This window comes from Burkholderia sp. 9779_493 (genome assembly GCF_015712215.1).
GTDB lineage: Bacteria > Pseudomonadota > Gammaproteobacteria > Burkholderiales > Burkholderiaceae > Burkholderia > Burkholderia cenocepacia.
The window spans coordinates 112,756-201,273 of record NZ_JACCQA010000015.1; the positions used below are offsets into that span (position 1 = coordinate 112,756).

The window sequence follows — 88,518 nt, forward strand, 5'->3', positions numbered from 1 at the left end:
GAGCTTGATGCCTTCGGACACGCCGGTGCCGGCCGGTACGTTCTTGATCGCGGCAAGGCCTTCCTTCTCGGAGTAGCCGAGCGCCAGCAGTGCGTTGAGGATGTCGGTCGCGTGGTCGGACGGCGACGCGGCGCCGGCGAGCGCGCCGAGGTCGGCGCCGAGTTTGCCCTTCAGTTCGAGCAGCAGGCGCTCGGCGGTCTTCTTGCCGATGCCGGGCAGGCGCGTGAGGCGGGCGGCGTCCTGCATCGTCACGGCCTGCGCGAGTTCCTGCACGCTCATGCCGGACAGCACGGCGAGCGCCATGCGCGCGCCGATGCCGGTGATCTTCAGCAGTTCGCGGAAGGTCGTGCGCTCCTGTGGCGTCAGGAAGCCGTACAGCAGGTGCGCGTCCTCGCGGACGATCTGCTGCGTGAGCAGCACGACGCGTTCGCCCGTTTGCGGCAGGTTGTAGAAGGTGCTCATCGGCACGTCGATTTCATAGCCGACGCCGTTGCAGTCGACGAGCAGATGAGGCGGGTTCTTTTCGAGCAGGATGCCGGCGATGCGACCGATCATGGAGGACGGGATGCGAGGAAGAAAGCGCGAGTGTAGCGCACGCGCGGCGCAATGCCGATGGGCGCGGCCGTCAGGCCGAAGCGGCGCGGGTCGCGCGCATGGCGGGCGCGGGCAAACCGGGCAAGGCGGCCAATGCAGTCGAGCCGACGTGCCGGGCCGCGGTGTGCGGCGTCAGCCGACCAGTCTGCCGCGCCGCACCCGCAGCCCTTTCTGCGCGAGCGCCGGCGCGAGGCCGCCCAGCGTGCTGAGCGTGTTGCCGCCGTGCGCATGGCAGATCGCCATGCCGAGCGCGTCGGCCGCGTCGGAGCCGGGCTGGCCGGACAGGTTGAGCAGCCGTGTGACCATTTCCTGCATCTGCGTCTTGGTCGCGCGGCCATAGCCGACCACGGCCTGCTTGAGCTGCAGCGCCGTGTATTCGGCGACCGGCAGGCCACCCGCGACGAGGCCGCAGATCGCGGCGCCGCGCGCCTGGCCGAGCAGCAGCGTCGACTGCGGGTTCACGTTGACGAACACCTTTTCGATCGCGGCCTGGTCGGGCGCGTGTTCGCGCACGATCGTCGACACGCCCTGGAAGATCGTGCCGAGCCGGGTGGCCAGGTCGGCCGTCGGCGTGCGGATCACACCGCTCGTGACATAGGCGAGCCGGTGGCCGCTGACGTCGATGACGCCGAAGCCGGTGACGCGCAGGCCGGGGTCGATGCCGAGAATTCGCATGAGTGAGGAGAGTGGCGTGATGCAGCGATACTACAACGAATGGTGCGGCCAACCGGTCGCCCGGCCGTGCGCGAAGGCGTCGCGCAATAAAAAACCCGGCGGGGATGATGCCGCCGGGTTCCGGTGCAGCGGCCGCGCGGGCCGCGTGCGGCGATCAGTGACGGAAGTGGCGCACGCCCGTCAGGATCATCGCGATGTTGTGCTCGTCGGCTGCCGCGATCACTTCGTCGTCGCGCATCGAGCCGCCCGGCTGGATCACGCAGGTCGCGCCGGCCGCCACGACGACGTCGAGGCCGTCGCGGAACGGGAAGAACGCATCGGACGCGACGGCCGAGCCGGTCAGCGTCAGGCCGGCGTTCTGCGCCTTGATGCTCGCGATGCGGGCGGAATCGACGCGGCTCATCTGGCCGGCGCCGACGCCGAGCGTCATGCCATTGCCGCAGAACACGATCGCGTTCGACTTCACGTACTTCGCGACGCGCCATGCGAACAGCAGGTCGTCCATTTCCTTCGGCGTCGGGTGCCGCTTCGTGACGACGCGCAGCTCGTGCGGCTGCACGTTCTTCGAATCGAGCGACTGCACGAGCAGGCCGCCGCCGACGCGCTTCAGGTCGAATGCGTTATGGCCGTCGCCCAGCGCGATTTCGAGCAGGCGCACGTTCTGCTTCGCGGCGAACACCTGCTTCGCGGCGTCGGAGAACGACGGGGCGATCAGCACTTCGACGAACTGCTTCGCAACGGCTTGCGCGGCCGCTTCGTCGACTTCGCGGTTGAACGCGATGATGCCGCCGAATGCCGAGGTCGGGTCGGTCTGGAAGGCCTTCGCGTACGCGTCGGCCGAGTCGTTGCCGACCGCGACGCCGCACGGGTTCGCATGCTTGATGATCACGCAGGCCGGCGCGTCGAACGTCTTCACGCATTCCCACGCCGCGTCCGAATCCGCGATGTTGTTGTACGACAGTTCCTTGCCCTGCAGCTGGCGGTAGTTCGCGAGCGCGCCGGCCGGCGCCGCGAGGTCGCGGTAGAACGCCGCGCTCTGGTGCGGGTTCTCGCCGTAGCGCAGGTCCTGAACCTTGTCGAACGCCAGGTTCAGCGTGGCCGGGTACGCGCCGCGCGATGCGTGCTTCAGCTCGTCGGTCAGGCTCGTCAGGTAGTTCGTGATCGCGCCGTCGTATTGCGCGGTGTGCGCGAACACCTTCGTCGCGAGGCGGAAGTTGGTCGGGTAGCCGACCGTATTGCCGTTCGCCTTCATTTCATCGAGCACGACCGCGTAGTCGGCCGGATCGACGACGACCGTCACGTCGCGGTGGTTCTTCGCGGCCGAGCGCAGCATCGTCGGGCCGCCGATGTCGATGTTCTCGATCGCGTCGGCGAGCGTGCAGTCGTCCTTCGCGATCGTCGCGACGAACGGATACAGGTTCACGACGAGCAGGTCGATCGTCGGGATGCCGTGCTGTTCGAGCGCCTGCATGTGCTCGGGCAGGTCGCGGCGCGCGAGGATGCCGCCGTGCACCTTCGGGTGGAGCGTCTTCACGCGCCCATCGAGCATTTCCGGGAAGCCCGTGTAATCGGCCACTTCGGTCACGGGCAGGCCCGCGTCGGCGAGGAGTTTCGCGGTGCCGCCCGTCGACAGCAGCTTGACGCCGAGGTCGGACAGCGACTTCGCGAAGTCGACGATGCCGGTCTTGTCGGAAACGGAAATGAGCGCTTGCTTGATCATGATGGAACCACCAATAGCCAGGGAAACGGGGACGGGACGGCCGCCTACAGCAGGCCGTGCTGCTGCAGCTTCTTGCGCAGCGTATTGCGATTGATGCCGAGGTACTCCGCGGCGAGCGACTGGTTGCCGCCGGCCTGTACGAGCACGACCTCGAGCATCGGCTTTTCGACGCAGGACATCACCATTTCATAGACGTCGTGCGGATTGGAGCCGTCTAGATCCCGGAAATACACGTCCAGGCTCTCGCGGACACATTGTTCGATGTTGTGCTTGCTCATGCTGCTAACTGGTTATGGTCGTCCGACTCGCCCTGGCCGTTTTCCTCTTCGTCGTCGACGTAGACGAGGTGGTCCGACAGCGCCTTTTGCGCCTCGAAGAATGCATTGACGGCGGCGAGTTGCTCGCGGGTGGAATCGAGCGTGTTCATTCGGTGCCGGAACCCGTTGGCACCGGAAAGGCCGCGAGTGTACCAGCCGATGTGCTTGCGCGCAGTACGGACGCCGGTGAATTCGCCATAGAAAGCGTAGTGGTCTTCCAGGTGTTCGTTCATCACGTGCTGGATCTCGTCGATCCGCGGCGGGGGCAGCAGCTCGCCGGTTTGCAGGAAATGATCGATTTCGCGGAACAGCCACGGCCGGCCTTGCGCGGCGCGACCGATCATCAGCGCGTCGGCGCCGGTTGCATCGAGCACGGCCTTCGCCTTGGCGGGCGACGTGATGTCGCCGTTCGCGACGACCGGAATCCGCACGGCCGCCTTCACGGCCGCGATCGTGTCGTACTCGGCGTCGCCCCGGTACAGGTCGGCGCGCGTGCGGCCGTGCACGGTCAGCATCGAGATGCCGGCTGCCTCGGCCAGGCGCGCGACCGTGATCGCGTTCTTGTGCTCGCGGTCCCAGCCGGTGCGGATCTTCAACGTGACGGGCACCGCATCGGGCCCGGTACCGACCGCCGCGACGACCGCCTCGACGATCCGCTGCACGAGCGGCTCGTTCTGCAGCAGCGCGGAGCCGGCCGCGACGTTGCAGACCTTCTTCGCCGGGCAGCCCATGTTGATGTCGATGATCTGCGCGCCGTTGTCGACGTTGTAGCGGGCCGCTTCGGCCATCATCGCCGGATCGGCGCCGGCGATCTGCACCGCGATCGGCTCGACTTCGCCTTCGTGGTTCGCGCGCCGCATCGTCTTCGCGCTTTTCCACAGCTGCGCGTTCGACGCGACCATCTCGGACACGGCGTAACCGGCCCCCAGCCGTTTGCACAGCTGGCGGAACGGACGATCCGTCACCCCGGCCATCGGGGCGACGAACAGGTTGTTACGCAATACGTGAGGGCCGATAACGGGCATCGCAATGGCGCCGCCCGCGGCACGCGCGGGCAGGGGAAGGGAAGACGGAAAACGGGCATTTTACCGTATTCCCATGCCCCGCCGATTTGACCCGGTTTGCCTGGAGAGGCGGTGCGGCGCGCCGCGTGTCAGTTGCGCTGGCCGAACATCATCTGGCGTGCGATCGCCTTCTTGAGCGGCGGCACGAATTCGAGCGCGGTGAGCGCCGCGCCACGCAGCAGTGGCAGCGGGCCCGCGTCGACCGTAAACAGGCGCGCCAGCGTGTCGGTCGCGCCGATCGTGAAGCGCCGGTCGAGCGCGCGGCGCGCGTTGAAGGTCGCGAGCGCGGTCGCTTCGAAGCCTTGTGCGGACAGTGTGTCGACGAGCGTGTGTGCATCGCGCAGGCCGAGGTTGAGCCCCTGGCCTGCCACCGGATGCAGCGTTTGCGCGGCATTGCCGACGATCGCGATGCGGCCGTTGACGAGCGTCTGCGCGGCGTTCAGGCCGAGCGGGAACGACGCGCGCCCGGCGATCGCGACGAATTCGCCCATGCGTTCGCCGAACACGCTGCCGAGCTCGCGCAGGAACGCATCGTCGGGCAGCGCGGCCCGTCGCGCCGCTTCGTCGGGCGTACAGCACCAGACGAGCGAGTAGTCGGCCTGACGCGGCCCGCCCAGCGGCAGCAGCGCGAGCGGGCCTTCGTGCGTGAAGCGTTCCCACGCGACGTTCGGGCGCGGCGCCGATACCGCGACCGTGCCGACGAGCGCGGTCTGGCCGTAGTCGCGGCGATGCTTGCCCGTATCGGCCTGCTGCTGGTGGAACAGCCCGCCTTCGGCGTTGATGACGATGCGCGCACGCAGCGTGCGTTCGCCTTGCGGGCCGTCGAGCGTCAGCGTGACGCCGTCGGCATCCTGCTGCGGCGTGTGCGCGGTGGTCGACGTGAGCCATTCGACGCGCGTGCCGCGTACGGCGCCCGCGAGTGCCTGCACGATCGAGCCGTAGCGCACCACGTAGCCGAGCGCTGCGAGCGCGTGTTCGTCGCGGTCGATCAGCGTGCGGCCGAAATGGCCGCGCTGCGACACGTGGATATGTTCGATCGGCGTGGCGTCGGCGGGCCATGCGAGCGTATCGAGCAGCACGCGGCTGCCGTGCGACACGGCGATCGCGCGCGGGTCGTTCGCGCTCGCGGCCGGTTCGCGCGCATCGATCAGCGCGATCGACGCGTGCTGCGTCGCGCTGCGGCGGGCGAGCCAGCCGGCGAGCGCGAGCCCGACGGGGCCCGCGCCGACGATGGCGAGGTCGTAGTCCGGCGTGGCCGGGGAGGAAGCGGTCGTCATCTTGATTCGTGAAACGGAGGGTACGGTCGGCGGCCGGTCATGCGTCCGCGCGCATCAGCGCCTCGATCTCGTCGGCCGCGACCGGCACGCCGCGCGTGATCAGTTCGCAGCCGTGCTCGCGCACGATCGCGTCGTCCTCGATGCGGATGCCGATGTTCCAGTACTCGGGCGGCACGTCGTCGGCCGCGCGCACATACAGGCCGGGCTCGACGGTGAGCGTCATGCCGGGCTTCAGCGTGCGCCACGGCAGCGCGCCGTTGGCGTCGCGCGCGGCGAGCCGCTCGCGGTAGTCGCCGCAGTCGTGCACGTCCATGCCGAGCCAGTGGCCGGTGCGGTGCATGTAGAAGCGCGTGTACGCACGCTCGGCGATCACGTCGTCGACGTTCGAGAAGCGCGTTTTCGGGATGATGCCGGTGTCGAGCAGCCCCTGGGCGAGCACGCGTACGGCCGCGTCGTGCGGCGCCTCGAACGGCACGCCCGCGCGCGTCGCGTCGATCGCGGCCTGCTGCGCGGCGAGCACGATGTCGTACAGCGTGCGCTGCGCGGGCGAGAAGCGCCCGTTCGCCGGGAACGTGCGGGTGATGTCGGATGCATAGCCGTCGAGTTCGCAGGCGGCGTCGATCAGGATCAGGTCGCCGTCCCGCGCGGCCGCGTTGCCGGCCGGGTAGTGCAGCACGCACGCGTTCGCGCCGGCCGCGACGATCGAGCCGTACGCGGGCGCCTGCGCGCCGTGCTTGCGGAACAGGTACAGCAGCTCGGCCTCGAGCTCGTATTCGCGGATGCCGGGGCGGCACACCTGCATCGCGCGGCGATGCGCGAGCGCGGAGATGTGCGCGGCGCGCATCATGATCGCGAGTTCGTGTTCGTCCTTCACGAGCCGCATGTCGTCGAGCAGCGGCGTGAGATCGAGCAGCGCGTCCGGCGCGGCGACGCCCGCGCGTGCCTGCGCGCGCACCGCGTCGAGCCAGCCGGCGAGCTGGCGCTCGAAGTCGGCCGATGCGCCGAACCGGTAGTGGACGGTGCCCGCATCGGCGAGCAGGCGCGGCATCTCGGTGTCGATCACGTCGACCGCGAACGCCGCGTCGAAGCCGAACGCGTCGCGCGCGGCCTCGGGCCCGTAGTGGAAGCCTTCCCAGATCTCGCGGTCGACGTTCTTGGCGCGGCAGAACAGGATCGATTCCGGCGCGCCGTGCGGCGCGGCCGCGTTCAGCACGAGCACGGCATCCGGCTCGGTGAAGCCCGTCAGGTAATGGAAGTAGCTGTCGAACCGGTACGGGTAGGCCGTATCGCGGTTGCGCAGCATTTCCGGCGCGGTGGGGACGATGGCGACGCCGCCGCCCGCGGCACGCAGTGCGGCAAGCACGCGTTCACGGCGCTGGCGGTAGACGTCGACGGCGATGGCGGTATCGAGGGGCGCGTTCATTCGTGCGATTGTAGCGCCGCGTGACGCCGTGCGTGAGAGTGGGGCCGGAAGCCGCACCGACTGGGCCCGCGCGGCCGCTGTTGCAAACCATCCACAGGCCGGACGGGCGATTTTCTACCCGGCTGCACCGGCCGGTTATGATCGACGACAACGTATACTCTCGGCGGTTCCCTTAAAAAGGCAGATGATGAAATTAATCGGTTCGCTCAGCAGCCCGTACGTCCGAAAGGCGCGGATCGTGCTTGCTGAAAAGAAGATCGACTACAAGCTGGAGCTCGAGAACGTGTGGGCGCCGGAGACGGATATTCATGCTTCGAATCCGCTCGGCAAGGTCCCGTGCCTCGTGATGGAGGATGGTGCCGCGGTGTTCGATTCCCGCGTGATCTGCGAATACGTCGATACGCTGTCGCCGGTCGGCAAGCTGATTCCGCCGTCGGGCCGCGAGCGCGTGGAAGTGCGCTGCTGGGAAGCACTGGGCGACGGCGTGCTCGACGCGGCGGTCGCGATCCGTCTCGAACACACGCTGCGCGAAGAAGGGCAGCGCAGCCCGAGCTGGATCGCGCGCCAGCAACGCAAGATCGACGATGCGCTCGTCGCGATGTCGCAGGGGCTCGGCGGCAAGACGTGGTGCGTCGGTAATCATTACACGCTCGCCGACATCGCACTCGGCTGCGCGCTCGGCTACCTCGACTTCCGGATGCCCGAGCTTAACTGGCGCGATCGCCACCCGAACCTCGACAAGCACTTCGTGAAGCTGCAGCAGCGACCGTCGTTCGCCGATACGCTGCCGCAGAACTGAGCCGCGGCCCGGCCCGCGCGCATTCGGCAGACGAAAGAAAAGCGCCCCGCGGGGCGCTTTTCTTTTTGTCGCGTGGGCCGCCGCAGCGGAGCGGCCGCGTGCGTCACTCGATCGATGCGTACACGGCTTCGCCGAGCGTGAACGAATCGCTGCGCGCGATCGGCCACCACTTGTCGTACAGCGAGAAGCCGCAGGTCTGGCCGTCGAGCAGCGCACCGGGCTTCAGGTACTTCAGCAGTTGCGACATCAATCGCACCTCGTGCGGCGCGACCCGCTGCACGATGTGATGCGCGCGCAGCTCGGACGGATGGGCGAGTCCGGCCGCCTGCACGAGTTCCTGCAGCGCATGCAGCGTGTTGCGGTGGAAGTTGTACACGCGCTCGGCCTTGTCGGGCACGACGAGCGCGCGCTGGCGCACCGGATCCTGCGTCGCGACGCCGGTCGGGCAGCGGTCGGTGTGGCAGTGCTGCGCCTGGATGCAGCCGACCGCGAACATGAAGCCGCGCGCCGAGTTCACCCAGTCCGCGCCGATCGCAAGCGTGCGCGCGATGTCGAACGCGGTGATGATCTTGCCGCTCGCGCCGAGCTTCACGCGATCGCGCACGCCGATTCCGACGAGCGTGTTGTGCACGAGCAGCAGCCCTTCCTGCAGCGGCACGCCGACGTGGTCGGTGAATTCGAGCGGCGCCGCGCCGGTGCCGCCTTCCGCGCCGTCGACGACGATGAAGTCGGGCACGATGCCGGTTTCGAGCATCGCCTTGGCGATCCCGAAGAATTCCCACGGATGGCCGATGCACAGCTTGAAGCCGGTCGGCTTGCCGCCGGACAGCGTGCGCAGCCGCTCGACGAATTCGAGCAGTCCGCGCGGCGTCGAGAATTCCGAATGCGTCGCGGGCGAGATGCAGTCCTTGCCCATCGGCACGCCGCGCGTCTCGGCGATCTCGGGCGTGATCTTCGCGGCCGGCAGCACGCCGCCGTGACCGGGCTTAGCGCCCTGCGACAGCTTCACCTCGATCATCTTGACCTGCGGATCGGCGGCCTGCTTCGCGAACTTGTCCGGATTGAACGTGCCGTCGTCGTTGCGGCAGCCGAAGTAGCCGGACGCGATTTCCCAGATGATGTCGCCGCCGTGCTCGCGGTGGTACTTCGACAGCGAGCCTTCGCCGGTGTCGTGCGCGAAGCCGCCTTTCTTCGCGCCGAGGTTCAGCGAGCGGATCGCGTTCGCGGACAGCGAGCCGAAGCTCATCGCCGAGATGTTGAAGATCGAAATGTCGTACGGTTGCGCGCGACTCGCGCCGACGCGGATGCGGAAATCGTGGTTCGGCAGCTTCGTCGGCGCGAGCGAATGGCTGATCCATTCGTGCGCGACGGCCTTCACGTTCAGCTCGGTGCCGTACGGGCGGTTGTCGGCGACGTTCTTCGCGCGCTGGTAGACGAGGCTGCGCTGCGCACGCGAGAACGGTTTCTCGTCGGTGTCGTCCTCGACGAAGTACTGGCGGATTTCAGGTCGGATGAATTCGAACAGGAAGCGGAAGTGGCCCCAGAGCGGGTAGTTCCGCAGGATCGCGTGGCGGTCCTGGTTCAGGTCGTACAGGCCGAGCGCGACGAGGGCGACGGGGAGGATGATCCACAGCCACGAAAGCACGTGGATCGACGCGAGTGCGGCCGCGGCGATGAGCAGCAGGACAGCACACCACATCGCGAGGTAGCGTCTTGAAAGCATGGGGACTCCGTAAGAATCTTGAAATACCGCCATGCGTACGCTGCGCGGCGGCGCGCCGGCCGCGGCGGAATCGTGTTCCGCCGGGCGCGACGTGCCGCAAGTCTAAACCGAATGGATGTCAGCGTGCTTCGGCGAGTGCCGGCGCGTGGCCCGCCGACGTGGCCTGACCGGGCTGGCCGGTGGCCGCGGATTCGATGATGCCGCCGCCGAGGCAGATCTCGCCGTCGTACAGCACGGCCGACTGACCGGGCGTGACGGCCCATTGCGCGTCGTCGAACGCGAGCGAGAAGCGCGCTTCGCCTGCCGGGCCGGCGGCCTCGGCGCCTGTCGCGGCCCGCCCGAATACGCACGCCGCGTCGGCCTGCCGGTAGCGCGTCTTCGCGCCGCACGCGAAGCCGTCGGCCGGCGGCTCGCCGGCGACCCAGCTCACGTTGCCGGCGACGAGCTCGCGCGACAGCAGCCACGGATGATCGTGGCCCTGCACGACGTACAGCGTGTTCGACGCGATGTCCTTCGCGGCGACGAACCACGGCTCGCCGCTGCCGCTCTTGCTGCCGCCGAGGCCGATGCCCTTGCGCTGGCCGAACGTATAGAACGCGAGGCCGATGTGCTCGCCGACCACCTTGCCGTCGGGCGTCTTCATCGGGCCCGGCTTGGTCGGCAGGTAGCGATTCAGGAAATCGCGGAACGGCCGTTCGCCGATGAAGCAGATGCCGGTCGAATCCTTCTTCTTCGCATTCGGCAGCCCGATCTGCGCGGCGATCTCGCGCACCTTCGTCTTCGGGATCTCGCCGAGCGGGAACATCGTCTTCGACAGTTGCGCCTGGTTCAGCCGGTGCAGAAAGTACGACTGGTCTTTCGTATGATCGAAAGCCTTCAGCAGTTCGAAACGCCCGTCGCGTTCGCGCACGCGTGCGTAGTGACCGGTCGCGATCATTTCCGCGTCGAGCGACATCGCGTGGTCGAGGAACGCCTTGAACTTGATCTCGGCATTGCAGAGCACGTCGGGGTTCGGCGTGCGGCCGGCCGAGTATTCGCGCAGGAACTCGGCGAATACGCGGTCCTTGTATTCCGCGGCGAAGTTGACGGCTTCCACGTCGATGCCGATCAGGTCGGCCACCGACACGACGTCGATCCAGTCCTGGCGCGTCGAGCAGTACTCGCCGTCGTCGTCGTCTTCCCAGTTCTTCATGAACAGGCCGACCACGTCGTAGCCCTGTTCCTTCAGCAGCCACGCGGTCACCGACGAATCGACGCCGCCCGACATGCCCACCACTACACGGCGCTTGCTCATTTGCTGACCGCCTGACGTTCGAATGCCTCGGGGCGCGGGGCGACCGAATGCGTGTGCACGAAATCGAGCGGGATGCGCCGCCCGGCGAGATAGTCGTCGACGCAGCGCATCACCGCGGGCGAACGATGGCGCTCGCTGCACGCGCGCAACTCGTCCGCCGTCATCCACAGCGTGCGCACGATGCCGTCGTCGAGCACATGGCCCGCGATCGGCTCGCCGGCCGTGCCGCAGAACGTGAAGCGCAGGTAGGTCGCGCCGGCGCTGCCGGGGCGCTCGTAGTGCGCGAGATAGACGCCGACGAGCGCGTCGGGCGTGAACGGGTGCGCGGTTTCCTCGAGCGTTTCGCGGATCACGGCGTCGGCCAGCGTTTCGCCGGCTTCGAGATGACCGGCCGGCTGGTTGATGCGCAGGCCCGTCGAGGTTTCTTCCTCGATCACGAGAAAGCGGCCGGCGCGCTCGACGAGCGCGGCGACCGTCACATGCGGGGTCCAGAGTTCGGGTTTCATGGTTCGGCATTTTACCGGTTGCGCCCGAACGCTGCCGGCCGTCTGGTTAGACGAATCCGACCCCGGCAGATCGTCCGTGCCGGGGATGCGTGACGGCACGGGTCAAGCGCATGTCGCATTCGAGCACGGTCGTGCGGAAAGTGCTGGCGGGGCCATCGCTTTCGGTTAAAGTGCAGCGTGAAAGCCGTTGCTCGTGAGCCGGTAAGTCAGCCTGTCCGGCTCGTTGCGCAGTAAAAATCGCAAGAAAAGAAATACTGACAATGACTGGAGGAACTGACGATGCATATTGGAGTGCCTGCTGAAACGCGGGCCAACGAGGCGCGTGTGGCTGCGACGCCGGAAACCGTGAAGAAATACGCGGCGGCCGGCCATCGCGTCAGTATCGCGAAAGGGGCCGGCAGCGCAGCCAGCTATCCCGATGAAGCCTATGTGGCCGCCGGTGCCGAATTGACCGACCAGTCGGCCGCTTTTGCCGCCGACCTCGTGCTGAAGGTCCAGGCGCCCACCGACGCCGAACTGCCGTTGCTCAAGCGCGGCGCCGTGCTGGTCGGCATGCTCGAGCCGTTCAACGGCGAACAGGCGGCGAAACTCGCCGCGGCCGGCGTGACCGGTTTCGCGCTCGAGGCCGCGCCGCGCACCACGCGTGCGCAGAGTCTCGACGTGCTGTCGTCGCAGGCGAACATCGCCGGCTACAAGGCCGTGCTGGTGGCCGCATCGCTGTATCCGCGCTTCATGCCGATGCTGATGACGGCCGCGGGCACCGTGAAGGCGGCGCGCGTGCTGATTCTCGGCGCGGGCGTCGCGGGCCTGCAGGCGATCGCGACCGCGAAGCGGCTGGGCGCGGTGATCGAGGCGTCCGACGTGCGGCCGGCCGTGAAGGAGCAGATCGAGTCGCTCGGCGCGAAGTTCCTCGACGTCCCGTTCGAAACCGACGAAGAGCGCGAAGCCGCGCAGGGCGTCGGCGGCTATGCGCGCCCGATGCCGCCGTCGTGGCTCGGCCGCCAGGCCGCGCTCGTGCACGAGCGCGCGAAGCAGGCCGACATCGTGATCACCACCGCATTGATTCCCGGCCGTCCGGCGCCGACGCTGATCTCGGTCGACACCGCGCAGTCGATGAAGCCCGGCTCGGTGCTCGTCGATCTCGCGGCCGGCCGCGGCCCGGAAATCGACGGCCGCAAGGGCGGCAACTGCCCGCTGACCGTCGCCGACCAGGTGATCGTGCACCACGGCGTGACGATCGCCGGCTACACGAACCTCGCATCGATGGTCGCGTCGGACGCGTCGGCGCTGTACGCGCGCAACCTGCTGGACTTCATGAAGCTGATCGTCACGAAGGAAGGCACGCTGAACATCGACCTGACCGACGACATCGTCGCCGCGACGCTGCTGTGCCGCGACGGCGAGCTCGCGCGCAAATAACGGAGGAGACCATGGAAGTCATCAATCACACGGTGATCAACGTGATCATCTTCGTGCTGGCGGTGTACGTCGGCTACCACGTCGTCTGGAACGTCACCCCGGCGCTGCATACGCCGCTGATGGCCGTGACCAACGCGATCTCGGCGATCGTGATCGTCGGCGCGATGCTCGCGGCCGCGCTCACCGTCGGCGCGACCGGCAAGTTCTTCGGCACGCTCGCGGTCGCGCTCGCGGCCGTCAACGTGTTCGGCGGCTTTCTCGTGACGAGGCGCATGCTCGAGATGTTCCGCAAGAAGGAGCCCAAGCGTGTCGAGGGCGGCAAGGAGGGCGCGCGATGAGCATGAACGTCGTTACGCTGCTGTACCTCGTCGCGTCGGTGTGCTTCATCCAGGCGCTGAAGGGCCTGTCGAACCCGAAGAGCGCGCGGCGCGGCAACCTGTTCGGGATGGTCGGGATGGCCATCGCGATCCTCACGACGATCGCGCTGATCGTCAAGCAGGCCGCGTGGCTCGGCGCGAACCTGCCGCTCGGCCTCGCGCTCGTGCTCGGCGCGCTGATCGTCGGCGGGGGCGTCGGCGCATTCGTCGCCGCGCGCGTCGAGATGACCAAGATGCCGGAACTCGTCGCGGCGATGCACTCGCTGATCGGTCTCGCGGCCGTGTGCATCGCGTACGCGGTGGTGTCGGAGCCGGAAGCGTTCGGGCTCGTGCCGCAGGACGCGGTGTCGTCGAGTTTCATCCCGTACGGCAACCGCGTCGAGCTATTCATCGGCACGTTCGTCGGCGCGATCACGTTCTCCGGTTCGGTGATCGCGTTCGGCAAGCTGTCGGGCAAGTACAAGTTCCGGCTGTTCCAGGGCGCGCCGGTCGTGTATGCCGGCCAGCACCTGATCAACCTGATGCTCGCGATCGCGATGCTCGGCTTCGGCATCCTGTTCTTCATCACGCAGGCGTGGCTGCCGTTCATCATCATGACGGCGATCGCGTTCGTGCTCGGCGTGCTGATCATCATCCCGATCGGCGGCGCGGACATGCCGGTGGTCGTGTCGATGCTGAACTCGTACTCGGGCTGGGCGGCGGCCGGCATCGGCTTCTCGCTGAACAACGCGATGCTGATCATCGCCGGTTCGCTGGTCGGCTCGTCGGGCGCGATCCTGTCGTACATCATGTGCCACGCGATGAACCGCTCGTTCTTCAACGTGATCCTCGGCGGGTTCGGCGGCGAAGCGGCGGCCGGCGGCGCGGCGGGCGCGCAGGAGCAGCGGCCGGTGAAGTCGGGTTCGGCCGACGACGCGGCGTTCATGCTCGGCAACGCGGAATCGGTCGTCATCGTGCCGGGTTACGGGCTCGCCGTCGCCCGCGCGCAGCACGCGCTGAAGGAGCTGACCGACAAGCTGGTCGAGAAGGGCATCGACGTGAAGTACGCGATCCACCCGGTTGCCGGGCGGATGCCGGGGCACATGAACGTGCTGCTCGCGGAAGCGGAAGTGCCGTACGAGATCGTGCACGAGATGGAGGACATCAACGGCGAATTCGGCCAGGTGGACGTGGTGCTCGTGCTCGGCGCGAACGACGTCGTGAACCCGGCCGCGAAGAACGATCCGAAATCGCCGATCGCGGGGATGCCGATCATCGAGGCGTACAAGGCGCGCACGGTGATCGTCAACAAGCGCTCGATGGCGGCCGGCTACGCGGGTCTCGACAACGACCTGTTCTACATGGACAAGACGATGATGGTGTTCGGCGATGCGAAGAAGGTCATCGAGGACATGGTGAAGGCCGTCGAGTAACGCCCGCCCCGGCTACGCGGCGCCCGCTTCGATGCGCGGACGTCGCGCCTCCGGACAGGCCCGACCGGTGCAAGCCGGCTGGGCCTTTTTTCATGGTGCGACGCGTTGCGCGATGCAAGCGGCGATCGCGTCGCGTACGCGCACGATCGCCGGGTCGCGCTGCGTGCTCGTGCGCCAGCCGATTTCGACCGGATAGCGCGGCAGGTCGACCGGGCACGCGAGCGCGCGCAGCGAAGTCGCCTGCGCGATCGCACGCGCCGCATGCGCGGGAATCGTCGCGACCGCGTCGGAGCCGGCGAGCAGGTACGGCAGCGCGGCGAAATGCGTGGTCGACGCCGCGACGCGCCGCTTGTGGCCGAGCGCGGCCAGCGCCTCGTCGACGATGCCGATCACGCCGCCCGACGACACGAGCAGGTGGTCGCGCCGCAGGAACTCGGCGAGCGTCAGCGTGCGCGGTGTCCGTGCGCGGCCGGCCGGATCGATCAGGCACGCATAGCCGCCGGTGGCGACCGCGTGCCTGCTGAGGCCGTTCGCCGAGAATCCCCCCGACGCGATCGCGAGATCGACGCCGTGCCGCAGCAGCGCGTCGCCGGCGATGCCGCTGTGGGTCTGCCGGAAGATCAACCGGATGCCGGCGGCTTCGTGCGTGACCGCATCGATCAGCGCGCGGCCGAGCGCGATCTCGAAATCGTCGGACAGCCCGATCGAGATCGTGCGGCCAACGCGCTCGCCGCCGTCGGCCGCGATCGCGAGGCTTTCGCGGCAGCGGTCGAGCGCGTCGGACAGGATCGGCTTCAGTTCGTCCGCGCGCGGCGTCGGCGCGAGCCCGCGGCCGGTGCGCACGAACAGCGGATCGGCGTAGATCACGCGCAGCCGCCCGAGTGCCGCGCTGACCGCCGACTGCGTGAGATCGAGCCGCAGCGCCGCGCGGCTCGCGCCGCCTTCCTCGTACAGCGCCTCGAACACCTTCAGCAGGTTCAGGTCCAGGCTGGCGATATCATCTGCATTCATGTCAGTTATCGTTGTATCGATTTGATCGATGAAATGATATCGACAAAGATGGCGTCATCCCATTCACCGCATTCACCGGAGACGCCTTCATGTCCACCTCAGTCATCGCCGCGCTGCAGATCGGCGCATCGCCCGCCGGCACGCGCGCCACGCTCGACACGATCCTCGGCTACGAAACCGCGATCCGCGACAGCGGCGCGTCGCTGGTCGTGCTGCCCGAGGCCGTGCTCGGCGGCTATCCGAAAGGCGAAATCTTCGGCACGCGGCTCGGCTACCGGCTGCCCGAAGGGCGCGATGCGTATGCGCGCTACGCCGCGCAGGCGATCGACGTACCGGGGCCCGAAACCGACGAGCTGGCCGCGCTGTCGCAGCGCACCGGCGCGAGCCTCGTGGTCGGCGTGATCGAGCGCGGCGGCAGCACGCTGTACTGCACGGCGCTGTTCTTCGATCCGCGCGACGGGCTCGTCGCGAAGCACCGCAAGCTGATGCCGACCGGCACCGAGCGGCTGATCTGGGGGCAGGGCGACGGCTCGACGCTGCCCGTCGTCGAGACGGCCGCGGGCCGCGCGGGCGCCGCGATCTGCTGGGAGAACCACATGCCGCTGCTGCGCTGCGCGATGTACGCGAAAGGCGTGCAGATCTGGTGCGCGCCGACCGTCGACGAGCGCGACGTGTGGCAAAGCTCGATGCGGCACATCGCGCACGAAGGGCGTTGCTTCGTCGTGAGCGCGTGCCAGGTGCAGCCGTCGCCGCGCGCGCTCGGCATCGACGTGCCGGGCTGGGACCCCGAGCGGCCGCTGATCCGCGGCGGCAGCGTGATCGTCGGGCCGCTCGGCGACCCGTTGACGGAGCCGCTGATCGGCGAGGCCGGGCTCGTCACCGCCCGTATCGACACCGACGAGCTCGTGAAGGCGCGCTACGACTTCGACGTCGCCGGCCACTATGCGCGTGCGGACGTGTTTTCGCTGCACGTCGACGAGCGGCCGAAGCGGCCCGTGGTATTCGGCGGGTAGCGAAAGCGGAGGTGGGCGCCACACGGCGCGCGGAAAACGAAGGGCGGCGGCGGGTGCGCGCCGCCGCGTCGCGTCAGCGCATCGGCGCTTCCGCGATCCGCATGTAGTCGGCGATCCGCCGGCCTTCCATGTCCGGAAACTGCTCGTGCACGGTGATGTCGCCCATCCGCGCGATGTCGAAGGTGCGGAAATCGTCGCGCAGCTCGCACCACGCGCCGATCGTCCAGCGCCCGCCCCAGTAGACGAGCCCGAGCGGCCATACGCGGCGCTGCGAATGCGCGCCGAGCCGGTCGCGATAGTCGAAGCTGACGATGTGGCGCGTGTCGATCGCCTGGTGGATCGCGTCGACCTTCGCGCAAAACGTCTCGTCGATGTGGAACGACGGCGCGAACACGGGCAGGCGGTCGAGCGCCGTGCGCTTGTCGGCCGGCATCGCCGACGCGATCTTCGCGAGCGCCGAGCGTGCGCCGCTCGCGAAACGCGCCCCGCCCCAGGTCTCGAGCATGCGCGCGCCGGTGGCGAGCGCCGCCAGCTCCTCGGCCGTGAACGTGAGCGGCGGCAGGCTCGCGTTGCGGTTCAGCCGGTAGCCGATGCCGGCCTCGCCTTCGATCGGGACCCCTGACAGTTGCAGGTCGCGCACGTCGCGATAGACCGTGCGCGGCGACACCGACAGCCAGTCGGCCAGTTGCTGCGCGGTCGTGAGGCGACGCCCGCGCAACAGCTCGGCGATCTGGAACAGGCGGTCGGCACGGCGGGTCATGACAGCACCTCGATTCCTCTGGCTACGGGGACTTCGCGATGATAGCGCCGCGCCGGCCCGCTGAGCGCCGCGCTCAGTGGCATTTCGGCGCGTGCAGGCCGACGCGGTTGCCTTCCGTGTCGATCAGGTAGCCGACGTAGCCGTAGTTGTTCGGCAGCTCGACGACCGAGCCCTGCACGACGCCGCCCGCGCGCTTCGCGCGTTCGAGTGCCGCGACGACCGATTCGCCGGCGTTCAGGTAGACGAGCACGCCGTTCGCGCTCGGCTTCATCTGCTGCGGATCGAACACGATGCTGCCGCCTGTGCTCGACGCGTCGCGATCGAAGGTCGCCATCGGCACGCCGCCGATGATTTCGCGCTGCAACGTGGTTTGCAGCACGGTTTCGTAAAAGCGGATCGCGCGGTCGAAATCGAGGGACGGAATGTCGAACCAGGCGATCGCGCGTTCCAGGGTGGCAGTAGCGGTTGCTGACGTCATGACGAGCTCCTTGTTGCGTTGTTTGCGTTGTTATGCGGATTCGGTGTGGAAACCAGCCTGCATTGCGCCGGGATTGCAGTGTGATCGCGGGCTGCTGACACCGTATTGTCAGTAGAGTTGTCACCCTTGACATGCAACCATTTGGTTGCATAATGAGGTCATCGACCCGGGAGCGGCATGGACCTCGTTTTCAAGGCGCTGGCCGACGCCACGCGCCGTCAGTTGCTCGACCTGCTGCATGCGAAAAACGGCCAGACGCTGTCCGAGCTGTGCGACGGGCTCGCGATGAGCCGGCAGGCCGTCAGCAAGCACCTTGCGCTGCTCGAGGCCGCGAATCTGGTCGCGACGACGTGGCGCGGCCGGGAGAAGCTGCACTACCTGAATCCGGTGCCGATCCATGACATCGCGGAACGCTGGATCGGCAAGTTCGAGCGTCAGCGCCTGCAGGCGCTGGCGGATCTCAAGCGCGGGCTGGAAGCGCCCCGCGACACAGGAGATGACGATGGGTAATCCCGCCTTTGTGTACGTGACCTTCATCGCGGCCACGCCCGAGCGCGTGTTCGATGCGCTGACCAACGCCGAGCTGACGAAGGACTACTGGGTGCGGCATCGCAACGCGTCGCCCGACTGGCGGCCGGGGTCGCGCTGGGAACATCAGGACTACGACGATCCGTCGCGGGTCGACATCGTCGGCGAAGTGGTCGAGAACGATCCGCCGCGCCGGCTGGTCGTCACGTGGCGCACGCCGTCGGGAGAGGGCGAGGAATCGCGCGTGACCTATCTGGTCGAGCCGTACGAGGGCGTCGTGAAACTGACCGTCACGCACGACGGGCTGGTGCCCGGTTCGGAGATGGATCGCGGGATTCGCGGCGGCTGGCCGGTCGTGCTGTCGAGCCTGAAGACGCTGCTCGAGACCGGGCAGGCGCTGCCGTTCACGATGGCGCGCTGGTCGAAGTCGAAGCACTGACCGGTCGCGCAAAAGCACAGGGGCCGCGATGGCGGCCCCTGGACGTCGTTGCTCGTGACAGCGGACGGCTGGCTTACGCGTCGCCTTCCGCGGCCGCCGGGCGCGCCTTCACGCTGCCGGCGATCAGGTCGAAGCGGAACAACCGGCATTCGAGCGCGCCGTTGAACAACGGCGTCTTGGCCGATTCGCGCAGGCGCAACTGGCCCGGCAGCGAACGGTCGGACGTCAGCAGGAACGCCTGCCAGCCCGTGAAGCGCTGCTTCAGCGCATCGCCAAGCGCGTTGAAGAACTCGCTGTCCGGCGCGTCGGTGTGCGTGCGGCGGAATGCGTCGTCGTTGCCGCGGTTGCGGCCGGTTTCGCGCACCTCGCCGCGGGCGCTGCGGCCGCGCACTTCGATCCGCTCGCCGTACGGCGGGTTCGCGAGGAGGATGCCCGGCCCGTCGGACGGCGGCGTCATCCCGCGCGCGTCGACCTGCTTGAGCCACACCGACGGCACGCCCGCGCGTTCGAGGTTCGCGCGCGCCTTCTCGAGCATGTCGCCGGAAATGTCGCTGCCGTAGACGCCGAGCGCTTCGCCGCGCCTGGCGCGCGCCGCGCGCTTCGCGTCGAGCGCCGGGACCTTCAGCCCCTGCCACGCGGTGATGTCGTACTGCTTGAGCTTTTCGAAGCCGAACCGGCGCTCGACGCCGGGCGCCACGCCGAGCGCGATCTGCGCGGCTTCCGCGAGGAACGTGCCGCTGCCACACATCGGGTCGTACAGCGCGGTGCCGGGCGTCCAGCCCGTCAGGCGCAGGATGCCGGCCGCGAGGTTCTCGCGCAGCGGCGCCGCCCCCTTGTCGAGACGCCAGCCGCGCTTGAACAGCGGCTCGCCCGATGTGTCGAGGTACAGCGTGCATTCGTTGGCCGTCAGGAACGCGAACACGCGCACGTCCGGCGCACCGGTGTCGATGCTCGGGCGCGCGCCGGTTTTCTCGCGCATCCGGTCGCAGATCGCATCCTTCACGCGCAGCGTCGTGAATTCGAGGCTCTTCAGCGGCGACTTGATCGCGGTGATGTCGATGCGCAGCGTCTGCGTCGACGCGAACCAGCGCTCCCACGGCTGCTCGAGCGTGAGCGCGTAGACGTCCTGCTCGTTGCGGTACGGGCCGTGCGCGATCTTCAGCAGAATGCGGCTCGCGATCCGCGAATGGAGGTTCGCGGCCATGCCGGCGGCCCAGCCGCCGCTGAAATGGACGCCGCCCGGCACCTGCGCGCCCGCGGTGAACGGCGCGCCGTTCAGGTGGCGGCCGGCGATTTCGGCCAGCTCGGCGGCAAGCGCCGCTTCGAGGCCGCGCGGGCAGGGGGCGAAGAATTCGAACAGGGTGGGCGAGGACATAAGGCGGGTGAGGACGTGCAAAAGTCCACTATTGTACGCGGCGCGGACGACCGGGGCCGGCGTTTCGGCGCGGTGGCGCCGGCGCGACGGTCATAGGTGCGCGCCGGAAGGGCGGCGCGGCGGCGCCCGGCCGCCTCGCACCCCGCCGCAGGTCAGTGCGCGCCCGGCTGGCCGGCGCGCGCGGCGGGGTTGCCCGCCGGCCAGAACAGCGCGAGCGGATTCGACAGCACCGTGCGGACGATCGCCGCGACGAGCGCGCGCACCTTGGTCGGGCGCAGGCTGCGCGAGCGCACGGCCATCGTGAACGCGAGCGCGAAGCTCACGAGCACGTTGAGGATCGCCATGCTCAGCACGCCGGCGCCGGCCCACCACAGTTCGGGCGTACTGAGCGCACCCTTGCCCAGCACGCCGAGCGCGATCCCGATCGAGCCGGCCGACAGCGTCACGTGCCGCACCTCGAACGGGAACATGAACACGGTGACGATCGCCGGGATCAGGCCGAGCATCAGGCCGAGGCCGACGTTCGCGACCACGCCGGCGACGTTCGACCGGCAGAAGTGCGCGAGCTTCGCGGCGCCGGCCGCGCCGAGCGTCAGGCGCAGCCGGCGGTTGTACGCGAGCGCGTCGCCGACCCGGTGCAGCACGAACCAGTTGTCGGCCCAGCCGGCGAGCAGGCTCGACGCCCACAGCAGCACGCCGGTGAGCGCGGCGTAGAACGGCGTCGGGCCGAGCAGCGAGAACGAATGCAGCGTCGCGTGCGCCTTCTCCGGCGAGATCAGGTTCGCGTGCAGCACGTTGCTCGCGAACAGCTGCACGAGCAGGCACACCGGCAGCACGACCAGCACGTTGCCGGAAATCGCGGCCGCTTGCGTGCGGATCAGCGCGATCACCGACGCGACGAACGCCTTCACGCCTTCCTCGTGGCCGGTGTCGTCGAGTTCGCGCGCGAGCGTCGGCGCGGTCATCGCGGGCTGCTTGGTCGCGAGCGTGAAGTGCAGGAAGTGCATCAGCATGAAGCTGGCCGCGTAGTTGATGCCCGCGAGCAGCCCTTCGAGCATCGACTGCAGGTGCGCGCCCGTGATCGCGAACTTCACGCACACGGTCGCGACGGTGACGAGGCCGCCGCCCGCGGCCATCCGCAGCATCTTCAGGTACTCGGCGCGGCCGCGCGAGATGTAGTGCTCGCCGGTGTCCGCGTTGGTCTCGACGAGCTTGCGCGCGAACAGCGAGAAGTTGCTGCGCACGAGGTGCGCGACGCTCTGGCTGTTCTGGTTCGCGTCGACGAGCTCGGCGGTCAGGTGCGCCATCCCGTGCAGGTCGTCGCGCGCCATCCATGCGTTCAGCAGCGTTTCGGCGCGCAGGATGCGCATGCGCATCCGCTCGACCTGGAACACGATGTCGACCGACACGCCGTTGCGGTACAGGTGCGCGAACACGTCGTCGACGGCGATCCGGCATTCGTCGAGCAGCACGCGCAGGTAGTTCACCTCGTGCAGCAGCTTGCTCGGGTCGCCGCCGTCCTCGACGGCCGCATGCGCGGTCTCGACCGCGAGCATCGCGCGCGTGAGGCGGTAGAACGGCTGCGATTCGAGCGGCTTGCGCGCATCGTCGTCGGACAGCCGGCTGCGCACCGTCTGCGACAGGCCCGTCGAGCTGATCTGGCAGGTCAGGTTGTGCAGCGCGGCCAGCAGGTCGCGCGAGAACGAGCCGGGCTCGTGGCGCTCTTCTTCGGTGACGTCGAACGAGATCAGCTCGGCCAGGCGTGCGAGCAGGTCGTCGGGCAGCGCGTCGATCCATTTCGCGTCCTCGGGCGTCGGGAACATCAGCGTGAACAACGCCGACAGCTCGCGGCGGTTCGGCGCGGGCGGGATCAGCGACGAGTCGATCCGCTCGAACAGCGCGCCGAAGAAGCCCGAATGCACGGGCATGCCTGCATCGCACAGCAGCGAGATGCCGTCGCACTCGCGCAGGATGCCGCGCAGGATGCGTGCGGCGTGCGCTTTCCACGCGGGATTGCGGTCGAGCACGTGGAACAGGTAGCGCAACCGCGCATGGGCCGGATACGCGCGCGTGTCGGCGTCGCGTTCGGCCTGCGCGTCCTGCACCGTGCCGTTGCGGCGCAGCCAGTGCGCGAGCTCGATCAGCCATTCGCTGCGCTCGGCGTACGACGCGTCGGCATCGGCGTGCGCGAGCAGCGCATCGAGCTGGTGACCGGCATTGCGCGACGCGCGCCACTTCTTGATCAGGGTCGTCAGGGAACGAAACATAAACGGAATAGCGAAAGCCCGGGACGGGCGGGTTCGGGATGCCGGCCGGAGCAACGGCGCGGCGCCGGTGAGAACGGGTGAGACGGGGCCGGTGCCGGACGACGGGCGGCGACCCGCGATGCGGCTGCCCCGCTGCGATGCACGCGATTCGCGTGCGGGCGCCGGCAGGCATGGCGGTCGGGCCGAACGCGGCCCGGCGCCGCTGGCTGGTGCGCACGGCGAACGGCGCGAGCCTGAAAGTGCGTAGGATCGTCAATCGGGCCGGAAAACGCAAGCCGACCGCGTTGCATGGCGCGGGTTCCGGCGGCTTTGACAAAGAATGTCAACGACCGCGTGGCCAATGACGGCGATCGGCGAAGCCGGCTGCGGCGGCGTGCGGCCGACGATACTCGGCGGGCACGGCCGAGCGGGCGGCGCCATTCGACACCGCGCAGTCGCACGTCGTGTCGAACGTTCGCCCGCGCGCCGTCCGCGTCCGCTTATGCGCCGGACTTGCCCGTCGCGCCGGCATCGCCGCCGGACGTCGGGCTGGCCGGACACGGCACGACCGGCGCGGCGGCCGTCTTGCCGCCGGCCGTGGGCGTGGCCGTCGCCGCCGTGCCGCGGCGTGCGGCCATCGCGCGCACGCCGTCCGCGGCTTGCGAGGCGATCACGTCGAGCGCGCGCCGGTGGCCGGCGACGAGCGCGTCGTAGCCGTCGGCGACCGGTTCCGCGACGCTCGTGCGGCAGGTCATCACGGCCTGCGTGGCGAGCGAGCGTACGCTCCACACGGCGTCGACCGCGGCGCGCTTGCCCGGCCACGATTCGAAGCGCTGCACGTTCACGCTGATGCGGTACACGGGCACGCCGGGCGGGTAAGCGGAATTCGCGACGTCGATCGTGCCGAGCTGCGCGGCGAGATCGTCCGACAGCGCGCGGCGGATCTCGTCGGCGGGCGGCGACGCCCAGCGTTCCTGCTCGAGCACGTCGACCTGCGCGGCGTTCTTCTGCACGACCAGCTGGCTCTTCGCGACCTGCTCGGGCACGCCGACCGACGGCACCTCGATCAGGAACGCCGGATTGGCCGGCGCGGTGCGCAGCGGCGCCGCGGCGTCGGCCGGGCTGAGCGTGTAGAACCGTGCGGGCGGCGAGCTGCACGCGGCGAGCGCGAGTACGGCGAGCGCCGTCGCCGCGCCGCTCGCGAAACCGTTCACGCGTGTCGTCATTGTTTATCTCCTGGCTTGCCCTTGAGCAGCGATTCGGGGTGGCGCTCCAGATAGTCGGCGAGCGCGTTCAGCGATTGCAGCGTGCGCGTGAGTTCCTTCAGCGCGCCGCGCACGTCGGACTGCAGCGGCGAATCCTGCTGCAGCGTCGCCTCGGCGGTCGAGAAGGTCTGCTTCGCGGCCGACAGCGTGTCGCGCGCTTCCGGCGCGACCTGCGTGTCGAGCTGCTTGAACAGCTTGTCGGCGTTCGCGAGCGCGCTGTTCAGGTTCGCGCCGATCTGGTCGAACGGCACCTTGTCGAGCTTCTTCGCGATGTCGGCGACCTGCAGCTGCAACTCGTCGAGCGTATTCGGCACGGTCGGCAGCTCGAGCGGCAGGCGGCTCGTGTCGATCTTCACGGCCGGCGCCTTCGGGAAGAAGTCGAGCGCGACGTACAGCTGGCTCGTCAGCAGGTTGCCGGTGCGCAACTGGCCGCGCAGCCCGTGCTGGACGAGCCGCTCGACGATCTCGCGGCGCGCCGGTTCGCCCTTGCTCTCGATCGTCTCGCGGAAGCGGCGGCCGAGGCGTTCCGGATACACGTTGATCGTCACCGGCATCAGGAAGTTCTTCGTCTTCGGATCGAAATCGATGCCGATGTTCGTCACTTCGCCGAGCACGATGCCGCGGAAGTCGACCGGCGCGCCGACGGCGAGCCCGCGCAGCGACTGGCTGAAGTTCATCACGACCTGCAGCGGCTGGCCGTCCGGGTCGCGCATCGCGTCGCCCTCGTCGGAGCCGAGGCGGAACGTCGTGTTGTTCGGTGCGGTCGCGCCGCTGCCCTGGTTCGGCGGCGTCTGGAACGCGATGCCGCCGAGGATCACCGTCGCGAGCGACTGCGTGTTCAGCTTCAGGCCGCTCGAATCGAGCCGCAGGTCGACGCCGCTCGCCTGCCACCAGCGCGAGTTCAGGCCGACGTACTGGTCGTACGGCGCATTCACGAACACGTTGAACGTGACGCCCGTGCCGTCCTTGTCGAGCGAGAAGCCGACCACCTGGCCGACCTGGACGCGGCGGTAGTAGACCGGCGAGCCGATGTCGACCGAGCCGAGCGAATCGCCGCGCAGCACGTATTGCGTGCCTTTCTGGTCGCCGGTGACGGCGGGTGGCGTCTCCAGGCCGGTGAAGTCGGTCAGCGTGTCCTGGCCGTGACCGGCGTCGACGCCGATGTACGCGCCGGACAGCAGCGTGCCGAGCCCCGACACGCCGGTCGCGCCGACGCGCGGCCGCACGATCCAGAAGCGCGAACCCTGGACCGCGAAGTCCTCGGCTTCCTTCTTGAGCTGCACCTGGACCAGCACGCGCGACAGGTCCTTCGACAGCTTGATCGTCTTGACCATGCCGATCTCGACGTCCTTGTACTTGACCTGGGTCTTGCCCGGCTCGAGCCCTTCGGCGCTGTGGAAGCTGATCGTGATTTCCGGGCCGCGCTCGCGCACGGACTTGATCACGAGGCCGATGCCGATCAGCGCGGCGATCAGCGGCACGAGCCAGACGAGCGACGGCAGCCAGCCGCTTTTCGTCGAGATCGCCGGATCGGGCGGCCGGGGCGCGTCGTGCTGCGGGCCTTGTGGACTATTCATGGTGATTCCCTGAGGTTTCGACTGGATCCCAGATCAGGCGGGGATCGAACTGCATCGACGCGAGCATCGTCAGGATCACGACCGAGCCGAACGCGAGCGCGCCGGGGCCGGCCGTGATGACGGCGAGCGAACGGAAATGGACGAGCGCGACGGTCAGCGTCACGACGAAGATGTCGAGCATCGACCAGCGGCCGATGCGCTCGACGATCCGGTAGAGGCGCGTGCGCTGCAGCGGCCGCCACGCGGCGCGACGCTGCGCGCTGGTGACGAGGATCGTCAGCACGCCGAGCTTGAGCATCGGCACGAGAATGCTGGCGACGAACACGACCACGGCGAGCGGCCAGTCGCCGGACGTCCAGAAATAGATGACGCCGCTCATGATCGTGTCCTGCTGCGACCCGACGATCGACGACGTGCGCATGATCGGCAGCAGGTTCGCCGGAATGTAGAGGATCGCGGCCGCGAGCAGCAGCGCCCACGTGCGCATGATGCTGTTCGGCGTGCGCACGTGCAGCGCGCTGCCGCAGCGCGCGCAATGCGCGTGCGGCCGGTCGATCGTCTGCACGAGCCCGCACGCGTGGCAGCTGGCGTAACCCTCGCGGGCGGCGGTCGGCATGGGCCTCGTCATCGGCGGGGTGCGTCCGGCAGCGGCGCGGCGGCGTCGGGCCGCTCCGGCGCGCGGCCGGCGCGCAGGTCGTCGGCGATGTCCCACAGCGTGCGCGGGTCGAACATCAGCACGACGGCGGTCATCAGCGTGAGCGCGCCGAACGCGAACAGCGCCGCGTCGGGCACGACGCGCGCGAGGCTCACCATCTTCACGATCGTGACCAGGATGCCGAGCATGAACACCTCGATCATCCCCCACGGCCGCACGAGCTGGATCGTGCGCAGCACGAGGTTCAGGCCGGGCGGCACGATGCCGCGCCGGATCGGCAGCAGCACGTACAGCAGCGCGGCCATCTCGACGAGCGGGAACAGCACGGTCGAGCAGAACACCATCACGCCGACGATCGCCATGTCCTGACGCCACAGCGCGTCGATCGCGCCGATCAGCGTCGTCTGCACGCGCGTGCCGTTCAGGTCCATTTCCAGGATCGGGAACGTCTGCGCGATGATGAACGTGACGAGCGCGGCGACCGCGAGCGCGGTGATGCGCTCGATCTGCGTGGTGCTGTTGCGATAAAGCAGCGCGTCGCAGCGCGGACAGCGCGCGATCTCGCGGCCGCTCAGGCGCGGTTTATGCAACAGTGCGTCGCATTCGTGGCAGGCAATCAGGTCGTATCGTTGCATGGAAAAGGCGGTGTCGCGACGGCTGGGGGAACGCGTCGACGGGGCCGGAACCCGCGCCAATCTTACCAAAAGGGCTTTTTCGATGCGTCAAGGATCGTGAGTTTCGTGACCGGTCGGTAACATGGCGGGAAGCCGTCAGCCGGCTGGCGCGCCTGTTCTCGGAGTCCGCGCACGTCAAAAGGTTGCGGTAGCATGGCGCCCTTGACATGCGTCGGACGAATTTACCGGCGCAGCCGTTCGCTGAACTGAGGAATCCAAGATGGCATCGAAATCGCCGCCGGCCGCGCCGGCACGGTACGCACACACCGCGATCGCCTTGCACTGGCTGATCGCGCTGCTGATCGTCTGCGGCTTCGCGCTCGGCTGGGTGATGACGGACATCCCCGGCTTCACGCCGACCAAGCTGAAGTACTTCTCGTGGCACAAGTGGATCGGCGTGACGGTGTTCGCGCTGGCCGTCGTGCGCGTGCTGTGGCGGGCGACCCACGTGCCGCCGCCGCTGCCGGGCGACACGCCGGCGTGGCAGCGCGCGGCATCGCACGGCGTGCACATGCTGCTGTACGTGCTGATGATCGTGATCCCGGTGACGGGCTACCTGTACAGCTCGGCGTCGAACATCCCGGTCGTCTATCTCGGCATCGTGCCGCTGCCGCGCCTGATCGATCCCGATCCGGCGCTCAAGGAAACCTTCAAGACGCTGCACGTGTCTTTGAATTACATTCTGCTTGCGCTCGTCGCGATGCACGTGCTCGCGGCGCTCAAGCACCAGCTGTTGGACCGCGACGGCCTGCTGTCGCGCATGCTTCCCTTTGCCAAATGAAGGATCCCATGAAAGTGTCTTTCTCCCGCTCCATGCTGACCGCGTTCGCCGCGGCGGCGCTTGTCGCGTCGGGCGCGGCGCATGCCGACGTCGATCTCGCGAAGAGCAAGGTGTCCGCCGTGTCGAAGCAGATGAACGTGCCGACCGAAGGCGCGTTCAAGAAGTTCTCCGCGCAGGTGAAGTTCGACCCGGCGAAAGCCGCGCAGGGCAGCGCGCAAATGACGATCGACGTCGCGAGCTTCGACCTCGGCGACAAGATGTACAACGACCAGGTCGCCGGCAAGGACTGGTTCGACGCGAAGACCTATCCGCAGGCGACCTTCGTGTCGTCGGCGATCGCGCCGGCCGGCGGCAACAAGTACAACGTGACCGGCAAGCTGACGATCAAGGGCAAGGCCGAGACCGTCACGGTGCCCGTCACGGTCGCGCAAAACGGCGCGACGCAGACGTTCGACGGCGTGCTGCCGATCAAGCGTTCGGCCTTCAACGTCGGCACCGGCGAGTGGAAGGACACGTCGATCGTCGCGGACGAAGTGCAGATCAAGTTCCATCTCGTCGCCACGAAGTAGGCGGCGGGTTGTTGCCTCAACTGAATGCCGCGCGAGGGCGCGGCGCCGTTTCCAGGAGAAAAGGTTTGAAAAAGCATCTGATCATCGCTGCCGGCGCGCTGGCCGCTTCGCTGTCGTTCTCGGCCTTTGCCGAAAGCGCCACCTACCAGTTCGACCCGAGCCACACGTACCCGAGCTTCGAGGCCGACCACTTCGGCGGCCTGTCGGTCTGGCGCGGCAAGTTCGACAAGTCGAGCGGCACCGTGACGCTCGACCGTGCGGCGAAGACCGGCACGGTCGACGTGACGACCGACATCGCGTCGATCCACACGGGCAGCGCGAAGCTCGACGAGCACCTGCAGACGGCCGAGTTCTTCGATGCGGCGAAGTTCCCGCAGGCGAACTACAAGGGCACGATCAAGTTCGACGGCGACAAGCCGGTGTCGGTGGTCGGCAACCTGACGCTGCATGGCGTCACGAAGCCGCTCACGCTGAAGATCGATTCGTTCAAGTGCATGCCGCACCCGATGCTCAAGCGTGAAGTGTGCGGCGTCGACGCGGTCGGCGAATTCAGCCGCGACGATTTCGGCCTCGACTACGGCAAGCAGTACGGCTTCAAGATGAAGACGAAGCTGCTGATCACGGCCGAAGCGGTCAAGCAGCAGTAAGGCTTCCCGGCACGGCCGGCCATCGTGCCGGCCGCCGCGGATCAACCGCCGCGTTCCCGTTACCGGGGCGCGGCGGTTTTTTTGCGCGCCTATAATCGCCCGAGCGCCGCATGTGGCCATGCGGCGCCGGGCAGGCCGACGGCGCGACGGCGGCCGCCTCGAACAGAACGTACAACGACAAGGAGATCGCCGATGCATGCCGTCACGCAGTCCAGCTCCATTGCCTCGTCGCCGCGCGTCTGGCGCGCGGTGGTCGCCGCGTCGATCGGCAACGCGCTCGAGTGGTTCGATCTCGTCGTCTACGGCTTTTTCGCGGTGACGATCTCGAAGCTGTTCTTCCCGGCCGGCAACGACACCGTGTCGCTGCTGCTCACGCTCGGCACGTTCGGCGTGTCGTTCTTCATGCGGCCGCTCGGCGCGATCGTGCTTGGCGCGTATGCGGACCGCGCCGGTCGCAAGGCCGCGCTGACGCTGTCGATCCTGCTGATGATGGCCGGCACGCTGATCATCGCGGTGCTGCCGACCTACGAGACGATCGGTGTCGCCGCGCCGGTGATCCTCGTCGCCGCGCGGCTGATGCAGGGCTTCTCGGCCGGCGGCGAGTTCGGCAGCGCGACCGCGTTCCTCGCCGAGCACGTGCCCGGCCGGCGCGGCTTCTTCGCGAGCTGGCAGGTCGCGAGCCAGGGGCTCACGACGCTGCTCGCCGCGGGCTTCGGCACCGTGTTGAACGCGCAGCTGTCGGCCGCACAGATGGCGTCGTGGGGCTGGCGCGTGCCGTTCTTCTTCGGGCTGCTGCTCGGGCCGGTCGCGTACTACATCCGCACCAAGGTCGACGAGACGCCCGAATTCCTCGCGGCCGAAGGCACCGCGAACCCGCTGCGCGATACGTTCGCGTCGCACAAGGCGCGCCTCGTCGCGGCCGTGGGCGTGGTCGTGCTCGGCACCGTCGCCACCTACCTCGTGCTGTTCATGCCGACCTACGGCGTGAAGCAGCTCGGCCTCGCGCCGTCCGCCGCATTCGCCGCGATCCTCGTGGTCGGCGTGATCCAGATGGCGTTCGCGCCGCTCGTCGGCCACTGGTCGGATCGCTACGGCCGCGTGCGCGTGATGATCGCGCCGGCCGTCGGCATCCTCGTGCTGATCTATCCGGCGTTCGCGTATCTCGTCGCGCATCCGGGCTTCGGCACGCTGATCGCGCTGCAGGTGCTGCTCGCGTTCCTGATGACCGGCTACTTCGCGGCGCTGCCGGGGCTGTTGTCCGAGGTGTTTCCGGTGCAGACGCGCACGACCGGGATGTCGCTCGCGTACAACGTCGCGGTGACGATCTTCGGCGGCTTCGGGCCGTTCATCATCGCGTGGCTGATCCGCGAGACCGGGATGAAGACCGCGCCGAGCTTCTACCTGATGTTCGCGGCCGTGTTGAGCCTCGCGGCGCTGGTCGTGCTGCGGCGGCGGTTCGGATTCCGCTGAAACGGGGCGGGCGGCGGCTCAGTTGCCGCCGCGCTCGCAGACCGGCTGCGCCGGCATCAGTTGCGCGGGCGCGGCGATGGTCTGCACCGGGCGGCCGGCGAGGGCATCGAGCGCCTGCCGGAGCTGCCAGTCGGCCGCCGTGCCGAATGCGCGCTGCGGCAGCGCCGCGCTCCGCGCCGTATCGACCTTCGCGCGCACGCGCTCGTCGCGCAGCTTCTGGCGGGCCTTGCGCACCTGCGCGAACGGGTCGGGCGCCTGCCGGTCCGCATACGGGGCGCGGGCGAGATCGACTTCCCGGTACCACAGCAGCACGCCGTCGACGTCCGCATCGCGGCGCGGCGGCACGAGCCAGTCCGGCACGACGCCGTAGCCGTCCATCGGGCAGCCGTTCGGCCGCAGATTGCGCGCGAACGTGAAATTCAGGCGCGTGCCGTCGATCAGGTCGACGCCCGTCTGCGCGAGCCCTTTCCCGTAGGTCGGCATGCCGAGCAATTTGGCGCGGCCGAGATCCTTCAGCGCCGCCGCGGTCGCTTCTGCAGCCGACGCGCTTTGCCCGTCGACGAGCACGACGAGCGGCACGGTGCGCCACCAGTCGTCGGCCTGCAGCGGCGCGAGCGGATCCTGGCCGTGCATGACGGGCAGTTCGTAGTCGGGCCAGTTGGTCGTGTAGCGGCGGCGATGCGTGTCGCCGCGCTCGACCGTCACCATCGCGGTGCGGTCGCGTCCCGCGAACAGCGCGGTGATGCCGATCGCCGCATTGAGCGCGCCGCCGCCATTGATGCGCAGGTCGAGGATCATCTGCTTGACCGGCGGCCCCGCGCGACGCGCGGCCTGCACCGCATCGATATAGTCGCCGACCGCCGGCTCCGGAAAGCTCGACAGCCGCGTGTACAGGATGTCGCCGTCGAGCCGCTTCACGGTTGCCGGACGCGGTTTGACGATCGCCCGCACCGGCGCGAAGGTCAGCACCGCATGCTTCGGGCCGCGCTGCACCGTGAGCTTCAGCGGCACGCCCGCGTCGCCCTTCGCGAGTTTCATCAGTTCGCCGCCGTCGATGCCGACGACGCTCCGGTCGTTCATCGCGACGACGAGATCGTCGGGCCGCACGCCGGCCTTTTCCGCCGGCGCATCGGGAACCACGTCGATGATGTGCAGCCCGTCGGGCCGCGTCTCGAACACGATCCCGATGCCCGGCGTGCCGTCGCGGGCGCGCCGCTCGTCGTCGCGCCGTTCCTGCTCTTCCTTCGCGTTGAAGAAGCGCGCGTACGGCAGCGTCTTGATCCCGTCGTGGGTCGCGGCGTCGAGCAGCGCGCCGATGTCGACGTCGGTCAGGTGCTGTTGCTTCAGCACGTCGACGGCCGCCTTCAGTTCGCAGATCTGCGGCTCCCAGTCGGGCGGGCAGGGCGATGGCGGTGGGGCGGCGGGCACCGAAGCGGCGGCCGGCGCGGATGCCGGTTGCGCACCGACGAGCGGCGCATACGGGAACGCGGCCGCGACGGCTGCGCAGACGGCGAGGCGACGAACGACACGCATGGGAGGCATCATCGGGACCGCACGTTCGGACGGGTGAAGAGGGGGGCTTGCCCGGTCCACGCGCGCGGCCGGCAGGCGGCGGGGCAGGGCGGTGACGATTGTAGCCGACACCCGTGACGATGCCGGCCGGGCCGTTGGCATGCCGCATCGTGGCGGCCCGCGCATAAAAAAAGCCGGCCCAGAGGGCCGGCTTTGCTTCGATGCCGAAACGGCGTGGCGCTCAAACCTGCGCGCCGGCGTTCGGATCGTCCGGATCGTGCGCGGTCTTCTTTTCCTTGATCAGGTCTTCGCGCTTGATGCCGAGCCACATCGCGAGCGAGCCCGCGACGAACACCGACGAGTAGATGCCGAACATGATGCCGACCGTCAGCGCGAGCGCGAAGTAGTGCAGCGTCGGGCCGCCGAAGAAGAACATCGACAGCACCATCATTTCCGTCGACGTGTGCGTGATGATCGTGCGCGACATCGTGGTCGTGATCGCGTGGTTGATCACTTCCTGCACGCTCATCTTGCGTTCGCGGCGGAACGTTTCGCGGATCCGGTCGAAGATGACGACCGACTCGTTGACCGAGTAGCCGAGCACCGCGAGGATCGCCGCGAGCACCGCCAGCGAGAACTCCCACTGGAAGAACGCGAAGAAGCCGAGAATGATCACGACGTCGTGCAGGTTGGCGATGATGCCCGCCACCGCGTACTTCCATTCGAAGCGGAACGACAGGTAGATCACGATGCCGATCACGACGCACGCGAGCGCGAGCAGACCGTCGGTCGCGAGCTCGCGGCCGACCTGCGGGCCGACGAACTCGACGCGCTGCAGCGTGACGTCCGGGCTCTGCGCCTTCAGCGCGCCCATCACCTGGTCGCTCTGCTGCGCGGACGTGAGGCCTTCCTTCAGCTGCAGGCGGATCAGCACGTTGCGCGACGTGCCGAAGTTCTGCACCTGCGCGTCGGCATAGCCGAGCTTGCCGAGCGTCGCGCGCACGGGTTCGAGCTCCGCGGCCTGCTGGTACTGCACCTCGATCACCGTGCCGCCGGTGAATTCGACGGACAGGTGCAGCCCGCGGTGGAACAGGAAGAACACGGCGGCGAGGAACGTGACCAGCGAGATCACGTTGAACACCAGCGCGTGCCGCATGAACGGAATATCTTTACGGATGCGGAAAAATTCCATGGCTTCGTCTCCGGGGCCTTATTGGGTCGAGCCCGGTTTCTTCGGCGACACGCCTTGCTGCGCGCGGTTGCGCAGCTGCGGCTTGCCGGCGCGCGGCGCGTTGCCCTTCGCCGGGGCGGCGAGCTTCGCGGCGCGCGCGGTGTCGGTCGATTCGTCCGCGTCGGTGAACGACGCGGCGGCAGCGGCGCCTTCCGGCTTCCACACCTGGCCGATCGCGAGCGACTTCAGCTTCTTGCGGCCGCCGTACCAGAGGTTGACGATCCCGCGCGAGAAGAACACCGCGGAGAACATCGACGTCAGGATACCGAGGCAGTGCACGATCGCGAACGCGCGAACCGGGCCCGAGCCGAACGCGAGCAGCGCGAGGCCGGCGATCAGCGTCGTGACGTTCGAGTCGAGAATCGTCGCCCACGCGTGTGCGTAGCCGGCCTGGATCGCGAGCTGCGGCGGCTGGCCGGCGCGCAGTTCTTCACGCACGCGCTCGTTGATCAGCACGTTCGAGTCGATCGCCATCCCGAGCGCGAGCGCGATGGCCGCGATACCCGGCAGCGTCAGCGTCGCCTGCATCAGCGACAGCACGGCGACGAGCAGCAGCAGGTTCACCGACAGGCCGATCACCGACACCACGCCGAACAGCATGTAGTACGCGATCATGAACACGGCGATCGCACAGAAGCCCCAGATCACCGAGTGCACGCCCATCTTGATGTTGTCGGCGCCGAGGCTCGGGCCGATCGTGCGTTCCTCGATGATGTCCATCGGTGCGGCGAGCGAACCGGCGCGCAGCAGCAGCGCGAGGTCGGCCGCGGCCTGCGGCGTCGGCTGGCCCGTGATCTGGAAGCGGTCGCCGAGTTCGGACTGGATCGTCGCGACCGTCAGCACTTCGCCCTTGCCCTTCTCGAACAGCACCATCGCCATCGGCTTGCCGATGTTGTCGCGCGACACCGTGCGCACCGCGCGGCCGCCCGCCGAATCGAGGCGGATGTTGACCGACGGACGCTGGTGTTCGTCGAAACCGGCCGATGCGTCGATGATGCGGTCGCCGGTGAAGATCACGTCCTTCTTCAGCAGCACGGGCGCCTGGATGCCCTGCGTGAACAGCTCCTCGCCCGGCGGCACGGGGTCGTTCGGGTTCGGGTGCGTGTTGATCGGGTCGGCGAGGCGCGCCTCGAGCGTCGCGGTGCGGCCGATGATGTCCTTCGCCTTCGCGGTGTCCTGCACGCCCGGCAGTTCGACGACGATGCGGTCGCTGCCTTGCTGCTGCAGGATCGGCTCGGACACGCCGAGTTCGTTCACGCGGTTGTGGAGCGTCGTCAGGTTCTGCTTGAGCGCGGCGTCCTCGACGGCCTTCTGCACGGCCGGCGTAAACGTGCCGACCACCTGCGTGCCGCCGCCGCCGGGCTGGGTCGCCCATTGCAGCTCGGTGATCGACGCGGCGAGCACCTTGCGGGCGTCTTCCGCCGTCTGCGCATCGCTGAAGTTGACGACCACGGACTGCTCGACGCGGCTCACGCCGCCGTCGCGGATGTTCTTGTCGCGCAGCAGCGAGCGCGCGTCGGAGGCGTCGGAGTCGAGCTTCTTCGTGAGCGCGCCCGTCATGTCGACCTGGAGCAGGAAGTGCACACCGCCGCGCAGGTCGAGGCCGAGATACATCGGCAGCGCGTGCAGGGCGGTCAGCCAGCGCGGCGACGCGCTCTGCAGGTTCAGTGCGACGACGTACTGCGGATCGTTCGGGTCGGCGTTCAGCGACTTCTGCAGCAGGTCCTTGACGCGCAGCTGCGTATCGGTGTCCTTCAGGCGCACGCGGATGTTCGCGTTGGTCGCCGTGTTCTCGAAGGTGACGTCGTCCGGCTTGATCTGCGCGGATGCGAGCGCCGATTCGACCTGGGTCAGCGTGGTCGAGTCGAGCTTGACCGTGGCCTTGCCGCTCGACACCTGCACCGCCGGCGCTTCGCCGAAGAAGTTGGGCAATGTGTACAGAAGGCCGATGGCGAGCGCCACGACCATCACGACATATTTCCAGAGTGGATAACGATTCATGAGGGGGCCGAACGGGTGGTTGGCGTGAAAGCGTCGCGTCCGGCGCCGCGGCGGCCCGCTCTCTCAGGCGGGCACGGCGCGGGAAGCCGGACGCTCGGTGAAAGCCTTACAGCGACTTGATCGTGCCCTTCGGCAGAATGGTCGTGACGGCAGCCTTCTGCACGGTGATTTCGGTGCCTTCGGCGATTTCGACGCCGATGTAGCCTTCGGTGACCTTCGTCACCTTGCCGACGAGGCCGCCGCTCGTGACGACTTCGTCGCCCTTCGCCATGGCCGCGAGCATGTTGCGGTGTTCCTTCTGACGCTTCATCTGCGGACGGATCATGATGAAGTACAGCACCGCGAACATCAGGATGAGCGGCAGGAAGCTCATCAGGCTCGATTCGGCGCCACCGGCACCTTGCGCGAAGGCATTGGAAATGAACGGCACGTTGGTCTCTCCGTAGGGGAAGATCGAAAAATAAGCCGGTTATTCTACCACCGGCCCCATGCGCAGACGGATCGGCAAATGCGCTTTCGGATCAAGCTGTTAAAGCGCGAACCGACACCGTTGCGACTTGTTTGGAAAGGTAATTGTAATGTTTGGCGGTCGCGACCGGTGATTTGATCAGGCCAATTAGTACACGTCCTATGTGACTGGCCGCGATGCGGGCCGCCGGCCCGTCAGTCGACCCCTCTCGCGCGATCCTCCGCGAAGCGTTGCCGGAATGCGTCGAACGTGTGCGTCTCGATTGCCTCGCGGATCTCGCTCATCAGCTGCAGGTAGTAGTGCAGGTTGTGGATCGTGTTCAGCTGCGCGCCGAGGATTTCGCCGACCCGGTGCAGGTGATGCAGGTAGCCGCGCGAGAAGTTCTGGCACGTGTAGCAGGTGCAGGTCGAATCGAGCGGCTTCAGCGAGTTCTTGTGCGTCGCGTTGCGGATCTTCACGTCGCCGAAGCGCGTGAACAGCCAGCCGTTGCGCGCGTTGCGGGTCGGCATCACGCAGTCGAACATGTCGACGCCGTTCGCGACGCCTTCGACCAGGTCCTCCGGCGTGCCGACGCCCATCAGGTAGTGCGGCTTGTTGGCCGGCAGCTTCGGGCCCACGTGGCGCAGCACGCGCATCATGTCTTCCTTCGGCTCGCCGACCGACAGCCCGCCGATCGCGAGGCCGTGGAAACCGAGTTCCGCGAGGCCCGCGAGCGATTCGTCGCGCAGGTCCTCGAACATCCCGCCCTGGACGATCCCGAACAGCGCATTCGGGTTGCCGAGCCGGTTGAACTCGTCGAGCGAGCGCTTCGCCCAGCGCAGCGACATGCGCATCGAGTCGGCCGCTTCCTGGTGCGTCGTCGGCACGCCGTTGGTCGCGTACGGCGTGCATTCGTCGAACTGCATCACCACGTCGGAGTTCAGCACCTTCTGGATCTGCATCGACACTTCCGGCGACAGGAACAGCTTGTCGCCGTTGATCGGCGACGCGAACGTGACGCCGTCCTCGGTGATCTTGCGCAGGTCGCCGAGCGAGAACACCTGGAAGCCGCCCGAGTCGGTCAGGATCGGCTTGTTCCAGCCCATGAAGCCGTGCAGGCCGCCGTGCGCGTCGATCGTGTCGAGGCCCGGGCGCAGCCACAGGTGGAACGTGTTGCCGAGGATGATCTGGGCCTTGATCTCGTGCAGCTCGCGCGGCTGGATCGCCTTCACGGTGCCGTACGTGCCGACCGGCATGAAGATCGGCGTCTCGACCGTGCCGTGGTTGAGCTTCACGCGGCCGCGGCGCGCGTGGCCGTCGGTCGTCAGCAGTTCGAATTCGAGCCCGTTGGCCGGGCGGTCCTGCACGGGGGCGTGCGTATCGTGGGATGAACCTTCGGTCATCGTGTCGTGCTCCTCGCTACCGGAAAACAGTCCGGCGCATGTTGGAAACGCCGCCGGGAAGCCCGGCGACGGTGAAAAAACGGGTGACGCACCAGGCGGACGAGCCGCCCGCGGAGCTTACGCGCCCGGCGCCTCCGGCGTGTCGCGCCGCGTGAGCAGCATCGCGTCGCCGTAGCTGAAGAACCGATAGCGTTCTTCGATCGCGTGCCGGTACGCGGCGCGGATCGTCTCGACGCCCGCGAACGCGGACACCAGCATCAGCAGCGTCGATTTCGGCAGGTGGAAGTTCGTCACGAGCCGGTCGACCACGCGGAAACGGTAGCCGGGCGTGATGAAGATGTCGGTCTCGGCCTGCGTCGCCGCGAGCGGGCGGCCGGCTTCGTCGGCCGAGCGCGCCGCGGCTTCGAGCGCGCGCATCGACGTCGTGCCGACCGCGATCACGTTGCCGCCGCGCGCGCGGGTTGCGGCGATCTTGTCGACGAGCGACTGCGGCAGGTCGTACCACTCGCTGTGCATCTTGTGCTCGGCGATGTTGTCGACGCGCACCGGCTGGAACGTGCCGGCGCCGACGTGCAGCGTGAGCGTCGCGCGCTCGACGCCCAGCGCGTCGAGCTGCTCCAGCAACGGCTGGTCGAAATGGAGCCCGGCCGTCGGCGCGGCGACCGCGCCCGGGTTGCTCGCATAGACGGTCTGGTAGCGCGTCTCGTCGGTCGCATCGGGATCGTGCTCGATATACGGCGGCAGCGGCAGGCGGCCGTACTGCTCGATCAGGTCGAGGCACGGCGCGGGAAAGTGCAGCGTGAAGAACGGCTCGACGCGCTCGCCGACCGTCACGTCGAACGCGTCGGCCAGACGCAGCGTCGTGCCGACGCCCGGCGACTTGCTCGCGCGGATCTGCGCGAGCGCCGTGTGCGTGCCGGTCACGCGCTCGATCAGCACCTCGATCTTGCCGCCGCTGGCCTTCTGGCCGAAGAAACGCGCCTTCAGCACCTTGGTATCGTTGAACACGAGCAGGTCGCCGGGCGCGATGCACGACGGCAATTCGGCGAAATGGCGGTCGACGAGGCGTGCGGGCTCGACGCTGCGGTCGACCTCGAGCAGGCGGCTCGCGGTGCGATCGGGCAGCGCGGTTTGTGCAATCAGCTCGGGCGGCAGATTGAAATCGAAATCGGAAAGCGTGAACATGCGGGCTGGTTCGAAGCGGCCGGCGGGCGTCGCCGGCAGGGCGGAAACGCGTAATCGGGGCGCGCGAGCCGCTATGATGACGGGATGCGCGGCCTGGCCGGCGTCGTTCGTTCGGACGACGTGAAAGCCGCTATTGTACTTGCCTTGCGAAGCACCCAGACGATCCGATGCCTGTGTCACCACGCCGTTCTCCCGCCGCCGTTGCCGATTCCGCCGATCCGTTCGACGCGGACGATGCCGCGTCGCCCGCGCCGTTCGCATCGGGCTCCGGTACGCGTCGCGCCGGCCCGAAGCGCGGCGCCGACGGCCGGCTCGCGCAGCCCGCGGCCGCCGCGCCCGACGCCGACGGCGCCGCCGCGAGCGACGAGGCAGGCGCGGCCGGTGCGAAGCGCAAGAAGAAGCCGGCCGCCGACAAGCCGGTGAAAACCGCCGACAAGCTCGCGAAGCTCGGGCTCACGCGTTCGATCGATCTCGTGCTGCATCTGCCGATGCGCTACGAGGACGAAACCACGCTCACGCCGATCGGCGAATTGCTGCCGGGCGGCATCGCGCAGACCGAAGGCGTCGTGTTCGACAACGAGGTCGCGTACCGGCCGCGCCGCCAGCTCGTCGTGAAGATCCGGGACGACGACGGCGAGCAGCTCGTGCTGCGCTTCCTGAATTTCTACGGGTCGCAGGTCAAGCAGATGGCCGTCGGCCAGCGGCTGCGCGTGCGCGGCGACGTGCGCGGCGGCTTTTTCGGGATGGAGATGGTGCATCCGGCCGTGCGCGTCGTCGAAGCGGATGCGCCGCTGCCGCAGGTGCTCACGCCCGTCTACCCGAGCACGGCCGGCGTGTCGCAGGCGTATCTGCGCAAGGCGATCGAGAACGCGGTCGAGCGCACGCCGCTGCCCGAACTGCTGCCGCCGGAGATCCAGCGCGATTACCTGAAGCCGCTCGACGTGCCGACGCTCGAGCAGGCGGTGCGCATCCTGCACCACCCGCGCGTCGATTCGGACGAAGCCGCGCTGATGGACGGCTCGCATCCGGCGTGGACGCGCATCAAGTTCGAGGAACTGCTCGCGCAGCAGCTGTCGCTCAAGCGTGCGCACGAGGAGCGCCGCACGCGCGCCGCGCCCGCGATGCCGCGCCGCACCGCGCGCGATGCCGACGCGCTGACCACGCGCCTTTACGCGGCGCTGCCGTTCACGCTGACGGGCGCGCAGGCGCGCGTCGTCGACGAGATCGCGCACGACCTCACGCTCGCGCACCCGATGCAGCGGCTGCTGCAGGGCGACGTCGGCAGCGGCAAGACGGTCGTCGCGGCGCTGGCCGCCACGCAGGCGATCGACGCCGGCTACCAGGCTGCGCTGATGGCGCCCACCGAAATCCTCGCGGAACAGCACGCGCGCAAGCTGCGCGCATGGCTCGAGCCGCTCGGCGTCACGGTCGCGTGGCTCGCGGGCAGCCTGAAGGCGAAGGAGAAGCGCGCGGCGATCGAGGCGGCCGCGCTCGGCACCGCGCAGCTCGTGATCGGTACGCACGCGATCATCCAGGACACGGTCGAATTCGCGCGGCTCGGCCTCGTGATCGTCGACGAGCAGCACCGCTTCGGCGTCGAGCAGCGTCTCGCGCTGCGTGCGAAGGCCGCGAACGCGGCCAACGGCGCGCGCGACTTTCAGCCGCACCAGCTGATGATGTCGGCCACGCCGATTCCGCGCACGCTCGCGATGACGTACTACGCGGATCTCGAAGTGTCGACGATCGACGAGTTGCCGCCCGGCCGCACGCCGGTGCTGACGCGCGTCGTCGGCGACGCGCGGCGCGACGAGGTGATCGCCCGCGTGCGCGAGGCCGCGCTCACCGGGCGCCAGGTGTACTGGGTGTGCCCGCTGATCGAGGAGAGCGAGACGCTGCAGCTGCAGACGGCCGTCGAAACCTACGAGACGCTGGCCGCGGCGCTGCCCGAGCTGAAGGTCGGGCTCGTGCACGGCCGGCTGTCGCCGGCCGACAAGGCGGCCGTGATGGAGGCGTTCACGCGCAACGAAGTGCAGCTGCTGGTCGCGACGACGGTGATCGAGGTGGGCGTCGACGTGCCGAACGCGTCGCTGATGGTGATCGAGCACGCGGAACGTTTCGGCCTCGCGCAGTTGCACCAGCTGCGCGGCCGGGTCGGGCGCGGCACCGCGGCGTCGGTGTGCGTGCTGCTGTACAGCGGGCCGCTGTCGCTCACCGGCCGCGAGCGGCTGAAGACGATGCGCGAGACGACCGACGGCTTCGAGATCGCGCGGCGCGACCTCGAAATCCGCGGCCCGGGCGAATTCCTCGGCGCGCGCCAGTCGGGCGCGGCGATGCTGCGTTTCGCGAACCTCGAGACCGACGGCTGGCTGATCGACCCGGCCCGCGAGGCCGCGGCGCGGCTGATTGCCGCGTACCCGGAGGTCGTCACGCAGCATCTCGCGCGCTGGCTCGGCGCGCGCGAACAGTACCTGAAGGCCTGATCGAGCGGCTCGGGGCCGGATCGAAAGCCGCCGATCGACGCCAATCGACGCCTCGCGATGCAGAGAAACTTGGCGAACCGGTGCCAACAGGTGTATAAATTAAACCTATCGCCTGTATATCTCTGATTGACCCACAATGACGCTGACTGAATTGAAATACATCGTCGCGGTTGCGCGCGAGCGGCATTTCGGCCGCGCGGCCGAAGCGTGCTTCGTGAGCCAGCCGACGCTCTCGGTGGCGATCAAGAAGCTCGAAGACGAGCTCAACGTGCAGATTTTCGAGCGCGGCGCGAGCGAAGTGAGCGTGACGCCGATCGGCGACCAGATCGTCACCCAGGCGCAGCGCGTGCTGGAGCAGACCTTCGCGATCAAGGAGATCGCGAAGCAGGGCAAGGACCCGCTCGTCGGCCCGTTCCGCCTCGGCGTGATCTACACGATCGGGCCGTACCTGCTGCCGACGCTCGTCAAGCAGATGATCCAGCGTGTCCCGCAGATGCCGCTGATGCTGCAGGAGAACTACACGCTGAAGCTGCTCGAACTGCTGAAGCAGGGCGAGATCGACGCCGCGATCATGGCGCTGCCGTTCCCCGAAACCGGCCTGATGGTGCGGCCGCTGTACGACGAGCCGTTCGTCGTCGCGCTGCCGGCGGGCCACCCGTGGGAGAAGCGCGACGAGATCGACGCCGAGGACCTGAAGCAGGAAACCATGCTGCTGCTCGGCAACGGCCACTGCTTCCGCGATCACGTGCTCGGCGTGTGTCCGGAACTGATGCGCTTCTCGCAGACGGCCGACGGCATCCAGAAGACCTTCGAGGGCTCGTCGCTCGAAACCATTCGCCACATGGTCGCGAGCGGCGTCGGCATCACGGTGCTGCCGCGAATGTCGGTCGCCGAGATCGGCCCGCGCGCGAACGGTCCCGATGCCGAACTGCTGTCGTACGTGCCGTTCAACGAACCGGTGCCCGATCGGCGTGTGGTGCTCGTATGGCGCAAGAGCTTCACGCGGATGCCCGCGATCGACGCGATTAGCGACGCCATCTCTGCCTGCGAGCTGCCCGGCGTCGCGAAGCTCGACATGCCGGCCACGATGAATTGACGCACCCGCGCATGCGGGTGTGGCGGCATGATGAACGGGGCCTTGCGGCCCCGTTTATTTTTCCCTATCGCATAGATGAAATTTATCAAATTCAAATAATTGATAGATGTAGATAGAATCCTCTACATGGATCGGCGTCGTAGCCGACGTGCGGGATGCACGTTGAATGCAAACGTCAAAGGAGGATGTCATGATGCGGTCGGTATTGCAGCACGCGCAACGGAACATCCCGTCGCGCGACATGGTCGTACATCGCGCCAGGGCGGCGGTTCGCGGCCTGCGTCCGATTGCGTTCGCGTACCTGGCGGACCGTGTGTATGGCGGATGAGTGCCGCCGCGCACCGGTTCTGTGTTCCCCCGATTCACCCGCCGTCAAGCCATGAGGGAGCATTGCATGTCCGATACCCGAAAAACCACCCGCCGCGCCGGCATGACGACTGCCGGCCGCCGCGTCCCCGAGCGCCCCGCCTGCGGCGCGTTGCAGCGGGAACGCGTGCCGAAGGCCGCGCACGACATCCCGTAGTACGACAGGAGAAGCCGCCTGTTCCGTTTCTTACCCCCCGCAATGCTCCACGAACCGCGCCCGGCACGTGGGGGCCTACGAGCAAGTAAAGGAGAAAAAGCATGTCGAACGAAACCAAGTGCCCGTTCAACCACACCGCAGGCAGCGGCACGACGAACAAGGACTGGTGGCCGAATCAGCTGAACCTCAACGTCCTGCATCGGCATTCGGCGCTGTCCGATCCGATGGACCCGGATTTCGACTACGCCGAGGCGTTCAAGAAGCTGGATCTCGCCGCGGTGAAGCAGGACCTGCACGCGCTGATGACGACGTCGCAGGACTGGTGGCCGGCCGACTTCGGCCACTACGGCGGTCTGTTCGTGCGCATGGCGTGGCATAGCGCGGGCACGTACCGCACGGCCGACGGCCGCGGCGGCGCGGGCGGCGGGCAGCAGCGCTTCGCGCCGCTCAACAGCTGGCCGGACAACGTGAGCCTCGACAAGGCGCGCCGCCTGCTGTGGCCGATCAAGCAGAAGTACGGCCGCAACATCTCGTGGGCCGACCTGCTGATCCTGACCGGCAACGTCGCGCTCGAATCGATGGGCTTCAAGACGTTCGGCTATGCCGGCGGCCGCGTCGACACGTGGGAACCGGACGACGTCTACTGGGGCTCGGAAAAGATCTGGCTGGAACTGAGCGGCGGCCCGAACAGCCGCTACACGGGCAAGCGCGAGCTCGAAAGCCCGCTCGCCGCGGTGCAGATGGGCCTGATCTACGTGAACCCGGAAGGTCCGGACGGCAACCCCGACCCGGTCGCCGCCGCGCACGACATCCGCGAGACGTTCGCGCGGATGGCGATGAACGACGAGGAAACGGTCGCGCTGATCGCGGGCGGTCACACGTTCGGCAAGACGCACGGCGCCGGCCCGGCCTCGAACGTCGGCCCCGAGCCGGAAGCCGCGGGCCTCGAGGAGCAGGGGCTCGGATGGAAGAGCACCTTCGGCACCGGCAAGGGCAAGGACACGATCACGAGCGGCCTCGAAGTCACGTGGACCTCGACGCCGACGAAGTGGAGCAACGACTTCTTCAAGCACCTGTTCAGCTACGAGTGGGAGCTCACGAAGAGCCCGGCCGGCGCGCACCAGTGGGTCGCGAAGGATGCGGACGAGGTGATTCCCGATGCGTACGACGCGTCGAAGAAGCATCGCCCGACGATGCTGACGACCGACCTGTCGCTGCGTTTCGACCCGGCCTACGAAAAGATCTCGCGCCGCTTCTACGAGAACCCGGCCGAATTCGCCGACGCATTCGCACGTGCGTGGTTCAAGCTGACGCACCGTGACATGGGTCCGCGCTCGCGCTACCTCGGCCCGGAAGTGCCGGCGGAACACCTGCTGTGGCAGGACCCGATCCCGGCCGTCGATCATCCGCTGATCGACGACGCCGACGTCGCCGCGCTGAAGGCGAAGGTGCTGGCCACGGGCCTGTCGGTGTCGCAGCTCGTGTCGACCGCCTGGGCGTCCGCGGCGACGTTCCGCGGGTCGGACAAGCGCGGTGGTGCGAACGGCGCGCGCATCCGCCTCGCGCCGCAGAAGGACTGGGAAGTGAACCAGCCGGCGGCGCTCGCGGCGGTACTCGAAGCGCTCGAAGGCGTGCAGAAGGCGTTCAACGATGCGCAGACGGGCGGCAAGAAGGTGTCGCTGGCCGACCTGATCGTGCTGGCCGGTGCGGCCGGCGTCGAGCAGGCGGCGAAGAACGCGGGCATCGCGATCACGGTGCCGTTCGCGCCGGGCCGGATGGATGCGTCGCAGGAAGAAACCGACGTCGACGCGATGGCCGTGCTCGAGCCGCTCGCCGACGGGTTCCGCAACTACCTGAAGCACGCGTACAAGACGCCGGCCGAGGCGCTGCTGGTCGACAAGGCGCAACTGCTGACGTTGACGGCGCCGGAGATGACCGTGCTGGTCGGCGGCTTGCGCGTGCTCGGCGCGAACGTCGGCGACTCGAAGCACGGCGTGTTCACCGATCGTCCGGGCACGCTGTCGAACGACTTCTTCGCGAACCTGCTCGACATGCGCACGGAATGGAAGCCGGTGTCGGCCGCGAACGACGTGTTCGAAGGGCGCGATCGCGCGACGGGCGCGGTCAAGTGGACGGGCACGCGCGTCGACCTGATCTTCGGCTCGCACTCGCAACTGCGCGCGCTGGCCGAGGTGTACGGCAGCGCGGATGCGCAGGAGAAGTTCGTGCGCGACTTCGTCGCCGCCTGGAACAAGGTGATGAACCTCGACCGCTTCGACCTCGCATGAACCTGGCCGTGATGCGGTGATGCAGTAAAGCAGTGATGCAGTAACCTGAAACGGCCGGTCGAACGACCGGCCGTTTCTTCTCTGAACGATGTCTTGTCGAAGGAGTGACCATGACGCAAATGATGCTCAACATGCGTGCCGCCGCGTCGCCCATTCTGCGCTCGCCGGTCGAACTGGCGCGCTACGCCGTCGGCTTCGCGATCGTCGTCGGCGGGGCGGTGGAGCTGGTCTCGCAGGCGCTGCACGCGCTCGCGCCGGTCGTGTCGGCCGCAGGCGGCTGACGACAACGATGGCAGCGAGGGCAGCGACGATTTCGCGACGCTAGACTGGCGAGTCGCGAACGGATGCCGCGCGACGCGGCATGCGGATTGCTCGACGCATTTTCGCCGGTTCAACATTTCGAATGAGGAGTCCCGAAGATGGCCAAGAAAGGCAACGCCACGCAGATCAACATCGGTATCAGCGACAAGGACCGCAAGAACATCGCGGACGGCCTGTCGCGCCTGCTAGCCGATACGTTTTCGCTGTACCTGAAGACCCACAATTTCCACTGGAACGTGACCGGACCGATGTTCAACACGCTGCACCTGATGTTCGAGGAGCAGTACAACGAACTGTGGCTCGCGGTCGATTCCGTCGCGGAACGCATTCGCACGCTGGGCGTCGTCGCGCCCGGCACGTTCGGCGAGTTCGCGAAACTGTCGTCGGTGCCGGAAGCGAAGGGCGTGCCGGCCGCCGAGGAAATGATCCGTCAGCTCGTCGAAGGGCACGAGGCGGTCGTGCGCACCGCGCGTGAAATCTTCCCCATCGCCGATGCGGCGAGCGACGAGCCGACCGCGGACCTGCTGACCCAGCGCCTGCAGACGCATGAAAAGACCGCATGGATGCTGCGGTCGCTGCTCGCGTAAGCCGCACGCGGCCGGGGACGGCAGGCCGGCCTGCTTCGGAGCGGCTTTGCATCTGTCCCCGGATTGATGCGCGCCGCTGCGTGGCCGCGCGTAGCGGGTCGCGGTGGCCCGCCGGCCCGCTGCGGTCACCGGCCGCGCGGCGCGCCGACATGACGCGAAGCACCGCTCGGCTCTAAAATGCCGGGATTCTCTTCCCGGTGCTTCGCCATGCTTGCCCGCTTTCCCCTGTATCTGCGGCTCGTCCGGATGGACAAGCCGATCGGCAGCCTGCTGCTGCTGTGGCCGACGCTCAACGCGCTGTGGATCGCGTCAGACGGCCACCCGCGCTGGCCGCTGCTCGTGATCTTCACGCTCGGCACGCTGCTGATGCGCTCGGCCGGCTGCGCGATGAACGACTACGCCGACCGCGATTTCGACCGTCACGTGAAGCGCACGGCCGACCGGCCGCTGACGTCGGGCAAGATCCACGCATGGGAAGCCGTCGCGATCGCGGTCGGGCTGTCGTTCATCGCGTTTTTGCTGATCCTGCCGCTCAATACGCTGACGAAACAATTGTCGGTCGTCGCGCTGTTCGTCGCCGGCTCCTATCCGTTCATGAAGCGCTTCTTCGCGATTCCGCAGGCGTATCTCGGCATCGCGTTCGGCTTCGGCATCCCGATGGCGTTCGCGGCCGTGCAGGATACGGTGCCGATGCTGGCGTGGGTGATGCTGGTCGCGAACATCTTCTGGTCGGTCGCGTACGACACCGAATATGCGATGGTCGATCGCGACGACGACATCAAGATCGGCATCCGCACGTCCGCGCTGACGTTCGGCCGTTTCGACGTCGCGGCCGTGATGGCGTGCTACGCGATGACGCTCGGCATCTACGTGTGGATCGGCGTGACGCTCGGCTTCGGTCCCGCGTACTGGGTGGGCTGGGCGGCGGCGCTCGGCTGCGCGTTGTATCACTACACGCTGATCAAGGACCGCGAACGGATGCCGTGCTTCGCGGCGTTCCGCCACAACAACTGGCTGGGCGGCGTGCTGTTCGCGGGCATCGCCGCGCATTACCTGCTGGCGGGCAACTGAACGACACACCGCGCGCTCTTTCTCGCGGCGCCAACGAAAAAGCGACCTGACGGTCGCTTTTTTTACATCCGGCGCCGGCATGACCGGCGCCGCCGTCACGCTTACGCGCGGCCGAGCTCGTCGCCCATTTCCTTCGCGCGTGCTTCGGCCGCGAGCGCGCCGCGCACGATCGCTTCCTTCACGCCCTGCGCGTCGAACGCCGCGAGCGCGGCGGCCGTCGTGCCGCCCTTCGACGTCACGCGTTCGCGCAGCACGCTGGCCGGCTCGCCCGACTGCGCGGCCAGTTGCGCGGCGCCGGTGAACGTCGCGACCGCGAGCGCGCGGCCCTGCTCGTCGTTCATGCCGAGGCGGCGCGCGGCTTCCTGCAGCGCTTCGATGAAATAGAACACGTACGCGGGGCCGCTGCCCGAAATCGCGGTGACCGCATCGAGCTGCGCTTCGTCGTCGAACCACACGATCTCGCCGACCGCGCCGAGCACGTTCGACGCGAGTTCGCGGCCGGCGGCGTCGACGCCCGGCAGCGCGGCCAGGCCCGTCACGCCCATGCCGACCAGCGCGGGCGTGTTCGGCATCGTGCGCACGACGCGCGCGTAGCCGCCGAGCCAGCGGGCGAGATCCGTGCCGCGGATGCCGGCCGCGATGCTGATCACGAGCTGCGACTTCAGGTGTGGCGCCAGCGCTTGCGCGACGTCGTGCAGTACCTGCGGCTTCACCGCGAGCACGATCGCGTCGTAATCGGCGAGCGTCGCGTCGATCGCCGCGCCGGTGCGCACGCCGAATTGCTGTGCCGCGCGCGCGCGGACTTCTTCGTTGACGTCGATGGCATACAGGCCGTCCGCGGCGACGCCGCGCTTGATCAGGCCGCCGATCAGGGCCGCGGCCATGTTGCCGCCGCCGATGAATGCGATTTTCATGATGTCGGGAATGAGCGAGTGAGTGAACGGAAAGGCGGAAAAGGGCGCGGCGTTCAGTGCGAGTAATCGCGCGCGCCGAAGATCGCGGTGCCGACGCGCACGATCGTCGCGCCTTCGAGCACGGCGGCATCGAGATCGGCGGACATGCCCATCGACAGCGTGTCGAGCGGCAGGCCGCCGGCGCGCAACGTGTCGAACAACGCGCGCAGCGCGCGATGCGGCGCGCGTTGCGCGTCGGGGTCGTCGGCCGGTTCGGGAATCGCCATCAGGCCGCGCAGCCGCAGCGACGGCAGCGCGGCGACCGCCCGCGCGACTTCGGCCACGTCGGCCGGCGCGACGCCGCTCTTCGACGCCTCGCCGCTGATGTTCACCTGCACGCACACGTTGAGCGGCGGCAGGTGCGCGGGGCGCTGTTCCGACAGGCGCTGCGCGATCTTCAGCCGGTCGACCGAATGGACCCAGTCGAAGCGCTCGGCGACGGGGCGCGTCTTGTTCGATTGCAGCGGGCCGATGAAATGCCATTCGAGGCTCGCGCGCAGGTCGGCGAGCGCGTCGATCTTGTCGATCGATTCCTGCACGTAGTTTTCGCCGAAGGCGCGCTGGCCGGCCGCATGCGCGGCGCGCACGTCGTGGGCCGGAAACGTCTTCGACACGGCGAGCAGCGCGACGGTGGCGGGATCGCGGCCGGCCGCGCGGGCGGCGTCGGCGATGCGGCGGTGAACGGAGTCGAGACGGGCGGCGAGATCGGACATGACGGGCACGGAAGCAGGCACGGGAGCGGCACGGAAGCGGGCATGAAGCCGATGCGTCGCGATCCGCAGCGCATCGATCCGCTCATTATACGGACGCCGCGCGCGCCCGTTACGAGCGCGAACAGCCCCTAGCCGTACAGCAGATGCTCGACGAGCTGGACCCAGTGGGCGACCGGCACCTGCGTGCCGCTTTGCAGGTGCGCGATGCAGCCGACGTTGCCGGACACGATCATCTGCGGCTCGAGCGCCTGGAGCTTCAGCAGCTTCTGCTTGCGCAACCGGTACGACAGCGACGGCTGCGTCAGCGAGTAGGTGCCGGCCGAGCCGCAGCACAGATGGCTGTCGGCCGGCAGCCGCACGTCGATGCCGAGCGTCTCCAGCAGGCGCTCGACCTTGCCGCGCGATTGTTGACCGTGCTGCAGCGTGCACGGCGGGTGGTAGGCGACCGTATGGATCGCGCGGCGCCGCGCGATCGTCGCGAGTTCGGCCTCGAACGCGAGCAGCACGTCGGAGATGTCGCGCGTCAGCGAAACGATGCGCTGCGCCTTCTCCGCGTAGGCCGGATCGTCGCGCAGCAGGTGCGCGTACTCGAGCACCGTCGCGCCGCAGCCCGACGCGTTCATCACGATCGCCTCGGCGCCCTGTTCGACGTGGGGCCACCACGCGTCGATGTTGCGACGTGCGTCGTCGAGCGCTTCGTCGTGATAGTTCAGATGCAGGCGGATCGCGCCGCAGCAGCCCGCGTCCGGCGCGACGACCGTCTCGATGCCGAGCGCGTCCAGCACGCGCGCGGTCGCGATGTTGATGTTCGGCAGCATGGACGGCTGCACGCAGCCGCCGAGCATCAGCATCTTGCGCGGATGCGTGCGGTGCGGCCATTCGAGCAGCCGCGTGCGCGGCGGCACCTTGTCGCGCAGCCGCTTCGGCAGCAGCGGCCGCACGTGCTGGCCGAGCCGCATCATCGGCGAGAACAGCGCGGCGTTCGGCACGACGCTCGCGAGCATGCGGCGCATCAGCCGCTGCTGCGCGGGGCGCTCCACCTGAGCTTCGACGTGCTTGCGGCCGATCTCGACGAGCCGGCCGTACTGGACGCCGGACGGGCAGGTCGTCTCGCAACTGCGGCAGGTGAGGCAGCGGTCGAGATGCTGTTGCGTGCTGCGCGTGACGGGTGCGCCTTCGACCATCTGCTTGATCAGGTAGATGCGGCCGCGCGGGCCGTCGAGTTCGTCGCCGAGCAGTTGATAAGTCGGACAGGTCGCGGTGCAGAACCCGCAGTGCACGCACTTGCGCAGGATCGCGTCGGCCTCGTCGCCGTCGGGCGTATTGCGGATGAAATCGGCGAGATTCGTTTGCATCCAGCCCTCAGAGCTCAGGGTAAAGCCGGCCGCGATTGAAGATGCGCGCTGGATCGAACGCGCTTTTCAGCCCGCGGTGGATCTTCATCATCGGCGCCGGCAGCGGCGTGAACACGCCCGCGCTGCGGTCGTAGGTGTCGCCCGCGCGGAACAGCGTCGCATGGCCGCCGGCCTGCTTCGCGCTCATGCGCACGGTTTGCGCGTCGGCGTCGGTGATCCACCAGCGCTGCGCGCCGCCCCATTCCATCAACTGGGTGCCCGGCAGGTGCATCGGTTCGGTGATCGACGGCAGCGACAGGCGCCACAGCGCGTAGCCGGGCGGGATGCCGTTGAAGAACGGGTCGGTGTGCTCGCGCAGGCCGGACCAGAAACGCTCGGCCTCGACCGCGTCGACGACTTCGCCGCCGAGCAGCGTTTTCGCGGATTTGACGGCGGCTTCCGCGCCCGACAGGCGCAGCACGAGCGTGCCGTTGCGCCACGCGCTCGCGCTGACCGGCAGCGGATGGCCGCCCCATTCGTTGAGCTTGCGCACCGCGTCGGTCGCGGTCATCTCGAACTTCAGCGTGACTTCGGCGACGGGCATCGGCAGCACCTTGATCGACAGGTCGAGCATCAGCCCGAGCGTACCGAGCGCGCCGGCCATCAGCCGCGACACGTCGTAGCCGGCGACGTTCTTCACCACCTGCCCGCCGAAGCGCAGCATCTCACCGCGGCCGTTCATCAGCGTGGTGCCGAGCACGAAATCGCGCGGAGCGCCGCAGGTGGCGCGGCGCGGGCCCGCGAGACCGGCTGCGACGCAGCCGCCGACGGTGGCCGCGCGCCCGAAATGCGGCGGTTCGAACGGCAGCATCTGGCCGCACTCGGCGAGGACGGTTTCAAGCTGCGCGAGCGGCGTGCCCGCGCGGACCGTGACGACGAGTTCGGCCGGGTCGTACGACACGACGCCCTGAAACGCGCGCGTGTCGAGTATTTCGCCCTCGAGCGCCTGGCCGTACCAGTCCTTGGTGCCGCCGCCGCGAATCCGCAGCGGCCGGCCGTCGGCACTGGCGGCGCGGATGCGCTCGGCCCATCCGGCGACGATGTCGTCCTCTTCCATGTTCCGTTGCTTTCTCGTCTCGTTGTCCGGTCGATTGTACCGGGGTGGCGCGATTCCACATCGCGACTATCCCTAAGCCCCGTATCGCGTGCGGCAGGCTCGCGCCGGCGCGCGAACGCGCCGCGCGGGCGCGGCAGACCCGCGGACCGCGGCCACCGGTGCGGGCCGTGACCCGCCCGCGCCGCTCAGAAGCGCGGCAGGTCGGGGTGCGGCAACAGCCCGCCGCGCACGTGCTGGCGACCGTATTCCGCGCAGCGCGCACGGGTCGGGATGCCCTTGTCCGGGTTCAGCAGCCCGGCCGGATCGAACGCGCGCTTGACCGCGAAGAACGCGTCGCGCTCCTGCGGCGAGAACTGCACGCACATCGAATTGAGTTTTTCGATGCCGACACCGTGCTCGCCCGTCACGCTGCCGCCGAACTCCACGCAGCATTCGAGGATTTCCGCGCCGAACTGCTCGGCGCGGTGCAGCTCGTCCGGATCGTTCGCGTTGTACAGGATCAGCGGATGCATGTTGCCGTCGCCCGCATGGAACACGTTGATGCAGCGCAGCCCGTAGCGCGTTTCGAGCTGCTCGATGCGCGCGAGCAGCGGGCCGATCGCGCGGCGCGGCACGGTGCCGTCCATGCAGTAGTAATCGGCGGAAATGCGCCCGGCGGCCGGGAACGCGTTCTTGCGGCCGGACCAGAAGCGCAGCCGTTCATGTTCGTTGCGCGACACCTGGATGCGCGTCGCGCCGTGTTCGCGCAGCACGGCCGTCATCCGCACGATTTCCTCGGCGACTTCTTCCGGCGTGCCGTCCGATTCGCACAGCAGGATCGCCTTCGCGTCGAGGTCGTAGCCCGCGTGCGTGAACGCCTCGACGGCCTGCGTGGCCGGCTTGTCCATCATCTCGAGCCCGGCCGGGATGATGCCCGACGCGATGATCGCTGCCACCGCCTCGCCGCCCTTGACGACGTCGTCGAAGCTCGCCATCACGAGCTGCGCGGTCTGCGGCTTCGGGATCAGCCGCACCGTGACCTCGGTGACGATCGCGAACATCCCTTCGCTGCCGATCATCACCGCGAGCAGGTCGAGGCCCGGCATGTCGAGCGCGAGCGAGCCGAACTCGACGACCTCGCCGTCGATCGTCACCGCGCGCACGCGCATCACGTTGTGCACGGTCAGCCCGTATTTCAGGCAGTGGACGCCGCCGGAGTTTTCCGCGACGTTGCCGCCGATCGTGCACGCGATCTGCGACGACGGATCGGGCGCGTAATACAGGCCGTACGGCGCGGCCGCTTCCGAGATCGCGAGGTTGCGCACGCCGGGCTGCACGGTTGCCGTGCGTGCGTACGGGTCGACTTCGACGATGCGCGTGAAGCGCGCGAGCGACAGCACGACGCCGAGCGCGATCGGCAGCGCGCCGCCCGACAGGCTCGTGCCGGCGCCGCGCGGCACGATCGGTACTTCCATGCGGCGGCAGATCTGCACGATCCGCTGCACTTGCGATTCCGTCTCGGGCAGCGCGACCGCGAGCGGCAGCCGGCGGTACGCGGACAGGCCGTCGCATTCGTACGGCGCCGTGTCCTCGTCGCGGTACAGCAGGCAGTGCGTCGGCAGCACGGCCATCAGCGCCTGCACGACTTCGCGCTGGCGCTGCGCGCGTGCGGCGCTCGACAGTTCGACGGGAGCGTTCATGAAGTCTCCTGCGTGAGGCGCGAGCTCGCGCCGCCGGTCAGCACGTGAAAATCTTGCCTGGATTCATCAGGTTGCGTGGATCGAGCGCGAGCTTGATCGCGCGCATCGTGTCGATCGCGTTGTCGCCGTGCTCCTTCGGCAGGAAGCGCATCTTGTGCAGCCCGACGCCGTGCTCGCCCGTGCAGGTGCCGCCCAGGCGCAGCGCGCGCTCGACGATCCGGTCGTTGATGTGTTCGGCTTCGGCGAGTTCCTCGGGCTTGTCGGGATCGATCAGGATCGCGACGTGGAAATTGCCGTCGCCGACGTGGCCGACGATCGGACAGGGCAGCGACGACGCGCGCAGGTCGACCTCGGTTTCCTCGACGCACGCGGCGAGCTGCGAGATCGGCACGCACACGTCGGTCGTCACCGCGCGGCAGCCGGGCTTCAACTGCAGCATCGCGAAGTACGCGTTGTGGCGTGCGGACCAGAGCCGCGTGCGATCCTCGGGACGGGTCGCCCATTCGAAGCCCTGGCCGGCGTTCTGGCCGGCGAGCGCCTGCACGAGTTCGGCCTGTTCCTTCACGCCGGCATCGGTGCCGTGGAACTCGAAGAACAGCGTCGGCGCCTCGGTCAGCGTCAGGTTCGAGTGACGGTTGATCGAGCGCACCGCGAGCGCATCGACGAATTCGACGCGCGCGATCGGCACGCCGATCTGGATCGTCTCGATCACCGTGCGCACCGCGTCGCCCATCGTCGGGAACGTGCAGATCGCGGCCGACACGGCCTCGGGCAGCGGGTGCAGGCGCAGCGTGATCTCGGTGATCACGCCGAGCGTGCCTTCGGACCCGACGAACAGGCGCGTGAGGTCGTAGCCGGCCGACGACTTGCGCGCGCGCGAGCCGGTTTTCACCACGCGGCCGTCCGCGAGCACCGCGGTCAGGCCGAGCACGTTCTCGCGCATCGTGCCGTAGCGTACGGCGTTGGTGCCCGATGCGCGGGTCGCGGTCATCCCGCCGATGCTGGCGTCGGCGCCCGGATCGATCGGGAAGAACAGGCCGGTGTCGCGCAGCGCTTCGTTGAGCGCCTTGCGCGTGATGCCCGGCTCGACCGTCACGGTCAGGTCTTCGGCGTTGATCGACAGCACGCGGTTCATTTCGGACAGGTCGAGCGACACGCCGCCGCGCACCGCGAGCAGGTGGCCTTCGAGCGACGAGCCGGCGCCGTACGGAATCAGCGGCACGCTGTAGAGCGAGCACAGCGACACGACCTCGCGCACGTCGTCGGTGCTGTGCGCGAACACGACGGCGTCGGGCAGTTGCGGATCGAACGGGGATTCGTCGCGGCCGTGATGGGCGCGGACCGCGTCGGCGGTCGACACGCGCTCGCCGAAGGCGGCGCGCAGTGCATCGAGCATGGCGGGGGGCAGCGGGCGGCGCGTGGCGGCCGGCGGGGCAGGGTGATTCACGAATGTCTCCTGACTGCTTGTCGAACTGTCGGCCCATTCTACGCTGTAACGTCCGCTGCGCCTGCCGCCGCGGGCTGCGATAATCGCGTTCCAGCCAACCGGGCCGCGTGGCGGCCGCGCACGAGAGGACATTCGCATGGGCAACCGCTTGAGCAAGATCGCGACGCGCACGGGCGACGACGGCACCACCGGCCTCGGCGACGGGCGGCGCATCGGCAAGGACGACGCGCGGATCGCCGCGATCGGCGACGTCGACGAACTGAACTCGAATCTCGGCGTGCTGCTGGCCGAGACGCTGCCGGACGACGTCCGCACGGCGCTCGTCACGATCCAGCACGACCTGTTCGATCTCGGCGGCGAGCTGTGCATTCCCGGCCACGCGGTGCTCGACGACACGCATCTCGCCCGGCTCGACCGGTGGCTTGCCGACTACAACGCGACGCTGCCGCCGCTGAAGGAATTCATCCTGCCGGCCGGCTCGCGCGCGGCGTCGCTCGCGCACGTCTGCCGCACCGTGTGCCGCCGTGCGGAGCGCTCGATCGTCGCGCTCGGGCGTAGCGACACGCTCAATGACGCACCGCGGCGGTACGTGAACCGGCTGTCCGACCTGCTGTTCGTGCTGGCGCGCGTGCTGAACCGCGCGGGCGGCGGCGCCGACGTGCTGTGGGAGCGCGGGCGCGTCCGCTAGCCCGCCGTCGCGTTTTTGCGCACTGCGACAATTTGCCCGGGGGACGTCCGTTTTTAAACATGTATTGTTTGTGCATGTTTAACGGAGAACGAACATGACCCACATCACCGCTGACCAGATGGCCCGTGTGAAGGCCACCGCCCCCGTCCTCGCCGAGCACGGCGCGACGATCACGAAGCACTTCTACCAGCGCATGTTCGCGCGTCATCCGGAACTGAAGAACCTGTTCAACCAGACGCACCAGAAGACCGGCAGCCAGCCCGAGACGCTCGCGAAGGCCGTCTACGCGTATGCGGCGAACATCGACAACCTCGGCGCGCTGGGCGGCGCGGTGTCGCGCATCTCGCACAAGCACGCGAGCCTGAACATCCGCCCCGAGCATTACCCGATCGTCGGCGAGAACCTGCTCGCATCGATCGTCGAGGTGCTCGGCGACGCGGTCGATGCCGACACGCTCGAAGCCTGGCGCGTCGCGTACGGCCAGCTCGCGCAGATCATGATCGGCGCCGAGGCCGACCTGTACGCGAACGCCGCGTGGAGCGGCTTCCGTCCGTTCAAGGTCGCGCGCAAGGTGCGTGAAAGCGACGAGATCACGTCGTTCTACCTGACGCCCGCCGACGGCGGCGAAGCACCGACGTTCGAGCCGGGCCAGTACGTCACGGTGAAGCGCTTCGTCGGCGAGCTCGGCGTCGACCAGCCGCGCCAGTACAGCCTGTCCGATGCGCCGCACGGCCAGTGGCTGCGCATCTCGGTGAAGCGCGAGGCCGGCAAGCCGGAAGCGATTCCGGCCGGCAAGGTGTCGACGCTGATGCACGATGGCGTCGAAGAGGGCGCGATCGTCGAAGTCACCGCGCCGATGGGCGACTTTTCGCTGAAGCGCGACGTGGATACGCCGGTCGTGCTGATCTCGGGCGGCGTCGGCATCACGCCGATGATGTCGATGGCGTCGACGCTGATCGCGGCGGGCAGCCCGCGCGACGTGCGATTCATCCACGCCTGCCGTTCGGGCGCGGTGCACGCGTTCCGCGACTGGCTGAACGACACCGTCGGCGAGCACGCGAACGTGAAGCGCACGGTGCTGTACGAACTGGTCGGCCCGAACGATCGCGTCGGCATCGACCACGACCTCGAAGGGCGCCTCACGCCGGAGCGCGTGCAGCAGTACGCGCTGGTGGCGGACGCCGATTACTACATCTGCGGGCCGGTCGCGTTCATGAAGGCCCAGCGCGACGCGCTCGTCGCGCTGGGCGTCGCGCCGGAGCGCGTGAACACCGAGATCTTCGGTTCGGGCGCGCTCGAGTGATGCGCGTACCGATGGTCTCCGGTCAATAAAAAAGCCCGGCGCGAGCCGGGCTTCTTCGTTGCGGATGGCGCGTCAGGCGCGCAGCATCAAGGTGGGGTGATAGCGCCACACCTTGGCATCGGCGCTGATCAGCGGTATCCCTTCATGGAGTGCCTGCGCGACCATCATGCGGTCGAATGGATCGGCATGATCGGGAAAGTCGGGCAGTACGGCGACGCCTTCGACGTGATCGCTGCTGATCGGCAACTCCGCAAAACCCGCAAGCCGAAAGGCCGAACGTGCATCTCTCGGATGGACGGGCAGATTGCCTGTGCGGTACTTGATCGCGATTTCCCAAATTGACGCGGCGCTGACGTACAGCCTGTTTTCGGGATGTTCGATCAACGCGGCCGCGGTTGCCGACAGTTGCGGCGCGCCTTCAGCCGCCCAGAGCGCGATGTGCGTGTCGGGCAGCAGCTTCACGGCGCGAGCCCGTGATCCGAGCTGGCATCGAAGTCGGCGGCGATCGATTCATCGCCGGCATTGAATGCGTCGACGCTTGTCGGGATATTCAATCCGGCCAGCAGCTGATGGGCTGCGCCGATCCGCTTCGGCGCGGCGTAAGGAACGATCCGGGCGACCGGATGCCCATTGCGGGCGATCACGACTTCGGACTCCCGCCCCAATTCAAGCGCTTCGACGAGGCTCGAAAGCCGCGACTTGGCATCGTGCATGTTGACGGTCGGCATGGTCGGCCTCTGATTAGCTAGGTAGTGTTAGCTAGTCTGGCAGGGCGACGCGCCGACCGCAGGCTGGCCGGGTGGCCAATCTGCCGCCAGGCGAGGCCGTACGCGTCCTTCAGTTGCCGCTGCCGCGCGCGACGCGGCGCGCCTTCACCGATTCCGCGAGGCCTTCGAGCACCTTCACGCTGTCGTCCCACGCGATGCACGCGTCGGTGATGCTCTGGCCGTAGGTCAGCGCGCAGCCTTCCTTCAGGTCCTGACGGCCCTCGACCAGGTGCGACTCGATCATCACGCCGACGATGCGTTCGTCGCCGGCCGCGACCTGGCGGCCGATGTCGGCGCACACGGGAATCTGGTTCTCGTGCTTCTTCGAGCTGTTCGCATGGCTCGCGTCGATCATCAGACGCGCGGCGAGGCCGGCCTTGCCGATGTCCGCGCACGCGGCATTCACGCTGTCCGCGTCGTAGTTCGGCGCCTTGCCGCCGCGCAGGATCACGTGGCAGTCCTCGTTGCCGGCCGTCGACACGATCGCCGAATGGCCGCCCTTCGTCACCGACAGGAAATGGTGCGGCTGCGACGCGGCCTTGATCGCGTCGACCGCGATCTTCACGTTGCCGTCGGTGCCGTTCTTGAAGCCGACCGGGCACGACAGCCCCGACGCGAGTTCGCGGTGCACCTGCGACTCGGTCGTGCGCGCGCCGATCGCGCCCCACGAGATCAGGTCGGCGATGTACTGCGGGCTGATCATGTCGAGGTATTCGGTTGCTGCCGGCAGCCCCATTTCGTTGATCTGCAGCAGCAGCTCGCGCGCGGTGCGCAGCCCTTCGTTGATCTTGAAGCTATTGTCGAGGTGCGGATCGTTGATGAGCCCCTTCCAGCCGACCGTCGTGCGCGGCTTCTCGAAGTACACGCGCATCACGATTTCGAGTTCGCCCTTGAAGCGCTCGCGTTCCTTCACGAGCCGGCCCGCGTATTCGATCGCCGCCTTCGTGTCATGGATCGAGCACGGCCCGATCACGACGATCAGCCGGTCGTCCATCCCGTGCAGGATGCGGTGCATCGACTGGCGCGAGTGGTAGATCAGCTCGGACGCGGCTTCGGAGCACGCGAATTCGCGGATCAGGTGGGCGGGCGGCGTCAGTTCCTTGAGTTCGCGGATGCGGACGTCGTCGGTGTTGTGCGGGGGCATGCTGTTTCTCCTCATTTTCCGGGCGCCGTTCGGTCAGTGGGCGTGCGGCAGATTCATCGATTCGGGCGATTCAGTGGTGTCGGTCGGGGCTGCTGAACGGCTGCGGCGGCGACCGGCTGGCGAAGGGCGAAAAAAAACCGCCGGGTTCGCCGGCGGTTTTTTCGGGAATTTCGGTTGCGCTTTACGCGCCATCAACCCTCTCGATCCGCCAGCGGTCTGAGATACCAAAAAAAGTAAAAGTAAAACTTGGCGGACATGACGGAAATTCGGCTCGTCAAAAAAGTTGATTCGGAATTTATACCCCGTCCCCGGCCGGCTGGCAACCGGGAACCGTCGAAAATGCGGACAATCCGCGTGTTTTCGTCAAACTGCGCGGATTGTCTGCGCCGCGATGCGGTTATGCCGTACCGCCGACCGTCATCTTGTCGATCCGCAGGGTCGGCTGGCCGACGCCGACCGGCACGCTCTGGCCTTCCTTGCCACATACGCCGACGCCCGTGTCGAGCGACATGTCGTTGCCGATCATGCTCACGTACTTCAGCGATTCCGGGCCGCTGCCGATCAGCGTCGCGCCCTTCACCGGGTAGGTGATCTTGCCGTTCTCGATCATGTACGCCTCGGACGCCGAGAACACGAACTTGCCGTTCGTGATGTCGACCTGGCCGCCGCCGAAGTTCACCGCGTACAGGCCGTTCTTCACCGACGCGATGATTTCCTGCGGATCCTTGTCGCCGTTCAGCATGTAGGTGTTCGTCATGCGCGGCATCGGCAGCGCCGCGTACGACTCGCGCCGCGCGTTGCCCGTGACCGGCATCTTCATCAGGCGCGCGTTCAGCGTGTCCTGGATGTAGCCCTTCAGGATGCCGTCCTCGATCAGCGTCGTGCACTGCGTCGGGTTACCCTCGTCGTCGATGTTCAGCGAGCCGCGGCGGTTCGGCAGCGTGCCGTCGTCGACCACCGTCACGCCCTTCGCGGCGACCTGCTCGCCGATCCGGCCCGCGAACGCGGACGAGCCCTTGCGGTTGAAGTCGCCTTCGAGGCCGTGGCCGATCGCCTCGTGCAGCAGCACGCCCGGCCAGCCCGGCCCGAGCACGACCGTCATCGCGCCGGCCGGCGCGGGACGTGCATCGAGGTTGACGAGCGCCGCGTGCACGGCGTCGTCGACGTAGCGCGACAGCACGTCGTCGGTGAAGTAGCCGTAGTCGAAGCGGCCGCCGCCGCCGCCCGAGCCGATCTCGCGACGGCCGTTCTGTTCGGCGATCACCGTCACCGACACGCGCACGAGCGGGCGGATGTCGGCCGCGAGCGCGCCGTCGCTGCGCGCGACCAGCACGACGTCGTATTCGCCGGCGAGGCCCGCCATCACCTGCGTGATGCGCGGATCACGCCCGCGCGCCATCTGCTCGATGCGTTCGAGCAGCTTGACCTTGGCCGTCGCGTCGAGCGACGCGAGCGGGTCGGACGGCAGGTACAGGTCGCGGCCCGAGATGCCCGTCAGCGACGTGGCTGCCTTGATCTTCTGGCGGCCGCCGCCGGCCGCCGCGATCGCCTTGGTGGCAGCGGCGGCTTGCGCGATCGCTTCGGGCGACAGGTCGTCCGAGTACGCGAACGCGGTGCGGTCGCCCGCGACCGCGCGCACGCCGACGCCCTGGTCGATGCTGAAGCTGCCCGATTTGACGATGCCTTCCTCGAGGCTCCACGCTTCGCTGCGGGTCGCCTGGAAGTACAGGTCCGCGTAGTCGACGCGATGCGTGAAGATGTCGGCGATCGTGCGCGTGAGCAGGCTTTCGTCGAGGCCGTACGGCGTGAGCAGGATGTCCTTCGCCAGCGCGAGGTTGCGGATGCCGGGTTCGATGATGTTCATGCGGATATCGGGGTTTCTCAAAAAGTTGTCGGGTGCTGCCGGGCAGATGGGTGGGCCGCGCGGCGTTTCAAGCGGTGCGGCGGATTCAGGTCAGCACGCGGTGCCGCCACGCAGGCAGGCTCTGGCGTACGTCGGCGATGCGTTGCGGATCGATCGCGCCGAGCACGACGCTGGCGCCCTCGTCGCGCACCGCGACGATCTCGCCCCACGGGTCGATCAGCATGCTGTGGCCCCACGTGCGCCGGCCGTTCTCGTGCTTGCCGCCCTGCGCGGCCGCGAGCACGTAGCACTGGTTCTCGACGGCCCGCGCGCGCAGCAGCGTTTCCCAGTGCGCGCGGCCCGTCGTATACGTAAACGCCGACGGCACGACCATCAGCGCGCAGTCGCCCATGCGGCGATACAGCTCCGGAAAGCGGAGATCGTAACAGACCGACAGGCCGACCTGCCCGAACGGCGCATCGAACGCGACGACCGTGTCGCCCGCGCGGATCGTGCGCGCCTCGTCGAACGATTCGTCGCCTTTCTCGAAGTTGAACAGGTGGATCTTGTCGTAGCGCGCGGCTTCGTTGCCGGACGGATCGAACACGAGCGTCGTGTTCAGCACGCGATCGGGTTCGGGCGCCTTCAGCGGCAGCGTGCCGCCGATCACCCAGATGCCGTGGCGGCGCGCGGCGTCGGCGAGGAACTGCTGGATCGGGCCGTCCCGGTACGGTTCGGCGAGCGCGAGCTTGTCGGTGTCACGGTGGCCCATGAAGCAGAAATACTCGGGCAGCAGCACGAGCTGCGCGCCTTCGCCGGCGGCTTCCGCGATCAGGCGGCGCGCTTCGGCGAGATTGCGTGTGACGTCCGGCGTGCTCACCATCTGCAGCGCGGCAACCTGGAAGGGCGTGGCGGAACGGGCGTGGTCGGTCATCGCGGAATCGGTTGCGTCATAAATGGGGTGCGGCCCGGCGCCCTGCGTGGTGCGATGCGCGCTCAATGGTTCGCCGCATCGGCCGGACCGTGATTCATCTTACCCTGATCGCTCCGCACCCGCTCGATGTGCGGGTGCGCCCACGAGCCGGTGATCGCGTAGTCGAGCGCGAACGCGCGCGACAGCGTCTCGGACAGCGCGTAGTTCGCGGCCAGCACGCCGACGCCGAGCAGCGGGTTGATGATGGCCGCGCCGATCGCGGCCGCGCCCGCGCTGATTTTCGGCGCGACGTGCGCATGCAGGTCCTGTGTCTCGGTGCCGAGATCGACCGCGCCGCGCACGGTGACGTTCGCGGGCCCCGTCATCATCGAGAAATCGTCGGTGCGCGCGATCCCGTTCGAGATTCGGCCGGTGCCGGTGATCTTGTCGAACGGCAGCCCCTTGCCGACCACGTCGCGGAAGTTCAGCGTCAGGAAGCGCGCGAGGCTCTGCAGGCTCAGCACGCCGAGGAGTTTCGCCGCGCCCGGATCGACCTTCAGGATCTGCCCGTGTTCGAGGTCGAGCGCGACCTGCCCGCCGAGCGACGGGAAGTCGAGCGCGGTCGGGCCGCCGCGCCAGCCGACCTTGCCCGTGACCGAGCCGTGACCGTCCGCGAGCGTGCGCGGCAGGCCGACGCGGTCGAGCAGCGCGCCCGCGTTGTCGATGTCGAGCTTGAAGTCGAACACGGTCCGGCGCGGCGCGTCGTTTTCGTCAACGCCGCGGGCCAGTGCGCGGCGCGAGGTGCGCCAGTTGCCGGTCGCCGTGAGCTTCGCGGCCGGGTTCGACAGTTCCAGCTTGTCGAGCTGCCACACCGGCGTGCCGTCTTCGTCGATGTTGCGCGCGTTGACGACGAGCCGGCCGATGTCGTGATCGCGCGCGACGACCTGGTCGACGATCAGGTCGATCGACGGCATCGGCCGGTCGGTCGGCGTCGGCAGGTTCATCGCGCGGCCGACGAGGTCGTGCTGCGAGCTCTGCGGCACGACCAGCTTCGCGAGCCGCGCGTTCAGCACGCCCGCGCCGTTGTGGCCGCCGCCCGGCGCCCACGACAGGTAGCCCGACACCTGGTTCGACGCGATGTTGGCCTGCCACAGGTCGTCGACGTGCGACGCGCCGACGATCACGTTCTCCCAGTTGCGCTTGAGCAGCTTCAGCGTGCCGAAGTGGAACGCGAAGCGCTTCGGCGCGAAGCTCGCGAAATCGACGCGCGGCGCGGCTTGCGGTTCCGGCGCCCGCGGCGTGTCGGGCTGCAGCGTGTGGGCGAGGGCGAGCCACGCGTCGGCGTCCAGCTCGGTGACGTCGACGGCCGCGCTCACGCCGTCCTGCGGCATGTCGGGCATCCGGTGGATGCCCATCGCGCCGCGCACCGCGCGCAGCGGCTGGCCGCGCGTCGCGTCGAGCAGGTAGGTCGCGGACACGGGGCCGAGCGTCAGGTCGGCATGTTCGAGGCGTTTGCCGTCCGCCTGCGGCGCCGGCTGCAGCGTGAAGCGGAACGGCATCGGCGTGCCGGCCGGTTTCGCGAACGGCGCCGGGAAGTTCAGCGCGACGCCGGTCAGGTCGGATTGCGCGCTGACGTCGGGCAGGCGGCCCGGCGCGCCGCGCACCGCGACCTTGTACGGCGCGTCGCCGACCACGTGTTCGAGCAGCGCGGCGGCCGCGCCGTGCAGGTTCAGGCCACGCGCGGCGTCGAGCGCGAGCCGGCCGTCGACGTCCACCGCGTACGGGCCGTGTGACTGGAAGGTGCCGTTCGCGCGCACCGGGCCGCCGAGGAAGCGCCCCGACAGCGCGTGCAGCGACGCGCCCGCCTCGGTGAAGCGGACGCTGCCGCGCAGCGCCGACAGCGGCGGCACGCCGCTCGTCGACAGCGTGTTGCCGCCGAACCCGAGCGCGCCTTCGATGTGCGTGTGCGGATGGGCGACGTGCTGCGGAATCGTGATCTTGAGCGCGAGCGACGCGGGGCCCTGCGCGTCGATCCGCTGGCCGATGTGGTTGCTCATCGTGCCGAGCGAGCTGTTGTCCGCGTAGTCGATCAGGTCGGCGAGCGGGCCCTGCGCATGGCCGTCGATGATCAGCGGCGAGTGCGACGGATTGCCGAGGTCGTCGATGCGGCCCGCGACCTTCGTCAGCGCGACGCGCTTGTAGTGCGCGCGGTCGATGTCGAAACGCAGCTTGTTCTGCGCGAGCTCGAACACGCCGTCGATTCCGTCGAGCGCCGGCCAGACGCTCGGCGTGCCGTTCGCGAGCTTGCGCGGCGGGTACGGCGTCGGCTCGAAGCGGCCGCCGGTGAACGGCGCGACGATGTGGAACACGCCGGCGTCCGGCTCGTGTTCGAACGGGAATTTCTCGAGCGGGCCGCGCGCGACGATCGATGCGCCCTTGGTCACCTTGCCGTCCTGCAGCGCGTGGCCGAGATAGTCGCGCAGGTGCTCGGACATCCCGGTCGGCAGGTAGCGCGGAATGCGCGCGACCGACGCGCGCGCGAAATCGGCGCGCAGGTCGAGCGAGCCGCGGCCGTGGCCGGGGTTCGTGTACGAGCCCGACACCGCGATTTCGGCATCCGGGTTCGACACGAGCAGGTCGGGCAGCGACACGTCGACGCGCGCGTGCTTGTCGCCGGGCGCGGGCGTGATCGTCCATTTGGCATTGCCGCGCAGCCGGTCGAACGTCAGGCGCGGCTCGTCGAATTCGCCGGGCACGGTGACGGCCGCGTTGACCGTGTCGATATGCGCGGCGCCGCCGGTCTCGTTCGCATCGACGCGGCCCCACAGGTTCTCGACGCCCGGCCAGCCGGCGCGCGGGTGGCCGCGCGGCGAGAGCCCGGGCGGCGGCTCCTGCGCGGCGAAGCTGATGCCTTGCAGATCGCCGAGGAAGCGGTAGCGGACGATCGGTGCGGCGCCCATGCGCCGCTCCTCGTCGGCGAGATCGGGGTGCGCGGGTTTCGCGCGCTCGACCTCGATGTGATAGTTCGACACCATCCCGCGCGGGTCGATCTTGATCAGCTCGTTGCGCAGGCGCGCCGGCAGCGGCAGGCCGCGGATGAATTCGCTGAGGATGCCGAGATCGACGCGGTCGCCGACCACGCTGAGCAGTTGCCCCTGGTTCGCGGTCGGCACGCGGTAGCGCGCCGTCAGCGTCGACAGCGCGAGCGAGCGCGCGAGCGGCGTGCCGTCCGGCAGCGGCGGCTGGCCGAGTTCCGCATTGAAGCGCGTCAGGTGCAGCGTGTAGTCGTGGCCCGCGTCGAGCACCATGTCCCAGCCGAAGCCGACTGTCGGCACGTCGAGCCGCGGTTGCGTCGGGCGCACGCGCAGCGCGACGTCGGCGCCTTGCAGGTCGCCGCCCGCCGAGCGCAAGTGGCCGTCGCCGAAGGTCGCCCAGATCGCGTTGTCGATCCGCCCCGCGTGGATCGTGAGCGGCACGTCGAGATAGCGCGTGAGCGTCTGCAGGTCGACGGGGCCGGTCGACAGGTACGCGTCGCCGGTCCAGTTCGCCGGCTTGCCGATCGGCGCGAGCGGCTTGTGTTTGAAGCGTGCGCGGAAATCGAGCGGGCCGAGCAGCAGCGTGCCGTTGGCCGGCGCCTGCAGCGCCGCCTTGTGCACGCGGCCGTCGTTGAGCACCGCGAGCCGGATGCCCGACAGCACGAGCTCCGGTGCGTCGTGCTGAGCGTCGCGCCAGCGCAGCGTGCCGCCGCGCAGCACGATCGCCTCCTGCTTCAGCAGCCAGGTGCCGAACGTGTCGTTGCCGCCGTGGGTGGTGGCCACGTCGACGCCCGCGACGCTCAGCGAGCCGTCGGCCGCCCGCGCGACGACCAGGTCGGGCTGGTCGACGATCAGGCTCGACAGCGCGGGCGACAGCCGCAGCAACGACATCCACGACAGCGCGGCGGTCGCATGCGGCACCGACAGCGCGACCTTGCCGTCACGGCCGCGGATCGTCAGGTTCGTGAGTTCGACGCCCGGCTGCATGCCGGACCAGTTCGGGGAAAGCTTGCCGATCGAAAGCTGCGCGTGGAGCTTGTCGGACACCGCGCGCTCGATGCGCGGGCGGAATTCGTCGATGCGGGGCAGCAGCACGTAGCGCAGCCCGAGGAAGGCGCCGGACGCGACGAAGTAGGTGCCGATCCCGACTGCCAGCGTCACCCTGAACACGCGACGCAGGACCGGATGATCGTGCTTCGGAGGTCCCGCTTCGGGCGCAGCTACGGCGGATTCCTGACGGTCGGACATGCGGCGGACGGGCGGCGATATGGTAGTTTTGCAGACTGACGTTGAAATGTATCACACGGGTTCGTGCCGGCGGCCGTTGGGGCAGCACGGCACGGGCTTTCCGGCGCGCGGTGTCGCGACGGGCGCACGCGCGTCCGGCGGGGGCCGCGCCGAGTCCATGGGGCCGGTCGGCAGCGGGGCGCGCACGCGCCGGCCCGCAGCCTGCCGGCCTTTTCGCCAGGCCCGCTTCTCGATGACCGACGCTTCCGCCCTGATCAGCACGTCCTATTCCCGATACCTTGCCCGCGCCGCTGCCGCGCGGCCCGCGCTGGCCGAGCAGATCGCCGCGTGGGCGGCCGCGCCGCTCGGCCGCGCGCAGCTCGACGCGCGCCTCACCGAGCTGCTCGCGACACCCGCCGGCACGGCGGCGCCGGGCGAGGAGCAACTGAAGCGCGCGCTGCGGCAGTTGCGCGCCGAGGCGTTCGGCGCGGTCGCGGAGCGCGACCTGCGCGGGCTGGCCGACGTCGCCGAGGTGACGGGCGCGATGACCGACCTCGCCGAAGTGGCCGTGCAGCGCTCGCTCGCGCTGCTGTCGGCCGAACTCGAGGCGCTGTACGGCGAGCCGCGCGGCGCCGACGGCCAGCGCGTCGTGCTCGGCGTGGTCGGGATGGGCAAGCTCGGCGGCCGGGAGCTCAACGTGTCGTCGGACATCGACCTGATCTTCGTCTACGAGGACGACGGCGAGACCACCGGCGGCGCGCGTTCGCCGCTGTCCACGCAGGAATACTTCACGCGGCTCGGCCGGCGCCTGATCGGCGTGCTGTCCGAGGTCACGGCCGACGGTTACGTGTTTCGCGTCGACATGCGGTTGCGGCCGAACGGCGATTCGGGGCCGCTCGTCTGCAGCATCGGGATGCTCGAGGAATATTTCTACGTGCAGGGGCGCGAATGGGAGCGCTATGCGTGGATCAAGGGGCGGCTCGTGTCGGAAGGCGACAGCGACGCCGCGCAGCGGCTCGCGGCGCAGCTCGAATCGATCGTCAAGCCGTTCGTGTACCGCCGCTATCTCGATTTCGGCGTGATCGGCGCGATCCGTTCGCTGCACCAGCAGATCCGGCAAGAAGCCGCGCGCCGCGCGTCGATGCGGCCCGACAAGGCCGACGACATCAAGCTCGGGCGCGGCGGGATCCGCGAGATCGAGTTCAGCGCGCAGGTGTTCCAGTTGATCCGTGGCGGCCAGGATGCGGAATTCCGCGTGCGGCCGACGCTCGCGGTGCTGCGACATGCGCACGCGCGCGGGTTGATCGGTGACGACGTATGCGCGCGGCTGACCGACGCCTACAACTTCCTGCGCACGCTCGAGCACCGGTTGCAATACCGCAACGACGCGCAGACGCATGCGATGCCGGTCGAGCCCGACGAACGTGCGGCGCTTGCCGCGTCGCTCGGGTTTGCCGACTATGCGGCGCTGATGACGGTGCTGGACGGCCACCGCACGTTCGTCGAAACGCAGTTCGACCAGATTTTTGCCGACAAGGCGAGCGGCGCGCCGTGCGCGGCCGGCGACGACACGGCCGCCGCGTGGATCTGGAGCGGCGCGCTGGCCGACGACGGCGAGGACGACGCGCTGGTCGCGCGCCTCGACGGCCTGGGTTTCACCGATCCGGCCGCCGTGCTCGCGCGGCTGCGCGCGATCTGGCAATCGTCGCGCTACACCGGGCTGCCGGAAAAGAGCCGGCAGCGCTTCGACAGCGTCGCGCAGCGGGCGCTCGACGCCGCGCCGAAGATCGACGCCGCGCGCCGCGACGACACGATCGTGCGCCTGTTCGACCTGCTGGAGACGGTGAGCCGGCGCGGCGTCTATCTCGCGCTGCTGACCGAATACCCGGCCGCGCTCGACCGCGTGCTGTCGGTGCTCGGCGCGACGCGCTGGGGCGGCGGCTACCTGATCCGCCACCCGCAACTGCTCGACGAACTGCTCGACGACGAGGCGATCGCGAGCCCGTTCGACTGGCCCGCGTTCAAGGATGCGCTGCGCGCGCGGCTCGCGGCGGCCGACGGCCCCGAGCAGCAGATGGACCTGCTGCGCCACGCGCAGCACGCCGAGGTGTTCCGGATTCTCCTGATCGATCTGGCCGGCCAACTGTCGGTCGAGCATGTGAGCGACCGGCTGTCCGAGCTGGCCGACGCGGTGCTCGACGTGACGATCGAAGTCGTCTGGTCGCAGCTCGCGAAGCGCCATCGCGACGTGCCGAAGTTCGCGGTGATCGCGTACGGCAAGCTGGGCGGCAAGGAGCTCGGCTACGCGTCGGATCTCGACCTGATCTTCCTGTACGACGATCCGGACGAACGCGCGGCGGACGTCTACACCACCTTTACGCGGCGCCTGATCACCTGGCTCACGACGGCGACCGGCGCGGGCGCACTGTTCGACATCGACCTGCGGCTGCGGCCGAACGGCGAGGCCGGGCTGCTCGTCACCGATCTCGACGCGTTTCGCCGCTATCAGCTGCGCGAGGGCGATGCGGCGAATACCGCGTGGGTGTGGGAGCACCAGGCGCTGACGCGCGCCCGCTACAGCGCGGGCGACGCGCAGATCGGCGCGGATTTCGAGGCGATCCGCCAGCAGGTGCTGACGACGCCGCGCGACGGCGGCGTGCTCGCGAAGGAGATCGTCGACATGCGCGGCAAGGTATTTGCCGGCCACCCGAACCAGACCGAGCTGTTCGACCTGAAGCACGATCGCGGCGGGATGGTCGACATCGAGTTCATCGTCCAGTACTGGGTGCTGCTGCATGCGTCGAGCGACGCCGAGCTGATCCGCAACACCGGCAACATCGCGCTGCTGCGCGAGGTCGCGCGCTTCGGGCTGATGGGCGAGGACGAGGCCGAGCGCGTCGGCGCGGCGTACCGCAAGTACCGGAAGCTGCAGCACAAGCTGCGGCTCGACGGGATGGAGAAGGCGCGCGTCGACCCGGCGGTGGTGGCCGACGAGCGGGCGGCCGTGACGGCGTTGTGGACACGCGTATTCGGTGCGGTTGAAACGGCCGTTTGAAGAAAGCAGGGCGGGCGCGGCATCGATCCGCGTACCGCCCTGAATCGAAGGGGCGAGCCCGTTCGGCTTGCGCGGGACGGGCCGCTCCCGCCGCGCGTCAGGCCGCCAGCATTTCCTTCGCGTGCTTGCGTGTGGTGGCCGTGATTTCGAGCCCGCCGAGCATCCGCGCGACTTCCTCGATCCGGTTCGCGCGGTCGAGCGCAACAACGGTCGATACCGTGCCGCCGCGCTCGTCGGCGCCCTTCGCCACCTGGAAATGATGGTCGCCGCGCGCGGCGACCTGCGGCAGGTGCGTCACGCACAACACCTGGCGGTCGCGCCCGAGCTGGTGCAGCAGGCGGCCGACCACTTCGGCGACGCCGCCGCCGATCCCCGTGTCGACTTCGTCGAAGATCAGCGTCGGCGTCGGGCTCGCCGCGCTGGCGATCACCGCGAGCGCGAGGCTGATCCGCGCGAGCTCGCCGCCCGACGCGACCTTCGCGAGCGGCCGCAGCGGCACGCCCGGGTGCCCGGCCACGCGGAATTCGACCTGTTCGAGCCCGTGCGGGCCGCCGTCGGCGAGCGGCACGAGCGCGACCTCGAAGCTTCCGCCCGCCATCGACAGTTCCTGCATGCCGGCCGTGACGGCCGTGCCGAGCGCCTTCGCGGCCTGCGCGCGCGCTTTCGACAGGCGTTTGGCGTCGGCGAGATAGGCTTCCCGCGCCTTCGCCTGCGCGGCCTCGAGCGCGCCGAGATCGGCGGCCGCGTCGAGCGCGGCGAGCTGCGCGCGGCGCGCCGCATGCTCTTCGTGCAGCGTATCGGGCGGCAGCCGGAACTTGCGGGCGGTCGAGTGCAGCGCGTCGAGCCGCGCTTCGACCTGCGCGAGCCGCTCTGGGTCGAGATCGACGCGCTGCGCGTAGTGCGACAGCGAATAGACGGCTTCCTGCAACTGGATCTCGGCCGGCTCCAGCGACGCGAGCGCATCGCCGAGCGCGGTGTCGTAGTCGGCCAGGCTGCGCAGCTTCGACACGATCGCGCCGAGCTGCGCGAGCATCGCGTCGTCGGACTCGGACAGCGCGTTGAGCGCGCCGCGCACGCCTTCGATCAGGTTCGCCGAATGCGACAGGCGCTTGTGTTCGTTGCTGACTTCGTCCCATTCGCCGGCTTGCGGCGCGAGCTTGTCGAGCTCGGCGAGCTGCCACGCGAGCTTTTCGCGTTCGAGCTGCAATTCGCGCTCGTGCGCCTTCGCGGCGTCGATCGCCTGCGTCGCGTCGCGCCACACGCGCCATGCGCGCGCGACGTTCGCGGCATCGGCGACGAGCCCCGCATGCGTGTCGAACAGCTCGCGCTGCGCGTCGGGCCGCATCAGCAGCTGGTGCGCGTGCTGGCCGTGGATGTCGACGAGCATCTCGCCGAGCTCGCGCAGTTGCGCGAGCGTCGCGCTGGTGCCGTTGATGAACGCGCGCGAGCGGCCGTTCGCGTCGATCACGCGGCGCAGCATCACGGTGTCCTCGGCGTCGAACGCGTGTTCGTCGAGCCAGCGCGCGACGCGGTCATGCGGCGTGAATTCGGCCGTGATGTCGGCGCGGCCGCAGCCGGTGCGCACGACGCTCGCGTCGGCGCGTTCGCCGAGCGCGAGGGCGAGAGCGTCGATCAGGATCGATTTGCCGGCGCCGGTTTCGCCGGAAAAGACGGAAAAGCCGCTGTCGAATTCGAGATCGAGCGCGGCGACGATGACGAAGTCGCGGATCGAGAGGTGGCGGAGCATGGTGTCGGGAGCAGCGGCGTCAGGACGCCTTGTCGTCTTCGTTCGATGCGTGTTCGTTCCAGTGCAGCTTCTTGCGCAGCGTCGTGTAGTAGCTGTAGCCGATCGGGTGCAGGAACGGCACCGTGTGCTTCGAGCGGCGCACCTCGATCGTATCGTTCAGTTCGAGCGACGTGAACGACTGCATGTCGAAGTTCACGTTGACGTCGCGGCCGCCGACGATCTGGATCGCGATCTTCGAATCGTCGGGCAGCACGATCGGCCGGTTCGACAGCGCGTGCGGCGCGATCGGCACGAGCACGATGCCCGCCAGCTGCGGATGGAGGATCGGGCCAGCCGACGACAGCGCATACGCGGTCGAGCCAGTGGGCGTCGCGACGATCAGCCCGTCCGAGCGCTGGTTGTACATGTAGCGGCCGTCGACCGACGCGCGCAGCTCGACCATCCCGGAGAAGCCGCTGCGGTTCACGACGACGTCGTTGAAGGCGAGCGCGTGGTAGATCGGTTCGCCGTCGCGCACGATCCGCGCCTCGAGCAGCGAGCGCTCCTCGCGCTCGAACTTGCCGGCCAGCATCACGGGGACGAGCGCCTGCATGTCGGATGCCGCGATGTCGGTGATGAAGCCGAGCCGCCCGTGGTTGATCCCGATCAGCGGTGTCCGGTACGGCGCGAGCTGGCGGCCGATGCCGAGCATCGTGCCGTCGCCGCCGAGCACGATCGCCACGTCCGCTCGCGCCCCGATTTCGGCCGGGGTGAGCGCCGGGTAGCCGGCGATGCCGATTTCCCGCGCGGTATCGCCTTCGAAGACGACCTCGAAGCCGAGCGTGGCGATGCTGTCCGCCAGCGTGGCGAGCGGCTCGGCGATGCCGGGCGTGTTGCTCCGGCCGACGAGCGCGACAGTATTGAACTGATTACCGGTTTTCATGCCGGCATTACACCATAGCTCGTTGACGAAAAGAACCGGCTGTGCGCCGACGGGGCCGGATCGGGCCGCCCCGCGCAACGGTGGCGGACGGTACTCGCCGCGGTCGCGCGGTTGCGCTAAAATTTTCCACCATGCTAGATCCTCGCGCACGAACCCTCCTGAAAACCCTGATCGAACGGTATATCGCCGACGGTCAGCCAGTCGGATCGCGCACGTTGTCCCGTTACTCCGGGCTCGAGCTGAGCCCGGCGACGATCCGCAACGTGATGTCCGACCTGGAGGAGCTCGGCCTCGTGTCGAGCCCGCACACGTCGGCCGGACGCATTCCGACGCCGCGCGGCTACCGGCTGTTCGTCGATACGATGCTGACGGTCGAGGCGCCGATCGACGCCGAGGCCGTCGCGCGCCAGGTGCAGAACACGCTGCAGGCCGGCGAGCCGCAGCAGCGGGTGGTCGCGGCCGCCGCGAGCGTGCTGTCGAACCTGTCGCAGTTCGCGGGCGTCGTGCTGACGCCGCGCCGCAGCCACGTGTTCAAGCAGATCGAGTTCATGCGCCTGTCCGACAAGCGCATCCTGCTGATCATCGTCACGCCCGAGGGCGACGTGCAGAACCGCATGCTCGCGACGCCGCGCGACTATTCGCCGTCGCAGCTGACCGAGGCGTCCAACTACATCAATGCGCATTTCGCCGGCCTGTCGTTCGACGAGGTGCGCCGCCGCCTGCGCGACGAGATCGACCAGTTGCGCGGCGACATGACGACGCTGATGCACGCGGCCGTGACGGCCAGCACCGAGGTGCCCGACACCGAGGACACCGTGCTGATTTCCGGCGAGCGCAACCTGCTCGAAGTGGCGGACCTTTCGTCCGACATGGCGCGGCTGCGCAAGCTGTTCGACGTATTCGACCAAAAGACGGGCCTCCTGCAACTGCTCGACGTATCGAGCCACGCCCAGGGCGTGCAGATCTTCATCGGCGGCGAATCGACGCTCGTGCCGATCGAGGAAATGAGCGTCGTGACCGCACCATACGAGGTGAACGGCAAGATCGTCGGCACGCTCGGCGTGATCGGCCCGACCCGCATGGCGTACAACCGCGTGATACCGATCGTCGACATCACCGCGCGCCTGCTGTCGCTCACGCTGAGCCAGCAATAACCCGCGATCGCCGGCAATCACTAGCCCGATCCCGCCCCGCTATCGTGCCGCGGCGCCGCCCGTGGCGACAGTCGGCCGAACGGCACGGGGCGGCCCGCTATAATTGAGGGCCGTCCGGTCCCGTGCCCCGAGCACGTTCTTGCCCATGCGTTTCGATCTTGAGCCGCCTTCGAGCGTCGCGGCCGCCCACCGCATCGGTGTGTTGCTGATCAATCTCGGCACGCCCGACGCGCCCACGCCGCGCGCGGTGCGGCGCTATCTGGCCGAATTCCTGTCGGATCCGCGGGTCGTCGAAATCCCGCAGGCCGTCTGGCAGGTGCTGCTGCGCACGCTGATCCTGCCGCTGCGCGGCCGCGCGTCCGCGAAGAAGTACGCGGCCGTCTGGATGCCCGAGGGTTCGCCGCTGCGCGTGTACACCGAGCGCCAGACCGACAGCGTGCGGCATCTGCTCACGTCGAACGGCTATCACGTGACGGTCGACTACGCGATGCGCTACGGCAGCCCGAACATTTCGCACGCGCTTGCCCAGTTCAAGCGCGCGGGCGTCGAGCGCGTGCTGTTGATGCCGATGTATCCGCAATACTCGGCGTCGACCACGGCCACCGCATTCGATGCCGCGTTCGACGCGCTCGCGCGCATGCGCAATCAGCCGGAAGTGCGCACGGTGCGGCACTATGCCGACCATCCGGCCTATATCCACGCGCTGGCCGAGCAGGTGCGCCAGTACTGGGCGCAGCACGGCCGGCCCGATTTCGCGGCCGGTGACAAGCTGGTGCTGAGCTTCCACGGCGTGCCGAAGCGCACGCTCGACCTCGGCGATCCGTATCACGACCAGTGCCAGCAAACGGGCGCGTTGCTGATGGCCGCGCTCGGGCTGTCGACCACCGAGTGCCGCGTCACGTTCCAGTCGCGCTTCGGCAAGGCCGAATGGCTGCAGCCGTACACCGCGCCGACGCTGCGCGAATTCGGCGAGGCCGGCGTGCGGCGGGCCGACGTGTTCTGTCCCGGCTTCACGGCCGATTGCCTGGAGACGATCGAGGAAATCGGCATGGAAGTGCGCGACGAGTTCCTTGCGGGCGGCGGCAAGACCTTCCACCGCATTCCGTGCCTGAACGGCGCGTCCGCATGGATCGGCGCGCTCGGCGAAATCGTCGCGGAGAATCTGCAGGGCTGGCCCGTCAAGGCTGCGCAGCCCGAACCGGTCAACTGATCATGAACTACAAGATTTCCACCGAGCCGGGCGCGAAGCTGCGCATCGACAAATGGCTGTGGGCGGCCCGGTTCTTCAAGACGCGCTCGCTCGCGACCGACGCGGTCGACAAGGGTCACGTGAAGATCGGCGGCGCGGCGGTCAAGCCGGCGAAGGACGTGCGGGTGGGCGACGAGGTCGAGATTGCGATCGACGGCATCGTCTGGCACATTGCCGTGCTGGGCGTATGCGACGTGCGCGGGCCCGCGAGCGTCGCGCAGACGCTCTACGAGGAAACGGAAGCGGGGCGGGCCGCGCGGCTCGCCGAACTGGAGCGGCGCCGCACGTATCGCGAGCCGGCGGCCGAACTGCACGGCCGGCCGACGAAGCGCGACCGGCGCATCATCGACAGATTTTCTGGTGGGAGCTGAACATCTGGTCGAACGTCGCCCGCGCGCTTCCGTACTCGGTCGTGCGGTCGGTGACGGCTCCCGACAGGCAGATGGTGGTGGTGCCGGCAATGAGTACCAGCGCGACCACCGATATCGCAAAGGTCAGTTTCACGGTACTCCCCTCGAGAACAAGGGTGAAAACGGCGCCAGGTGGATGTCAGGCGGCGGTCAGCTCAGGGTAAACACGCTTTCCGACGCTTGAATGGAGTGTAGTGCAGCCGGCCTGTGCGGAGCTAGTCCTTGCCGGGTAAGCGTTGTTACAGGCCGTTTCGCCCGATCCGGCGGACTATGCGACGCCTGCACCGGAAAATGCGCGGTTGTTTCGCGGCATTGGCGAATGCCGGCGAATGACCCTCTTGAAATCGCAGTTTTCGCCCTTATTTGCACCAGTAATGTGCGGTGCCGCCGGATATACGTCCGGCGGTTGCCGATTTGGCTTCAACCTCTAATCGACTTTCAGCGACATGGAAAACACGCAAGAGAACCCGGCTACCCCATCGGCCGAAGACATCGGCAGCGAGAAGCAGGCGGCGCAAGGCGCCGCACCCGCCGCCGAAGCCGCCGACGCGGCGCTCGCGGAGGCTCAAGCCAAGGTCGCCGAGCTCCAGGAAAGCTTCCTGCGGGCGAAGGCCGAGACCGAGAACGTGCGCCGCCGCGCGCAGGACGACGTGTCGAAGGCGCACAAGTTCGCGATCGAGAGCTTCGCGGAACACCTGCTGCCCGTGCTGGACAGCCTGGAAGCGGCCGTCAGCGATACCTCCGGCGACATCGCGAAGGTGCGCGAAGGCGTCGAGCTGACGCTGCGCCAGTTGACGAGCGCGCTCGAGAAGGGCCGCGTCGTCGCGATCAACCCGGTCGGCGAGAAGTTCGATCCGCACCAGCACCAAGCCATTTCGATGGTGCCGGCCGAGCAGGAGCCGAACACCGTCGTCACCGTGCTGCAAAAGGGTTACATGATCGCCGACCGCGTGCTGCGCCCGGCGCTCGTCACCGTCGCGCAGTCGAAATAAGGCAGCGGAAATGGTGCCCGCCGGCGTCGATCCGGCCGCGTTCGACGCGTTCGACATGCAGGCGCTCGACGCCGGCACGTTCGACGCGGCCATCGATGGCGCGGGCGATGCGCTGGCGGTGGTGTTCTTCTGGGGCGTCGACTGCTTCAACTGCGAGATCGCGAAGAAGGCGATGCTCGCGCAGCCCGATGCCATCCGTGCGCTCGGCCTGAAGTGGTTCCATTGCAACGTGTACGAACATCGCGAGCTGGGGCGCCGCTTCGGGCTGCACGGCGTGCCGACGTGGTTCTTCTTCCACCGCGGCAAGCGGCTCGGCCGCGCGACGGGCTGGCATGGCCTCGCGCAGTTCCAGGCAGCCGTCGCGGCGGCACGCGCGAAGATCGCCGCGGCGGCCGGTGCGCCGGCCGGCGACGGCACCGATGGCCCACACGATCCGCTAGCCGGCGGCGATTGAAAAAATTTAATATCCGCATCGCTCGTCCGGTCTTGAAAACGGATCGGACGGACGCATTTCGGGAACAGAGTTGAATTCTGGCGTGCGAAACCGCCCAAAAACGCGGCGTTTCGCGCAGCAAACAAGCATTTCTGGAGATTAGGAAAAAATGGGAAAGATCATCGGTATTGACCTCGGCACCACGAACTCGTGCGTCGCCATCATGGAAGGCAACCAGGTCAAGGTCATCGAGAACTCGGAAGGTGCGCGCACCACGCCGTCGATCATCGCGTACATGGACGACAACGAAGTGCTCGTCGGCGCGCCGGCCAAGCGCCAGTCGGTGACCAACCCGAAGAACACGCTGTTCGCGGTGAAGCGCCTGATCGGCCGCCGCTTCGAAGAGAAGGAAGTCCAGAAGGACATCGGCCTGATGCCGTACTCGATCATCAAGGCCGACAACGGCGACGCATGGGTCGAAGCGCACGGCGAAAAGCTCGCGCCGCCGCAGGTCTCGGCCGAAGTGCTGCGCAAGATGAAGAAGACCGCCGAAGACTACCTCGGCGAGCCGGTCACGGAAGCCGTGATCACGGTGCCGGCGTACTTCAACGACAGCCAGCGCCAGGCGACCAAGGACGCCGGCCGCATCGCGGGCCTCGAAGTCAAGCGGATCATCAACGAGCCGACCGCGGCGGCGCTCGCGTTCGGCCTCGACAAGGCCGAGAAGGGCGACCGCAAGATCGCCGTGTATGACCTCGGCGGCGGTACGTTCGACGTGTCGATCATCGAGATCGCGGACGTCGACGGCGAAATGCAGTTCGAAGTGCTGTCGACCAACGGCGACACGTTCCTCGGCGGCGAAGACTTCGACCAGCGCATCATCGATTACATCATCGGCGAGTTCAAGAAGGAGCAGGGCGTCGACCTGTCGAAGGACGTGCTCGCGCTGCAGCGCCTGAAGGAAGCCGCCGAAAAGGCGAAGATCGAGCTGTCGTCGGGCCAGCAGACCGAAATCAACCTGCCGTACATCACGGCGGACGCGTCGGGCCCGAAGCACTTGAACCTGAAGATCACCCGCGCGAAGCTGGAAGCGCTGGTGGAGGATCTCGTCGAGCGCACGATCGAACCGTGCCGTATCGCGATCAAGGACGCAGGCGTCAAGGTGTCGGACATCGACGACGTGATCCTGGTCGGCGGCCAGACGCGCATGCCGAAGGTCATGGAGAAGGTGAAGGAGTTCTTCGGCAAGGATCCGCGCCGTGACGTGAACCCGGACGAAGCCGTCGCGGTCGGCGCGGCGATCCAGGGCCAGGTGCTGTCGGGCGACCGCAAGGACGTGTTGCTGCTCGACGTGACCCCGCTGTCGCTCGGTATCGAGACGCTCGGCGGCGTGATGACGAAGATGATCAACAAGAACACGACGATCCCGACGAAGCACGCCCAGGTGTACTCGACGGCGGACGACAACCAGGGCGCCGTGACGATCAAGGTGTTCCAGGGCGAACGCGAAATGGCAGCGGGCAACAAGCTGCTCGGCGAGTTCAACCTCGAAGGCATCCCGCCGGCACCGCGCGGCGTGCCGCAGATCGAAGTGACCTTCGACATCGACGCGAACGGCATCCTGCACGTCGGCGCGAAGGACAAGGCGACCGGCAAGGAAAACAAGATCACGATCAAGGCGAACTCGGGCCTGTCCGAGGCTGAAATCGACCAGATGATCAAGGACGCGGAAGCGAACGCAGCGGAAGATCACAAGCTGCGCGAGCTGGCCGATTCGCGCAACCAGGGCGACGCGCTGGTGCACAGCACGAAGAAGGCGCTGACCGAGTACGGCGACAAGCTGGACGCGGGCGAGAAGGAAGCGATCGAAGCCGCGCTGAAGTCGCTCGAGGACGTGTTGAAGGACACGTCGGCCGACAAGGCGGCGATCGACGCGAAGGTCGAGGAGCTCGGCAAGGTCTCGCAGAAGCTCGGCGAGAAGATGTACGCCGACATGCAGGCCCAGCAGGCGGGTGCCGCCGGCGCGGCCGGTGCAGCGGAAGGCGCGGCCCATGCGGGCGGTGCGCAACAGGCTGCCGACGACGTCGTCGACGCCGAGTTCAAGGAAGTGAAGAAGGACTAAGCCGGGTTGCAATGGCACCGTACGCCGGCCGCGCGCGAAACGCGCGCGGCGCGGCTGACAAGCGGTCTGTCTTTCCTTCCGGATGGCCGGATCGACTCCACGCCTGGCGGGCCTTGCGGCCCTCCGGGCACATTTGTTTTTTGGCGGGTGCTGCGCGAGCCGTCCGCGGACGGTGCAGCGCCAGACGAGTCGAGAGACTTTACTGCGGGCGAAAGGAGCCGCCGCGTGCGCGATGCGTGGCGGCACAGTGAATCGATATGGCGAAACGGGATTACTACGAGGTTCTGGGCGTCGCGAAGAATGCGAGCGACGACGAAATCAAGAAGGCATATCGCAAGCTTGCGATGAAGTATCACCCTGACCGCAATCCGGACAGCAAGGATGCGGAAGAGCATTTCAAGGAGGCGAAGGAAGCCTATGAAATGCTGTCGGACGGCCAGAAGCGGGCTGCGTACGACCAGTACGGCCACGCGGGCGTCGATCCGAACATGGGCGGTGCGGGCGCACAGGGCTTCGGCGGCTTCGCGGATGCCTTCGGCGACATCTTCGGCGACATCTTCGGCCAGGCCGCGGGTGGCGCCGCGCGCGGCGGCCGCGGCGGCCCGCAGGTGTATCGCGGCGCCGACCTGCGCTACAGCATGGAAATCACGCTCGAGCAGGCCGCGCACGGCTACGACACGCAGATCCGCGTGCCGAGCTGGGTGTCGTGCGAAGTCTGTCACGGGTCGGGGGCGAAGCCCGGCACGAAGCCGGAAACCTGCCCGACCTGTCACGGCCAAGGCACGGTGCGCATGTCGCAGGGCTTCTTCAGCATCCAGCAGACCTGCCCGAAGTGCCACGGCACGGGTACCTACATCCCCGAGCCGTGCGCGCATTGCCACGGGTCGGGCAAGGTGAAGGAAACCAAGACGCTCGAAGTGAAGATCCCGGCCGGGATCGACGACGGGATGCGGATCCGTTCGGCCGGCAACGGCGAGCCGGGCATCAACGGCGGGCCGCCGGGCGACCTGTACGTCGAGATCCACATCAAGCCGCACTCGGTGTTCGAGCGCGACGGCGACGATCTCCATTGCCAGATGCCGATCCCGTTCACGACCGCCGCGCTCGGCGGCGAGATCGAGGTGCCGACGCTGGCCGGCCGTGCGTCGTTCCCGGTGCCGGAAGGCACGCAGTCGGGCAAGACGTTCCGCCTGCGCGGCAAGGGCATCAAGGGGCTGCGCTCGAGCATTGCGGGCGATCTGTACGTGCACGTGCAGGTCGAGACGCCCGTGAAGCTGACCGACCAGCAGCGTGATCTGCTCAAGCAGTTCGAGAAGTCGCTGGCCGAGGGCGGCGCGCGTCACAGCCCGCAGAGCAAGAGCTGGTTCGACCGTGTGAAGAGCTTCTTCGAGTAAAGCATGACTGAAGGCAACGAGAGCGCGTCGTTCGCGCTCTTGGACGATTGCGACTCGACCGCGTCCGCGCGGTCGAGTCGTTTGTATTCGGGCTTCGTGCGCGAACGCGTGTGCACGGACCCGGCGCAGCTCGACGCGGTCGATGCGGCGCTCGCGCAGGATCTGCGCGACGGGCTGCATGCGGTCGTCGTCGGCGATTACGCATTCGGACGCAACCTGCAACGGGCGCAGCCGGGCGATGCCCCGCTGCGCTTTTTGCTGTATGCGCGCTGCGAGCGGCTGTCGCGCGACGAAGTCGATGCGTGGCTCGCGCAGCAGGACGGCGGCGGCACGCCGTCGATCGCCGGTGTCGCGCATGTCGCGAAGAGTGTGTCGCGCGATGCGTTCGACGCGGCGATCGCCGCGGTGCACGACGCGTTGCGCGCAGGCGATTCGTATCAGGTCAATTACACGTACCGGCTGAATTTCGACGTGTTCGGCACGCCGCTCGCGCTGTACCGGCGGCTGCGCGCGCGTCAGCCGGTGCGCTACGGCGCGCTGATCGCGCTGCCGGGCGGCGCATGGGTCGTATCGTGCTCGCCCGAACTGTTCGTCGAGAAGCACGGCGACGTGCTGCGTGCGCGGCCGATGAAGGGCACCGCGCCGCGCTCGGCCGATCCACGTGAAGACACGGCGGCCGCCGCGTTCCTCGCGAGCGATCCGAAGAACCGTGCGGAAAACGTGATGATCGTCGACCTGTTGCGCAACGACGTGTCGCGGATCGCGCGCACGGGCACCGTCAAGGTGCCGGCGCTGTTCTCCGTCGAGCCTTATGCGTCGGTGTGGCAGATGACGTCGACGGTCGAAGCCGGCTGGCGCGACGGCACGACGTTCGCGCAGATGCTGCGCGCGCTGTTTCCGTGTGGGTCGATCACCGGTGCGCCGAAGTACAAGACGATGCAGCTGATCGACACGATCGAGTCGACGCCGCGCGGGCTCTATACGGGCGCGATCGGCTGGCTCGATGCGCCGCAGGACGAGGCCGCGCCGGCGGGCGCTGCAGCATCCGACGGCGCGCCCGGTTGCGGCGATTTCTGCCTGTCGGTCGCGATCCGGACGCTGACGCTCGAGGCGGTCGCAGCCGATGCCGTCGCGACGAGCGCCACGCGCGACGCGGCAACGGCGATTGCCGGCCGGCGGCGTGGCACGATGGGCGTCGGCGCGGGCATCGTGCTCGACAGCGTCGCGGCCGACGAATATGCGGAGTGCGAATTGAAAGCGCGATTCCTGACGGATGCCGATCCCGGCTTCCAGCTGTTCGAAACGACGGCCGCCACGCGGGCGGACGGCATCCGCCACCTCGATCGTCATCTTGCGCGGCTGCAGCGCAGCGCCGATGCGTTCGGCTTCCGCTTCGACGCCGACGCGTTGCGTCGCGAGATCGATGCACGCTGCGCGGCGCTCGACGGCAACGGCGCGTACCGGATGAAGCTCGCGCTGGCGAAGGACGGCACGATCGAGATCGTCGCCGCGCCGCTCAAGCCGCTGCCGGCGGGGCCGGTCGGCGTGATGCTCGCGTCGGCCCACGGCTTCGCGCCGACCCGCGCGAGCGATGCGCTGCTGCTGCACAAGACCACGCGCCGCGCCGAATACGACCGCGCGTGGCAGGCGGCGGAGGCGCTCGGCGGGTTCGACATGCTGTTCGTCAACGAGCGCGGCGAGGTGACGGAAGGCGGGCGCTCGAACCTGTTCGTGAAGCTCGATGGCCAGTGGGTGACGCCGCCGCTGGCGTCCGGCGTGCTGCCGGGCGTGATGCGCGGCGTGCTGCTCGACGATCCCGCATTCGGGGCGGTCGAGCGCGTCGTGACCTGCGATGATCTGGCGCGCGCGCAGGGGCTGCTGTTGACCAATGCACTGCGCGGTGCGCTCGACGCGGTGCTGAAGTAACGACGCGACGGGGCGGGCGCTGGAGCCGCGAGCCGGTCGTCCATGCGGCACGCAAAAAAAGCGCGGCGCCCCGCAAAGGGCGCCGCGCTTTTTTACATCCGGGCTTCTACGTCAGAACGAGTGTTCGGGGCCGGGGAACGACCGATCCTTCACCGCGCGCACGTAGGCTTCGACGGCCGCCTGAATGTTCGGCTGCCCCTGCATGAAATCCTTCACGAAACGCGGCCGCTTGCCGGGGAACACGCCGAGCATGTCGTGCAGCACGAGCACCTGCCCCGAGCAGTCGACGCCCGCGCCGATGCCGATCGTCGGAATCTTCAGCATGTGCGTGACTTCGGACGCGACGAGCGTCGGCACGGCTTCGAGCACGACGAGTTGCGCGCCGGCATCCTCGATCGCGCGCGCATCGCGCAGCAGCTGCGCGGCGCCGGCTTCGGTCTTGCCCTGGACCTTGAAGCCGCCGAACGCATGCACCGATTGCGGCGTGAGGCCGAGGTGCGCGCAGACGGGCACCGAGCGCTCGACGAGGAAGCGGATCGTATCGGCGAGCCATTCGCCGCCTTCGAGCTTGACCATCTGCGCGCCGGCGCGCATCAGCTTGACTGCATTCGCGAACGCCTCGGCCGGCGTGCCGTACGTGCCGAACGGCAGATCGGCGACGACGAGCGCGCGCGGCTGGGCCCGCGCGACGCACGCGGTGTGGTACGCGATGTCGTCGAGCGACACCGGCAGCGTGGTCGTGTGGCCCTGCAGCACGTTGCCGAGCGAATCGCCGATCAGCAGCACGTCGGTGCCGGCGCGATCGAGCAGCGCGGAGAAGCTCGCGTCGTAGCAGGTGAGCATCGCGATCTTCTCGCCGGCGTCGCGCATTGCCTGCAGCTTGGGTACCGTCACGGCAGGCCGGCTCGATTCCTGGAGATAGGTCATGGGAAATCCGGGTCGATGGGTGAAGAGCGACAGGCGGGACGCGTCAGCGCGTCGTCTCGCCCTTGACGAAGAATTCCTTGCGGCCGCGCATCGTCTCGATGCGCTCGACCAGCAGGGCGAGATCTTCGGGGGAATCCAGCGGGTTCAGGTGTTCGGCTGCGACCGTCAGCACCGGCGTGCGGTCGTAGTGGTAGAAGAATTCGTTGTACGCGTCGACGAGCGAGCGCAGGTACGCGTCGCTGATCTGCAGTTCCATCGGCAGCCCGCGCTTCTGGATGCGCGAGAACAGCACTTCGGGGCTCGCCTGCAGATAGACGACGAGATCGGGCGACGGCGCCTGCGGCACGTCGACGTGCGTGGCGACCGAGCGATACAGTTGCCACTCGTCTTCCGGCAGGTTCAGCCGCGCGAAGATGTCGTTCTTCTGCGGCATGAAATCGGCGATGACGGGGCGGCCCGTGTCGAGCGCGCCGATCAGCTCGCGCGCCTGCTGCGCGCGCTGCAGCGCGAACGACAGCTGGACCGGCAGCGCGTAGCGCGCGGTGTCGCGGTAGAAGCGTTCGAGGAAAGGGTTGTCCTGCGGGCGCTCGAGCAGCGTCTGCATCGACCAGCGCTCGCCGAGCAGGCGCGCGAGCGTCGTCTTGCCGACACCGATCGGGCCTTCGATCACGAGATAGCGGTGTGGGGCGCGCAGGTCGGGCGCGGTGACGGTCAGCGGAGTGGCGTTCATCGGCAGCGGGTCTTGTCGGCGTCTTCGCCGGCAGCGAGCGCCTTTTGCATCAGGCACTGGCAGGTCTGCACCTTTTCGACGCGCTGATCCGCGACGGCGGCGAGAAAGGCGTCGGCCCGGCCGCGCGCGGGGATGTCGAGCGCCGGCTCGATCTCGACGAGCGGCACGAGCGCGAACGCGCGGTCGGTAAGGCGTGGGTGCGGGACGATCAGGTCGGGCTCGTCGATCGAATCGGCGCCGAACAGCAGGATGTCGAGGTCGAGCGTGCGCGGCGCATTGCGATACGGGCGCTCGCGGCCGAAGTGATGTTCGATCTTCTGGCAGAGCGCGAGCAGCTCGCGAGCCGACAGCGTCGTGTCGAGCTTGACGACGCAGTTGTAGTAATCGTCGCCGCCCGCTTCGAAGGGCGCCGTGCGATACAGGCTCGATTTGCCGAGGATCGAGATGGTGCGCTGCTGCGCGAGGCACACCACCGCGTCCTTCAGGGTCTGGCGCGCATCGCCGAGATTCGCCCCCAGTCCGATATATGCAACCGTCATGGCATCACTTCCTACGTCGTTCGCCGGCGCGCGCGTCAGTCGTCGGAACCGCTCGCGGTATCGCCCGCGGTATCCGGTGCCTGCTCGGCGGCACCTTCACCCGGCTTGCGGTTGCGCGCCCCGCCGCGGCGGCGCCGCTTGCGGGGCGATTTTTCCTTCGAGCCGCCCTGCGTGAGCAATGCCTCGCGAGCGGCCGCGTCGCCTTCGATGAAATCCGTCCACCACTGTCCGACTTCCGCATCGAGCTCGCCGGATTCGCAGCGTAACAGGAGGAAATCATACCCCGCTCTAAACCTTTGGTGTTCCAGCAGCCGCATCGCGCTGCGGCCCGAGCGTTTCTCGAGGCGCAGCTGCAGGCCCCAGATCTCGCGCATGTCGGCCGAGTAGCGCTTGTGGATCGCGAGCTTCTCGGTCTGCATGTCGAGCACGTCGTCCATCGCGCGATGGAGCGCCGGCACCGGGATTTCGCCCGCCGCCGTGTATTGCTCGAAGCGCTGGCGCATGTCGTGCCACAGCAGCGTCGCGAACAGGAAGCCCGGCGACACCGGCTTGCCGGCGCGCACGCGCGCGTCGGTGTTGTTCAGCGCGAGCGTGATGAACTTCTCGCCCTGCGGCTGTTCCAGCACGACGTCGAGCAGCGGCAGCAGCCCGTGGTGCAGCCCTTCCTTGCGCAGCCGCTGCAGGCACGCGAGCGCGTGGCCCGACAGCAGCAGCTTCAGCATTTCGTCGAACAGGCGCGCGGCCGGCACGTTGTTGATCAGGTCGGCGAGCGCGTGGATCGGCTCGCGCGTATGCGGTTCGATCTCGAAGCCGAGCTTCGCCGCAAAGCGCACGACGCGCAGCATCCGCACCGGATCCTCGCGGAAGCGCGTGGCCGGATCGCCGATCATCCGCAACAGGCGGGCGCGCACGTCGGCCATCCCGTCGTGGTAGTCGAGCACCGTCTGCGTCGACGGGTCGTAGTACATCGCGTTGATCGTGAAGTCGCGGCGCGCGGCGTCCTCGTGCTGCTCGCCCCACACGTTGTCGCGCAGCACGCGGCCGCTCGCGTCGACCGCGTGCGTGCGGCGATCGAGTTCGTCGCGCTTCAGGCGCTTCGGCGGTTCGGCCGTGGCCGCCTCGGGCGGCGCGTCGACCAGCGCGCGGAACGTAGACACCTCGATCAGTTCCTGGCCGAACTGCACGTGCACGATCTGGAAGCGGCGGCCGATCAGGCGCGCGCGGCGGAACAGGCGCTGCACCTCGGTCGGCGTCGCGTCGGTCGCGACGTCGAAGTCCTTCGGCGCGATGCCGAGCAGCAGGTCGCGCACGGCGCCGCCGACGATGAACGCGCGAAAGCCCGCCTGCTGCAGCGTGTCGGTCACGCGCACCGCGTTCTTCGAGATCAGCGCCGGGTTGATGCCGTGCACGCTGGCCGGCACGACGGTCGGCTCATGGTTGCTGCGCGGTTTCTTCGCGCCGCCGCCGCGGGCGCCCTTCGGGGTGCGCGGGGCAGCAGGGGCCGCTGCGTCGGCCGGGGCCGCGGCGGGAGGCGTTTGCTCGGTTTCGTCCTGGCCGAGCAGCTTGCGGATGAATTTTTTGATCACGACGTTCAGAAGAGATCGAGGATGCGCCAGCCGCGCGCGTTTGCATGCGCGCGCAGCGTGTCGTCGGGGTTGGTCGCGATCGGGTCGGTGACTTTCTCGAGCAACGGGATGTCGTTGTGCGAGTCGCTGTAGAAGTAGCTGTGTTCGAAGTCGTCCCAGTGCTTGCCGAGCGACGCGAGCCACGCTTCGGTCCGCACGATCTTGCCTTCGCGATAGCTCGGCGTGCCGGTCGGGCGGCCCGTGTACGGGGAATCGGGGTGGCCGTCGGTCGTCTCGACCTCGCAGGCGATCAGCGTGTCGACGCCGAACGCGGTCGCGATCGGGCGCGTGATGAATTCGTTGGTCGCCGTCACGACGCAGCACAGGTCGCCCGCATCGAGGTGCTTGCGCACGAGTTCGAGCGCCGCGGGCGTCATCGCGGGGCGGATCACCTCGTGCATGTACTGCTCGTGCCATTCGGCCAGTTGCGCGCGCGAATACTTCGCGAGCGGCGTGAGCATCGCGCACAGGTACGCGTGGATGTCGAGCTGGCCGGCCTTGTAGTCGGCGAAGAACTGGTCGTTCTGACGCGAGAAACTTTCCGCGTCGACGATGCCGAGCTTCACCATGAAGCGACCCCATTCGTGGTCGCTATCGGTCGGGATCAGCGTGTGATCGAGGTCAAAGAGTGCCAGATTAGTCATGGAAGCGCATTTTACTCGAAGCGGTTCGGGCCCGTGCCCGGTGGTGTGATGTCGTCGCCGGGACGCGCGAGCATCCGGCGCAGCAGCGGCAGCGTGACCGCGCGTTTCTGCTCGAGCGAGAAGCGGTCGAGCGCGTCGAGCAAGGCCATCAGGCTCGGCATGTCGCGGCGGAAATGGGTCAGCAGGTACGCGGCGATGTCGTCGGTCAGCGCGATCCCGCGCTCCTTCGCCGCGAGCTTGAGCACCGCGATCTTGCCGGCGTCGGACGGCGGCGACAGGTGGAACACGAGCCCCCAGCCGAGCCGCGTGCGCAGGTCCTCGCGCACGTCGAGCGCGAGCGGCGCGGCCGGGCCCGCGGCGACGAACGCGCTCGACGGGTGCGCGCGCACTTCGTTGAACAGGTTGAACAGCGCGACCTGCTGCGTGTCGCTCATCCGGTCGCAGTCGTCGATCGCATAGATGCCGATGCGCGGGTCGAACGTGAACGCGCCGAGCGGGCTCTGCGGCGTCAGGTAGCGCGCATAGCCGTACGACGCGTCGCTCACGAGCGCCTGCAGCAGGTGTGTGCGGCCGCTGCCGGGCTCGCCCCAGATATAGAACGACCGGTCCGGCACGGGGCCGGCCGCGAGCGCGAGATCGAGCTTCTGCAGGCGCGAGACGAGCTCGTCGTTCTCCTCGTTCATGATGAAGTTGTCGAACGTGGCGGGCGGCGGCGTGCCGAGATCGAGCGTCAGTTGACGGGACACAACAGTCACAATGCAGATCGGTTGGAAAAACGCGTGCCGTACGCCGGGCGCGCGCGGGGGAGGGCTCCGGTGCTCGACCACGCGGCCGCACGCACGGCGGCGCGCGGGTTCCGGCGCGGCTCGCGTGGCGAAGAAAACGGGGACGTGTCGACCAAGATGCAATCCCTGACGATTCGGTGCTGGGAATTCCGGCCAACGGGCCGGCTTCGGGTAAAATCGCATTTTACCGACCTTCTCGCATTCCCCCATGAATCCTCCGAAATCCGCTCCCGACGCTCAGGGTCTGTCCTATCGCGACGCAGGTGTCGACATCGACGCCGGCGACGCGCTCATCGACAAGATCAAGCCTTTTGCGAAGAAAACCCTGCGCGACGGCGTGCTCGGCGGCATCGGCGGGTTCGGCGCGCTGTTCGAAGTGCCGAAGAAGTACAAGGAGCCGGTGCTCGTGTCGGGCACCGACGGCGTGGGCACCAAGCTCAAGCTGGCGTTTCATCTGAACAAACACGATACGGTCGGCCAGGATCTCGTCGCGATGAGCGTGAACGACATCCTCGTGCAGGGCGCCGAGCCGCTGTTCTTCCTCGACTACTTCGCGTGCGGCAAGCTCGACGTCGACACGGCCGCCACCGTCGTCAAGGGCATCGCGCAGGGCTGCGAACTGTCGGGCTGCGCGCTGATCGGCGGTGAAACGGCCGAAATGCCGGGCATGTACCCGGACGGCGAATACGACCTGGCCGGCTTCGCGGTCGGCGCGGTCGAGAAGAGCAAGATCATCGACGGCAGCACGATCGCCGAAGGCGACGTGGTGCTCGGCCTCGCATCGAGCGGCATCCACTCGAACGGCTTCTCGCTCGTGCGCAAGATCATCGAGCGCGCGAACCCAGACCTGTCGGCCGATTTCCACGGCCGTTCGCTCGCCGACGCGCTGATGGCGCCCACGCGCATCTACGTGAAGCCGCTGCTCGCGCTGATGCAGAAGCTGTCGGTGAAGGGCATGGCGCACATCACCGGTGGCGGCCTCGTCGAGAACATCCCGCGCGTGCTGCGCGAAGGCCTCACCGCCGAGCTCGACCAGCACGCCTGGCCGCTGCCGCCGCTGTTCAAGTGGCTGCAGGAGCACGGCGGCGTCGCCGACGCGGAAATGCACCGCGTGTTCAACTGCGGGATCGGCATGGCCGTGATCGTGTCGGCGGCCGATGCCGACGCGGCGATCGCCGACCTGACCGCCGCCGGCGAACAGGTGTGGAAGATCGGCACCGTGCGTGCGACCCGCGAAGGCGAGGCGCAGACGGTCGTGGTCTGACGCGCATCGCAGCAGCAGAATGCAGCACGGAAAGCCGCCCGGTATCGCACCGGGCGGCTTTTTTTTCGGGCGCCGCGTCTGTATGGACGCAGGCCGATGAAGGAGGGGCGACGATGACCGAAGACGAACGCGCGATCCGCGAACTCGTGGACAACTGGTTCGTGTCGAGCCGGCGCGGCGATCTGGCGACCGTGCTGGACCTGATCGCCGACGACGCGATCTTCATGGTGGCCGGCAAGCCGCCGTTCGACAAGGCGGCGTTCGCGGCCGCGTCGCGCGACGCGAACGCCGGCGCGGAGCACGCGCCAAAGATCGACGGCCGCTACCGGATCGACGAACTGCGTGTGATCGACGACTGGGCGTACCTGCGCAATTTCATCGAGATCGACGCGACGCCGCCGGGCGGCGAGACGATCCGCCGCTCGGGCCACACGCTGACGATCTTCCGCAAGGCCGGCGGCCGCTGGCAGCTCGTGCGCGACGCGAATCTCGTCACGCTCGCGGGCTGAACGCGACGGCGTGCGCCGACGCTCACGCGGATGCGCGCGGCGCGTTCGCCGGGCGCGCGCCGGCCAGCAACGGCGGCACGAGCAGGTACAGCAGCGCGGCGGCAGCCCAGACGAGCCCCGGCCACGTCGCGCGCGTCGCCGCGTAGGTCGCGGTGACGACCAGTGGCCCCGCGACGCCGATCAGGCTCGCCACGCTCGCCAGCGTGCCCTGCAGTTCGCCCTGACGCGTATCGTCGACCTGCCGTGCGAGCATCGCCTGCAATGCCGGCAGCGTCATGCCGCCGGCCGCGAACAGCGGCAGCAGCGCGAACGGCACCCACGCGGCGGTCGCGAACGCGATGACCGCCAGCCCGAGTGCATCGCCTGCAAGGCCCAGCGCGAGCGCGCGCCGCTCGCCGAGCCGCGCGATGAGCGGCCTGATCGCGAACGCCTGCGCGAGCGCGTGGCACGCGCCGTAACCGGCGAGCGACAGCCCCGCGACCGGCGTCGACCAGCCGAAATGTTCCTGGCCGTACAGGATCCACAGCGTCGCGGGCGCCTGCGACACGAGTGCCACGATCACGTAGATGCCGACCAGCGGTGCGAGCGCGGGCGCGCCGCTCAGCCGGCGCAAGTTCGCGAACGGGTTGAGCGCGCCAGCCGTGCGGCCGCCCCCGGCCGAGCGCGGCCGCGATTCCGGCAATACGCGCCACACGAGCACGAGATTCAGCGCGTTGAGCAACGCGGCCGCGACGAACGGCGCACGCAGGTGCAGCGCGCCGAGCAGCCCGCCGATCAGCGGGCCGGCGATGAAGCCGATGCCCATCATCGCGCCGAGCTGGCCGAAGCGCCGCGCGCGGTCGGGTTCGGCCGTCACGTCGGTCACGTACGCGGTCGCGACCGCGACGTTCGCGCCGGTGATGCCCGCGATCAACCGCCCGACGTAAAGCCATGCGAGCGTCGGCGCGAGCGCCATCAGCAGATAGTCCAGCGCGGCGCCCGCCAGCGACGCCAGCAGTACCGGGCGGCGGCCGAAACGGTCGCTCAGCGCGCCGAGCAGCGGCGCACACAGGAACTGCGCGAACGCGTACAGCGCGAGCAGGACGCCGTAATGGGTGTCCGTGCTGCCGGTGGCGGCGAGCGAGCGCAGCAGCCCGGGCAGGATTGGCATCACGATCCCGACGCCGATTGCGTCGAGCAGGACCGTGGCCAGAATGGCAATCAGGGACGGATTCAAGAGGATGACTCTATCGATGATAGAGTGAGGATTATTTCACAGTTTCCCTATCGGTGATAGAGATGAAGGACACAGGGGCGCGACTCACGCGCGACACGGTATTGCGCGCGGCGCTCGACCTGCTGGATGAAGTGGGGATCGATGGACTGTCCACCCGGCGGCTCGCCGAGCGGCTCGGCGTGCAGTCGCCGACGCTTTACTGGCATTTCAGGAACAAGGCCGAGCTGCTCGACGCGATGGCCGAGGCGATCATGCTGGAGCGCCACGGTGTGTCGCTGCCGGAGCCGGGCGAAGTATGGGATGCATGGCTCGCGGAGAATGCGCGCAGTTTCCGCCGCGCGCTGCTCGCTTAGAGACGGTTTCATAAAGACTGATCGGCCCGCCGAAGGGTATTCCAGCAGATCAGACAGCAACCGAGTTTGAGGAACGCGCCGTGAATGTCTGCACGGCGCTCGAAACGAATACGGAGACGACGGAA

Annotated in this window: 79 protein-coding genes and 2 pseudogenes (1 of these 81 only partly in view); 33 read left to right on the plus strand and 48 right to left on the minus strand. The window is 68.3% G+C overall.

Going from position 1 to position 88,518, the window contains the following annotated elements; translation table 11 throughout:
- The 7 genes from ruvA to H0X95_RS17585 all read right to left on the minus strand — a co-directional run.
- Positions 1 to 555, minus strand: partial view of a Holliday junction branch migration protein RuvA gene (ruvA, locus tag H0X95_RS17555; RefSeq protein ID WP_021162490.1) — the 5' portion only. Its footprint begins 27 nt before the window's first position; the window shows 555 of its 582 coding nt (coding positions 1-555); the start codon lies at positions 553 to 555; its stop codon lies beyond the left edge, outside the window.
- A gap of 171 nt (positions 556 to 726) precedes the next feature.
- Positions 727 to 1,269 (minus strand): crossover junction endodeoxyribonuclease RuvC, encoded by a 543-nt coding sequence (gene ruvC / locus H0X95_RS17560; protein ID WP_006476894.1) that lies wholly within the window; start codon positions 1,267 to 1,269, stop codon positions 727 to 729.
- A gap of 154 nt (positions 1,270 to 1,423) precedes the next feature.
- The gene (purH, locus tag H0X95_RS17565) at positions 1,424 to 2,989 is read right to left on the minus strand and encodes a bifunctional phosphoribosylaminoimidazolecarboxamide formyltransferase/IMP cyclohydrolase (protein WP_034201023.1); all 1,566 of its coding nucleotides are present in this window, start codon (positions 2,987 to 2,989) and stop codon (positions 1,424 to 1,426) included.
- A gap of 44 nt (positions 2,990 to 3,033) precedes the next feature.
- On the minus strand, positions 3,034 to 3,267 hold the full coding sequence (locus H0X95_RS17570; RefSeq protein ID WP_006476892.1) for a Fis family transcriptional regulator: 234 nt from the start codon (positions 3,265 to 3,267) through the stop codon (positions 3,034 to 3,036).
- Positions 3,264 to 4,331: a tRNA dihydrouridine synthase DusB gene (gene dusB, locus H0X95_RS17575; RefSeq protein ID WP_006497523.1), complete on the minus strand. Its 1,068-nt coding sequence runs from the start codon at positions 4,329 to 4,331 to the stop codon at positions 3,264 to 3,266. Before dusB ends, H0X95_RS17570 begins: the two co-directional genes overlap by 4 nt.
- Positions 4,332 to 4,459: 128 nt before the next feature.
- Positions 4,460 to 5,647 (minus strand): UbiH/UbiF/VisC/COQ6 family ubiquinone biosynthesis hydroxylase, encoded by a 1,188-nt coding sequence (locus tag H0X95_RS17580; RefSeq protein ID WP_059721656.1) that lies wholly within the window; start codon positions 5,645 to 5,647, stop codon positions 4,460 to 4,462.
- Positions 5,648 to 5,684: 37 nt separating this feature from the next.
- Positions 5,685 to 7,070, minus strand: a complete 1,386-nt coding sequence (locus tag H0X95_RS17585; protein ID WP_048987089.1) for an aminopeptidase P N-terminal domain-containing protein — start codon at positions 7,068 to 7,070, stop codon at positions 5,685 to 5,687.
- Positions 7,071 to 7,254: 184 nt separating this feature from the next.
- Here H0X95_RS17585 and H0X95_RS17590 point away from each other — a divergent pair, with 184 nt between their 5' ends.
- Complete coding sequence (locus H0X95_RS17590; RefSeq protein ID WP_034178360.1) at positions 7,255 to 7,869, plus strand: glutathione S-transferase family protein; 615 nt, start codon at positions 7,255 to 7,257, stop codon at positions 7,867 to 7,869.
- Positions 7,870 to 7,972: 103 nt separating this feature from the next.
- Here the strand turns inward: H0X95_RS17590 and H0X95_RS17595 are convergent, their stop codons facing one another.
- From H0X95_RS17595 to H0X95_RS17605, 3 genes are all read right to left on the minus strand, one after another.
- Positions 7,973 to 9,592 carry an FMN-binding glutamate synthase family protein gene (locus tag H0X95_RS17595; protein ID WP_006483441.1) on the minus strand — a complete coding sequence of 540 codons (1,620 nt, stop codon included), beginning with the start codon at positions 9,590 to 9,592 and terminating at the stop codon, positions 7,973 to 7,975.
- A 118-nt stretch (positions 9,593 to 9,710) separates the two neighbouring features.
- The gene (mnmA, locus tag H0X95_RS17600; RefSeq protein WP_006497521.1) at positions 9,711 to 10,886 is read right to left on the minus strand and encodes a tRNA 2-thiouridine(34) synthase MnmA; all 1,176 of its coding nucleotides are present in this window, start codon (positions 10,884 to 10,886) and stop codon (positions 9,711 to 9,713) included.
- The gene (locus tag H0X95_RS17605) at positions 10,883 to 11,392 is read right to left on the minus strand and encodes an NUDIX hydrolase (protein WP_006493325.1); all 510 of its coding nucleotides are present in this window, start codon (positions 11,390 to 11,392) and stop codon (positions 10,883 to 10,885) included. The genes mnmA and H0X95_RS17605 overlap by 4 nt, the downstream gene beginning before the upstream one ends.
- Before the next feature lie 279 nt (positions 11,393 to 11,671).
- Between H0X95_RS17605 and H0X95_RS17610 the strand changes: the two genes are divergently transcribed.
- Genes H0X95_RS17610 through H0X95_RS17620 form a run of 3 tightly spaced genes read left to right on the plus strand, consistent with a single transcriptional unit; the run spans position 11,672 to position 14,600 of the window.
- Positions 11,672 to 12,811 (plus strand): Re/Si-specific NAD(P)(+) transhydrogenase subunit alpha, encoded by a 1,140-nt coding sequence (locus H0X95_RS17610; RefSeq protein ID WP_012492952.1) that lies wholly within the window; start codon positions 11,672 to 11,674, stop codon positions 12,809 to 12,811.
- An 11-nt stretch (positions 12,812 to 12,822) separates the two neighbouring features.
- On the plus strand, positions 12,823 to 13,149 hold the full coding sequence (locus tag H0X95_RS17615) for an NAD(P) transhydrogenase subunit alpha (protein WP_006476884.1): 327 nt from the start codon (positions 12,823 to 12,825) through the stop codon (positions 13,147 to 13,149).
- Complete coding sequence (locus tag H0X95_RS17620; RefSeq protein ID WP_006483443.1) at positions 13,146 to 14,600, plus strand: NAD(P)(+) transhydrogenase (Re/Si-specific) subunit beta; 1,455 nt, start codon at positions 13,146 to 13,148, stop codon at positions 14,598 to 14,600. The genes H0X95_RS17615 and H0X95_RS17620 overlap by 4 nt, the downstream gene beginning before the upstream one ends.
- A gap of 90 nt (positions 14,601 to 14,690) precedes the next feature.
- Here H0X95_RS17620 and H0X95_RS17625 read toward each other — a convergent pair whose 3' ends face one another.
- Positions 14,691 to 15,611 carry a LysR family transcriptional regulator gene (locus H0X95_RS17625; protein ID WP_059721655.1) on the minus strand — a complete coding sequence of 307 codons (921 nt, stop codon included), beginning with the start codon at positions 15,609 to 15,611 and terminating at the stop codon, positions 14,691 to 14,693.
- Positions 15,612 to 15,700: 89 nt separating this feature from the next.
- On the opposite strand from H0X95_RS17625, the gene H0X95_RS17630 reads away from it, so the two are divergent.
- A complete protein-coding gene (locus H0X95_RS17630) occupies positions 15,701 to 16,624 on the plus strand; it encodes a carbon-nitrogen hydrolase family protein (protein WP_059721654.1) in 924 nt (307 codons plus the stop codon).
- Between the two features lie 73 nt (positions 16,625 to 16,697).
- Here the strand turns inward: H0X95_RS17630 and H0X95_RS17635 are convergent, their stop codons facing one another.
- A complete protein-coding gene (locus H0X95_RS17635) occupies positions 16,698 to 17,384 on the minus strand; it encodes a helix-turn-helix transcriptional regulator (RefSeq protein ID WP_006497518.1) in 687 nt (228 codons plus the stop codon).
- 73 nt (positions 17,385 to 17,457) lie between these two features.
- The gene (locus tag H0X95_RS17640; protein ID WP_006483432.1) at positions 17,458 to 17,862 is read right to left on the minus strand and encodes a VOC family protein; all 405 of its coding nucleotides are present in this window, start codon (positions 17,860 to 17,862) and stop codon (positions 17,458 to 17,460) included.
- 177 nt (positions 17,863 to 18,039) lie between these two features.
- Here H0X95_RS17640 and H0X95_RS17645 point away from each other — a divergent pair, with 177 nt between their 5' ends.
- Both H0X95_RS17645 and H0X95_RS17650 read left to right on the plus strand, forming a co-directional pair.
- Complete coding sequence (locus H0X95_RS17645) at positions 18,040 to 18,372, plus strand: ArsR/SmtB family transcription factor (RefSeq protein ID WP_006483451.1); 333 nt, start codon at positions 18,040 to 18,042, stop codon at positions 18,370 to 18,372.
- Positions 18,365 to 18,829 (plus strand): SRPBCC family protein, encoded by a 465-nt coding sequence (locus H0X95_RS17650; protein WP_006493327.1) that lies wholly within the window; start codon positions 18,365 to 18,367, stop codon positions 18,827 to 18,829. The genes H0X95_RS17645 and H0X95_RS17650 overlap by 8 nt, the downstream gene beginning before the upstream one ends.
- A gap of 73 nt (positions 18,830 to 18,902) precedes the next feature.
- Here the strand turns inward: H0X95_RS17650 and H0X95_RS17655 are convergent, their stop codons facing one another.
- From H0X95_RS17655 to H0X95_RS17680, 6 genes are all read right to left on the minus strand, one after another.
- The gene (locus tag H0X95_RS17655) at positions 18,903 to 20,204 is read right to left on the minus strand and encodes a THUMP domain-containing class I SAM-dependent RNA methyltransferase (protein WP_059721653.1); all 1,302 of its coding nucleotides are present in this window, start codon (positions 20,202 to 20,204) and stop codon (positions 18,903 to 18,905) included.
- A 152-nt stretch (positions 20,205 to 20,356) separates the two neighbouring features.
- On the minus strand, positions 20,357 to 22,471 hold the full coding sequence (locus tag H0X95_RS17660; protein WP_034201014.1) for a site-specific recombinase: 2,115 nt from the start codon (positions 22,469 to 22,471) through the stop codon (positions 20,357 to 20,359).
- A 479-nt stretch (positions 22,472 to 22,950) separates the two neighbouring features.
- Positions 22,951 to 23,676: a PqiC family protein gene (locus H0X95_RS17665; RefSeq protein ID WP_006497516.1), complete on the minus strand. Its 726-nt coding sequence runs from the start codon at positions 23,674 to 23,676 to the stop codon at positions 22,951 to 22,953.
- Entirely contained in the window at positions 23,673 to 25,292 is a 1,620-nt protein-coding gene (locus H0X95_RS17670) for a PqiB family protein (protein ID WP_006482664.1), read from the minus strand. The genes H0X95_RS17665 and H0X95_RS17670 overlap by 4 nt, the downstream gene beginning before the upstream one ends.
- Positions 25,285 to 25,908, minus strand: a complete 624-nt coding sequence (locus tag H0X95_RS17675; RefSeq protein WP_006497515.1) for a paraquat-inducible protein A — start codon at positions 25,906 to 25,908, stop codon at positions 25,285 to 25,287. Before H0X95_RS17675 ends, H0X95_RS17670 begins: the two co-directional genes overlap by 8 nt.
- Before the next feature lie 8 nt (positions 25,909 to 25,916).
- Complete coding sequence (locus tag H0X95_RS17680; protein ID WP_012492950.1) at positions 25,917 to 26,582, minus strand: paraquat-inducible protein A; 666 nt, start codon at positions 26,580 to 26,582, stop codon at positions 25,917 to 25,919.
- 259 nt (positions 26,583 to 26,841) lie between these two features.
- On the opposite strand from H0X95_RS17680, the gene H0X95_RS17685 reads away from it, so the two are divergent.
- The 4 genes from H0X95_RS17685 (at position 26,842) to H0X95_RS17700 (ending at position 30,088) form a co-directional block, all read left to right on the plus strand.
- Complete coding sequence (locus H0X95_RS17685; protein ID WP_006482464.1) at positions 26,842 to 27,402, plus strand: cytochrome b; 561 nt, start codon at positions 26,842 to 26,844, stop codon at positions 27,400 to 27,402.
- An 8-nt stretch (positions 27,403 to 27,410) separates the two neighbouring features.
- Positions 27,411 to 27,971, plus strand: coding sequence for a YceI family protein (locus H0X95_RS17690; protein WP_006482463.1), 561 nt, complete (start codon positions 27,411 to 27,413; stop codon positions 27,969 to 27,971).
- A 65-nt stretch (positions 27,972 to 28,036) separates the two neighbouring features.
- Positions 28,037 to 28,618, plus strand: a complete 582-nt coding sequence (locus H0X95_RS17695) for a YceI family protein (RefSeq protein ID WP_006476873.1) — start codon at positions 28,037 to 28,039, stop codon at positions 28,616 to 28,618.
- A 192-nt stretch (positions 28,619 to 28,810) separates the two neighbouring features.
- A complete protein-coding gene (locus tag H0X95_RS17700; protein WP_034201009.1) occupies positions 28,811 to 30,088 on the plus strand; it encodes an MFS transporter in 1,278 nt (425 codons plus the stop codon).
- Positions 30,089 to 30,106: 18 nt separating this feature from the next.
- Here the strand turns inward: H0X95_RS17700 and H0X95_RS17705 are convergent, their stop codons facing one another.
- The 6 genes from H0X95_RS17705 to queA all read right to left on the minus strand — a co-directional run bounded on the left by H0X95_RS17705 (position 30,107) and on the right by queA (position 37,868).
- Positions 30,107 to 31,621, minus strand: coding sequence for a S41 family peptidase (locus tag H0X95_RS17705; RefSeq protein ID WP_006482459.1), 1,515 nt, complete (start codon positions 31,619 to 31,621; stop codon positions 30,107 to 30,109).
- A 220-nt stretch (positions 31,622 to 31,841) separates the two neighbouring features.
- Positions 31,842 to 32,792 carry a protein translocase subunit SecF gene (gene secF, locus H0X95_RS17710; protein ID WP_006482457.1) on the minus strand — a complete coding sequence of 317 codons (951 nt, stop codon included), beginning with the start codon at positions 32,790 to 32,792 and terminating at the stop codon, positions 31,842 to 31,844.
- Positions 32,793 to 32,810: 18 nt separating this feature from the next.
- The gene (gene secD, locus H0X95_RS17715; protein ID WP_006482461.1) at positions 32,811 to 34,832 is read right to left on the minus strand and encodes a protein translocase subunit SecD; all 2,022 of its coding nucleotides are present in this window, start codon (positions 34,830 to 34,832) and stop codon (positions 32,811 to 32,813) included.
- Between the two features lie 106 nt (positions 34,833 to 34,938).
- Complete coding sequence (yajC, locus tag H0X95_RS17720) at positions 34,939 to 35,262, minus strand: preprotein translocase subunit YajC (RefSeq protein ID WP_006476868.1); 324 nt, start codon at positions 35,260 to 35,262, stop codon at positions 34,939 to 34,941.
- Between the two features lie 233 nt (positions 35,263 to 35,495).
- On the minus strand, positions 35,496 to 36,683 hold the full coding sequence (gene tgt / locus H0X95_RS17725) for a tRNA guanosine(34) transglycosylase Tgt (protein WP_006497510.1): 1,188 nt from the start codon (positions 36,681 to 36,683) through the stop codon (positions 35,496 to 35,498).
- A gap of 117 nt (positions 36,684 to 36,800) precedes the next feature.
- Positions 36,801 to 37,868 (minus strand): tRNA preQ1(34) S-adenosylmethionine ribosyltransferase-isomerase QueA, encoded by a 1,068-nt coding sequence (gene queA / locus H0X95_RS17730; RefSeq protein ID WP_059721652.1) that lies wholly within the window; start codon positions 37,866 to 37,868, stop codon positions 36,801 to 36,803.
- 167 nt (positions 37,869 to 38,035) lie between these two features.
- Between queA and recG the strand changes: the two genes are divergently transcribed.
- The 7 genes from recG to ubiA all read left to right on the plus strand — a co-directional run bounded on the left by recG (position 38,036) and on the right by ubiA (position 46,234).
- Positions 38,036 to 40,348, plus strand: a complete 2,313-nt coding sequence (gene recG, locus H0X95_RS17735; protein WP_034201006.1) for an ATP-dependent DNA helicase RecG — start codon at positions 38,036 to 38,038, stop codon at positions 40,346 to 40,348.
- Positions 40,349 to 40,484: 136 nt separating this feature from the next.
- Positions 40,485 to 41,444, plus strand: coding sequence for a LysR substrate-binding domain-containing protein (locus tag H0X95_RS17740; RefSeq protein ID WP_006483664.1), 960 nt, complete (start codon positions 40,485 to 40,487; stop codon positions 41,442 to 41,444).
- A gap of 394 nt (positions 41,445 to 41,838) precedes the next feature.
- Positions 41,839 to 41,967 carry a hypothetical protein gene (locus tag H0X95_RS36185; protein ID WP_006483667.1) on the plus strand — a complete coding sequence of 43 codons (129 nt, stop codon included), beginning with the start codon at positions 41,839 to 41,841 and terminating at the stop codon, positions 41,965 to 41,967.
- A gap of 101 nt (positions 41,968 to 42,068) precedes the next feature.
- On the plus strand, positions 42,069 to 44,255 hold the full coding sequence (katG, locus tag H0X95_RS17745) for a catalase/peroxidase HPI (protein WP_059721651.1): 2,187 nt from the start codon (positions 42,069 to 42,071) through the stop codon (positions 44,253 to 44,255).
- A gap of 110 nt (positions 44,256 to 44,365) precedes the next feature.
- On the plus strand, positions 44,366 to 44,536 hold the full coding sequence (locus H0X95_RS17750) for a hypothetical protein (protein ID WP_006483662.1): 171 nt from the start codon (positions 44,366 to 44,368) through the stop codon (positions 44,534 to 44,536).
- A 138-nt stretch (positions 44,537 to 44,674) separates the two neighbouring features.
- A complete protein-coding gene (gene dpsA / locus H0X95_RS17755; RefSeq protein WP_006483665.1) occupies positions 44,675 to 45,163 on the plus strand; it encodes a non-specific DNA-binding protein DpsA in 489 nt (162 codons plus the stop codon).
- A 207-nt stretch (positions 45,164 to 45,370) separates the two neighbouring features.
- On the plus strand, positions 45,371 to 46,234 hold the full coding sequence (gene ubiA, locus H0X95_RS17760; protein WP_034201004.1) for a 4-hydroxybenzoate octaprenyltransferase: 864 nt from the start codon (positions 45,371 to 45,373) through the stop codon (positions 46,232 to 46,234).
- A 101-nt stretch (positions 46,235 to 46,335) separates the two neighbouring features.
- Here the strand turns inward: ubiA and proC are convergent, their stop codons facing one another.
- From proC to H0X95_RS17790, 6 genes are all read right to left on the minus strand, one after another.
- Positions 46,336 to 47,148 carry a pyrroline-5-carboxylate reductase gene (gene proC, locus H0X95_RS17765; RefSeq protein WP_006497505.1) on the minus strand — a complete coding sequence of 271 codons (813 nt, stop codon included), beginning with the start codon at positions 47,146 to 47,148 and terminating at the stop codon, positions 46,336 to 46,338.
- Positions 47,149 to 47,201: 53 nt separating this feature from the next.
- Complete coding sequence (locus tag H0X95_RS17770) at positions 47,202 to 47,900, minus strand: YggS family pyridoxal phosphate-dependent enzyme (protein WP_059721650.1); 699 nt, start codon at positions 47,898 to 47,900, stop codon at positions 47,202 to 47,204.
- A gap of 128 nt (positions 47,901 to 48,028) precedes the next feature.
- On the minus strand, positions 48,029 to 49,255 hold the full coding sequence (gene glcF / locus H0X95_RS17775) for a glycolate oxidase subunit GlcF (protein ID WP_059721649.1): 1,227 nt from the start codon (positions 49,253 to 49,255) through the stop codon (positions 48,029 to 48,031).
- Positions 49,256 to 49,262: 7 nt separating this feature from the next.
- On the minus strand, positions 49,263 to 50,351 hold the full coding sequence (gene glcE / locus H0X95_RS17780) for a glycolate oxidase subunit GlcE (RefSeq protein ID WP_006488938.1): 1,089 nt from the start codon (positions 50,349 to 50,351) through the stop codon (positions 49,263 to 49,265).
- Between the two features lie 185 nt (positions 50,352 to 50,536).
- Complete coding sequence (locus tag H0X95_RS17785; protein ID WP_006497501.1) at positions 50,537 to 52,030, minus strand: FAD-linked oxidase C-terminal domain-containing protein; 1,494 nt, start codon at positions 52,028 to 52,030, stop codon at positions 50,537 to 50,539.
- Between the two features lie 37 nt (positions 52,031 to 52,067).
- Positions 52,068 to 53,477 carry an FAD-binding oxidoreductase gene (locus tag H0X95_RS17790; RefSeq protein WP_034201002.1) on the minus strand — a complete coding sequence of 470 codons (1,410 nt, stop codon included), beginning with the start codon at positions 53,475 to 53,477 and terminating at the stop codon, positions 52,068 to 52,070.
- A gap of 136 nt (positions 53,478 to 53,613) precedes the next feature.
- On the opposite strand from H0X95_RS17790, the gene H0X95_RS17795 reads away from it, so the two are divergent.
- A complete protein-coding gene (locus tag H0X95_RS17795; RefSeq protein WP_058902154.1) occupies positions 53,614 to 54,165 on the plus strand; it encodes a cob(I)yrinic acid a,c-diamide adenosyltransferase in 552 nt (183 codons plus the stop codon).
- Positions 54,166 to 54,259: 94 nt separating this feature from the next.
- Complete coding sequence (gene hmpA, locus H0X95_RS17800; protein WP_058902155.1) at positions 54,260 to 55,468, plus strand: NO-inducible flavohemoprotein; 1,209 nt, start codon at positions 54,260 to 54,262, stop codon at positions 55,466 to 55,468.
- A 72-nt stretch (positions 55,469 to 55,540) separates the two neighbouring features.
- Here the strand turns inward: hmpA and H0X95_RS17805 are convergent, their stop codons facing one another.
- The 3 genes from H0X95_RS17805 to aroG all read right to left on the minus strand — a co-directional run bounded on the left by H0X95_RS17805 (position 55,541) and on the right by aroG (position 57,379).
- Positions 55,541 to 55,930 (minus strand): type II toxin-antitoxin system VapC family toxin, encoded by a 390-nt coding sequence (locus H0X95_RS17805; protein WP_006489298.1) that lies wholly within the window; start codon positions 55,928 to 55,930, stop codon positions 55,541 to 55,543.
- A complete protein-coding gene (locus H0X95_RS17810; protein WP_059721647.1) occupies positions 55,927 to 56,196 on the minus strand; it encodes a type II toxin-antitoxin system Phd/YefM family antitoxin in 270 nt (89 codons plus the stop codon). The genes H0X95_RS17805 and H0X95_RS17810 overlap by 4 nt, the downstream gene beginning before the upstream one ends.
- A gap of 109 nt (positions 56,197 to 56,305) precedes the next feature.
- Positions 56,306 to 57,379 (minus strand): 3-deoxy-7-phosphoheptulonate synthase AroG, encoded by a 1,074-nt coding sequence (gene aroG / locus H0X95_RS17815; protein ID WP_006489288.1) that lies wholly within the window; start codon positions 57,377 to 57,379, stop codon positions 56,306 to 56,308.
- On the opposite strand from aroG, the gene H0X95_RS17820 reads away from it, so the two are divergent.
- On the plus strand, positions 57,378 to 57,599 hold the full coding sequence (locus H0X95_RS17820) for a hypothetical protein (RefSeq protein WP_006497499.1): 222 nt from the start codon (positions 57,378 to 57,380) through the stop codon (positions 57,597 to 57,599). The two genes, aroG and H0X95_RS17820, sit on opposite strands and share 2 nt — an antisense overlap.
- Before the next feature lie 177 nt (positions 57,600 to 57,776).
- On the opposite strand, the gene tldD is transcribed toward H0X95_RS17820, so the two are convergent.
- The 3 genes from tldD to H0X95_RS17835 form a co-directional block, all read right to left on the minus strand.
- Positions 57,777 to 59,243 carry a metalloprotease TldD gene (tldD, locus tag H0X95_RS17825; protein ID WP_006489294.1) on the minus strand — a complete coding sequence of 489 codons (1,467 nt, stop codon included), beginning with the start codon at positions 59,241 to 59,243 and terminating at the stop codon, positions 57,777 to 57,779.
- An 85-nt stretch (positions 59,244 to 59,328) separates the two neighbouring features.
- Complete coding sequence (locus tag H0X95_RS17830) at positions 59,329 to 60,156, minus strand: carbon-nitrogen hydrolase family protein (RefSeq protein WP_034200997.1); 828 nt, start codon at positions 60,154 to 60,156, stop codon at positions 59,329 to 59,331.
- 62 nt (positions 60,157 to 60,218) lie between these two features.
- Positions 60,219 to 64,418 (minus strand): YhdP family protein, encoded by a 4,200-nt coding sequence (locus tag H0X95_RS17835; RefSeq protein WP_196446129.1) that lies wholly within the window; start codon positions 64,416 to 64,418, stop codon positions 60,219 to 60,221.
- A 232-nt stretch (positions 64,419 to 64,650) separates the two neighbouring features.
- On the opposite strand from H0X95_RS17835, the gene glnE reads away from it, so the two are divergent.
- Positions 64,651 to 67,452 carry a bifunctional [glutamate--ammonia ligase]-adenylyl-L-tyrosine phosphorylase/[glutamate--ammonia-ligase] adenylyltransferase gene (glnE, locus tag H0X95_RS17840; RefSeq protein WP_060268412.1) on the plus strand — a complete coding sequence of 934 codons (2,802 nt, stop codon included), beginning with the start codon at positions 64,651 to 64,653 and terminating at the stop codon, positions 67,450 to 67,452.
- A 97-nt stretch (positions 67,453 to 67,549) separates the two neighbouring features.
- On the opposite strand, the gene recN is transcribed toward glnE, so the two are convergent.
- Together recN and H0X95_RS17850 are read right to left on the minus strand one after the other, a co-directional pair.
- Positions 67,550 to 69,199 carry a DNA repair protein RecN gene (gene recN / locus H0X95_RS17845; protein WP_006484926.1) on the minus strand — a complete coding sequence of 550 codons (1,650 nt, stop codon included), beginning with the start codon at positions 69,197 to 69,199 and terminating at the stop codon, positions 67,550 to 67,552.
- Between the two features lie 19 nt (positions 69,200 to 69,218).
- Positions 69,219 to 70,121 carry an NAD kinase gene (locus tag H0X95_RS17850; protein WP_006492558.1) on the minus strand — a complete coding sequence of 301 codons (903 nt, stop codon included), beginning with the start codon at positions 70,119 to 70,121 and terminating at the stop codon, positions 69,219 to 69,221.
- A 131-nt stretch (positions 70,122 to 70,252) separates the two neighbouring features.
- Here H0X95_RS17850 and hrcA point away from each other — a divergent pair, with 131 nt between their 5' ends.
- From hrcA to H0X95_RS17865, 3 genes are all read left to right on the plus strand, one after another.
- Positions 70,253 to 71,275: a heat-inducible transcriptional repressor HrcA gene (gene hrcA, locus H0X95_RS17855; protein WP_006484956.1), complete on the plus strand. Its 1,023-nt coding sequence runs from the start codon at positions 70,253 to 70,255 to the stop codon at positions 71,273 to 71,275.
- A 145-nt stretch (positions 71,276 to 71,420) separates the two neighbouring features.
- Entirely contained in the window at positions 71,421 to 72,485 is a 1,065-nt protein-coding gene (gene hemH / locus H0X95_RS17860) for a ferrochelatase (protein ID WP_006484983.1), read from the plus strand.
- 2 nt (positions 72,486 to 72,487) lie between these two features.
- Positions 72,488 to 72,895 (plus strand): RNA-binding S4 domain-containing protein, encoded by a 408-nt coding sequence (locus tag H0X95_RS17865; protein WP_006484997.1) that lies wholly within the window; start codon positions 72,488 to 72,490, stop codon positions 72,893 to 72,895.
- Here H0X95_RS17865 and H0X95_RS17870 read toward each other — a convergent pair.
- Positions 72,867 to 73,028, minus strand: a complete 162-nt coding sequence (locus tag H0X95_RS17870) for a hypothetical protein (protein WP_006476841.1) — start codon at positions 73,026 to 73,028, stop codon at positions 72,867 to 72,869. The genes H0X95_RS17865 and H0X95_RS17870 overlap by 29 nt on opposite strands.
- 352 nt (positions 73,029 to 73,380) lie before the next feature.
- On the opposite strand from H0X95_RS17870, the gene grpE reads away from it, so the two are divergent.
- The 5 genes from grpE (at position 73,381) to H0X95_RS17895 (ending at position 79,801) form a co-directional block, all read left to right on the plus strand.
- Positions 73,381 to 73,926 carry a nucleotide exchange factor GrpE gene (grpE, locus tag H0X95_RS17875; RefSeq protein WP_006484988.1) on the plus strand — a complete coding sequence of 182 codons (546 nt, stop codon included), beginning with the start codon at positions 73,381 to 73,383 and terminating at the stop codon, positions 73,924 to 73,926.
- 10 nt (positions 73,927 to 73,936) lie between these two features.
- Complete coding sequence (locus tag H0X95_RS17880; protein WP_006497493.1) at positions 73,937 to 74,380, plus strand: thioredoxin family protein; 444 nt, start codon at positions 73,937 to 73,939, stop codon at positions 74,378 to 74,380.
- Positions 74,381 to 74,528: 148 nt separating this feature from the next.
- A complete protein-coding gene (dnaK, locus tag H0X95_RS17885; RefSeq protein WP_006484920.1) occupies positions 74,529 to 76,481 on the plus strand; it encodes a molecular chaperone DnaK in 1,953 nt (650 codons plus the stop codon).
- A 257-nt stretch (positions 76,482 to 76,738) separates the two neighbouring features.
- Positions 76,739 to 77,875, plus strand: a complete 1,137-nt coding sequence (dnaJ, locus tag H0X95_RS17890) for a molecular chaperone DnaJ (protein WP_006476837.1) — start codon at positions 76,739 to 76,741, stop codon at positions 77,873 to 77,875.
- Between the two features lie 3 nt (positions 77,876 to 77,878).
- On the plus strand, positions 77,879 to 79,801 hold the full coding sequence (locus H0X95_RS17895) for a chorismate-binding protein (RefSeq protein ID WP_196446130.1): 1,923 nt from the start codon (positions 77,879 to 77,881) through the stop codon (positions 79,799 to 79,801).
- A 111-nt stretch (positions 79,802 to 79,912) separates the two neighbouring features.
- Here H0X95_RS17895 and panB read toward each other — a convergent pair whose 3' ends face one another.
- Genes panB through hda form a run of 6 tightly spaced genes read right to left on the minus strand, consistent with a single transcriptional unit; the run spans position 79,913 to position 85,012 of the window.
- Complete coding sequence (gene panB / locus H0X95_RS17900; protein WP_006485002.1) at positions 79,913 to 80,728, minus strand: 3-methyl-2-oxobutanoate hydroxymethyltransferase; 816 nt, start codon at positions 80,726 to 80,728, stop codon at positions 79,913 to 79,915.
- Between the two features lie 43 nt (positions 80,729 to 80,771).
- On the minus strand, positions 80,772 to 81,458 hold the full coding sequence (locus H0X95_RS17905; protein WP_006484932.1) for a deoxynucleoside kinase: 687 nt from the start codon (positions 81,456 to 81,458) through the stop codon (positions 80,772 to 80,774).
- Complete coding sequence (folK, locus tag H0X95_RS17910) at positions 81,455 to 81,997, minus strand: 2-amino-4-hydroxy-6-hydroxymethyldihydropteridine diphosphokinase (protein ID WP_006476832.1); 543 nt, start codon at positions 81,995 to 81,997, stop codon at positions 81,455 to 81,457. Before folK ends, H0X95_RS17905 begins: the two co-directional genes overlap by 4 nt.
- Positions 81,998 to 82,032: 35 nt before the next feature.
- Positions 82,033 to 83,583, minus strand: a complete 1,551-nt coding sequence (gene pcnB / locus H0X95_RS17915; protein WP_006484964.1) for a polynucleotide adenylyltransferase PcnB — start codon at positions 83,581 to 83,583, stop codon at positions 82,033 to 82,035.
- A gap of 5 nt (positions 83,584 to 83,588) precedes the next feature.
- Entirely contained in the window at positions 83,589 to 84,266 is a 678-nt protein-coding gene (locus H0X95_RS17920) for an HAD family hydrolase (RefSeq protein WP_006497489.1), read from the minus strand.
- Between the two features lie 11 nt (positions 84,267 to 84,277).
- Positions 84,278 to 85,012 (minus strand): DnaA regulatory inactivator Hda, encoded by a 735-nt coding sequence (gene hda / locus H0X95_RS17925; protein WP_034200992.1) that lies wholly within the window; start codon positions 85,010 to 85,012, stop codon positions 84,278 to 84,280.
- 247 nt (positions 85,013 to 85,259) lie between these two features.
- Here hda and purM point away from each other — a divergent pair, with 247 nt between their 5' ends.
- Positions 85,260 to 86,315 (plus strand): phosphoribosylformylglycinamidine cyclo-ligase, encoded by a 1,056-nt coding sequence (purM, locus tag H0X95_RS17930; RefSeq protein ID WP_006497487.1) that lies wholly within the window; start codon positions 85,260 to 85,262, stop codon positions 86,313 to 86,315.
- A gap of 113 nt (positions 86,316 to 86,428) precedes the next feature.
- The gene (locus H0X95_RS17935) at positions 86,429 to 86,824 is read left to right on the plus strand and encodes a YybH family protein (RefSeq protein ID WP_196446131.1); all 396 of its coding nucleotides are present in this window, start codon (positions 86,429 to 86,431) and stop codon (positions 86,822 to 86,824) included.
- 22 nt (positions 86,825 to 86,846) lie between these two features.
- On the opposite strand, the gene tet is transcribed toward H0X95_RS17935, so the two are convergent.
- Entirely contained in the window at positions 86,847 to 88,040 is a 1,194-nt protein-coding gene (tet, locus tag H0X95_RS17940; RefSeq protein ID WP_230878233.1) for a Tet(A)/Tet(B)/Tet(C) family tetracycline efflux MFS transporter, read from the minus strand.
- A 62-nt stretch (positions 88,041 to 88,102) separates the two neighbouring features.
- Between tet and H0X95_RS17945 the strand changes: the two are divergent.
- Positions 88,103 to 88,390: pseudogene (locus H0X95_RS17945) on the plus strand (TetR family transcriptional regulator); the annotation flags it as partial.
- Positions 88,391 to 88,401: 11 nt separating this feature from the next.
- Here H0X95_RS17945 and H0X95_RS17950 read toward each other — a convergent pair.
- Positions 88,402 to 88,518: pseudogene (locus H0X95_RS17950) on the minus strand (IS5/IS1182 family transposase); the annotation flags it as partial.

Excerpts from the sequence above, each read along its gene's own strand:
- ruvC (WP_006476894.1), bottom strand. The coding sequence starts at position 1,269 with ATGCGAATTCTCGGCATCGACCCCGGCCTGCGCGTCACCGGCTTCGGC.
- purH (WP_034201023.1), bottom strand. The coding sequence starts at position 2,989 with ATGATCAAGCAAGCGCTCATTTCCGTTTCCGACAAGACCGGCATCGTC.
- H0X95_RS17570 (WP_006476892.1), bottom strand. The coding sequence starts at position 3,267 with ATGAGCAAGCACAACATCGAACAATGTGTCCGCGAGAGCCTGGACGTG.
- dusB (WP_006497523.1), bottom strand. The coding sequence starts at position 4,331 with ATGCCCGTTATCGGCCCTCACGTATTGCGTAACAACCTGTTCGTCGCC.
- H0X95_RS17580 (WP_059721656.1), bottom strand. The coding sequence starts at position 5,647 with ATGACGACCGCTTCCTCCCCGGCCACGCCGGACTACGACCTCGCCATC.
- H0X95_RS17585 (WP_048987089.1), bottom strand. The coding sequence starts at position 7,070 with ATGAACGCGCCCCTCGATACCGCCATCGCCGTCGACGTCTACCGCCAG.
- H0X95_RS17590 (WP_034178360.1), top strand. The coding sequence starts at position 7,255 with ATGATGAAATTAATCGGTTCGCTCAGCAGCCCGTACGTCCGAAAGGCG.
- H0X95_RS17595 (WP_006483441.1), bottom strand. The coding sequence starts at position 9,592 with ATGCTTTCAAGACGCTACCTCGCGATGTGGTGTGCTGTCCTGCTGCTC.
- mnmA (WP_006497521.1), bottom strand. The coding sequence starts at position 10,886 with ATGAGCAAGCGCCGTGTAGTGGTGGGCATGTCGGGCGGCGTCGATTCG.
- H0X95_RS17605 (WP_006493325.1), bottom strand. The coding sequence starts at position 11,392 with ATGAAACCCGAACTCTGGACCCCGCATGTGACGGTCGCCGCGCTCGTC.
- H0X95_RS17610 (WP_012492952.1), top strand. The coding sequence starts at position 11,672 with ATGCATATTGGAGTGCCTGCTGAAACGCGGGCCAACGAGGCGCGTGTG.
- H0X95_RS17615 (WP_006476884.1), top strand. The coding sequence starts at position 12,823 with ATGGAAGTCATCAATCACACGGTGATCAACGTGATCATCTTCGTGCTG.
- H0X95_RS17620 (WP_006483443.1), top strand. The coding sequence starts at position 13,146 with ATGAGCATGAACGTCGTTACGCTGCTGTACCTCGTCGCGTCGGTGTGC.
- H0X95_RS17625 (WP_059721655.1), bottom strand. The coding sequence starts at position 15,611 with ATGAATGCAGATGATATCGCCAGCCTGGACCTGAACCTGCTGAAGGTG.
- H0X95_RS17630 (WP_059721654.1), top strand. The coding sequence starts at position 15,701 with ATGTCCACCTCAGTCATCGCCGCGCTGCAGATCGGCGCATCGCCCGCC.
- H0X95_RS17635 (WP_006497518.1), bottom strand. The coding sequence starts at position 17,384 with ATGACCCGCCGTGCCGACCGCCTGTTCCAGATCGCCGAGCTGTTGCGC.
- H0X95_RS17640 (WP_006483432.1), bottom strand. The coding sequence starts at position 17,862 with ATGACGTCAGCAACCGCTACTGCCACCCTGGAACGCGCGATCGCCTGG.
- H0X95_RS17645 (WP_006483451.1), top strand. The coding sequence starts at position 18,040 with ATGGACCTCGTTTTCAAGGCGCTGGCCGACGCCACGCGCCGTCAGTTG.
- H0X95_RS17650 (WP_006493327.1), top strand. The coding sequence starts at position 18,365 with ATGGGTAATCCCGCCTTTGTGTACGTGACCTTCATCGCGGCCACGCCC.
- H0X95_RS17655 (WP_059721653.1), bottom strand. The coding sequence starts at position 20,204 with ATGTCCTCGCCCACCCTGTTCGAATTCTTCGCCCCCTGCCCGCGCGGC.
- H0X95_RS17660 (WP_034201014.1), bottom strand. The coding sequence starts at position 22,471 with ATGTTTCGTTCCCTGACGACCCTGATCAAGAAGTGGCGCGCGTCGCGC.
- H0X95_RS17665 (WP_006497516.1), bottom strand. The coding sequence starts at position 23,676 with ATGACGACACGCGTGAACGGTTTCGCGAGCGGCGCGGCGACGGCGCTC.
- H0X95_RS17670 (WP_006482664.1), bottom strand. The coding sequence starts at position 25,292 with ATGAATAGTCCACAAGGCCCGCAGCACGACGCGCCCCGGCCGCCCGAT.
- H0X95_RS17675 (WP_006497515.1), bottom strand. The coding sequence starts at position 25,908 with ATGCCGACCGCCGCCCGCGAGGGTTACGCCAGCTGCCACGCGTGCGGG.
- H0X95_RS17680 (WP_012492950.1), bottom strand. The coding sequence starts at position 26,582 with ATGCAACGATACGACCTGATTGCCTGCCACGAATGCGACGCACTGTTG.
- H0X95_RS17685 (WP_006482464.1), top strand. The coding sequence starts at position 26,842 with ATGGCATCGAAATCGCCGCCGGCCGCGCCGGCACGGTACGCACACACC.
- H0X95_RS17690 (WP_006482463.1), top strand. The coding sequence starts at position 27,411 with ATGAAAGTGTCTTTCTCCCGCTCCATGCTGACCGCGTTCGCCGCGGCG.
- H0X95_RS17700 (WP_034201009.1), top strand. The coding sequence starts at position 28,811 with ATGCATGCCGTCACGCAGTCCAGCTCCATTGCCTCGTCGCCGCGCGTC.
- H0X95_RS17705 (WP_006482459.1), bottom strand. The coding sequence starts at position 31,621 with ATGCGTGTCGTTCGTCGCCTCGCCGTCTGCGCAGCCGTCGCGGCCGCG.
- secF (WP_006482457.1), bottom strand. The coding sequence starts at position 32,792 with ATGGAATTTTTCCGCATCCGTAAAGATATTCCGTTCATGCGGCACGCG.
- secD (WP_006482461.1), bottom strand. The coding sequence starts at position 34,832 with ATGAATCGTTATCCACTCTGGAAATATGTCGTGATGGTCGTGGCGCTC.
- tgt (WP_006497510.1), bottom strand. The coding sequence starts at position 36,683 with ATGACCGAAGGTTCATCCCACGATACGCACGCCCCCGTGCAGGACCGC.
- queA (WP_059721652.1), bottom strand. The coding sequence starts at position 37,868 with ATGTTCACGCTTTCCGATTTCGATTTCAATCTGCCGCCCGAGCTGATT.
- recG (WP_034201006.1), top strand. The coding sequence starts at position 38,036 with ATGCCTGTGTCACCACGCCGTTCTCCCGCCGCCGTTGCCGATTCCGCC.
- H0X95_RS17740 (WP_006483664.1), top strand. The coding sequence starts at position 40,485 with ATGACGCTGACTGAATTGAAATACATCGTCGCGGTTGCGCGCGAGCGG.
- H0X95_RS36185 (WP_006483667.1), top strand. The coding sequence starts at position 41,839 with ATGTCCGATACCCGAAAAACCACCCGCCGCGCCGGCATGACGACTGCC.
- katG (WP_059721651.1), top strand. The coding sequence starts at position 42,069 with ATGTCGAACGAAACCAAGTGCCCGTTCAACCACACCGCAGGCAGCGGC.
- H0X95_RS17750 (WP_006483662.1), top strand. The coding sequence starts at position 44,366 with ATGACGCAAATGATGCTCAACATGCGTGCCGCCGCGTCGCCCATTCTG.
- dpsA (WP_006483665.1), top strand. The coding sequence starts at position 44,675 with ATGGCCAAGAAAGGCAACGCCACGCAGATCAACATCGGTATCAGCGAC.
- ubiA (WP_034201004.1), top strand. The coding sequence starts at position 45,371 with ATGCTTGCCCGCTTTCCCCTGTATCTGCGGCTCGTCCGGATGGACAAG.
- proC (WP_006497505.1), bottom strand. The coding sequence starts at position 47,148 with ATGAAAATCGCATTCATCGGCGGCGGCAACATGGCCGCGGCCCTGATC.
- H0X95_RS17770 (WP_059721650.1), bottom strand. The coding sequence starts at position 47,900 with ATGTCCGATCTCGCCGCCCGTCTCGACTCCGTTCACCGCCGCATCGCC.
- glcF (WP_059721649.1), bottom strand. The coding sequence starts at position 49,255 with ATGCAAACGAATCTCGCCGATTTCATCCGCAATACGCCCGACGGCGAC.
- glcE (WP_006488938.1), bottom strand. The coding sequence starts at position 50,351 with ATGGAAGAGGACGACATCGTCGCCGGATGGGCCGAGCGCATCCGCGCC.
- H0X95_RS17785 (WP_006497501.1), bottom strand. The coding sequence starts at position 52,030 with ATGAACGCTCCCGTCGAACTGTCGAGCGCCGCACGCGCGCAGCGCCAG.
- H0X95_RS17795 (WP_058902154.1), top strand. The coding sequence starts at position 53,614 with ATGGGCAACCGCTTGAGCAAGATCGCGACGCGCACGGGCGACGACGGC.
- hmpA (WP_058902155.1), top strand. The coding sequence starts at position 54,260 with ATGACCCACATCACCGCTGACCAGATGGCCCGTGTGAAGGCCACCGCC.
- H0X95_RS17810 (WP_059721647.1), bottom strand. The coding sequence starts at position 56,196 with ATGCCGACCGTCAACATGCACGATGCCAAGTCGCGGCTTTCGAGCCTC.
- H0X95_RS17820 (WP_006497499.1), top strand. The coding sequence starts at position 57,378 with ATGCTGTTTCTCCTCATTTTCCGGGCGCCGTTCGGTCAGTGGGCGTGC.
- aroG (WP_006489288.1), bottom strand. The coding sequence starts at position 57,379 with ATGCCCCCGCACAACACCGACGACGTCCGCATCCGCGAACTCAAGGAA.
- tldD (WP_006489294.1), bottom strand. The coding sequence starts at position 59,243 with ATGAACATCATCGAACCCGGCATCCGCAACCTCGCGCTGGCGAAGGAC.
- H0X95_RS17830 (WP_034200997.1), bottom strand. The coding sequence starts at position 60,156 with ATGACCGACCACGCCCGTTCCGCCACGCCCTTCCAGGTTGCCGCGCTG.
- H0X95_RS17835 (WP_196446129.1), bottom strand. The coding sequence starts at position 64,418 with ATGTCCGACCGTCAGGAATCCGCCGTAGCTGCGCCCGAAGCGGGACCT.
- glnE (WP_060268412.1), top strand. The coding sequence starts at position 64,651 with ATGACCGACGCTTCCGCCCTGATCAGCACGTCCTATTCCCGATACCTT.
- recN (WP_006484926.1), bottom strand. The coding sequence starts at position 69,199 with ATGCTCCGCCACCTCTCGATCCGCGACTTCGTCATCGTCGCCGCGCTC.
- H0X95_RS17850 (WP_006492558.1), bottom strand. The coding sequence starts at position 70,121 with ATGAAAACCGGTAATCAGTTCAATACTGTCGCGCTCGTCGGCCGGAGC.
- hrcA (WP_006484956.1), top strand. The coding sequence starts at position 70,253 with ATGCTAGATCCTCGCGCACGAACCCTCCTGAAAACCCTGATCGAACGG.
- hemH (WP_006484983.1), top strand. The coding sequence starts at position 71,421 with ATGCGTTTCGATCTTGAGCCGCCTTCGAGCGTCGCGGCCGCCCACCGC.
- H0X95_RS17865 (WP_006484997.1), top strand. The coding sequence starts at position 72,488 with ATGAACTACAAGATTTCCACCGAGCCGGGCGCGAAGCTGCGCATCGAC.
- grpE (WP_006484988.1), top strand. The coding sequence starts at position 73,381 with ATGGAAAACACGCAAGAGAACCCGGCTACCCCATCGGCCGAAGACATC.
- H0X95_RS17880 (WP_006497493.1), top strand. The coding sequence starts at position 73,937 with ATGGTGCCCGCCGGCGTCGATCCGGCCGCGTTCGACGCGTTCGACATG.
- dnaK (WP_006484920.1), top strand. The coding sequence starts at position 74,529 with ATGGGAAAGATCATCGGTATTGACCTCGGCACCACGAACTCGTGCGTC.
- dnaJ (WP_006476837.1), top strand. The coding sequence starts at position 76,739 with ATGGCGAAACGGGATTACTACGAGGTTCTGGGCGTCGCGAAGAATGCG.
- H0X95_RS17895 (WP_196446130.1), top strand. The coding sequence starts at position 77,879 with ATGACTGAAGGCAACGAGAGCGCGTCGTTCGCGCTCTTGGACGATTGC.
- panB (WP_006485002.1), bottom strand. The coding sequence starts at position 80,728 with ATGACCTATCTCCAGGAATCGAGCCGGCCTGCCGTGACGGTACCCAAG.
- H0X95_RS17905 (WP_006484932.1), bottom strand. The coding sequence starts at position 81,458 with ATGAACGCCACTCCGCTGACCGTCACCGCGCCCGACCTGCGCGCCCCA.
- folK (WP_006476832.1), bottom strand. The coding sequence starts at position 81,997 with ATGACGGTTGCATATATCGGACTGGGGGCGAATCTCGGCGATGCGCGC.
- H0X95_RS17920 (WP_006497489.1), bottom strand. The coding sequence starts at position 84,266 with ATGACTAATCTGGCACTCTTTGACCTCGATCACACGCTGATCCCGACC.
- purM (WP_006497487.1), top strand. The coding sequence starts at position 85,260 with ATGAATCCTCCGAAATCCGCTCCCGACGCTCAGGGTCTGTCCTATCGC.
- H0X95_RS17935 (WP_196446131.1), top strand. The coding sequence starts at position 86,429 with ATGACCGAAGACGAACGCGCGATCCGCGAACTCGTGGACAACTGGTTC.